The 115,343-nt window shown below is 66.2% G+C and carries 84 protein-coding genes and 1 pseudogene (1 of these 85 running past the window's edge); 46 read left to right on the top strand and 39 right to left on the bottom strand.

The genetic code is table 11. The features are described from left to right. The 3 genes from CFB49_RS29640 to CFB49_RS29630 form a co-directional block, all read left to right on the top strand. Window positions 1-2,480 carry the 3' portion of a hybrid sensor histidine kinase/response regulator gene (locus CFB49_RS29640; RefSeq protein WP_249190354.1) on the top strand. The gene continues 556 nt to the left of window position 1, outside the view, so 2,480 of the gene's 3,036 nt are visible here — the last part of the coding sequence; its start codon lies off the left edge, out of view; the stop codon is at window positions 2,478-2,480. Between the two features lie 200 nt (window positions 2,481-2,680). Continuing rightward, complete coding sequence (locus tag CFB49_RS29635; protein WP_089493104.1) at window positions 2,681-6,925, top strand: ESPR-type extended signal peptide-containing protein; 4,245 nt, start codon at window positions 2,681-2,683, stop codon at window positions 6,923-6,925. A 233-nt stretch (window positions 6,926-7,158) separates the two neighbouring features. Continuing rightward, complete coding sequence (locus tag CFB49_RS29630; RefSeq protein WP_059721047.1) at window positions 7,159-7,851, top strand: response regulator; 693 nt, start codon at window positions 7,159-7,161, stop codon at window positions 7,849-7,851. Window positions 7,852-7,984: 133 nt separating this feature from the next. Here CFB49_RS29630 and CFB49_RS29625 read toward each other — a convergent pair whose 3' ends face one another. From CFB49_RS29625 to CFB49_RS29610, 3 genes are all read right to left on the bottom strand, one after another. Continuing rightward, complete coding sequence (locus CFB49_RS29625) at window positions 7,985-8,704, bottom strand: response regulator transcription factor (protein WP_089437483.1); 720 nt, start codon at window positions 8,702-8,704, stop codon at window positions 7,985-7,987. A gap of 296 nt (window positions 8,705-9,000) precedes the next feature. Continuing rightward, window positions 9,001-9,714, bottom strand: coding sequence for an OmpA family protein (locus tag CFB49_RS29615; RefSeq protein ID WP_089493103.1), 714 nt, complete (start codon window positions 9,712-9,714; stop codon window positions 9,001-9,003). 106 nt (window positions 9,715-9,820) lie between these two features. Beyond that, the gene (locus tag CFB49_RS29610) at window positions 9,821-19,924 is read right to left on the bottom strand and encodes a YadA-like family protein (RefSeq protein WP_089493102.1); all 10,104 of its coding nucleotides are present in this window, start codon (window positions 19,922-19,924) and stop codon (window positions 9,821-9,823) included. 453 nt (window positions 19,925-20,377) lie between these two features. Between CFB49_RS29610 and CFB49_RS29605 the strand changes: the two genes are divergently transcribed. The 5 genes from CFB49_RS29605 (at window position 20,378) to CFB49_RS29585 (ending at window position 25,681) form a co-directional block, all read left to right on the top strand. After that, window positions 20,378-23,359, top strand: a complete 2,982-nt coding sequence (locus CFB49_RS29605; RefSeq protein ID WP_089493101.1) for a sensor histidine kinase — start codon at window positions 20,378-20,380, stop codon at window positions 23,357-23,359. Window positions 23,360-23,635: 276 nt separating this feature from the next. Further along, window positions 23,636-24,028, top strand: coding sequence for a type I toxin-antitoxin system SymE family toxin (locus CFB49_RS29600; RefSeq protein ID WP_256979924.1), 393 nt, complete (start codon window positions 23,636-23,638; stop codon window positions 24,026-24,028). Continuing rightward, entirely contained in the window at window positions 24,028-24,348 is a 321-nt protein-coding gene (locus CFB49_RS29595) for an XRE family transcriptional regulator (RefSeq protein ID WP_089437480.1), read from the top strand. The genes CFB49_RS29600 and CFB49_RS29595 overlap by 1 nt, the downstream gene beginning before the upstream one ends. Window positions 24,349-24,695: 347 nt before the next feature. Continuing rightward, a complete protein-coding gene (locus CFB49_RS29590; RefSeq protein ID WP_069617614.1) occupies window positions 24,696-25,202 on the top strand; it encodes an antitoxin Xre/MbcA/ParS toxin-binding domain-containing protein in 507 nt (168 codons plus the stop codon). Then, window positions 25,199-25,681 (top strand): RES family NAD+ phosphorylase, encoded by a 483-nt coding sequence (locus tag CFB49_RS29585; RefSeq protein WP_089493100.1) that lies wholly within the window; start codon window positions 25,199-25,201, stop codon window positions 25,679-25,681. Before CFB49_RS29590 ends, CFB49_RS29585 begins: the two co-directional genes overlap by 4 nt. Before the next feature lie 66 nt (window positions 25,682-25,747). On the opposite strand, the gene CFB49_RS29580 is transcribed toward CFB49_RS29585, so the two are convergent. From CFB49_RS29580 to CFB49_RS29570, 3 genes are all read right to left on the bottom strand, one after another. Beyond that, window positions 25,748-26,590, bottom strand: coding sequence for a peptidylprolyl isomerase (locus tag CFB49_RS29580; protein WP_089493099.1), 843 nt, complete (start codon window positions 26,588-26,590; stop codon window positions 25,748-25,750). A 534-nt stretch (window positions 26,591-27,124) separates the two neighbouring features. Then, window positions 27,125-27,925: a glycosyltransferase family 25 protein gene (locus CFB49_RS29575; RefSeq protein WP_249190355.1), complete on the bottom strand. Its 801-nt coding sequence runs from the start codon at window positions 27,923-27,925 to the stop codon at window positions 27,125-27,127. A 2-nt stretch (window positions 27,926-27,927) separates the two neighbouring features. After that, on the bottom strand, window positions 27,928-28,242 hold the full coding sequence (locus CFB49_RS29570) for a hypothetical protein (RefSeq protein WP_069617591.1): 315 nt from the start codon (window positions 28,240-28,242) through the stop codon (window positions 27,928-27,930). A 352-nt stretch (window positions 28,243-28,594) separates the two neighbouring features. Between CFB49_RS29570 and CFB49_RS29560 the strand changes: the two genes are divergently transcribed. From CFB49_RS29560 to CFB49_RS29515, 10 genes are all read left to right on the top strand, one after another. Then, window positions 28,595-30,169 (top strand): hypothetical protein, encoded by a 1,575-nt coding sequence (locus tag CFB49_RS29560; protein ID WP_089493098.1) that lies wholly within the window; start codon window positions 28,595-28,597, stop codon window positions 30,167-30,169. Between the two features lie 28 nt (window positions 30,170-30,197). After that, complete coding sequence (locus CFB49_RS29555; protein ID WP_143329335.1) at window positions 30,198-31,052, top strand: glycosyltransferase family 4 protein; 855 nt, start codon at window positions 30,198-30,200, stop codon at window positions 31,050-31,052. Between the two features lie 317 nt (window positions 31,053-31,369). Continuing rightward, window positions 31,370-32,761 carry an undecaprenyl-phosphate glucose phosphotransferase gene (locus CFB49_RS29550; protein ID WP_089493158.1) on the top strand — a complete coding sequence of 464 codons (1,392 nt, stop codon included), beginning with the start codon at window positions 31,370-31,372 and terminating at the stop codon, window positions 32,759-32,761. Between the two features lie 131 nt (window positions 32,762-32,892). Beyond that, complete coding sequence (locus CFB49_RS29545) at window positions 32,893-34,149, top strand: polysaccharide biosynthesis/export family protein (protein WP_089493097.1); 1,257 nt, start codon at window positions 32,893-32,895, stop codon at window positions 34,147-34,149. Next, window positions 34,149-34,655 (top strand): low molecular weight protein-tyrosine-phosphatase, encoded by a 507-nt coding sequence (locus CFB49_RS29540; RefSeq protein ID WP_089493157.1) that lies wholly within the window; start codon window positions 34,149-34,151, stop codon window positions 34,653-34,655. Before CFB49_RS29545 ends, CFB49_RS29540 begins: the two co-directional genes overlap by 1 nt. Continuing rightward, window positions 34,652-36,925, top strand: coding sequence for a polysaccharide biosynthesis tyrosine autokinase (locus tag CFB49_RS29535; protein ID WP_089493096.1), 2,274 nt, complete (start codon window positions 34,652-34,654; stop codon window positions 36,923-36,925). The genes CFB49_RS29540 and CFB49_RS29535 overlap by 4 nt, the downstream gene beginning before the upstream one ends. Further along, window positions 36,922-38,154: a glycosyltransferase family 4 protein gene (locus CFB49_RS29530; RefSeq protein ID WP_089493095.1), complete on the top strand. Its 1,233-nt coding sequence runs from the start codon at window positions 36,922-36,924 to the stop codon at window positions 38,152-38,154. The genes CFB49_RS29535 and CFB49_RS29530 overlap by 4 nt, the downstream gene beginning before the upstream one ends. Beyond that, window positions 38,154-39,317 carry a polysaccharide pyruvyl transferase family protein gene (locus tag CFB49_RS29525; protein ID WP_069617584.1) on the top strand — a complete coding sequence of 388 codons (1,164 nt, stop codon included), beginning with the start codon at window positions 38,154-38,156 and terminating at the stop codon, window positions 39,315-39,317. Before CFB49_RS29530 ends, CFB49_RS29525 begins: the two co-directional genes overlap by 1 nt. Continuing rightward, window positions 39,314-40,609: a lipopolysaccharide biosynthesis protein gene (locus CFB49_RS29520; RefSeq protein ID WP_089493094.1), complete on the top strand. Its 1,296-nt coding sequence runs from the start codon at window positions 39,314-39,316 to the stop codon at window positions 40,607-40,609. The genes CFB49_RS29525 and CFB49_RS29520 overlap by 4 nt, the downstream gene beginning before the upstream one ends. Beyond that, window positions 40,599-41,648, top strand: coding sequence for a hypothetical protein (locus CFB49_RS29515; protein WP_089493093.1), 1,050 nt, complete (start codon window positions 40,599-40,601; stop codon window positions 41,646-41,648). Before CFB49_RS29520 ends, CFB49_RS29515 begins: the two co-directional genes overlap by 11 nt. Before the next feature lie 7 nt (window positions 41,649-41,655). Here the strand turns inward: CFB49_RS29515 and CFB49_RS29510 are convergent, their stop codons facing one another. Both CFB49_RS29510 and leuA read right to left on the bottom strand, forming a co-directional pair. After that, window positions 41,656-42,651, bottom strand: coding sequence for a beta-xylosidase (locus tag CFB49_RS29510; protein ID WP_089493156.1), 996 nt, complete (start codon window positions 42,649-42,651; stop codon window positions 41,656-41,658). A 390-nt stretch (window positions 42,652-43,041) separates the two neighbouring features. Beyond that, entirely contained in the window at window positions 43,042-44,751 is a 1,710-nt protein-coding gene (leuA, locus tag CFB49_RS29505; protein WP_179234971.1) for a 2-isopropylmalate synthase, read from the bottom strand. A gap of 956 nt (window positions 44,752-45,707) precedes the next feature. On the opposite strand from leuA, the gene CFB49_RS29500 reads away from it, so the two are divergent. The 3 genes from CFB49_RS29500 (at window position 45,708) to CFB49_RS29490 (ending at window position 47,921) form a co-directional block, all read left to right on the top strand. Next, window positions 45,708-46,097: a fucose-binding lectin II gene (locus CFB49_RS29500; RefSeq protein ID WP_023474822.1), complete on the top strand. Its 390-nt coding sequence runs from the start codon at window positions 45,708-45,710 to the stop codon at window positions 46,095-46,097. 107 nt (window positions 46,098-46,204) lie between these two features. Then, window positions 46,205-47,026 (top strand): fucose-binding lectin II, encoded by an 822-nt coding sequence (locus CFB49_RS29495; protein WP_089493091.1) that lies wholly within the window; start codon window positions 46,205-46,207, stop codon window positions 47,024-47,026. Window positions 47,027-47,186: 160 nt separating this feature from the next. Next, window positions 47,187-47,921: a fucose-binding lectin II gene (locus tag CFB49_RS29490; protein WP_089437468.1), complete on the top strand. Its 735-nt coding sequence runs from the start codon at window positions 47,187-47,189 to the stop codon at window positions 47,919-47,921. 154 nt (window positions 47,922-48,075) lie between these two features. Here the strand turns inward: CFB49_RS29490 and CFB49_RS29485 are convergent, their stop codons facing one another. The 3 genes from CFB49_RS29485 to CFB49_RS29475 form a co-directional block, all read right to left on the bottom strand. Next, window positions 48,076-51,372, bottom strand: a complete 3,297-nt coding sequence (locus CFB49_RS29485) for an autotransporter outer membrane beta-barrel domain-containing protein (protein ID WP_089493090.1) — start codon at window positions 51,370-51,372, stop codon at window positions 48,076-48,078. A gap of 540 nt (window positions 51,373-51,912) precedes the next feature. Further along, on the bottom strand, window positions 51,913-52,479 hold the full coding sequence (locus CFB49_RS29480) for a cytochrome b (protein WP_089437466.1): 567 nt from the start codon (window positions 52,477-52,479) through the stop codon (window positions 51,913-51,915). Then, window positions 52,476-53,318: a catalase family peroxidase gene (locus CFB49_RS29475; RefSeq protein ID WP_256121911.1), complete on the bottom strand. Its 843-nt coding sequence runs from the start codon at window positions 53,316-53,318 to the stop codon at window positions 52,476-52,478. The genes CFB49_RS29480 and CFB49_RS29475 overlap by 4 nt, the downstream gene beginning before the upstream one ends. On the opposite strand from CFB49_RS29475, the gene CFB49_RS36945 reads away from it, so the two are divergent. After that, window positions 53,203-53,670, top strand: a complete 468-nt coding sequence (locus tag CFB49_RS36945; protein ID WP_256979927.1) for a hypothetical protein — start codon at window positions 53,203-53,205, stop codon at window positions 53,668-53,670. The two genes, CFB49_RS29475 and CFB49_RS36945, sit on opposite strands and share 116 nt — an antisense overlap. A 241-nt stretch (window positions 53,671-53,911) precedes the next feature. Here CFB49_RS36945 and CFB49_RS29470 read toward each other — a convergent pair whose 3' ends face one another. Next, window positions 53,912-55,282 carry a M23 family metallopeptidase gene (locus CFB49_RS29470; RefSeq protein WP_089493088.1) on the bottom strand — a complete coding sequence of 457 codons (1,371 nt, stop codon included), beginning with the start codon at window positions 55,280-55,282 and terminating at the stop codon, window positions 53,912-53,914. A 280-nt stretch (window positions 55,283-55,562) separates the two neighbouring features. Here CFB49_RS29470 and CFB49_RS29465 point away from each other — a divergent pair, with 280 nt between their 5' ends. From CFB49_RS29465 to dbpA, 4 genes are all read left to right on the top strand, one after another. Continuing rightward, window positions 55,563-56,432, top strand: a complete 870-nt coding sequence (locus CFB49_RS29465) for a mechanosensitive ion channel family protein (protein ID WP_089493087.1) — start codon at window positions 55,563-55,565, stop codon at window positions 56,430-56,432. A 604-nt stretch (window positions 56,433-57,036) separates the two neighbouring features. Further along, window positions 57,037-58,680 carry a malate dehydrogenase (quinone) gene (gene mqo / locus CFB49_RS29460; protein WP_069617611.1) on the top strand — a complete coding sequence of 548 codons (1,644 nt, stop codon included), beginning with the start codon at window positions 57,037-57,039 and terminating at the stop codon, window positions 58,678-58,680. Between the two features lie 287 nt (window positions 58,681-58,967). Beyond that, window positions 58,968-59,165, top strand: a complete 198-nt coding sequence (locus tag CFB49_RS29455) for a hypothetical protein (RefSeq protein WP_006483193.1) — start codon at window positions 58,968-58,970, stop codon at window positions 59,163-59,165. Continuing rightward, window positions 59,162-60,559: an ATP-dependent RNA helicase DbpA gene (gene dbpA, locus CFB49_RS29450; protein WP_089493086.1), complete on the top strand. Its 1,398-nt coding sequence runs from the start codon at window positions 59,162-59,164 to the stop codon at window positions 60,557-60,559. The genes CFB49_RS29455 and dbpA overlap by 4 nt, the downstream gene beginning before the upstream one ends. A 51-nt stretch (window positions 60,560-60,610) precedes the next feature. On the opposite strand, the gene CFB49_RS29445 is transcribed toward dbpA, so the two are convergent. Next, a complete protein-coding gene (locus tag CFB49_RS29445; RefSeq protein ID WP_089493085.1) occupies window positions 60,611-61,435 on the bottom strand; it encodes a phosphate/phosphite/phosphonate ABC transporter substrate-binding protein in 825 nt (274 codons plus the stop codon). Between the two features lie 244 nt (window positions 61,436-61,679). Between CFB49_RS29445 and CFB49_RS29435 the strand changes: the two genes are divergently transcribed. Both CFB49_RS29435 and CFB49_RS29430 read left to right on the top strand, forming a co-directional pair. Beyond that, window positions 61,680-62,705: a fatty acid desaturase gene (locus CFB49_RS29435; RefSeq protein ID WP_089437461.1), complete on the top strand. Its 1,026-nt coding sequence runs from the start codon at window positions 61,680-61,682 to the stop codon at window positions 62,703-62,705. A gap of 175 nt (window positions 62,706-62,880) precedes the next feature. Further along, window positions 62,881-64,089 carry a benzoate/H(+) symporter BenE family transporter gene (locus tag CFB49_RS29430; RefSeq protein ID WP_089493084.1) on the top strand — a complete coding sequence of 403 codons (1,209 nt, stop codon included), beginning with the start codon at window positions 62,881-62,883 and terminating at the stop codon, window positions 64,087-64,089. Between the two features lie 148 nt (window positions 64,090-64,237). On the opposite strand, the gene tssJ is transcribed toward CFB49_RS29430, so the two are convergent. The 12 genes from tssJ to tssB all read right to left on the bottom strand — a co-directional run bounded on the left by tssJ (window position 64,238) and on the right by tssB (window position 82,535). Beyond that, window positions 64,238-64,765: a type VI secretion system lipoprotein TssJ gene (gene tssJ / locus CFB49_RS29425; protein WP_179234964.1), complete on the bottom strand. Its 528-nt coding sequence runs from the start codon at window positions 64,763-64,765 to the stop codon at window positions 64,238-64,240. Between the two features lie 133 nt (window positions 64,766-64,898). After that, window positions 64,899-66,041 (bottom strand): type VI secretion system baseplate subunit TssG, encoded by a 1,143-nt coding sequence (gene tssG, locus CFB49_RS29420; protein ID WP_089493082.1) that lies wholly within the window; start codon window positions 66,039-66,041, stop codon window positions 64,899-64,901. Then, window positions 66,005-67,819 carry a type VI secretion system baseplate subunit TssF gene (gene tssF, locus CFB49_RS29415; RefSeq protein WP_089493081.1) on the bottom strand — a complete coding sequence of 605 codons (1,815 nt, stop codon included), beginning with the start codon at window positions 67,817-67,819 and terminating at the stop codon, window positions 66,005-66,007. Before tssF ends, tssG begins: the two co-directional genes overlap by 37 nt. A 9-nt stretch (window positions 67,820-67,828) precedes the next feature. Then, window positions 67,829-69,409: a type VI secretion system protein TssA gene (gene tssA / locus CFB49_RS29410; protein WP_089493080.1), complete on the bottom strand. Its 1,581-nt coding sequence runs from the start codon at window positions 69,407-69,409 to the stop codon at window positions 67,829-67,831. An 8-nt stretch (window positions 69,410-69,417) separates the two neighbouring features. After that, window positions 69,418-73,251, bottom strand: a complete 3,834-nt coding sequence (locus CFB49_RS29405; protein ID WP_249190357.1) for an ImcF-related family protein — start codon at window positions 73,249-73,251, stop codon at window positions 69,418-69,420. A gap of 39 nt (window positions 73,252-73,290) precedes the next feature. After that, entirely contained in the window at window positions 73,291-73,581 is a 291-nt protein-coding gene (locus CFB49_RS29400) for a PAAR domain-containing protein (RefSeq protein WP_089493079.1), read from the bottom strand. Between the two features lie 77 nt (window positions 73,582-73,658). Then, window positions 73,659-74,909 carry a hypothetical protein gene (locus CFB49_RS29395; RefSeq protein WP_089493078.1) on the bottom strand — a complete coding sequence of 417 codons (1,251 nt, stop codon included), beginning with the start codon at window positions 74,907-74,909 and terminating at the stop codon, window positions 73,659-73,661. Between the two features lie 239 nt (window positions 74,910-75,148). Beyond that, window positions 75,149-76,048 carry a T6SS immunity protein Tli4 family protein gene (locus CFB49_RS36515; RefSeq protein WP_179234963.1) on the bottom strand — a complete coding sequence of 300 codons (900 nt, stop codon included), beginning with the start codon at window positions 76,046-76,048 and terminating at the stop codon, window positions 75,149-75,151. Continuing rightward, window positions 76,045-77,835, bottom strand: a complete 1,791-nt coding sequence (locus tag CFB49_RS29380; protein ID WP_089493076.1) for a hypothetical protein — start codon at window positions 77,833-77,835, stop codon at window positions 76,045-76,047. Before CFB49_RS29380 ends, CFB49_RS36515 begins: the two co-directional genes overlap by 4 nt. A 30-nt stretch (window positions 77,836-77,865) precedes the next feature. Next, the gene (locus tag CFB49_RS29375) at window positions 77,866-80,334 is read right to left on the bottom strand and encodes a type VI secretion system Vgr family protein (RefSeq protein WP_089493075.1); all 2,469 of its coding nucleotides are present in this window, start codon (window positions 80,332-80,334) and stop codon (window positions 77,866-77,868) included. Between the two features lie 82 nt (window positions 80,335-80,416). After that, complete coding sequence (gene tssC, locus CFB49_RS29370; protein WP_089493074.1) at window positions 80,417-81,949, bottom strand: type VI secretion system contractile sheath large subunit; 1,533 nt, start codon at window positions 81,947-81,949, stop codon at window positions 80,417-80,419. 73 nt (window positions 81,950-82,022) lie between these two features. Next, window positions 82,023-82,535 carry a type VI secretion system contractile sheath small subunit gene (tssB, locus tag CFB49_RS29365; protein WP_069230479.1) on the bottom strand — a complete coding sequence of 171 codons (513 nt, stop codon included), beginning with the start codon at window positions 82,533-82,535 and terminating at the stop codon, window positions 82,023-82,025. Between the two features lie 598 nt (window positions 82,536-83,133). Between tssB and tssK the strand changes: the two genes are divergently transcribed. From tssK to tssE, 6 genes are all read left to right on the top strand, one after another. Further along, the gene (gene tssK / locus CFB49_RS29360) at window positions 83,134-84,486 is read left to right on the top strand and encodes a type VI secretion system baseplate subunit TssK (RefSeq protein ID WP_069617561.1); all 1,353 of its coding nucleotides are present in this window, start codon (window positions 83,134-83,136) and stop codon (window positions 84,484-84,486) included. Next, window positions 84,483-85,214, top strand: coding sequence for a DotU family type IV/VI secretion system protein (locus CFB49_RS29355; protein ID WP_069617560.1), 732 nt, complete (start codon window positions 84,483-84,485; stop codon window positions 85,212-85,214). Before tssK ends, CFB49_RS29355 begins: the two co-directional genes overlap by 4 nt. A gap of 83 nt (window positions 85,215-85,297) precedes the next feature. After that, complete coding sequence (locus tag CFB49_RS29350; RefSeq protein WP_089493073.1) at window positions 85,298-86,932, top strand: OmpA family protein; 1,635 nt, start codon at window positions 85,298-85,300, stop codon at window positions 86,930-86,932. Window positions 86,933-87,040: 108 nt separating this feature from the next. After that, window positions 87,041-87,526 (top strand): Hcp family type VI secretion system effector, encoded by a 486-nt coding sequence (locus CFB49_RS29345; RefSeq protein WP_069617558.1) that lies wholly within the window; start codon window positions 87,041-87,043, stop codon window positions 87,524-87,526. 136 nt (window positions 87,527-87,662) lie between these two features. Beyond that, window positions 87,663-90,386 carry a type VI secretion system ATPase TssH gene (gene tssH / locus CFB49_RS29340; protein WP_089493072.1) on the top strand — a complete coding sequence of 908 codons (2,724 nt, stop codon included), beginning with the start codon at window positions 87,663-87,665 and terminating at the stop codon, window positions 90,384-90,386. Between the two features lie 15 nt (window positions 90,387-90,401). Then, window positions 90,402-90,827 carry a type VI secretion system baseplate subunit TssE gene (gene tssE, locus CFB49_RS29335; protein ID WP_089493071.1) on the top strand — a complete coding sequence of 142 codons (426 nt, stop codon included), beginning with the start codon at window positions 90,402-90,404 and terminating at the stop codon, window positions 90,825-90,827. Window positions 90,828-90,910: 83 nt separating this feature from the next. On the opposite strand, the gene CFB49_RS29330 is transcribed toward tssE, so the two are convergent. Continuing rightward, window positions 90,911-91,804: an NAD(P)H-binding protein gene (locus CFB49_RS29330; protein WP_089493153.1), complete on the bottom strand. Its 894-nt coding sequence runs from the start codon at window positions 91,802-91,804 to the stop codon at window positions 90,911-90,913. A 134-nt stretch (window positions 91,805-91,938) separates the two neighbouring features. Next, window positions 91,939-92,862: an AraC family transcriptional regulator gene (locus CFB49_RS29325; protein WP_069617555.1), complete on the bottom strand. Its 924-nt coding sequence runs from the start codon at window positions 92,860-92,862 to the stop codon at window positions 91,939-91,941. A gap of 193 nt (window positions 92,863-93,055) precedes the next feature. On the opposite strand from CFB49_RS29325, the gene CFB49_RS29320 reads away from it, so the two are divergent. After that, on the top strand, window positions 93,056-93,250 hold the full coding sequence (locus tag CFB49_RS29320; protein ID WP_089493070.1) for a hypothetical protein: 195 nt from the start codon (window positions 93,056-93,058) through the stop codon (window positions 93,248-93,250). A gap of 22 nt (window positions 93,251-93,272) precedes the next feature. Here CFB49_RS29320 and CFB49_RS29315 read toward each other — a convergent pair whose 3' ends face one another. Next, entirely contained in the window at window positions 93,273-94,226 is a 954-nt protein-coding gene (locus tag CFB49_RS29315) for a LysR family transcriptional regulator (RefSeq protein ID WP_089493069.1), read from the bottom strand. 100 nt (window positions 94,227-94,326) lie between these two features. Here CFB49_RS29315 and CFB49_RS29310 point away from each other — a divergent pair, with 100 nt between their 5' ends. The 3 genes from CFB49_RS29310 (at window position 94,327) to CFB49_RS29300 (ending at window position 98,184) form a co-directional block, all read left to right on the top strand. Further along, complete coding sequence (locus tag CFB49_RS29310; RefSeq protein WP_089493068.1) at window positions 94,327-95,685, top strand: NAD(P)/FAD-dependent oxidoreductase; 1,359 nt, start codon at window positions 94,327-94,329, stop codon at window positions 95,683-95,685. A gap of 262 nt (window positions 95,686-95,947) precedes the next feature. After that, entirely contained in the window at window positions 95,948-96,382 is a 435-nt protein-coding gene (locus CFB49_RS29305) for a phosphatase (protein ID WP_089437441.1), read from the top strand. Between the two features lie 182 nt (window positions 96,383-96,564). After that, window positions 96,565-98,184, top strand: a complete 1,620-nt coding sequence (locus tag CFB49_RS29300) for a histidine-type phosphatase (protein WP_089493067.1) — start codon at window positions 96,565-96,567, stop codon at window positions 98,182-98,184. Window positions 98,185-98,273: 89 nt separating this feature from the next. On the opposite strand, the gene CFB49_RS29295 is transcribed toward CFB49_RS29300, so the two are convergent. Next, a complete protein-coding gene (locus tag CFB49_RS29295; protein WP_249190359.1) occupies window positions 98,274-98,957 on the bottom strand; it encodes a YcxB family protein in 684 nt (227 codons plus the stop codon). 149 nt (window positions 98,958-99,106) lie between these two features. On the opposite strand from CFB49_RS29295, the gene CFB49_RS29290 reads away from it, so the two are divergent. Beyond that, on the top strand, window positions 99,107-99,415 hold the full coding sequence (locus CFB49_RS29290) for a hypothetical protein (protein ID WP_089493066.1): 309 nt from the start codon (window positions 99,107-99,109) through the stop codon (window positions 99,413-99,415). A 22-nt stretch (window positions 99,416-99,437) separates the two neighbouring features. Here the strand turns inward: CFB49_RS29290 and CFB49_RS29285 are convergent, their stop codons facing one another. After that, a complete protein-coding gene (locus CFB49_RS29285; protein ID WP_249190360.1) occupies window positions 99,438-99,827 on the bottom strand; it encodes a hypothetical protein in 390 nt (129 codons plus the stop codon). Window positions 99,828-100,159: 332 nt separating this feature from the next. On the opposite strand from CFB49_RS29285, the gene CFB49_RS29280 reads away from it, so the two are divergent. Further along, window positions 100,160-101,764, top strand: coding sequence for an EAL domain-containing protein (locus CFB49_RS29280; RefSeq protein ID WP_089493151.1), 1,605 nt, complete (start codon window positions 100,160-100,162; stop codon window positions 101,762-101,764). Window positions 101,765-101,782: 18 nt separating this feature from the next. Here the strand turns inward: CFB49_RS29280 and CFB49_RS29275 are convergent, their stop codons facing one another. Beyond that, entirely contained in the window at window positions 101,783-102,154 is a 372-nt protein-coding gene (locus tag CFB49_RS29275) for an SH3 domain-containing protein (RefSeq protein ID WP_089493150.1), read from the bottom strand. Window positions 102,155-102,391: 237 nt separating this feature from the next. Between CFB49_RS29275 and kdgT the strand changes: the two genes are divergently transcribed. The 5 genes and pseudogenes from kdgT (at window position 102,392) to CFB49_RS29250 (ending at window position 107,748) form a co-directional block, all read left to right on the top strand. Next, window positions 102,392-103,411, top strand: a complete 1,020-nt coding sequence (kdgT, locus tag CFB49_RS29270; protein ID WP_089493065.1) for a 2-keto-3-deoxygluconate transporter — start codon at window positions 102,392-102,394, stop codon at window positions 103,409-103,411. Between the two features lie 138 nt (window positions 103,412-103,549). Next, window positions 103,550-103,846, top strand: a complete 297-nt coding sequence (locus CFB49_RS29265; RefSeq protein ID WP_089493064.1) for a hypothetical protein — start codon at window positions 103,550-103,552, stop codon at window positions 103,844-103,846. Window positions 103,847-103,925: 79 nt separating this feature from the next. Next, window positions 103,926-106,310: a DNA polymerase II gene (locus CFB49_RS29260; RefSeq protein ID WP_089493063.1), complete on the top strand. Its 2,385-nt coding sequence runs from the start codon at window positions 103,926-103,928 to the stop codon at window positions 106,308-106,310. A gap of 58 nt (window positions 106,311-106,368) precedes the next feature. Next, window positions 106,369-106,518: pseudogene (locus CFB49_RS29255) on the top strand (DUF4148 domain-containing protein); the annotation flags it as partial. Window positions 106,519-106,626: 108 nt separating this feature from the next. Beyond that, a complete protein-coding gene (locus CFB49_RS29250; protein ID WP_089493061.1) occupies window positions 106,627-107,748 on the top strand; it encodes a J domain-containing protein in 1,122 nt (373 codons plus the stop codon). A 15-nt stretch (window positions 107,749-107,763) separates the two neighbouring features. Here the strand turns inward: CFB49_RS29250 and CFB49_RS29245 are convergent, their stop codons facing one another. The 6 genes from CFB49_RS29245 to CFB49_RS29220 all read right to left on the bottom strand — a co-directional run bounded on the left by CFB49_RS29245 (window position 107,764) and on the right by CFB49_RS29220 (window position 113,369). Next, complete coding sequence (locus tag CFB49_RS29245) at window positions 107,764-108,669, bottom strand: LysR family transcriptional regulator (RefSeq protein WP_089437431.1); 906 nt, start codon at window positions 108,667-108,669, stop codon at window positions 107,764-107,766. Between the two features lie 79 nt (window positions 108,670-108,748). Further along, a complete protein-coding gene (locus tag CFB49_RS29240; protein WP_089493060.1) occupies window positions 108,749-109,993 on the bottom strand; it encodes an acyl-CoA dehydrogenase family protein in 1,245 nt (414 codons plus the stop codon). A 40-nt stretch (window positions 109,994-110,033) separates the two neighbouring features. Further along, a complete protein-coding gene (locus CFB49_RS29235; RefSeq protein ID WP_089493059.1) occupies window positions 110,034-110,792 on the bottom strand; it encodes an SDR family NAD(P)-dependent oxidoreductase in 759 nt (252 codons plus the stop codon). 7 nt (window positions 110,793-110,799) lie between these two features. After that, window positions 110,800-111,564 carry an SDR family oxidoreductase gene (locus tag CFB49_RS29230; protein ID WP_089437533.1) on the bottom strand — a complete coding sequence of 255 codons (765 nt, stop codon included), beginning with the start codon at window positions 111,562-111,564 and terminating at the stop codon, window positions 110,800-110,802. A 79-nt stretch (window positions 111,565-111,643) separates the two neighbouring features. After that, window positions 111,644-112,675: a phosphotransferase gene (locus tag CFB49_RS29225; protein ID WP_089493058.1), complete on the bottom strand. Its 1,032-nt coding sequence runs from the start codon at window positions 112,673-112,675 to the stop codon at window positions 111,644-111,646. 19 nt (window positions 112,676-112,694) lie between these two features. Then, window positions 112,695-113,369 carry a histidine phosphatase family protein gene (locus tag CFB49_RS29220; RefSeq protein WP_089493057.1) on the bottom strand — a complete coding sequence of 225 codons (675 nt, stop codon included), beginning with the start codon at window positions 113,367-113,369 and terminating at the stop codon, window positions 112,695-112,697. A 199-nt stretch (window positions 113,370-113,568) separates the two neighbouring features. Between CFB49_RS29220 and CFB49_RS29215 the strand changes: the two genes are divergently transcribed. Next, window positions 113,569-113,724, top strand: coding sequence for a DUF3309 family protein (locus tag CFB49_RS29215; protein ID WP_006483086.1), 156 nt, complete (start codon window positions 113,569-113,571; stop codon window positions 113,722-113,724). A gap of 108 nt (window positions 113,725-113,832) precedes the next feature. Here CFB49_RS29215 and CFB49_RS29210 read toward each other — a convergent pair whose 3' ends face one another. Together CFB49_RS29210 and CFB49_RS29205 are read right to left on the bottom strand one after the other, a co-directional pair. After that, entirely contained in the window at window positions 113,833-114,210 is a 378-nt protein-coding gene (locus CFB49_RS29210) for a BON domain-containing protein (RefSeq protein ID WP_089493056.1), read from the bottom strand. A 49-nt stretch (window positions 114,211-114,259) separates the two neighbouring features. Next, entirely contained in the window at window positions 114,260-115,243 is a 984-nt protein-coding gene (locus tag CFB49_RS29205) for a LysR family transcriptional regulator (protein ID WP_089493055.1), read from the bottom strand. Window positions 115,244-115,343: the final 100 nt, after the last annotated feature.

Genomic DNA, 115,343 nt, shown 5'->3' with positions numbered 1-115,343 from the left:
CCGACCGCAGCTTCGCGGTCGTGATTCCCGAACCGGTGCCGCCCGATCCGCTCACCGCGTCGCCCGCGACCAATGCAGCGACGCTCGTCGCGAAAGTCGCCGCCGGCATCGGCACGCCGCCGCCCGGGCAATACGAATGGCATCCGCCCGTCTACGACCCCGTGCAGCGGCGCGACGTGTTCCGGATCGCCGGCGCCGTCTACAACGCGCAATCGCCGCGCGCCGTTTTCCTGTCGACGCTGCCCGTCGACGTGCTGCGCACGCGTTTGTCCGCAGGCGAGACGACCGACGCGGCGATCGTCGTCGATGCTCACGGCCGAACGTTACTGCGCGCGGGCACCGCGGCCGACGACGACGCCACGCGCGCCGCGATCGAACGCCTCGCCGCGCATACACGCGAGGCCGCGCGCCGCGGCGGCCCGCGCACGGCGTTCGGCGACGGGCTGTTTTCGCTCAGCCAGCCGATTCCTGAAACCGACTGGACGCTCGTGCAGGCGTTTACGCTGCGCTCGCTGCTCGCGACGATCGGCCTGCGTGCAGGCTGGTACGTCGCGGTCATGCTGGCCGTGATCGCGCTCGTCTGGTGGCTGCTCGTGCGCTTCGACCGCCGTGTGCTGAAGCCCGACGACGCGCGCACGCGCCGCGTGATCGACAGCGAGAACCTGAACCGGACGATCGTCGAAGCGGCGCCGTCCGGCATCGCGCTGCTGTCGCTCGCCGACGGCGCGGTGCTGCTGCAGAACGACACGATGCGCGACTACGATGCGCGGCGGGCCGGCGAGCCTTCGTTGCCGGCGCGGCTGCTCGCCCGCTTCGACCGTTCGCCCGCCGCCGCCGCGTGGCAACCCGATCTGCACGTGACGCTGCCCACCGCCGACGGCGAGGCCGTCGACCTGCTCGTCAATCTCGTGCGCACGCGCTTTCGCGACAGGGACGTCGTGCTGTGCAACTTCTCCGACATCACGTCGCAGAAGAACATCGAGCGCCGGCTCGACGAAGCGGCGCGCGCCGCCGACGCCGCGAACGACGCGAAATCGGCGTTTCTCGCCACGATGAGCCACGAGATCCGCACGCCGCTCAATGCGATCCTCGGCAACCTCGAACTGATCGGCCGCGAACCGCTCGCCGATTCGCAGCGCGAGCGGCTGCATACGGTCGAGGGCGCGTCGTCGGTGCTGCTCGATCTGATCAACGACATCCTCGACCTGTCGAAGATCGAAGCCGGCCAGATGACGATCGAGGCGATCCCGTTCGATCTCGCGGAAACGATCCGGCGAACCGGCGCGATGTTCGAGCCGCTCGCGGCCGCGAAAGGGTTGCAGTTCGACGTGTTCGTCGACGACGCGCTCGCGTCGCGCTACGTCGGCGACCCGACGCGCATCCGGCAGATCGCCGCGAATCTCGTCGGCAACGCAATCAAGTTCACGAACCACGGAGAAATCACGCTCGAGGTCTACCTGCGCGACGATACGGACCCAGAATCGCCGGTCGCGATCGGCGTCAGCGACACGGGCATCGGCATGACCGACGCGCAGCGCGCGGCGCTGTTCCGGCCTTTCACGCAGGCCGATACGTCGATCACGCGCCGCTACGGCGGCACGGGCCTCGGCCTCGCGCTGACGAAGCAGCTCACGCAGATGATGCACGGCACGGTCGACGTGAAGAGCGAACCCGGCAAGGGCAGCACGTTCGTCGTCACGCTGCCGCTGCGCGCGGCCACCGACGCGCAGATCGCCGAGCACGACGCCGCGCAGGCCGGCGATGCGGCGCTGCCGCCGGTCACCGCGCGCGTGCTCGTCGTCGACGATCATCCGGTCAACCGCACGCTGCTGCAAGGACAACTCGTCACGCTCGGCTATGCGGCCGATGCCGCCGACGAAGGCGCGGCGGCGCTGCGGCGCTGCGCGGATACGCGCTACGACCTCGTGATGACGGATCTGAACATGCCGGGGATGGACGGCTATACGCTCGCGCACGTGCTGCGTGCGCAGTATCCGGGGCTGCCGATCGTCGCCGTCACCGCGCATGCGAGCGCGGCCGAGCATGCGCGCTGCGCGGAAGCGGGCATCGTCGCGGTGCTCGTGAAGCCGGTGCTGCTCGATACGATCGATCGCACCGTGCGGCGTTACGCGCAGACGGCCGCCGCGCAGGCGCCCGCCGCGCGCACGCTCGTCGATCTCGCGCAAGGTCCACTGCCGCCGGACGTGCATGCGCTGCTCGACGCGAGTCGAGCGCAATCGGTGGCGGCGATGCACGACGCGGCATCGCGCAACGATATCGCCGCGCTGCGTCACGAACTGCATTCGCTGCGCGGCGCGTTCGCGACGATTCACGAACATGCGGTGGCCGATGCAATCGGCGAACTGCAGGCCATCGTGCACGGCGGCGACCTGACGTCGTTCGAGGCGCGGCTCGCCGACGCGGACGCGCTCGCGCGCGAAGCACTGCAGCGGCGCGCGACGCAGGCGCCGGCTACCTGAATCCCGCACGGCCGGCCCTCGCGCGCCGGCCTCCTCCCTCCATCGCCTTTCGTTCCGCGGCGCAGGCCCGCGGCGCGTCGTCGCGCGCGTAGGACTGGGCCTACACGGTCGCTATCTCGAATCAGCCAGGGACGACTGATTAGGACGAGGCCGATCCCTACCATCGGTTTGTGAACTGACAAACTGTAAGGAGTAGGGACATGAACAAGACTTATCGCAGCGTCTGGAATGCCGTGACCAACACGTGGACGGCCGCGGCCGAAACGGCGAAGTCGCATTCGAAGGGCTCGGCGCGCGCGGCACGGCAAGCGGTGATCGCGATCGCGCTGGGCGGCGCGGCGATCGGTGGCGCGGCCGCGGCGGAAACGTGCACGACGGAAGACGGGTCGAGCGGGACGGTCGATGCGGCGGGGGTGTGCAAGGCGGCAGACGGTGGTGCGATCGGCATGATGGGCACCGTCGGGACGATGGCGACCGACGATACGACCTTCGTAAAGGTCAACGCTACTGCAAATCCTGCAAACGCAACCGGCGCCAATGCGATCGCCATCGGTCAAACCGTGACTTCCGCGGGTTCGAGTTCAGTTGCCATCGGCTCCAACACGACGGCCAGCGGCCTGCACTCGGTTGCACTTGGTGCAGGCGCAAAGAACGCAGACGCCAGCGACCGGCAAATCGCGATCGGCGGCCAAGCGCAAACCGCCGGAAAGTACACGATCGCGATGGGCTACCTGGCATCGGCAACGGTCGAAGATGCGCTGGCATTCGGACGCGCTTCGTCCGCGACGAACACCGGCGCGGTGGCGATCGGGGCGAGTTCGACTGCCGGCGGCTCGGGCTCGACCGCCATCGGCCAGTCTGCAGCTGTCGTCAGCGGCGCGACGAACGCCGTCGCGCTCGGGATGAACGCGCGTGTGGCGAATTCGAACTCGGCCGCCATCGGGTCCAACGCGTCCGCGGCGGGCAATTTTTCGAGTGCGCTGGGCAACGCGTCCACCTCGACCGGCACCGCCAGCATGGCGCTCGGCGGCAATTCGACGGCAACCGGTAACTATAGCGTTGCACTCGGCAGCGCCATCGGCGCCGGCCGCGCTGCGGTGGCAACCGGCAACGCGTCGGTCGCGATCGGCACCACGTCCAGCGCCGGCGCCAACAACGCCGTCGCATTGGGCTTCGGCACGGTTGCGGACCGAGACAACACCGTATCCGTGGGTGCAGGTGTTCCCAATATCGACGGGAACAAGTTCACCCGCCAGATCGTCAACGTCGCCGCCGGCACGGAAGACAACGATGCCGTGAACGTCGGCCAGATGAACACGGCGCTGTCGACGAAGGTCGACGATACGTACTTCAAGATCGACACGAGCAACAGCACGGCCGCCGCGCAAGCCGGCACGGCCGCGCTTGCGATCGGCACGAACACGAGCGCCTCGGGATCTTACGCGACGGCCTTCGGCAACAGCGCACTCGCCAGCGGCAACAACAGCACGGCGCTCGGCTTCCAGGCGACTAGTGCGGGCGGCGCCGCCATCGCGATCGGCAATGCCGCGAACGCAAGCGGCTCGCACGGCGTTGCACTGGGTGTCAACGCAAAGGCGTCCCATACCGATTCGGTGGCGCTCGGCGCCGGTGCGACCACGGATCGCGACAACAGCGTATCGGTGGGCTCGTCGACGCTGCGTCGGCAGATCACCAACGTGGCTGACGGTACGCAACCCACGGACGCCGTGAACCTCGGCCAGATGAATGCCGAGTTCACGAAGACGAACAGCGCGATCGCCGCGACCAACGTCACGGTCTCGAGCCTGAGCACCGGCTTGTCGTCGACCAACAGCATCGTCTCGGGCTTGAGCACCGGCCTGTCCTCGACCAACAGCACCGTTGCGGGACTGAGCACCGGACTCTCGTCGACTAACAGCATCGTCTCGGGCCTGAGTACCGGCTTGTCGTCGACGATCAGCACCGTCGCCGGCCATACCAAGCAGATCGGGGACATCGACGACAAGCTGAGCAAGCTCGAAAGCGGGACCACCGGCCTCGTGCAGCAGGCCAACCCGGGCGATGACATCACCGTCGGCGCGAATACCGACGGCACCGCCGTGGACTTCAGCGCGACCGGAGGCACTGCACGCACGCTCAAGGGCGTCGCGGCAGGCGACGTGTCGGCGACGAGCACCGAAGCCGTCAACGGTTCGCAACTGCACGGCGTATCGGACAGCGTCGCGAAGGCAATCGGCGGTGGTTCGACGGTGAACCCGGACGGCTCGATCTCCGCGCCGTCCTTCACCGTCGGCGACGGCAGCGGCGGCACGAAGATCGTCAACTCCGTCGGCGACGTCGTCACCAACCTCGACGGCCGTGTCACGACCAACGAAGGCGACATCAAGAAGCTCGCTGACGACATCGGCAGCGGCACGCTCGGTCTCGTCCAGCAGGCGAAGGCAGGCGACGACATCACGGTCGGCGCGAACACCGACGGCACCGCCGTGGACTTCAGCGCGACCGGCGGCACTGCACGCACGCTCAAGGGCGTCGCGACAGGCGACGTGTCGGCGACGAGCACCGAAGCCGTCAACGGTTCGCAACTGCATGGCGTATCGGACAGCGTCGCGAAGGCAATCGGCGGTGGCGCGACGGTGAACCCGGACGGCTCGATCTCCGCACCGTCCTTCACCGTCGGCGACGGCAGCGGCGGCACGAAGATCGTCAACTCCGTCGGCGACGTCGTCACCAACCTCGACGGCCGTGTCACGACCAACGAAGGCGACATCAAGAAACTCGCTGACGACATCGGCAGCGGCACGCTCGGTCTCGTCCAGCAGGCGAAGCCCGGCGACGACATCACGGTCGGCGCGAACACCGACGGCACCGCCGTGGACTTCAGCGCGACTGGCGGCACTGCACGCACGCTCAAGGGCGTCGCGGCAGGCGACGTGTCGGCGACGAGCACCGAAGCCGTCAATGGTTCGCAACTGCACGGCGTGTCCGACAGCGTCGCCACGGCGATCGGCGGCGGCGCGACGGTGAACCCGGACGGCTCGATCTCCGCACCGTCCTTCACCGTCGGCGACGGCAGCGGCGGCACGAAGATCGTCAATTCCGTCGGCGACGTCGTCACCAACCTCGACGGCCGCGTCACGACCAACGAAGGCGGCCTCAAGAAGCTCTCCGAGCAGCTTGAAAGCGGCACGCTCGGCCTCGTCCAGCAGGACGCGATGACGGGCGGCATCACGGTCGGCGCGAACACCGGCGGCTCGGTGGTGAACTTCGCGGGCACCAGCGGCGCGCGCGTGCTGTCCGGCGTCGCGAACGGCGTGGACGACGACGATGTCGTGACCGTGTCGCAGCTCCGCGCCACCGGCCTGATCGACTACACGGGCAAGGAAGTCGGTGCGGTCACGTATGACTCGGGCCTGAATTTCGACACGGTGACGTTCGCCGGCACGTTCGGCACGAAGCTGCAGCGCGTCGCCGCGGGCGAAATCAGCGCGACGAGCATGGACGCGATCAACGGCAGCCAGCTGTTCGACCTGCAGGAGCAGTTCGCGAAGCAGTACGGCGAGCTGAGCGGCCAGTTCGGCGACCTGTCGCACCGCTTCGACGATCTGTCCGACCGTCTCGGCGAACTCGAAACGAACCCCGGCACGGGCGGCCCGGGCACGGGCGACGGCTCGACCGTCGTCGGCGAGGGCGCGGTGGCATCGGGCGAAAACAGCTCGGCAATCGGCGAGAAGGCGCTCGCGTCGGGCGAAAACAGTTCGGCCGTCGGTCAGGGCGCGGTCGCGTCCGGCAGCAACGGTTCGGCCATCGGCCAGGGTTCGACGGCATCGGGCGGCAACAGCTCGGCCATCGGCCAGGGCGCGGTCGCGTCGGGCAACAACGGTTCGGCCGTCGGCCAGGGCGCCGTCGCGTCGGGCGAAAACGGCACGGCGCTCGGCCAGGGCGCGGTTGCATCGGGCAAGGACAGCACGGCGCTGGGTCAAGGCGCATCGGCCACCGGCAGCGGCTCGGTCGCGATCGGCCAGGGCTCGGTGGCAACGGAAGCCAACACCGTTTCGTTCGGCAACGGCACGGAAGAAGGCAACCGCCGGCTCGTCAACATCGCGGACGGCATCAACGCCAGCGATGCGGCGACGAAGGGCCAGCTCGACCGCGCGATGGAATCGGTCGACGCACGCTTCAACGACACGAACCGCGCGATCAACGACGTCGCGAAGAACGCGTACGCCGGTATCGCGGCCGCGATGGCGATGCCGAACATGACGCCGTCGCAGCCGGGCAAGACCGTCGTCGCGGTCGGCGCCGCGAACTTCAAGAGCGGCTCGGCGATCGCCGCCGGCGCCACCTACCGGTCGCGCAGCGGCAACTGGCTCGTGAACGGCGCGACGTCGATCACGTCGGTCGGCGACGTGGGTGTCCGTGCTCAAGTCGGCTATGAGTTCTGACCCGATCGCTCCGCGTCGCGCGGAGCATCGACCCGACGCGGGGGAGTCCTCCCCCGCCGTTCGGCCGACGGCCGGTGCCGATTCCGCCTGGAGTCGCCACCGGCCGTCGGCGCATCCGCCTCACGCGCGGCTTTCCATCGCGCGCCCCGCGGCGGCCCGCATGCGCCGATTCCCTTCTTTCAACCGAGCGAGACACGCGCGCCGCCGGGCGCGGCGCGACACGTGAGACCAATATGAACAGAACCTTCCCCATTCGCATCGTGATCGCCGACGACCATCCGGCCGTCGTCATCGGCGCCCGCTACGAACTGTCGGCCACGAACACCGTCGCGGTGGTCGCGACGGCGCACAACTCGACGGAGCTGATGGACGCGCTGTCGACCCATCCGTGCGACGTGCTGGTGTCCGACTACGCGATGCCCGGCACCGAATACGGCGACGGCCTCGCGATGTTCACGACCCTGCTCAAGCGGTTTCCGGGGCTGAAGATCGTCGTGATGACGATGATGGAGAACGCGGTGGCGCTGCGCGCGCTGATCGACATCGGCATCGCGTGCATCGTCAGCAAGTCGGACATGCCCAATCACCTGACGATGGCGATCCACGCGGCCTATACGAACGGCCGCTACCTGTCGCCGTCGATGGACCGGATCCTGCGCAACACCGGCAGCGTCGGCGGCAGGGCGCCCGCGCTGTCGGTGCGCGAGGTCGAGGTGATTCGCCTCTTCGCATCGGGGCTGTCGGTCAACGAGATCGCGGAGAAGCTCAATCGCAGCAAGAAAACGATCAGCACGCAGAAAAGCTCGGCAATGCAGAAGCTCGGCATCGAGCGCGACGTCGACCTGGTGCGCTATGCGATCGCCTGCGGGCTCGTGACCGACTACGGCTATGCGCCGCCGGTGCGCGGCGACGAAGCCAGCGCGTAACGCCGCTGCCGCGACCTGAAACGAAAAGCCCCGGCAACCTGATGGTGCCGGGGCATCGGTGCGTCGGTACGGGCAGGCGCGCTCACCTTTCGTCATGGCCGCCATCCCGCGCGGCCGGCCTCGTCGCGCGCCGTCAGGCCGGATCGACGCCGCCTTCCTCTTTCACGTCGCCGCCCCGCCCTTCGCTGGCCGATGCGGCGACGATCCCGTGCTCGATCGCGTAACGCAACAAATCGATGTCCTTGTCGATCCCGAGCTTTTCCATCGCGCGCGCCTTCTGCGTGCTGATCGTCTTCTTGCTGCGGCTGAGTTTGTCGGCGATCTCGTTGACCGTGAGGCCCGACGCATAAAGCCGCACGACTTCGAGTTCGCGGTCGCTGAGCTCGCGCTTCTGGTCGGCGGCCCGCGCGCTCGAATGCGACGTGAGCGTCCGCACGACCTTCTCCACCGACGGCGAGTAATAGGTGCCGCCCGTCGCGGCCGCATGAATCGCGGGAATCAGGTGATCGATCGTGTCGGACTTGCTGACGATGCATTCGATGCCGAGCCGCGTGAGCGCGCCGATCACGGCCGGGTTGTCGAGCATGGTCAGCACGACCAGCTTCACGGCCGGGTGATTGCGCTGGAGATAGGAGAACAGCGTGATGCCGTCGCCGTGCGCGCTGCCCGGCATCGCATAGTCGGACACCACGACGTCGCACACGCCGGCCTCGACGAGCCGGATCAGCTCGGTCGAATTGACGGCCTTGCCGGTCAACTGGATCGTCGGCACCGACGACAGGCCGTGCTCGACACCGACCAGCATCGCCGGGTGGTCGTCGGCCAGTACCACGCGTATCAGATAGCTTCCCATAGTCGTCCAGATTTGCGCGGCAATCGTCGCGGCCGGTTCGCCGCCCGGCGGGCGGCGACGGCGCGCATCGCGGCGTCGTGGATCGTAATTGGGCGCTATCTTCGCACGAAAACGGGCGCATCAGCCATCGCCCCGGCCGGCGGCGGCGGGCGCGCCGCGCACCGCCATGAAAAAAACCGCCGGCTCGTGACGAGCGGGCGGTTCCAGGTACAGGGCGGGCGGGTGGGAGCGTCCTTCCGTCGGCTCAGCGCCGACCGGGTCCCCGCGCGTACCGGTGGAGCGTCATCCGTTGCGCATTACTTCGCGTCGATCCGGATCTCGACGCGACGGTTCTGCGCGCGGCCTTCCGCGGTCGCGTTGGACGCGACCGGATCGGCGGCGCCGAGGCCTTCGGAGACGAACGACTGCGCCTTCAAGCCGTTGCCGCGCAGGTAGTTCATCACGTTGCGGGCCCGCGAAGCCGACAGCGCGAGGTTGTGCGTGTTGCTGCCCGTCGAATCGGTGAAACCGGTGATCGCCACGCGGCGGAATTCGACACCGCTGTTGATCTGCACGAAGCGGTCGAGCTGGCTACGCGCGTCCGGCGTCAGCACCGCGCTGTCGAACGCGAAGTTCGCATCGCCCTGCAGCAGCACCTGGCGCTGCGGGACCGGCTGCGGCGCCGGTTGCGGCTGCGGCGCCGGCGGCGCGGCCTGCACGACCGGCTGCGGCTTGCCGCACATGAACGTGATCTCGCGCGGGTCCTTCATCGGCGCGCGGCTGTACACGCGGTCGATCATCTCGAGCGGCGTGAAGCCCTTGCCCTGGCAGAATTCCTCCGCCGCGCGGGCGCAGGCGTTCGCGCTGCCGAGCAGCCCGTCGCAACTCACGCGGAATACGGTGTCCGGCTTGCCGGGAATCGACACCGCGCGGATGTCGTAGGTGACGCCCGATTGCGTCGTGCACGCACCGAGCGCCATCGCGATCGCGCCGATCGACGCGGCGCGCAACAACAAGGTTTTCATGGTCATGGTGAAACGTCCGCCGTGAAGGCGGACGCCCGAAAAAAGTTGAATGGATTGGGTCAGGCCGGAGTCAGGCCGGAGAGCGGGCGGGGCTCGCGCCCCGCCCGGCGGCTTACCACTGATACGAAGCGCCCACGCCGACGGTGTTGCCGCCGCTCGACATGCCCACGCCGGCCTTCATCTTCAGGTTCTGCGTGATGCGGGCCTCGCCGCCGAACGCCACCGCCTGATAGCCCTTGTAGGTCGCGCCGCCGATACCGAACGACACCGTCTTGCCCGGATCGACGCCCGGAATCATCGTCAGCGCGGTGGCTGCGGCGATACCGGAGTACGCGTTGCGCGACAGGTCGTTGACCTGGCCTTGCACGCCGCCGATCGCGCGATCCATCTGGCCCTTCGTCGCCGCGTCGGACGCGTTCACGCCATCGGCCAGATTCGAGATCGTGCGCTTCTGATCGGCCGTACCGACGGACACGGTGTTGTCGCTCGACGCCACCGAGCCGGCGCCCAGCGCGACGGAGTTCTTGCCCGACGCGTTCGCACCGTCGCCGATCGCCGTCGACTTCTCGCCCGATGCGTTCGCGCTGCTGCCGATCGCGGTCGCGCCTTCGGCGCTGCTCTTCGAGCCCGAACCGATTGCCGTACCGTTGCTGCCCGATACGTTCGCGTTGGAACCCACGACCGTGGCGTTGTTCGCGCCCGTGCCGATCGTCGCGCCCGAACCCGCGGCCGTGTTGCCCGTGCCGCCGCCCGCGTTCGCCTTCGTCGTGCCGTCCGTACCCACGTCGGTACCGGCGAAGTAGTCGTTGCCGGACCCGCCGTTGCCCGGAGGATTGCCCGTGCCCGGGTTCCGCTCCAGTTCGCCGACACGGTCGTCGAGGCCGCCGATCTTGTCGTTCAGTTCGCTCAACTGCCCGAAGTTCACCGCGTCATACCGGCTCGAGCCGTCCGCGACGTTGCCGAGGCGCACCGGCGCCGCGCCTGAGCCGCCGAGGGTCACCGAGCCGTAGTTCGGCGTGCCGTCCTTGTTCAGGTCGTAACGCACCGCGAGCGAATCGGTCGCGCCGTACTGCGCCGCCGCCTGGACTGCTTCGGCCACGGTCTTGTACTTGCTGCCGTTCACTTCGATCGACGTATCCGCGAGCTTGCCGTCCGCATCGACCGTCGTCCCGCCGCCGATCACGTCCGCCACGCTCTGCGCGGTGCCGTGCAGTTGCGCACCGTTGATCGCGTCGCGGCTCGTCGCGCTCACCGCACCCGCGCCCACGCCGGTCAGCACGCGGTCGCCCGCCGTGCCCGTGAAGTTCACGGACGTGCCGTCCGTGTCCTTCGCGACCGTGATCTCGCGCGTGTCCGCGTCCTGCTGGACGAGGCCGATCGAGCCGTGGACGAGGCTGCTCGAGATGTTCTCGATCGCGTCGCCGACGTTGTTGTACGTCTTGTCGTTGACGGTGTACGTCGGGTTCGTCACGTTGCCGTTCGCGTCGACGGTCGAGCCGCCGCCCAGCGCATCCGCCACGCTCTTCGACGCGCCGTACAGCTGCGAGCCGTTCACCGCGTCCATGCTGGTCGCGTTCACCGCGCCGGCCTTGACGTTCGACAGCGTCGTGCCGTTCGCGCCCTTCAGCGTGATCTGGTCGAAGTTCGCCGAACCGTCGGCATGCTTGTCGTACGTCACGGCGAGCGACGTCAGGCCCTTGCCCGGATTCGTCGGGTCGATCGGCGTCAGCACGCCCGCGCTCTGCAGCTGACCGACGTTCACCGCGTCATGCTTGTCCACGCCGTCCGCGACGTTCTTCAACGCCACCGGCGTCGTCGCGCCCGCGCCGCCCAGCGTCACCGAACCGAGGTTCGGCGTGCCGTCCGGATTACGGTCGTACGTCACCGCCGCGATCGATTGGCCCGTCACCGGGTCGACCAGACCCGAGTCGGCCAGCTGCTTGTTGATCACGGTGATGTTTTGCGTGTTCGTCGTCGTACGGCCGTCGAGGTTCGACAGTGCATCGCCCACGTTGTTGTACGACTTCGACTGCGATGCATCCGCCGGGTCCGCCAGCGTGTAAGTCGGGTTCGTCACCTTGCCGTCCGCGTCGACCGTCGATTTGCCGCCCAGCGAATCGGCCACGCTTTGCGCCGTGCCGTGCAGCTGCGCACCATTGATCGCGTCCGTGCTCGTGGCCGTGACCGCGCCCGCCTTCACGTTCGTGATCGTCGTGCCGTCCGCACCCTTCAGCGTGACCGTGTCCTTCGCGGCGCCGTCGTAGGCGACGGCGAGCGACGTCAGGCCCGCACCCGGGTTCGTCGGGTCGACCGGCGCAACCAGGCCCGCGTCCTGCAACTGGCCGAGGTTGATCGCGTCGTGACGCTCCGTGCCGTCCGCAACGTTCTTCAGTGCGACCGGCGTCGTCGCGCCCGCACCGCCCAGCGTCACGGTGTCCTTCGCCGCGCCGTCGTACGTCACCGCCATCGACGTCAGGTTGCCCTTGCCGTCGTCGCCCACCACGCCCGCGCTCTTCAGCTGGCCGAGGTTCAACGCGTCGCCGTCGTCCGTCGCATTCGCAACGTTCTTGATCTGCGTCGGGCCGGTGCCGTGGCCCAGCGTCACCGAACCGTAGTTCGGCGTGCCGTCCGCGTTACGGTCGTACGTCACCGCAGCGACTGCCTTGCCGTCGTCGCCGATCAGGCCCGAGTCTTTCAGCTGGCTCACGTTCACCGCGTCCATGTCGGCCACACCGGCCTTCACGTTCGACAGCGTCGTACCGTCCGTGCCCTTCAGCGTGACCGTGTCCTTCGCGACACCGTCGTACGCGACGGCGAGCGACGTCAGGCCCGCACCCGGGTTCGCCGGATCGACCGGCGCAACCAGGCCCGCGTCCTGCAACTGGCCCACGTTGATCGCGTCGTGACGCTCCACGCCGTCCGCGACGTTCTTCAACGCCACCGGCGTCGTCGCGCCCGCACCGCCCAGCGTCACCGAACCGAGGTTCGGCGTGCCGTCCGCGTTGCGGTCGTACGTCACCGCCGCGATCGACTGGCCCGTCACCGGGTCGACCAGACCCGAATCGGCCAGCTGCTTGTTGATCACGGTGATGTTTTGCGTGTTCGTCGTCGTACGGCCGTCGAGGTTCGACAGTGCATCGCCCACGTTGTTGTACGACTTCGACTGCGATGCATCCGCCGGGTCCGCCAGCGTGTAAGTCGGGTTCGTCACCTTGCCGTCCGCGTCGACCGTCGATTTGCCGCCCAGCGAATCGGCCACGCTCTGCGCGGTGCCGTGCAGCTGCGCACCGTTGATCGCGTCCGTGCTCGTGGCCGTGACCGCGCCCGCCTTCACGTTCGTGATCGTCGTGCCGTCCGCGCCGCCTTGCAGCGTGACGCGAGCCTTGGTGTCGTCGTCATAGCCGACGGCCAGCGGATTGCCCGAACCGCCCGAGTTGTCCGCGACGTACTGCTTCAACTGGTTGTAGTTGATCGCGTCATGGTCGTCCGTCGCATCCGCGACGTTCTTGATCTGCGTCGGGCCCGCGCCGTTACCCAGCGTCACCGTGCCGTAGTTCGGCGTGCCGTCCGCGAGACGGTCGTACGTGACCGCGGCGATCGACTTGCCGTCGTCGCCGATCAGGCCAGAACCCTTCAGCTGCGAAACGTTCACCGCATCCATGTCCGCCACACCGGCCTTCACGTTCGCAAGCGTCGTGCCGTTCGTGCCGGCCAGCGTCACGGTGTCCTTCGCATTGCCGTCGTACACCACGGCCAGCGATTCGCCCGTGACCGGATCGATCACGCCGCCATCCTTCAGCGAGTCTTCGAGATTGCCAACACGCGTGTTCGTCGCGAACAGCTGCGAACCGTTCACGGCATCCTTGCTCGTCGCCGACAGTTCGCCATCCTTGACGTTGTGGATCGCCACCGGCGTGGTCGCGCCCGTGCCGCCCAGCGTGATGCTGTCCTTCGCCGCGCCGTCGTACGTGACCGCCAGCGACGTCAGATTGCCCGTGCCGTCGTCGCCCACCAGGCCCGCATCCTTCAGCTGGCCGAGGTTCAGCGCATCGCCGTCGTCCGTCGCGTCCGCCACGTTCTTCAGCTGCGTCGGGCCTGCGCCGTTACCCAGCGTCACCGAACCGTAGTTCGGCGTGCCGTCCGCGTTACGGTCGTACGTGACCGCGGCGATCGCCTTGCCGTCGTCGCCGATCAGGCCGGAGCCCTTCAGCTGCGAAACGTTCACCGCGTCCATGTCGGCCACGCCGGCCTTCACGTTCGCAAGCGTCGTGCCGTCCGCGCCGGCCAGCGTCACCTTGTCCTTCGCCGCGCCGTCGTACGTCACCGCCATCGACGTCAGGTTGCCCGCGCCGTCGTCGCCCACCAGGCCAGCGTCCTTCAGCTGGCCGAGGTTCAGCGCATCGTGGTTGTCCTTCGCGTCCGCGACGTTCTTCAGCGCGACCGGAGCCGTCGCGCCCGCGCCGCCCAGCGTCACCGAACCGAGGTTCGGCGTGCCGTCCGCATTGCGGTCGTACGTCACCGCGGTGATCGACTGCCCGGTCACCGGATCGACCAGACCCGAATCGGCCAGTTGCTTGTTGATCACGGTGATGTTTTGCGTGTTCGTCGTCGTACGGCCATCGAGGTTCGACAGCGCGTCGCCCACGTTGTTGTACGACTTCGACTGCGATGCATCCGCCGGATCGGCCAGCGAGTACGTCGGGCTCGTCACCGTGCCGTCCGCGCCCACCGCCGCACCGCCGCCGAGCGCGTCAGTCACGCCCTTCAACTGGCTGACGTTGACCGCATCGGTCGCCTGCGTGCCGGCCGCGACGTTGACGACCTGGCGTTCCGCGCCCGCACGACCGACGGACACCGTGTTCGCGCGGTTCGAGAACGCGTTCGCGCCGAGCGCGACGCTATTGGCCGCGCCCGCGGTCGTGTTCGCGCCGAGCGCCATCGCGCCTTCGACGCTGCGCGCGACGTTCGCACCGGTACCCATCGCGATCGCGTTGGTCGAGCCGGCACGCACGTTCGCGGCGTTACCGACCGCGATCGAGCCGTCGCCGATCGCCTGCGCGCCGTTGTTGCCGACGGCCAGCGCGTACTCGCCATTCGCCTGCGCGTTCGCACCCAGCGCGACGGCCTGCGTGCCGTTCGTCTGGACGTTCGAACCCACGGCGACCGAGTAGTCCTGGCCGGCGCCGGTTTGCGCGAAGCTGCCGATTGCGACCGAGTTGTTCGAACCCGCGCCGCTCTGGAGGCCGACCGCCACCGCATTGGCGCCGCTTGCCGCCGTCGACGAGCCGATCGCGGCCGCCGTTGCGGTAGCCGGATCAGCGCCGTTCAGCGAAGCGACGTTGTTGCCCTGCAGGCCTTCGATCGCGACGAGCGGGTCGCTGACGTCCATCGTCTGCATCGAGCGCGAGCTCACCTCGTCGATGGCCGCCTTCGTCTTCTTGTCGATCTCCGACGAGAAGCTGTCGATCGCCTGTTGCGTCTTCGAGCTCACCGACGTCGACAGGTCGTTCAGCGCCGCATAAAGCTGGCCGCCGTTGACCGCGTCCGTGCTCTGGAATGCGACGTCGCCGTCCGCCACGTTGACGATCTTGCGTTCGCGGCCCACGTCGCCGACCGACACGACGTTGTTCTGGTTCGCGACCGAGTTGTAGCCGATCGCGACCGAACCGTTGCCGGTCACGCGCGCGCCGCTGCCGAGCGCCAGCGAGTTGGCGCTGGTCGCCCGTGCGTCGGAGCCGATGGCGACGGCGAGCGCGCCGCTGGCGACAGCCGGCGTGCCCGTGACCGGGTCGGCATTGACCTTGACGAAGCGCAGGTTGCCGCCGGACATCTCGTCGCGGAGGTCGGACAGGCCCGTGTTCAGTTGCTTGACGTTGACCGCGTCGAGGTCGTCGACGCCCGTCGCGACGTTCTTGATCTGCGTCGGACCCGCGCCGTTACCCAGCGTCACCGTGCCGTAGTTCGGCGTGCCGTCCGCGTTACGGTCGTACGTCACCGCGGCGATCGACTTGCCGTCGTCGCCGATCAGGCCCGAATCCTTCAGCTGGCTCACGTTCACCGCGTCCATATCCGCCACGCCGGCCTTCACGTTCGACAACGTCGTGCCGTCCGTGCCCTTCAGCGTCACGGTGTCCTTCGCATTGCCGTCGTACACGACAGCCAGCGATTCGCCCGTGACCGGGTCGATCACGCCGCCATCCTTCAGCGAGTCCTTCAGGTCGCTCAGGTTCTGGTTCGTCGCGAACAGCTGCGAACCGTTCACGGCATCCTTGCTCGTCGCCGACAGTTCGCCATCCTTGACGTTGTGGATCGCCACCGGCGTGGTCGCGCCAACGCCGCCCAGCGTCACGCTGTCCTTCGCCGCGCCGTCGTACGTCACCGCCATCGACGTCAGGTTGCCCTTGCCGTCGTCGCCGACCAGGCCCGCGTCCTTCAACTGGCCGAGGTTCAGCGCGTCATGGTCGTCCGTCGCATCCGCGACGTTCTTCAGCGCCACCGGCGTCGTTGCACCCGCGCCGCCCAGCGTCACCGAACCCATGTTCGGCGTGCCGTCCGCGTTACGGTCGTACGTGACCGCGGCGATCGACTTGCCGTCGTCTCCGATCAGGCCCGAGTCCTTCAACTGGCCTACGTTCACCGCGTCCATGTTCGCCACGCCGGCCTTCACGTTCGAAAGCGTCGTGCCGTCCGTGCCAGCCAGCGTCACCTTGTCGCGTGCCGCGCCGTCGTACGTCACCGCCATCGACGTCAGGTTGCCCTTGCCGTCGTCACCCACCAGGCCCGCGTCCTTCAGTTGGCCGAGGTTCAGTGCATCGTGGTCGTCCGTCGCGTCCGCGACGTTCTTGATCTGCGTCGGGCCTGCGCCGTTGCCCAGCGTCACCGTGCCGTAGTTCGGCGTGCCGTCCGCGTTACGGTCGTACGTGACCGCGGCGACCGACTTGCCGTCGTCGCCGATCAGGCCCGAGTCCTTCAACTGGCCTACGTTCACCGCGTCCATGTTCGCCACACCGGCCTTCACGTTCGACAGCGTCGTGCCGTCCGTGCCGGCCAGCGTCACCTTGTCGCGTGCCGCGCCGTCGTACGTCACCGCCATCGACGTCAGGTTGCCCTTGCCGTCGTCACCCACCAGGCCCGCGTCCTTCAGCTGGCCGAGGTTCAGCGCATCGTGGTTGTCCTTCGCGTCCGCGACGTTCTTCAGCGCCACCGGCGTCGTTGCACCCGCGCCGCCCAGCGTCACCGAACCCATGTTCGGCGTGCCGTCCGCGTTACGGTCGTACGTCACCGCGGCAATCGACTTGCCGTCGTCGCCGATCAGGCCAGAGCCCTTCAGCTGCGAAACGTTCACCGCGTCCATGTCGGCCACGCCGGCCTTCACGTTCGCAAGCGTCGTGCCGTCCGCGCCGGCCAGCGTCACCTTGTCCTTCGCCGCGCCGTCGTACGTCACCGCCATCGACGTCAGGTTGCCCTTGCCATCGTCGCCCACCAGGCCCGCGTCCTTCAGCTGGCCGAGGTTCAGTGCGTCGTGATCGTCTGTCGCATCCGCGACGTTCTTGATCTGCGTCGGGCCCGCGCCGTTACCCAGCGTCACCGAGCCGTAGTTCGGCGTGCCGTCCGCGTTACGGTCGTACGTCACCGCGGCGATCGACTTGCCGTCGTCGCCGATCAGGCCCGAATCCTTCAACTGGCCTACGTTCACCGCGTCCATGTTCGCGACGCCCGCCTTCACGTTCGACAGCGTCGTGCCGCCTGCGCCGGCCAGCGTGACCTTGTCGCGTGCGGCGCCGTCGTACGTCACCGCCATCGACGTCAGGTTGCCCTTGCCGTCGTCGCCCACCAGGCCCGCATCCTTCAGCTGGCCGAGGTTCAGCGCGTCATGGTCGTCCGTCGCATCCGCGACGTTCTTGATCTGCGTCGGACCCGCGCCGTTACCCAACGTCACCGTGCCGTAGTTCGGCGTGCCGTCCGCATTGCGGTCGTACGTCACCGCGGCGATCGACTTGCCGTCGTCTCCGATCAGGCCCGAGTCCTTCAGTTGGCCCACGTTCACTGCGTCCGTGTCTTGCGTGCCGGCAGCCACGTTCGTGATCTGCCGTTGCAGCGTCGCCGAACCCACTGACACGCTATTTGCTCGATCGGCGACCGACGTGTCACCCAACGCGACACCGTATTGAGCCGTCACCGATGCGCCATCGCCGAGCGCCACGCCGCGTTGCGTGGTTTTGGCCCCGCGACCGATCGCAATCGCCCCGCCGGCATTGGTGTTCGTCGTGGATGCACCCTCGCCGATCGCCAGTTGCCCGAACCCGCCCGACGTGTACGCCTTGGCACCGATGGCGATGTTCGTCTGACCACCGTTGATGTCCGTGGCATTCGCAATCGCACCGTCGCCGATCGCAATCGACTGGCTGCCGGAAGCGCGCGCCGCGGTCGAGCCACGCACCGCTACATACGGGTTCGAACCTGCCGCGATCGCGGCATTCAGTTGGCCGACGTTCACGGCGTCGGTTTCTTGCGTGCCGGCGGCCACGTTGGTGATCTGCCGACGCAGCGTCGACGAGCCGACGGATACGCTGTTGTTGCGGTCCGTCGACGACAGGGCACCAAGCGCCACCGAATCGGTATGGGATGCCACAGCGTTGACACCCAGCGCAACGCCATGCGAACCGCTTGCGTTCGCACCATTGCCGATCGCGACGGCGGCGCCGCCCGCACTGCTTGCCTGGAAGCCGAGCGCCGTGCTGTTGTCCCCGTTGGCCCGCGCACTATTGCCGAACGCCGTCGCGTAAGATCCGGACGCACTCGTATTCGTGCCGATGGCAACCGAGCCCGATCCTGCTTGCGCGGCGGCCGTGCCGTTGCGCGTATCGATCTTGATGTACGTGTTGTCGACCTTGGTCGACAACGCGGTATTCATCTGGCCGAGGTTCACGGCGTCCGTATTCTGCGTACCGGCGGCCACGTTGACGATCTGTCGCTGCTGCGAAGTCGACCCGACCGACACAGCATTGTTGCGATCGCCAACCGAGTTCGCGCCGAGCGCGACCGAATTCGTCCCGCTGGCCAGCGCCCCGCGACCGAGTGCGGTCGCAGTCGCGCCCGTCGCGCTCGCGCGCTCGCCCAATGCAACGCTCGACGCCGAGGTCGCTTTCGCGAGCACACCGATCGCAACGGCGTTCGTGGTTGCATTGGCGGAATAGCCGATCGCGGAGCCGTAGGTTCCGCTGGTGCTCGCGCCGCGACCGACTGCGATGGCGTTCGCACCCACGGCGCTCGCCGTCGTGCCAAGTGCCGTAGCGCCGTCGGCGCCCGCATAGGTGCCATAGCCGACGGAAGTCGCATTGGACGACACCGCCGCCGCGCCCCGGCCCATCGCCGTCGAATTGTTCCCCGTCGCGCGTGCGCTCACGCCGACCGCGACGGTCTCACTGCCCGTCGCGTTCGCCAGCGTGCCGAGCGCCACGGCATTCTGGCCGGTCGCAACGGTATTCCCGCCGAGCGCCACGGCCGAAGTACCACCGGCATTCGCGTTCGCCCCGATTGCGGTCGCGCTGCCGCCTGCGCGCGCCGCCGTCGCGGCCGCATACGTACCCGTATTGGTCACGACGTACGGGTTCGCCGTCCCTGCCGCCTTGATCGCCGCGTTCAACTGATTGACGTTAACGGCATCCGTCCCGGCCGTACCGGCGGCCAGGTTGTTGATGCGGTGGTTCGTCATGTTGAAGTTGCTGTCGACGTCCACAGGGCCGCGCAGGTGCACGCCCGAGCCGCCCAGCAGGAACAGATGGCCGTCGACGGTGCCGCTGATGCCGGCTTCGGTCGCCGCGCTGGCCTGACCGACACCGGAACCATTGGCGTTGGCATGGTTGTACAGCTGGAACGATCTCGCGTGGCCTTCGCTGAGCCGCCAGTTGGCGATCGGCGCACCGCAGTTCGAGCCCGTATTGCGGGTGCCGGTCGCGCTGCCGCCACCAAAGAGCATCCCCTGCGTGCCACCAGGCGCACACAGCGACAACGACCCGCCGCCATTCGCCGCCTGCGCATTCGCATCGGCCGACATCGCACCGCCGCCCACACCGGCCATCACCGCGACCGCCGCCGTGACCGACGACCGCATCGCGGTATTCGACTTCGATTTCGTGCGCATCCGCGCCGTTTCGGCTGCCGCCGTCCATGTACCCGTCGTCGCGTTCCAGACGGTGCGATAACTCTTGTTCATGCTGATTGCCTCTGTAGAGAAAAAGGGAGAAGGACGCTCCTCGTCCACAGATGCCAATGTATTGATCGCCTGTCATTTCGATAATCAGACGGCTGGACGTGCAACGACTTATTTCGTAGGCCCAGTCCTAACATGACGTTGCTTGACAATCGGCCGTGCCAGACGCGGCACGACACGCCGTTCGCTTGAACGATTCCGTTTGACACGAGCGCGCGGCAAGCCTTATATACGCACCGCGCCGCCGATTGCCTGAATAGGACTGGTCCTATCCATCGCGCGCTAGTGTTTCGGACTGCCCTACATACAGACCCGCCCGCTATCCCGATAATTTTCCCGTTCCCCGAGCCGGCCGCGCATCGCGCCGCCGTCGTGCGGCTCGCGGATATCGTCCGCGTTCCGGCATCGCCGTAGCGCGTCTCCCGATTTGCGCATTGATTCACCGGTCTTCGTCTCATGCCCATCCGCCATCTCTTCGCGTCCCATACGGACGCCAGCGCGCCGTTCGCGTCGATCGACGACGATGCGCACGACCTGAGCCTGCTGAACCGGTATCAGCGCTTCACGCTGTACGGCGGCGCGGTCGTGCTGTCGCTCGTGATCCTGATCGCGGCCGGCATCCTGCTCGTCGGCTCGGTGCGCGACTACATCGCCGAGCGCCGCGACCTGTTCGCGACGCACAAGGCGCTCGTGCAACTGGAAATGGATGCGAAACAGGCATCGATGCGCCGCGCGGTGATCAATGCCGAGCTGTTGTGGAACGGCCATCCGCCGCATGCGCGCGAAGCCTCCGATGCACTGAGAAAAGACGGGCACGTGCTGCTCGCGCCGATGCCCGGCGTGAGCGAGATCTTCGTGGCCGCGTCGCCGAAGGCGCTGGCCGACCACGAAACCGATCGCTACGTGCAGTTGATGGAGCGCCAGACGATTTCGGTCGCGGCTGCCGAGCGGCAGACCGGCCGCGCGGTGCGCGGCTATGCATACAGCCCCGACCGCAACGTGATCGCGATCACGCCGCCGCCGTCGATGCCGTATCCCGACCTGCTCGCGCGCATCGGCGTGCGTGACACGCATGCGTTGATCCAGCACCTCGCGTTCGACGTGGCCGACTGGTCCGATCCGGCCGTCGCGCGCTACTGGCGCCTGTCGCGCCGGATCGCGTGGCAGGCGCCGGCGATCGACCCGCTGACCGGCAAGACGGTCTTCCGTCTCGTCGAGCCCGCCTTCGACGGTCAGCAACATTTCATGACCTTCGTGAGCGACTTCGACGTCGACGTGATCGCCGATCGCATGAAGCACGCGCCGGCCGACGCGGTCGCGATGCTGATCGACGAAAACGGCCGCGTGCTGCTCGATGTCGACCGCACCGGCGACGCGGAGGACGGCGCCGCGCTGATGAAGCACGCACTGGCCGAAGGCACGTGGCGGCGCGGCCTCGCGCATTTCGACGAAAGCTACCGTCACGGCGTGTTCACGATCAGCGATCGGATTTCGGACACCGGCTACGCGATCGTCTATGCGTACTCGTGGCGCACGATCGCCTTTGCGATCTGGTCGACGATGCTGCGCGAGTTCGGCACCACTGCAACGATCCTCACCGTGCTGTGGACGCTCGTGATCGCGTTCGACCTGCGGGTGTTCGCGCCGCTGTTTCGCCGCTCGCGCCGCGTGTTCGAAAGCGAGCGGATGAGCCGCACGATCGTCGCGACCGCGCCGTTCGGCATCGGCCTCGTATCGCCCGACACGCGACAGGTGCTGCTGCGCAACCGGATGCTCGAACTGTACGAACGCGAGGCCGGCGATCCGCCGCTGCACGAGCGACTGCTGGCGCGCTATCGCGAACACGCGGACGCATCGCCCGTCCAGCTCGACGTCGAACTGCCGCTGACGCTCGGCGACGGCCGCGCGCGCGACCTGCTCGTCAACTTCGTGCGCGTGCGCTACAAGGGCAAGGACGCGCTGCTGTGCAGCTTCTCCGACATCACGACGCGCGCCGACGCCGAACGCGCGCTCGACAGCGCGAACCGCGCGAAGTCGACGTTCCTCGCGACGATCAGCCACGAGATCCGCACGCCGTTGAACGCGATGCTCGGCAATCTCGAACTGCTCGACAAGGCGCCGGACCCGAGCCGGCAGAAACCACGCCTGCATGCGGTCACGTCGGCCGCGCGGATGCTGCTCGACATGCTGAACAACGTGCTGGACATGACGAAGATCGAAGCCGACCGGATGACGCTCGAAGCGACCGGCTTCCGGATCGACGAGCTGATGCGCGACGTCGCGGACCTGTTCGAGCCGGTGGCCGGCGCGAAAGGCATCGCATTGCGCATCGACGTCGATCCCGCGGTCGCGCACACGTATCTCGGCGACCCGATGCGCGTGCGGCAGATCGTCGTGAACCTGGTCAGCAACGCGATCAAGTTCACCGACCGCGGCGCGGTGGCGTTGTCGGTGTCGGCGCCGTCGGGCGACGCGACGCCCGTGACGATCCGCGTCAGCGATTCGGGCATCGGCATGACGGCCGACCAGCTGGCGCACGTGTTCGAGCCGTTCGCGCAGGCCGACGAATCGATCGCGCGCCGCTTCGGCGGCACGGGCATCGGGCTCGCGCTGAGCTACAAGCTCGCGGAATCGATGGGCGGGCGCATCGACGCGAACAGCGTGCCGGGCGTGGGTTCGACGTTCGTGGTCACGTTGCCGCTGCCGCTCGACCGCCAGCCCGGCGCCGCGCAAGCGCGGTCGGCCGAGGATGCGCCGGACGTGCGCGTGCTGTTCGTCGACGACAATCCGGTCAACCGTTCGCTCGTCCACGATCAGCTGGACGTACTCGGCTATCAGGCCGATATCGCGTCGAACGTCGCCGACGCGCTCGATCTGGTGGACCGCCACGACTATGCGGTCGTGCTCACCGACCTCAACATGCCGGGCCTCGACGGCTACGCGTTCGCCCGCGTGCTGCGCGAGCGCGGCCGCGTGCAGCCGGTCCTGGCGGTCACCGCGCATGCCGAACCGGACGAGTTGCGGCTGGCGTGGGAAGCGGGTATCGACGAGATCGTCACGAAGCCGACGTCGCTGAAATCGCTCGAACAGGCGATCGCGAAGTACGCCGGCACGTGGCGGCGGCCGGTGTATCCGCCGGTACCGGCGCGCGCGTCCGGCCCCCTGCCGAAAGACCTGCATACGGTGCTCGTCGATGCGACGCGACGCTCGAGCACGACCATCGCGCGGGCGTTGCAGGACGGCGACCTGAAGGTCGCGCGATCGGAGATTCACAGCATGCGCGGCGCATTCGCGATGATCGGCGAGCGGGAGATTTCAGGGCTCTGCGCGTCGATGGAAGCGCTGGCGCTGGCAGGGGATGCGGCCGCGTTCGCGCGGGAGTTCGAGCGCTATCGGCAGAGCGCGAACGAGATCCTGATGCGGCGTGCGGCGGGCTGATCGAATCGTCGATTGAAACGATTTCTGACACATCGGGAATTAATTGACGATGTGGTCAGCCGACGTGATCGCGCTGGATTCGTTATGCAGCAAGCGTTTGACGTACTGGCCTGATGGCCAACACCGATGAATTCGTACGTGACTGATCCCTGACGCCGGATGTTCTCGACTACAGTGGTTGCACGTTTTCGCCAGGGTTCTCAGGCCGCTTCGACATGCGATGCATGTGACGGAGCGGTACTCGAAATCCGGTGCGTAAACGAGCGCGGCCCGCAGGTGAAACAGCACCTGCGGGCCGCTGACCACAACCAACTCCACACCGGAGAGTTAATCATGGCTGGCGCGAATCATAACGCACCGATGTATTTCCGCGATCGTTTTGTCTCCCCTCGTTCGTCTCTTCAATCCCGCCGTATCGTCCCGCATATCAGGCTCGCCGACATGGCGCCGCCTGTCGTGCATCTGTGGATGAAGTTGTCCGGCCGATGGATCGAGGCGGCGGGTTTCGATCCCGAACAGCGTCTGCATATCGAGGTGTCGCACAAGCGGCTGGTGATCACGCCGATCGATGAAACGGCCCCGAGCCCTGCCGGAAAGGATGGATTCCCCGATGTCGATTGCGGCACCGGGCAACAGCGGCAACTGTCGGTGTTGACGGAGGAAGCGTAATGAACTACGACACATCGAATCAACACGCCGACAACGTGCCGGACGATTTCGACTATTACGACGTCGGCGAACTGGCGGCCAAATCCGTGCTCGTACTGAAACTCAATGCATTGATGGTGTCTCGCGGCCTGACCGAAGAAGAGGCGGCGGCGCTCGCCGAAATGGCCCGGCCGGTCGTCACGCCCGAGCAGCGCGAGCGGCTCCGGAACGTAACGCTGGATCAACTGATGCTGACGCTGGCATCGTTCGGCCAGCATGTGGAGATCGTGGTGAAGCCGGCGGGGGAATTCGGGCCGGCGGGGATTACGGTTTCGGTCTGACGGGCTGCGACGCAGGCTTAAAGAAATGTGTGGCGGCCGGAAGCGCCTCGGCGCTCGCATGAGGCAGCGTTAGGAGTAGGTGCTATCAAATACATAGCATGACGACGGCCGGGCCCAACGGCCGCCGCCGAAGCGACTTCGGCGCCACACTCGTTCAATTTAACGTGAACAATCGTTACAACCAATCGGACTGGGCTGATTCTTCTCCCACAGTGCTGCCCGTGGCCATAGTCGGTTGCCCCCACCTCTGGAGCATCAGCATGCTTACCAAACGGGAAAGTCTTGACTCTCACTTGAACGACTCTACAATGAGAATGTCGAAATTCTCATTTGAGAGGCACATCATCATGGCACGGAATCAATCCGCTGGCCGGCAATCAGCTACTCGCCCGGCTGCCGTGAAAGCGGCCAAGCCGACCGTCGGCTCTAAACAACTCGGCTCTCACGGTCGCGATATCGAGATGTTCCTCGGCCAGTTCGATGCCCTTGAGCAACGCCGGCAAATTCGTGAAGGGATGGAGGCCAGCATTATCGATCGTGTCGCGAAGAATCTCTTGAATGTGCCAGTCCAAACGCTGCTCGCTGGACTCGGCCTTCCGAGTTCCACGATCCTGCGCAAGATCGCGCGCGAGGAACGTCTATCCCCTGCAGAATCCGATCGTGTCGCACGCGTGCTCTACGTCTTTCGGCTCGCGATGGACGTATTCGAGAACGAAGCGCTTGCCGCAGAATGGATGCAACTGCCACATGCCGAGCTTGCCGGGTTGCGGCCGCTCGAAGTCCTGGATTCCCAACCTGGATATGACCGAGTACGGGATCTGCTGATGCGCGTCATTTACGGAATTGGCGCATGAAACTGTATCGGCTCGCCAAGGAGCGGCGCGGCTACTACCGGGCCGATGACTTGAGCGGCAATGGTGCCGCGTTGGCCGGCGGACGTTGGAACCCGCGCGGAATGCGCGTTGTGTACACATGTCTTCATGCTTCAACCGCACTGCTCGAAGCGCTAGTACACATGGCTGGCTTGATGCCGGCCGGCGGGTATCACTTAGTGACATTGGAATTACCAGACGTCATTTATGACGAGGCGTTCATTCCGACACCACCGGATGGCTGGGCGGACTTGACGCGCGATCCCGAAGCCACGATGGAGCTGGGTCAGCAGTGGCTGGAGGCCGGCAAACAACTGACTATGCGTGTGCCGTCGGTAGTGTGTCCGACCGATTTCAATCTATTGTTGAACCCGTCGCATCCGGACATGAAAGCCGTCAAGGTAGTCGGCACTGTGCCCTTCACACTCGACCCGAGACTGTTCGGTCATGCGCCGAAATAAAATCGGCCCGTACTCGATTCGAGCAACGGGCCGATATTCATGAGGCATGCCTGAACCGCGAGCCGCTTACTGCTGGATCGTCGCCTGCCCGGCCAGCTTGTCGACCAGCGCCGTCATCGCGCGCTGCTGCGCCTGCGCTTCGAGCTGCTGACGCAGCACGTTCTTCGCCGCCTCGAAGGTCGGCACGACCGTCGCGCGCTTCTCGTCGAGTTTCACGATCGCGAACGCATTGCCGACCCGGATCGGGCCTGCGACAGCACCCGGCTGCAGCGACGTGATCGCCTGCGCGAGCGGCAACGGCAAACCGCCCGTCTTCCCCTCGGTCACCGGCGTGCGCAACTCGACCCACTGCGCGACGCCGCCGTTCGGCGTCGTGTTGTACTTCTTCGCCACCGCGTCGAACGCCGCGCCCTGCTTCAGCTCCGCGACCAGCGCGTTCACTTCGGCCGGATCGGCCACGGCGATCACGTCCGCGCGATATTCGAACTGCGCGGCATTCGCGACGACGTCGTCGTAACGCGCCTTCACCTGCGCGTCGGTCACCGGTTGCGGGTGCAGGTTGTCGCGCAGGTAGAGATCCGTCGCCGCGACCGTGCGCGCCCGCATCACGACGCGATTCACTTCGGGGCGGCTACCGTAGTTGGCCTTTTCCGCTGCCTGCTCGACCAGGTGCTGGGCGATCAGCTCGCGCCTGGCTTGTTCGCGCAGCGCCGGCGTATCCGCCTGACCCCATTGATGGATCAGGACGTCCACGTCGCTGCGCGCGATGGGGGTGTCGTTGACGACCGCTTCGACGCCCGGCGGCAGCGGCGTTTCGGTTTTGGTGCCTGCGGCGCGTGCGACAGGGGCGCCGCAGGCGCACGCGAGTGCGATCAGCGTGGAAATAATGGAAATGTGATGCTTCTTCATGACGATTCCTTCATCGATGGAGGGAGATGCCGCACGCGATGGCGGCCAGGAGGAGATGCGGCAGCTTCACCGCGGGCAACCGACCCGGTCGGCGCCTGACAGGCCGCGCGTGCGATCGCGCCGCGGCCGGACCTGAAGTGCGAACCGGGCGAACCGGCCGCATGTCGTCTTGCAGAACGGCCATCGCCGGCAGCACACCGACGATCGACGGAGGAAACGACAGAGATGAATGCCCTGCGCTCGCATGTGGCAGCGTTCTCCCAACCTGCGACCCGAACGGTGCAGATGCGACCGAGCCCACCGGTCGCCGCAAGGCATTCACCTCTCGCCATCCTGACCGGGCCGCGCCGGCAACGCCGCTCGCGTCGGCCTCGCGCGGAGAAAAATGCGCTGCCCGGCGAACGGGCAGCGCGTCCAACGAAGCGTGGCTTCGGATACGAGGTATCGGGCGCGTACCATGCAGTTGCCCGACGTTCGCATTGTCGAAGCGCATACGGCGTCTGCACAATCAGCCTGGTCCTATTCCGCACGACGTCACCGTTGAATCGTCGACGTCTCGCGCGCGTTCATCGTCACGGCGAGCGGCGGAAAGGCGGCGACGCTGCGCATCGCGCCATAGAACTTGTTCATCGCGACATCGATCCCGTAGTTCGGCAGCGTGCGGCCGAGCCCGTGCGAGAACAGCGTCTCCGGTTGCAGCGGAAAGCAATGGTCGAGCAGGAACCGCGCGCCGGCCGGAGAAATCGTGTACGCGCAGATCCCGTAGAACTCGAGCAGGTCCATCACCAGCACGGGCCCGCGGTCGGTGCGGAAATCGTCGACGGCCTGCGCGAGCGCCGCTTCGTCGAAGCGCATCGTCACCGGCGCGCGGCTGTTGAAGATCGCACCGCGCAGGATCGAGTCGAAGTTGTAGCCCCATGCGACGAAGTCGTAACGGCCGGCATGCGCGGCGAGGAACTGCATCGCCGTCTCGTCGAAGTCCGGGCGGAAGATCGCGTCGTCCTCGACGATCGTCACGAGCTCGTTGCCTGCGGCAATGTCGGTCCACAGGCGATGCGTGGTCATCGCGATGCCGATCGCGCCGCGCGTATACGGCAGCGCCGGCGCGAACAGGCCACTTCGCGCGATATCGTCGTCCGACAGCGCACGGCCGTCGACCGCGTCGACGAATTCGAATGCGAGCGTCGGATTGTTCGCACGAAACGCGTCGCGGCGGCCACGCTCGCCTTGCAGCGAGATCACGCGAAGCGTGTTGCAGACGGACGGCACATCGACGGCGGAAGCGCGTACCGGCGCCATGGTTGCGTCGCGAAGATCGGTAACGGGCATCGACATCGTCACCACCCCGTCACGATCGAGATGCCGAACACGATGCCGACGACAATGCCGATCGTCCGCCCTTGCAGCGTCGGCTTCAATGCCGCCGGCTCGTAGAGCGGATCGACCACGTCCTTGCGGTTCCGCCATGCGGTAACGAGCGGCGGCACGAGCAGCAGCATTGCCATCAGCAAGGCGGTCGCCGTCGTCACGACCATCCCGCTCGACGACCAGCGCGTGCCGAACTCGACCGCCACGTGGACCATACCGACCGTGGCCGCGCTCGCGACCATCCCGATCACGGTGCCTTTCACCAGAAAATCTGCTGCGCTCATCGTCAGTACTCCCTGTCTGATAGTTGCCGAACGACGTCGGCCGGAATACTGCGTATTACAAAGATCGCTGCACGCGATCTCTATCAGACGAGTCTTATTGGCGAACGGCGAACCCAAAAATAGGACTGGGACTACAAACGTGACCGAACGGCGCGTTCGTGACCGGGGGACGCATCGCGGGGCCTCATCGATTCGGACTGGTCTTATTCAGTTGCCGAGTGCGGATCCATAAAGTGGACGTCAAGCCGGCGCCATGCTGCTTGTGCCCATGCGTGCAAGCCGCTGGCGCCCTCACGACAAACCCCGCCACCGGCCGCTGCCTCGAACGCGGCCGCCCCCCCGGAGCCCCGACATGCAGATCACGCCCCACGACACGCCCACGCTCGCCGACACCGACGACACGACGCTCGCCACGCGGACCGATGCCGCCTCGGTCGATATCGACGACAACGCCGTCGCCACCGCCACGCAAACGCTGATCGATCGCGGTGAAACGGCGAGCGCCGCCCATCTGGCCGCCGCCCATTGGAAACTGCGTCCGGACTCGCCGGCAGCGGCATTCAACTGCGGCTACGCGATGCAGATGGCGGGACGCCACGCGGATGCGATCGCGCCCTATCGCCGCACACTCGAACTCGCGCCGGCGTGGCCGTCGCTGAAGAACAATCTCGCGCTCGCGATCCGGCTGACGGAAGGCGATCCCGATCTGGAGTTCGCGCTCATCGAAGGCGCGCTCGACGACGACCCCGACGACGCACGCGCGTGGATCAATGCGGTCGTCACGCGCATCGACCGTTTCGATCTCGATGGCGCATTGCGCGCGGCTACCCGTGCGGTCGCGCTGGCGCCCGACAGCGCGCTCGCCGCGAACAACGCGGCGACGGCCATGAAGGAAGCGCAATGGTGGGGCCAGGCCGAGGCGCACGCGCAACGCGCCGTCGAACTCGCGCCGCACAACCCGACGTATCGCCACAATCTGTCGCTGCTCCAGCTTGCGCGCGGCGATTTCGCGTCGGGCTGGCCCCGTTACGAAGCGCGCTGGGAAGGCTCGGCCGAACTGCGCGGCAAACTGCCGGTGTTTGCCGCTCCGCGCTGGCGCGGCGAATCGCTGAAGGGCAAGACGCTGCTCGTGTGGGGCGAACAGGGTCTCGGCGACGCACTGCAATTCTGCCGCTACATGCCGCGGCTTGCGGAACGCGTGCATCGCGACGGCGGCCGGATCGTGTGGAATGCGTTTCCGGTGATGGGCGACCTGTTCGGGCGCAGCCTGGCAACGCATGTCGACGTGTTCGACACCAGCACGCGCATCGAGGATCTGCCCGCATTCGATGTCGAGCTGCCGCTGATGAGCATCCCCGGAATGCTCGGCCTCGACGGCGACGCGCTCGCCACGACGGCGCCGTACCTCCACGCCGACCCGGCGGCCACCGATGCGTGGCGCACGGCGCTCGCGGGCGAAAAGCGGCTGAAGGTCGGCCTCGCGTGGACGGGCAGTCTGTCGCACCAGCGCAACCGCTTTCGCCGCGTCGGCCTCGAGCGTTTTACCGAAGCGTTCGGCGGCCTGCAGCAGGACGTCGCGTTCTACTCGCTGCAACCGGGCGCGCAGCACGACATCGAAGCCGCCCGCGCGGCCGGTTTCGTCGTGAATGACTGCACGCGCGAATGGCGCACGGTCGACGACACCGCCGCATTCGTCGGCGCACTCGATCTCGTGATCACCGTCTGCACGTCGGCCGCACACCTGAGCGGCGCGCTCGGCCAGCGCACGTGGGTGCTGCTCGATGCGAACCCGCACTGGGTCTGGCAGCACGACCGCCGCGACAGCCCGTTCTACCCGAGTGCGTCGCTGTATCGGCAGACGACGTTCGCGGACTGGCAGCCGGTCATGGACGCCATCGCCGCCGATCTTCGCCGCCTGGCCGGCTGACGGTCGCCGTCCCGACAGGAGATTCGTCATGGATTACAACCTCTGCATCGTCCGCCCGCCCGGCTACGCGCATTCGGGCGCCTTCACGGAACTCGCCGAGGCGATCGCGTACGGGCTCGAAGATCTCGGCCACGCGGTTCACTTCAACGAGAACACCATGATGTCCGATGCACGGAACATCCTGATCGGCTGCCATCTCGCCGATCCAGGCGTGACCGAGCACGTGCCGGACGACACGATCGTCGTCAATACCGAGCAGCTGCATGTCGACGAACAGCCGTGGAACCGGAACATCTATCGATGGGCGTCGCGATACGAAACCTGGGATTACAGCGCGCGCAATCTCGCGAAACTGCATAGCCTCGGCATCGAGCATGCGCGCTACCTGAAACTCGGTTTCCATCCGAAGCTGCGCCGCATTCCGGATGACGTCGAGCAGGATATCGACGTGCTGTTTTACGGCACGATCGGCCCGCGCCGCGCGGCGATCCTCGATGCGCTGCAGGCGCGCGGACTGAACGTCGGGATCGTCAGCGGCGGCATCTACGGCGCCGAGCGCGACGCGTTCATCGCGCGTGCGAAGGTCGTGCTGAATCTGCATCACTACGCGTCGCACATTTTCGAGGTGGTGCGCGCGTTCTATCTGATGACGAACGGCAAGGCGATCGTGGGCGAAGTGTCGCCGACGACGTCGGTCGATCCCGATTACGCCAACGGCTTCCGCGCGGCGCCGTATGACGCGCTGGTGGATGCCTGCGCCGAACTCGTTCGCGATGCCGCGCAGCGTCGCCGGCTCGAAGCCGACGCGCTGGCGACGATCGGCCGCCATCCGCAAGCCCGATCGCTCGCACCGTTGCTGGCCGCGCAGTCGGTGGCGGCATGACGACGCCACATCGCGAGCCGCCATCGCCATCGCCACAGCGTTCCGACAGCGTGTGCCAATCGCCTGTCCACAGGCGGTTTGACAATCCCTGACGTCATCGGGAGCGAGTCCTAGCCCGTTGAGGCGCAGTCCGATCGAAGTGCCCTTGCGGACCGCCCGCAGTCCGATGGTCTCGCCCCGTCATCGCTCCTAGACTCGCCGTACTGCCCGAACGCATCGTGCAACACGCCGGGCAGCAGACCGCTCTGCGGAGCGTTGCACGAACGCGGACGCACCGCCATTCCGGACGGTGCGCAACGGCAAGGATGGCGGATGAAATGAACAAGAAGCACAGGCCGCGCGGCGAGATCGTCGTCTGCATGGTCGATGTCGCGGCGATCGTCGCGATCGCGGTACTCACGCACCAGGGTTCGCTGTGGAATCTCGACGCGCTTGCGATCGAATGGCTGCTGATCGGCGTGAGCGCGCTGCTCGCGGCGTTCCTGCTGCGCCTGGCGGGCATCGGTCTCGATGGGCGGCCGCGCCCAGCGACGCGCTATGCGGTCCGCACGCTCGCGCTGTGGCTCGTCGTGCAGGGTTTCGTGTTCCTGAAGATGATCGCGCTGACCACCGCGACCGTGATGATGCTGACGTGGTTCTTCGACTGGACGATCGAGGTCGGGATCGTGCTGGTCGTGTTCCGGATCGCACTGAGCATCGCGCGCCGGCGCAGCCTGCGCGTGCCGGCGACGCCCGCCCGCATCGCGGTCGTCGGCAGCGGTGAGCGCCTCGCGCGAATCGTCGCGTCGCTCGACGCGGCCGGCAGTACGCGCTACCGGCTCGTCAGCGCGTATTGCACGGGCGGCCGCGAATTGACGCTCGCCGGCGACGCGCTCGTCACGACCGATCTCGCATCGTTTGCCGCATGCGCGCGCCGCCAGCGCGCGGACGAAGTGTGGATCGCGCTGCCGCTCGCGGAAGACGCCGCGATCACGCGCGTGATCGACGAATTCCGCAGCGATTTCGTCGAACTGCGCCTGATGCCCGACGTGAGCCAGCACGCGCTGTTCGGCAGCCAGGTCGACGAAATCCTCGGCGAACCGGCGATCTCGCTCGCCGCGCCGCCGCTGTCGCGCGGTGCGCTGTGGGTGAAGGCGGTATTCGATCGCGCATTCGCGACTGCCGTGCTGATCGTGTTGATGCCGCTGCTGCTCGCGATCGCCGCGGCGATCAAGCTGAGCTCGCCGGGCCCGGTGATGTTTACGCAGAAGCGACGCGGCGGCGACGGCCGCACGTTCGACATCTACAAGTTCCGCACGATGCGCGTGCATGCCGCGCAACCGGGCAAGGTCGAGCAGGCGACCCGCAACGACCCTCGCGTGACGAAGGTCGGTGCGTTCCTGCGCCGCACGAGCCTCGACGAACTGCCGCAGTTCATCAACGTGCTGTTCGGCGACATGTCGGTGGTCGGTCCGCGCCCGCATGCGGTGGAACACGACGCGCAGTACCGCACGCTCGTCGACGGCTACATCCATCGCTACCGGATCAAGCCGGGCATCACCGGCTGGGCGCAGGTCAACGGGCTGCGCGGCGCGACCGAACAGCTCGAAAGCATGCAGTCGCGCGTCGAGTACGACCTGTACTACCTGCGCAACTGGTCGTTCGCGCTCGACCTGCGAATCATCGGCGCGACGGTGCTGAAAGGGATCGTGCATCCCAACGCGTACTGAACGGCGCATGCCGTTCGCCGCAGCGGCATCGCCGCCGCGGCTGCTTCGATTGACCCGGCGGCCCCTGCTTCGGCAGACCCGCTCCCGCGCCGCCGCCGTCTCCCGACGCGCGGCGCAACTGGAAGGAACTCATGACACCCTCGATCGCATCGGCGGCCGCGCGCCGCCACGGTGCGCTCGCGCTCGTCCTGACGGCCTGCGTAGCGCTGTCCGGATGCGCGTTCGCGCCCGGCATGAAGATGAACACGTCGTATCTCGGCTGGCTCGCCGACACGCCGGACGACGGCGCGCCCGCGTCGGCCGCGGCCGACTCGCGCGGGGCCGAAGCACGCGCCGCGGCCGCGTCGACCACGGCCGGCACGCCGGTTCGTGCGCAGCCCGCGGGCGGGGATGCCGTCGCCACGCCGCCGATCGTCGACATCGATCCGTCGCTGATCGCGCGCCAGCGCGCGGCCCGCGATGCGGCCGCGGCGTCGTTCGACACGCCGGCCGCATCGCGCGCGTCGTCGGCCTACCGGATCGGGCCGGGCGACGTGCTGCAGATCACCGTGTGGGATCACCCGGAACTCGCGGCAGCCCAAGGCGGCGCACAGCAGACGCCGCCGCGGGCGGCCGACCCGGTTGCCGGCTTCGTCGTCGACGATCGCGGCAACCTGACGTTCCCGTATGCCGGCGTGCTGAAGGTCGCCGGGCTGACCGCCGCCGACGCGCAGGCGCGCGTGAAGCAGGCGCTCGGCAAGCTCTACCGCGACCCGCAGGTCACGCTGCGCATCGCGTCATTCCGTTCGCAGCAGGTGTACGTCGACGGCGAAGTCCATACGCCGGGCGCGCTGCCCGTCAACGATGTGCCGATGACGCTCGCCGACGCGATCGCGCGCGCCGGCGGCTTCACGCCCGGCGCCGATCAGAGCGACGTGACGATCGTGCGCGACGGCACGCCCGTGCGCATCGACCTGGCGCGCCTGATCGAACGCCACCGCGACCCGTCGCGCATCGTGCTGCGCGGCGGCGACCTGCTGCGCGTCGGTGCGCGAGACAGCAACGGCGTGTACGTGATGGGCGAGGTGAACCGCCCGATGCTCGCGCTGCCGAAGCGCGACGGCCGCCTGACGTTGAGCGACGCGCTGCTGCAAGCCGGCAGCATCAATTCCAATACCGCCGATGCCGCGCAGATGTTCGTGATCCGCGGCGCACAGGGCCGCACGCCGACGGTGTTCCATCTCGACGCGCGCTCGCCCGTCGCGATGGTGCTCGCGAACCAGTTCGAGCTGGAGCCGAAGGACATCGTCTACGTCGACGGCAACGGGCTCGTCCGCATCAGCCGCGTGCTGAGCCTGTTGCTGCCCAGCGTGAACACGGGCGTCGCCGCCGGGATCGCCACGAAATGATGCCGAACCCGCCCCCGTTCCTGCTCGTCGTCTGCGAAGGCAACGTGTGCCGCAGCCCGCTCGCGGCCGCCCTGCTCGCGGCGAAGCTGCCGCACGCGCGGACCGGCTCGGCCGGCCTCGCGCCGCCGAACGGCCGGCCGGCCGACCCGCTGGCCCGCGACATGGCCGCCGCGCGCGGGCTGAGCCTCGACGCGCACATGGCCCGGCCGGTGACGGCCGCGCTGTGCGCGCAGGCCGACCTGATCTTCGTGATGGACGGCAAGCAGCGCCGCGTGCTCGAAGCGCGTCACCCGTTCCTGCGCGGCCGCGTGTTCCGTCTCGGCGAATACGCGCGAATAGCCGACGGTGCGCCGCTCGGCCTCGACGTCCCCGATCCCTATCGCGGCACGCGCGACGATTTCGTGCGCTGCGCGGCGCTGATCGATCTCGCGGTCGGCAGCTGGCTGCCGCGGCTCGCCGCGCGCTGGCCGCACGTCACCGCCTCTTTCTCCGAATCCCAGCCATGACGAGTTCCGCTTCTCCCGAACGCGAGATCGACCTGATCCGCGTGCTCGACGTCCTGCGCCAGGCACGCTGGACGATCGCGTCGATCACGGCGGCCTGCGTCGCCGCCGGCGCGCTGTATGCGTTCGTCGCGCCGCCGACCTACCAGGCCGACCTGATGATCCAGACCGACGATGCGACCGACGCCGCATCGAAGAACCTGCTCGGCGACGCCGCGTCGTTCTTCAACGTCGCGTCGCCTGCGTCGGCCGAGGCGCAGATCCTGTCGTCGCGGCTCGTCGTCACGCGCGCGGTGGAAGACCTGCGCGCCTATATCGTCGCGACGCCCGCACGCGTGCCGGTGATCGGCGCGTTCGTCGCGCGCTTCAACGACGGCGCGGTGAAGCCCGGCCTGTTCGGCTTCGGCGGCTATGCATGGGGGCAGGAGCGGATCGACGTCGTGCGCTTCGACGTCCCGACGCGTGCGGAAGGCGACACGTTCCAGGTCGTGCGGCTCGACGCCACGCGTTACCGGCTCACCGGCGCGGACATGAAGGCCGATGCGGTCGGCACGATCGGCCGCGCGGAAACCTTCGACACGCGCCACGGCCCGCTGCACATCGACATCACCGGCTTCGACGCGCTGCCCGGCACGCGCTTCGCGCTGGTGCGTCAATCGCGCGCGGAAACGATCGACACGCTGCGCAATGCGCTCGACGTCCAGGAGAAGGTGAAGCAATCGGGCGTGCTCGTCGCATCGCTGCGCGGCCACGATCCCGTCGACATCAGCGCGACGCTCAACGCGATCGCCAACCGTTACGTCGAACAGAACATCGCGCGCCGCACGGCCGAGGCTGCGCAATCGCTCGCGTTCCTGAACGAGCAGCTGCCGATCGTGAAAGGTCAGCTCGAGCGCGCGGAAACGCGTTACGCGACCCTGCGCAGCCGCACCGGCTCGGTCGATCTCGAGGAAGAAGGCAAGGTCGTCCTGCAGCAGGGCGCCGACCTGCAGACGCGCGTGCTCGAACTGCAGCAGAAGCACGACGAACTGTCGCGCCGCTTCCTGCCGACGCACCCCGACATGGCCGCGCTCGACGCGCAGCTCGCGACGTTGAAGCGCCAGCAGGGCGCGCTCGACGCGCGCATCGCGCGGCTGCCCGCGCAGCAAAGCGAGGAAGTGCGCGCCCGGCTGGACGTGAAGGTGAACGCGGACCTGTACACCGCGCTGCTGAACAACACCCAGCAGCTCGAACTCGTGCAGGCCGGCAGGACGGCGAGCGTGCGCGTAGTCGATGCGGCCGTCGCGCCGGCCGATCCGGTGCGGCCGAACCGGCCGGTCGTGATCGCCGCCGCCGCGCTCGCCGGCCTCGCGCTCGGGCTGATCGCCGCGTTCGCGCGCGAATTCCTGTACGGCGGCCTGACCGCCGTCGACGAGATCGAACGCCACACGTCGCTGCCGGTGCGTGCGGTGCTGCCTGCGGCCGCCCGCCAGCGCAAGCTGATGCGTGCGATCGAGCAACACGACGCGGGCCGGCATGTGCTCGCCTACGACGATCCGTACGAGCCGGCGATCGAAGGGCTGCGCAGCCTGCAAACCGCGCTGCATTTCGCGCTCGCCGATTGCGCGCATCCGCTCGTGCTGGTCACGGGTCCCGCACCCGGCACCGGCAAGTCGTTCGTGTCGGTCAACCTCGCGGCGGTGCACGCGGCGAGCGGCCGGCGCGTGCTGCTGATCGACGGTGATCTGCGCAAGGGCTACCTGCACCAGTACTTCGGACACGCACGCGGCGCGGGCTTCGCGGCATTGCTCGGCGGCCATGCGAGCGCCGACGAGGTCATCCAGCGCAACGTCGCGCCGAATCTCGATCTCCTGCCGACCGGCGAACTGCCGCCCGCGCCGACCGCGCTGCTGCAGCAGGCCGGCCTCGGCGCGCTGCTTGCGTCGCTGCGCGCGCGCTACGACCTCGTCATCGTCGATTCCGCTCCCCTGCTCGCCGCCACCGACTCGACCTGGCTCGGCGCCCATGCCGACGCGACGCTGCTCGTCGCACGCGCGGGCTCGACGCGGGCCGGCGAACTCGTCGAAGCCGCGAAACGCCTGCCGCATCGGCCCGACGCACAGCCCGGCGTCGTGCTGAACGGCCTCGATCCGCGCGCGGGCGCATCGGCCTTCGGCTCGAAATACGGCGGCTATCGCTACGAAGCCTACCGCTACACGTGCGACACGCAGCGCTGTACGCACCTCGCCCGCCTACGCGCGGCACTTCAACGTCTGCTGCGGAGGTCCGCATGAGCGACATCGCATTCGCGCCTTCACTCGACGATCGCGTGACCCTTCAACCCGATACGAACCCGCCGGCGCCCCCGGCGCCCCCGGCGACCGCCGCGCCGCCGCTGCGCATCGCGCTCGTCGTCGAAGCGGCCGGCGGCGGCGTCGCCGTCCACCTGACCGACCTGATCGCCGGGCTGCACGCACGCGGACACGCGGAAATCCACCTGATCGCGCCGCGCGGCGAACGCTTCGACGACGCGATGCTGGCCGGCGCGGCCGCGCAGTGCAAGACGTTCCACCGGCTGCCGCTGCAGCGCGCGGTCGGGGCCCACGACCTGCGCGGCGTACTTGCGCTGCGCCGGCTGTTGCGCCGGATCGGGCCCGACATCGTGCACAGCCACAGTTCGAAAGCCGGCGCGCTCGCGCGCCTGTGCCGCGGGCCATGGCAGCAGGTCTATACGCCGCATGCGGTCTATACGCTGAACCCGACGCTGTCGCCCGCGAAGCGCGCGTTCTACGGCGGCATCGAGCGCGTGCTCGGCAACGCGTGCTCGGACGCGGTGATCGCCGTGTCGCAGGACGAAGCCGATCACCTGCATGCGCTCGGCATCGCGCGCGGCCGCATCCGGCTCGTCGAGAACGGCGTCACGCCGCCGACGCTGCTCGCGCGCCAGGCGGCACGGATCGCGCTCGGGTTGGCCGATCGCCCGTTCGTCGTCGGGTTCGTCGGGCGATTCGATCATCAGAAGGGCGTCGACCGCCTCGTGCGGATCGCGCGCGTACTGGACGAACGCTTCGGCGACCGCGTGCAGGTCGTCGCGATCGGCTCCGGCGATTTCGACCGGGCCGCGGGCGACGAAGCGCACGACCTGCCGGCGAACCTGCGCGTCGCGGGCCGCGTCGACGCGGCGCGCCGCTACTTCTCCGCGTTCGACCTGCTCGCGTTGCCGAGCCGCTACGAAGGTTTTCCGTACGTATGCCTCGAAGCCGTCGCCGCACAGGTGCCGATCGTGGCCACGCAGGTGTCGGGCGCGACCGAGCTGATCGCCGAACATCGCGTCGGGCTGACGGTATCGAACAGCGACGACCCGACCGCGTTCGCGTCGATGGTCGGCCGCCTCGTCGAGCACCCGGCCGCGCACCGGCTGATGCGCGATCAGTGCGCCCGCGCCTACCCCCATTTTTCGGCGGAGGCAATGGTCGATCGCACGCTCGCCGTCTATCGCGACCTGCTCCGGGAGAACGCATGATGAGCCGCCCCGTTCACGTGGCCCTGCTGCACGCGTACAGCGCACGCAACGCCGGCGACGGGTTGCTCGTCGAACTGTCGGTCGCGTTGCTGCGCGGCGCGTTCGGCACGGACACCCGCGTGTCCGTCGTCGCGGCCGATCCCGCATCGTTCCCCGGTCATCCGGACGTGCGGCCCGCGCCCGTGCTCGCTGCCGGCGGCGCCGGGCGGCTGATCGGCGCGGCGATGGCCGCGCTGCCCGTCGGCGCCAATCCGGCACTGGCCGACCTGCGCGGCCTGCTGAAGCAGGTCGACCTGATCGTCGGCGTCGGCGGCGGCTACCTGCGCGCGCGCAACAGCGTCGAGGCGCTCAAGCTCGAAGCCGGGCATCTCATGCAGATGCGTGCGGCTCGTGCGGCGCGCAAGCCTGCCGTCTACCTGCCGCAGAGCATCGGCCCGGCCGCCGGCAATGCGATGCTCGCCGCCCACCTGACGTCGCTGCTTGCGGGCTTCCACACCGTGTTCGTACGCGATGACCGCTCGATGGCGCTGCTCGCCGCCAACCCGAACACGCGGCGAGCGCCCGATCTCGCGGTGCTCGAATTCGGCCGGCGTGCGGCCGGTCAGCGCGAGCACGCGCATGTGCCGCCGGCCCGCCCCGACCATATCGCGCTGGTGCTGCGCCGCCCGCCCGCGTGGAGCGCCGCGCAATGCGCGCGTTACCACGCGCAGACGGAAGCGCTGATCGAACGGCTCGGCGCGTTCTGTCGCATCACGTTCGCCGTGCAAAGCACCGGGCGCGGCAACGACGACGCCGCGTACTATCGCGAACGCGGCTTCGACGACACGCGCACGCTGAAGGACGTACTGGCCCGCGACACGCCCGACGCGGTCGTCTCCGTGCGCCTGCACGGCGCGCTCGAGTCGATCCTGCACGGCGTGCCGGCCTACCACCTGAGCTACGAGCGCAAGGGGTTCGGCGCGTATGCCGATCTCGGCGTCGGCCACTGGGTCGCGAACGCCGCCGATTTCGATGCGAATGCGGTATGCGACACGCTGTTCGCGCCCGATGCGCTGCGCCGCTTCTGGGCGCAGACCGACACCGGCATCGTGCGGCTCGGCCGCGAGCGTGACCGGATCGTCACCGCGCTGAGGGCCGCGCTCTACGACGGAGCCGCACGATGAAGGCCGCCTCGTCGCGCCTCGCGCTGCGGATCGCCGCGCTCGGGCTGAAGTTCGTGCTGACGATCGTCGCCGCGCGCATGCTCGGCTTCGATGCGGTCGCCGTCTATGGTGTCGCGCTGGCGGTATCGGTCGTCGGATCGAAGGTGCTCGGGCTCGGCTTCAGCACCGAAATCAACCGCCGGCTCGCCGGCCCCGATCCGCGCGACGCGATCCGGGCCTGCATGCGGCTGTCGGTACTGTATGCGGGCGTCTATGCCGTGCTGTGCGGCGCGGCCGCGCTGCCAGTCGGCGCGTTCTTCGGGCTGCCGCGGGCAGGCGCGCTGGCCGACGTGCCGCTCGCGCTGGTGATGCTCGTCGCATGCGCCGAACATGCGGCGCTCGAGGTCAATACATGGCTGTTCTCGCTGCATCGCGTCCGCGCGGCGTCGTGGCTGCTGTTCGTGCGGACCGGCGCGTGGGCCGGCGTCGCGGTCGCCGCACTCGCGGCGCGCGTGGTCGAGTCGATCGACGGCGTGTTCGCGATCTGGCTCGCCGGCGACGTGCTCGTCGTCGCGCTCGGCGGGCTGCTGATATCGGGTGCGGCTAGCCGGCTGCCCGCGATGCCCGCGCTGTCGGCCACGCGCTTGCCGCTCGCGACGGTCTGGCGCAGCGGCGCGCCGTTCTTCGTCGCGTTGCTGCTGCTGTCGGTGCTGCAGTATCTCGAACGTTTCGTCGCGTCCGCGATGCTCGACGCGAGCGAGCTCGGCCGCTACGTGTTCGTATGGTCGATCGCGAACGCGATTCAGACGATCGCGTCGGCCACCGTCGCGGCGGTCGCCGCGCCGCGTCTCGTGCGTGCGCTCCACAGTCCGCGAAGCGCACCGCGGGCATTTCGCAGCGAACTCGCGCGGGCGCTGCGCGGGTCGGCGATCCTGACCGGTGCGACCGCGCTCGCGATCGTCACGGTGCATCCGTGGCTGTTCCGGCTCGCGCACGAAGGCGGCGACCTGCCGTCAACCGTCATCCTCGCGATCCTGCTGCTGTCGTTCGTGCTGCGCGCCATCTGCGACGTACTGTGGGCCGCCGCCGTCGCGTTGAGGGCAGGCCGCGTGGTCGCCGGCGTGATGGCCGTTCTGACGCTCGCGTGCGTCCCGATGACGATCGCACTCGTGCATGACGGGCGCGCGATCGGCGCGGCCGTCGCGCATCTCGTCGCGAGCATCGCGGTGGCCGCGTGGCTCGCGTGGATCGTGTCGTCTCGCGCCCCGACGGCGCGCCGCGCCACCCGGCCCGGAGCGGCCGATGCTGCGTAACCTGATCGCGAGCGGTCCGCTGCTGAGCCGCGGCTTGCGCGACACGATCGCCGCGTGTCTCGCGCTGCTGTACGTCGGCGTCTATGCAAATGCGCGCGTGCTGCTGCCGGAATTCATCTTCCGCGACGCGGACAAGATCCAGACGCAGATCGGCGGCGGCTCGACCTACGACGGCTCGTCGTTCGATGCGGTCGGCAAGCTGTACCAGGCGCTCGGCAGCGCCGGCACGGCCGTATTCGTGGTCGCGCTGGGCGTCGCGACGATCTGGATCGCGTTGCGCGCGACACGGCGGCTCGGCGCGCTGGCTGCCCATCTCGCGTTGATTGCGCCGTGCCTGTTCTTCAACCTGTTCGTCGCGAGCAAGGACACGCTCGTCGTCGCGATGTCGATCGTCGTCCTCGCCGCTGCGCGCGTACGCGGCACGGCGGGGGCGATGACGATCGCCGTGCTGCTGTATCTCGGCTACGCGGCGACGATCCGCAGCTACTTCGCGTTGATCGTCGCGATCGCGCTTGCGGCATGGGTGTGGCGCCGGGTATCGACACTGCCGAGGCTGGCCGGGGCGCTGTTGGTCGCGGCCGTGCTGCTCGCGCTGCCAAATGCCGCTTATACGCTGCTTCAGCAGCCGCGCGACCTCGCGGTCGACTATCTCGTGTATGCGTCGCCGTTCGGCGCGCGCACGAGTTTCTACAACCCGTTCCCGCCCGATTCGTTCGTCCATTTCGCGGGCAACTATGCGTATTCGCTCGTGCGGCTCAACCTGCCGGTGCTGTTCTCGTTCGATCCGAAGGGATTCGCGATGCAGGCGCTGGTCGCGCTGTTCCTCGGCGCCGCGTGGCGACGCGCGCCGACGCAGCGCACCGGTGAACGCACGAACGGCCTGCCCTGCAACGGCGAACTGCTCGCGTGCCTGCTGCTCGGCCATGTCGCGGTATCGATGCTGTTCGAGCCGGATCTCGGCAGCTATCTGCGGCACCTGTCCAGCGTCGCATTGTTCGCCGTCGTGCTGTGGACGATCCGTACGCGCGGGCCGGCTTGACGGGCGGCTACGGCTTCGACGCCGTCGCGCGCAGCAACGCGCGGGCCGCATCGAGCGCGGGCTTCGGCGACCGGTCCGCACGCACGAGCCCGTAGCTGCGCTGCGCCGCATCGTTCGCGTTCGCGGTATCGGCCCATTCGTAGATCGACAGCAAAGGCGTGCCGAGCGTCGCGCGCGCGTCGAGCAGCGTGCGCAGACGTCGCGCTTGCCGCTCGTTGCCATCGACGCCCATCGACGCTGCACCGTCTTCGGTCACGAGTGCCGGCAGACCGTAGCGTGCACGGATGCCGTGCGCGGCATCGCGGATCTGCATCGGCGTCATGCCGTACGCGTGGTACGACACGGCGTCGAGACAGGCCGGTGCGGCGGCGTACACGCCGGCCAGCAGACGGTCGGGCACGCTGCCAGGCAGCGGCGGGCGGGCGAATCCGAAGCCGACGACCGGAACGTCCGGCCGGCGCGCGACCAGGCCGCGGCACAGCCCTTCGGCAAACGGCGGAAACGTGTGCACGACATCGCCGGTCGGCCAATAGCGGCCCAGGTCGGGTTCGTTCCAGAGCTCGACCGCCACCAGCGCGTGGCCGTATTGGGCGGCGAGCCGCGTCACCGTGCCGGCGAGGCGGGCACCGGCAGCCGCGAGCGAGGCGCGGTCCGTCTTCGTGTCGCGCTGCCCGTCCGCTCGCCCGAACGGCGCGAGCGTGCGCACGGTCAGCAACACCGGCAGGTGAGTCGAGCGCGCCGCCGCGAATGCGTCGTCGAGCTGGCGGCGATAGTCCGGACGATCGAGACGGTCGGTCCATACGCCGAAGCGGACGAAGTCGAAGCCGGTCTGCCGGATCTGCCGCGCATCGTCGGGCGTAAACGACTGGATCTTCACCTGGACGCCGACACGCGGCCGGCCGTCGAGACTATCCGGCCAGCGTGCGCGGTCGTCGGCATGGGCCGACGGCAGTGCCGCGAAACACAGTGCGGCGGCGAAGAACAGCGTGGAAATCCGGAGCATGGACGAGAGAACGATCGGGAATGCCGGCGGCGCACGACGCGCTGCGGAACGAATGCACGCGCACGGCCGGCGGAAACGGGGCATCGCGGCCGACCGCGCATTGTTGCAGAGCCCCGCGCCCGCCACCATCGGACTGATCCGAGCGCGTTCGTTCCCGTGTCGGCGCGCCGCGCGTGCACGCACCCTGCGCCAGCCGCGCCCCCCTCCGCCACTGCGCCGTGGACGACGTGGGGTGTTCCTGGTGTATCCGTCGCGCGCCGGCATCTCGATGCGAAGACGCGCGCAGCGGTGGATCTCGTGAAGCAGGCGCTGCACTCGGCAGGCGGTGCAGCGACCCTGCCGGCGACGCAGCCGCGCCGAAGCATCCCGACGCGACCGCCCCTGCCGCCGTCACGCCACGGCCTTCACCGCCTGCGCCACGTCGAAGAACGTCGCCTGCACCGCAGCGTCCGCACGCGCATACGCGCGGTTCACGCCGCTGATCACCGCACGAATCGACGCGGTCGTCAGGTTCGCATCGACGCCGACACCGAACGCGCTGCCGCGCACGCCCGTGCCGGCCAGCTCGGCGATCGCGATCGCCTTCGCATCGGCACCCTGCGACAGCGCGCGTTCCTCGTAATGCTGAATTCGCAGCGGCGTGTGCAGCGCGTGCATCAGCGCGTCGAGCGGGCCGTTGCCCTCGCCGCGCAGCACCCGGCGCTCGCCCTGCACGTCGGCGGTCAGCACGATCGATTCGCGGCCGTCGCGCTCGCTCAGCTCGTGGCCGACATAGCGCAGCGGCGTATCGCTTTCGACATATTCCTGCTGGAACAGCGACCAGATCTGCGCGCTCGTCACCTCGTGGCCGCTGTCGTCGGTCAGGCGCTGCACGGCCGCGCTGAAATCGACCTGCATGCGGCGCGGCAGCACGACACCGTAGCCCTGTTCGAGCAGGTACGCGATACCGCCCTTGCCGGACTGGCTGTTCACGCGAATGATCGAATCGTACGTGCGGCCGAGGTCGTTCGGATCGATCGGCAGGTACGGCATTTCCCACACGGCGTCGGGCTTCTGCACGGCAAAGCCCTTCTTGATCGCGTCCTGGTGCGAGCCGGAGAACGCGGTGAACACGAGATCGCCGACATACGGATGGCGCGGGTGGATCGGCAACTGCGTACATTCCTCGGCCGTGCGCGCGACTTCGTTGATCTGCGAGAAATCGAGGCCCGGATCGACGCCCTGCGTGTACAGGTTCAGCGCGAGCGTGACGAGATCGACGTTGCCGGTGCGCTCGCCGTTACCGAACAGGCAGCCCTCGATCCGGTCGGCGCCGGCCATCACCGCGAGTTCGGCCGCCGCGACCGCGGTGCCGCGATCGTTGTGCGGATGCACGGACAGGATCAGCGAATCGCGGCGCGCGAGGTTCCGGTGCATCCATTCGATCTGGTCCGCATAGTAATTCGGCGTGCCGATTTCCACCGTGGCCGGCAGGTTCACGATCGACTTGCGCTCGGGCGTCGGCTGCCACACGTCGAACACCGCGTCGCAAACTTCCTTCGCGAAATCGAGTTCGGTCGCCGTAAACGTTTCCGGGCTGTACTGCAGCGTGAATTGCGTGTCGGTCGCCGCATCGGCGCACCGCTTGATCGTGCGCGCCGCATTCACCGCGAGCTGCTTCACGCCGTCACGATCGAGGCCGAACACGATCTTGCGGAATTCCGGCGCGGTCGCGTTGTACAGGTGCACGATCGCGCGCTTCGCGCCGCGCAGCGATGCGAAGGTGCGCTCGATCAGGTCGTCGCGCGCCTGCGTCAGCACTTCGATCGTCACGTCGTCGGGAATGTGGCCGCCTTCGATCAGCTCGCGGACGAAGTTGAAATCGGTTTCGGACGCGGACGGGAATGCGACTTCGATCTCCTTGAAGCCGATCGCGACCAGCGTCTTGAACATCCGCATCTTGCGCGCGGCGTCCATCGGTTCGAACAGCGCCTGGTTGCCGTCGCGCAGGTCGGTGCTCATCCAGATCGGCGCCTGCGTGATCGTGCGCGACGGCCACGTGCGGTCGGGCAGGTTGACGGGCGTGAACGGTCGGTATTTCGTCGCGGGATTTTTCAGCATCATGATGTCGGTCCTCGGTCTGTTTGTCGGTGAAGCGCGGCGCGGTAGCCATCGGCGTCAGAAGCCGGCTGCGCGCGCAGCGGAAAAAACGGCAAGAAAGCGGCACAACGGCAAAGCGGTACGGCAAACGACAGCCTTGACGGTTGAGCGACCGGGACGGAGCGGAGCGATGACGGAAAAAAGACGAACTCAGGCGCCGGTCGACAACCGGGGCCAGGTCGGTGATGCGGGGAAAATCTGGCGCTTCAGGAAAGAAGCAGATGGAACGCGCGCAGCCGCAGACCCAGCCCGGAGAAACGGGCTAGTAGTCGTAGCGAGAAGAGGAACTGGGCGGCGTGCATGGCCGGCATCAAATCACAGGGTGACCACGGCTGTCAACCGGGTGCGCTTGCATCCCGCTCCATTCCGCGATACGCGCATTCGCGCAGAATCAGTCCCGTCCGATAGGCGGCAGCCTCTCCCGTCGCTATGCTTCACGGGTGCGGCGCCGGTGAGGTCCTATTCATGTTCGGAGTGAGTCGGTCCATCCTCTTCGCCGGTCGCCGCACACCCCTCCCTCGCAATCGGGCTTCGGCGTGGGCGTTCGGCGGTGGCCGGTGGGCGCGGCCACGACAGAGATGTCGATGTTGAAACGAAACGCTGCCATATGCGAACGCCGAGCGTCTGCTCCGAAGCCCGATTGTGCCTCGCCGCTCTCGCTCCGCGTTGCGCGCTCGCGCATCGTTCAAGAAATCGATACACACATCGATATAATTTATTGAATATATCGAAATCGGCTTCATTAAGCACATTTCATTAAATCGATTAGCGCCATCTTTCGATTTACTGAACAATAATCATTCCCATCCGAATATTTTTTTATTTATTTTTTGCCATGCTTTGCAAGCCGCGTTTCAAACGGCAAACGTTTGCGCGGCAAGGCTCGCGCCTTATCCAATACTTCTCAGGAGGCAAGCATGGCCGATTCTCAAACGTCATCCAACCGCGCCGGCGAATTTTCGATTCCGCCGAATACCGATTTCCGCGCGATTTTCTTCGCGAATGCAGCCGAGCAACAGCACATCAAGCTGTTTATCGGCGACAGCCAGGAACCCGCCGCGTATCACAAGCTGACGACGCGCGACGGCCCGCGCGAAGCGAAGCTGAATTCCGGCAACGGCAAGATCCGCTTCGAAGTGTCGGTGAACGGCAAGCCGTCGCCGACCGACGCGCGCCTCGCGCCGATCAACGGCAAGAAATCGGATGGCTCGCCGTTCACGGTCAATTTCGGGATCGTCGTGTCGGAAGACGGCCACGACAGCGACTACAACGACGGCATCGTCGTGCTCCAGTGGCCGATCGGCTGACCTGACGCGCGATCGACGGTCGACCGCTGCCGGCCGCCTCCGTGGCGGCCGGCGGGTTTACGCCGCGTTCCGCGGCCCCTCATACCGCCTCATCCCCGGAGACTCCCATGCCCCTCCTTTCGGCTTCGATCGTCAGCGCGCCCGTCGTGACGTCGGAGACCTACGTCGATATCCCGGGCCTGTACATCGACATCGCGAAGGCCGAGATTCGCGACGGAAAACTGCAGGTCATCCTCAACGTGCCGACGCCTTACGCGACGGGCAACAACTTCCCAGGCATCTATTTCGCGATCGCGACCGACAAGGGCGTCGTCGCGGACGGCTGCTTCACCTATTCGTCGAAGGTGCCCGAAAGCACCGGACGCATGCCGTTCACGCTCGTCGCGACGATCGACGTCGGCAGCGGCGTCACGTTCGTGAAGGGCCAGTGGAAAAGCGTGCGCGGCAGCGCGATGCATATCGATTCGTACGCGAGCCTTTCCGCGATCGGTGAAACGGCCGCGCCATCGTCGTCGCAAGGCGGCGGCAGTCCGGGCGCCGAAACCGGTGGCGGCGGATCGGGCAACATCGGCGGCGGCGGCGAACGCGACGGCACGTTCAACCTGCCGCCAAACATCAAGTTCGGCGTGACCGCGCTCACCAACGCGGCGAACGACCAGACGATCGACATCTACATCGACGACGACCCGAAACCCGCCGCGACGTTCAGGGGCGCCGGCGTGCAGGACCAGAACCTCGGCACGAAGGTGCTCGACTCCGGCAAGGGGCGCGTGCGCGTGATCGTGATGGCGAACGGCAAGCCGTCGCGCCTCGGCTCGCGGCAGGTCGATCTCTTCAAGAAGTCGTACTTCGGGATCGTCGGATCGGAAGACGGCGCCGACGACGATTACAACGACGGCATCGTGTTCCTGAACTGGCCGCTCGGCTGAGCGGCGGCAATCGCGAAACATCGCAATGGCGACGGGGCCAACCACGCATTGCGAATCGTTCGAGCAGTCATTCGCAGTCCCACGCTTTGCTCCGCGCGCGGCCCGGTGACATCCGTTCGCCGGCGCGCGACGCGAGACCTACCATCGAGACGAGGACGACATGTCACAACCCTTTACCCACGACGACCTGTACGCGCTGCTGCAACTCGCAGGCAACGACGCCACCGCCGTGCAGGCCAACGGCGATCAGGCCGTGCTCGACCGGATGCGTCAGTTCATGACCACGCAGCTCGTCGAGAAACTGCCGCAGTACGACGTATTCGTCGATATCGCGACGATCCCGTACAGCTTCGACGTCGGCAGCTGGCAGAACAAGGTGAAAACCGATGCGGCAGGCGAGGTCGTTGCGTGCACGGTGACGTGGGCCGGCGCGCCCGGTGTGTTGCCCGGTGCCGCGGCGAAGTTCGGCGTCGGCGCGGTCGTCAATTACTTCTCGAAAGCGACACCGCAACCCGTGCAGCCGGAGCCCGTGCCGACCGGCGGCGGCGAACGCGACGGCGTCTTCAACCTGCCGCCGAACATCGCGTTCGGCGTGACCGCGCTGGTCAATTCGTCCGCCCCGCAGACGATCGAGGTCTTCGTCGACGACAACCCGAAGCCGGCCGCGACGTTCCAGGGCGCCGGCACGCAGGACGCGAACCTGAACACGCAGATCGTGAACTCCGGCAAGGGGAAGGTGCGCGTGGTCGTGACGGCGAACGGCAAGCCGTCGAAGATCGGCTCGCGTCAGGTCGACATCTTCAAGAAAACCTACTTCGGTTTGGTTGGATCCGAAGATGGCGGCGATGGCGACTACAACGACGGCATCGCGATCCTGAACTGGCCGCTGGGTTGAACGCGGCAGCCTGACGAGCGTCGCCACGCCGCCCGGCGTGGCGATCGGCCGGTGCGCGTCCGTCATCCGCGAAGCCAAGCTCGCGCGGCACGCATGCAGTCGGTCGCGACGATACACGCCACGACCGATCGATCTCCGTGTCGTCCTCGTCAAATCACCACGCCCACCGCACACCCGCATTCCCGATAATCGTGCGCTGATGCTCGCCGCCGAGATTCGTCAGGTAACTGACCGTCGCATACACGCTGCCGCGCTTCGTCAGCTGCGCGACGAGCCCCGCGCCGATCTGCCCGGCCGTCTGCCCGACTTGCGTGCCGATCGTCGTCGAGCCGCCGAACGTCGTCTTGTCGTCGGCGCCGAACGCGCGCAGCACGTTCACGCGCAAGTAGGGCTTCCAGCTCACGCCGTTCGCATCGAATGCATATTGCAGCCGCGCGCCGATCCGGCCGACGAACGTGTTGCCGTTGTTCCATCCGATGCTCGACACGCCGTCGTTGAAGCGATCGAGCGACAGCCATTGCCACACGAGCTGCGCCTGCGGCTCGAGCGTCAATCCGTTGCCGAGCGCGATCGGCAGCCCGGCTTCGACGGAACCCGTGAACGCGTTTCCGTTCGTCGAGCCGCTCACGTTGTCATTCGAATGCGTGCGCACCGTGAGCGCGCTGCCCATCAGCACCGCGTCCGTGTACCAGCCGCCCGGACCGATATGCGTCCAGTAGCCGCCGAGGTCGTACGCATTGACCTGCAGCGAGCCGACGCCCAGGTCCGGCTGCGCGAGCGCGAAGCCGCTCACGTCGCCGACCGCGCGCGAGAAGCCGAGGAAGAAGCCGTAGTGATTGCGATGGCCGCTCGCGGTCGTATCGGCGTAAAGGTCCTGCCCGACCTGCATCCCCCACACCGTGCCGTCGAACGACGGCGTCGCGTCGCCCTTCTGCTTGAGCTTGCTGTTGCCGCCCCACACGCGCGCCCACGACGCGGGTACCGAGCCGTTTTCGGCGAGCAGCCCTTGCTCGCCTTGACGGTCGTGGAACGTATCGATCTGCAGCATGCCGAGCTGGCGCGCGACGGCCGGCGCTTCCGCGTATAGCGGCACTTCGGGGCGATAGACCGGCTCCGGATGGCCGCCGATACCCGCATGATCGACCGCTTCGACGATCGATTCGGGCGTGCCTTCGGCTGCGATGACCGGCGGCTCGGCCGGCGGCGTCGGCTGGCCGGGCTGAACAACGGGCGGTTCCGGCTTCGGCGGCACCGTGTTGCGCAGGTACCAGTTGTCGCCGGTGCCGGCCGACTCGCCGCCCTTCGCGAGGAAATACGTATAGGCGCCTGCGCTGACCGTCCCGCCGGAGAGTGTGAACGCGCCCGCGCTCGTCGTCGCGCCGTTCGCGGCCTGCACGACCTGGATGCCGTCGCCTGTCGTCTGCGCGCCCGCGCCGCCGACGTTCGTCACCTTCAGTGTGCTCGAGCCGCTCGCCGTGCCGCCGCTGACGACCAGTTTGTCCGATGGCGCTCCGTCGCCGGCAAGCGTCGTGTTCATCGCGAGCGTCGCGTTCTGGCCGACGTAGTTGCCCGCGACCGTCAGCGTGTTGCCCACGCCGCTGCCGCCGAGCTGCACGCGCCCCGCGTTGGTCAGCTTGCCGTTGATCCGGAAATTGCCGGTCGCGCCGCTCGCGAGGCTCGCCAGCGCGTTCGCGACCGACAGCGTGCCGTTGTTCGTCACGTTGCCGGTCACGCTGCCGTAGCCGCCGAGCGTCGCGCCCGATACCACGGCCACCGGTCCGCCGCCGCCCAGTGCCGCCGATGCGCTCGTCGCGTCACCGACGATCACGGTGCCCGCATTGACGTTCGTGCCGCCCGTGTAGCCGTTCGTGCCGTTCAGCGTCAACGTGCCGCTGCCGAGCTTCGTCAGCGAGCCCGCGCCCGTGATGCCTTGCGTCAGCGTCGAGTTGAAGCCCTGCGTATCGATCGTGCCGTTGTTCGACGTGATCGATACCGCCCGGCTCGAAGCAAGATCGAACGCGCTGCCGAGTTGCAGCGTGCCGCCATTGAGCGCGAGCCCACCCGACGCCGCGCCGAACGCATGGTCCGCGGCAACCGCCAGCGTACCCTGCGTGATCGTCGTGCCACCCGAATAAGTGTTGCCGCCGGCCGATGAAGGCGCGACCGTCAGCGTTCCTGCGCCGGTTTTCTCGACGGCGCCCGACCCGCTGATCGTACCCGTGTACGTGCCGGCGCTGTCCTGCTGAAGGCGCACGAGCCCGTTGTCGGTGACGGATAGCGGCAGGTTCGATGCATTCGCCTGCAACGTCGCACCCGCGTTGACGGTCGCGACGACCGATGCCGTCGTCGTGCCGAGCGTGCCCGTGAGGTTCAGCGTGCCGCTCTGCACCAGCGCGGTCGAGAACGTGCCGGGCCCGGCCCACGTCCAGTCGGTGCCGGCCATCGTCAGGCTCTGGAAATTCGTGAACGGATTCGACGCGGTGCCCGTGCCCTGCAACGTCACGGTATTGATGCCGGCGCCGCCATTGGCCGTTCCGACGATCTGCGAGCCGGTCTGCAGGATCAGCGTCACGTTGCCGTTGCCGCCCTGGATCGCGGTGCCGCCGCCCTGGATCAGCCCCGCGTTGGTGATCGTCGTCGCGCCGTTGGTCGAGCGCACGCCGATGCCGTTGTTGCTGATGATCCGGCCGCCGGCCTGATTCGTGATCGTCGCGGTAAACGAGCTGCCGAGCGTGTTCGACACGACCGCGTCGACGCTGCCGCCGCTCGTCGCGGTGCCGGTGGTCTGGATCGTGCCGCTGTTGACCAGCGTGTCGTTGTTGCCCTGCATGTAGACGGCCGGCGCATCGCGGCCGTTCGACGTCAGCGTGCCGCTGTTGGCGATCGTACCGTTGCCGCCGAGCAGCGACGCGGCGCGCGCGTTGTTGCCGGATGTCGTCACGTTGCCCGTGTTGACGATCTGGTTGCCCGACGCGCCGGGATTACTTTGCCCCCACGCGGCCGTCATTCCGTACGCGTTGTTGCCGGTGGTCGTGATCGTGCCGTTGTTGACGAGCGTGTTGTTGTTGCCGTTCGCGGCCATCCCGTCGTTGTACGTGCCAGATGTCGAAATCACGCCGGTCGCCGCATTGGTGAGCGTGTTGCCGTTGTTCACGCCGAGCAGCACCGCGCCACGGTTCGCAACGCCCGTGCCATTGCCGGACATCGACAGGTTGCCGTTGTTGGTGATCGTGCTCGACGTGTCTACGGAGAACGGCGTCGGCGTGGACGTCAGCACATAGCTGCCCGTCACGGTCGAATCGAGGTTGATCGTCACGTTGGTACTGCCGGCCGCGGCCACGACCGACGGCGCATTCCCACCCGTACACGTCACCGTCGTGCCGCTGCCCGGCGCGGTGGCCGAACACGCCGCATACCCACTGACCGGTACCGCGCCGGTCAGGATCGCCATTCCGCCCAAACCCAGGTTCCGCGCCTTTCTTTTCATTTTTCCGCTCGCGTTTATTGGTGACGTTATTGCTGCAAATCGGTGCGTGGAACGGGTTATAGCACCTGTCTTGAAACAATCGCAAGATCGGAATGCGTAATATCGAAAATCACGCCGCAATTCGTTTCGGAATGGGAAATAAAGAAAAAGGGGGTTTTGTTGCGATGCGAAAACCCTTTGCGCGCCGGACATCGTGGCGCTAAATGACGCAAAACCGGTTGAACTTGCCGATTGTCACGCAATCCCTGAGAAACCGTGGGCAACGGGATTCGGGAAATCGGAAAATATAACGCGATCCCGTAATCGACGGGCCGCGCATTGCATATCGGCAAGCTGCCGATGCTGCTTTGCACGATGCGATGCCGCGCGCGTCCGGGCGACGGCGTCGCCGGACATTCCGGTCGATGCGATCGTCCAACCGGACGACCCATATTTCGGACAGCTGGACGATCGCCGTCGCGCCCGCCACTCGGCAAGCCCGACGACGCTCGAACAGCTGGCGGCTTACCCGCGCTGCCGTCCGCCTTTTGCCATGCTGGAGAAAACGCCGTCCCGATAAATCCACGCATGGACCAGGGCGGCCGACAGATGGGCCAGCACGACGACGAACAGCAGCCGCGCCAACAGGCCATGCGCATCGCGCAACCATGCAAAGAGCGTCGGACTGGCCGGTACGATCGCAGGCAGGTTGACGCCCTTGAACAGGACTATCGGGAAACCGCCCGCCGACAACAACGCCCAGCCGATCACCGGCAATGCCAGCATCAGCGCATACAGCGCCCAATGTGATGTCTTCGCTGCGAGCACCTGCCACCGCGGCAGGCTCCCCGGCAGTGCGGGCGGCCGGCTCCACAGCCGGTTCGCGACGCGCAGCAGCGCCAGCACGAGAATCGCGATACCCAGCGGCCGATGCAGATCGATCAGCCAGATCCGGTGATGCAACGACGTCATCATGCCGGCGCCGATGAACAGCATGGCCAGGATCATCGCGGCCATCAGCCAGTGCAAACCGCGCGCCAGCGCGTTGAAATGGCGCGGTGCGCCGCCGCTCGTGGTCTTCCGCCTCGTCATTTGACCTCCTGCTTGCCGACCGCCTCGGTCGCCTTGCCGTAGCCGATTTCCCGCTCGCGGCGATTGAACGAATGCGCGTACGCCCCCGAACGCGCGTTCAGGATTGGATCGTTCGACACCTCGACGCCCGCGGGCACGATCGACGGATCGAAGTTGATGTCACGGCACGCGCCCTCGGCCTGCTCGACGACACGCGTCATTTCCAGCGTGCCAGCGACGAGCTGCTTGCGATCGGCCGGCCACGGCTGCGATGCGTCGTCTACCGGATCGCCCGGCCGCGCCAGTTGCAGCACGTAGTCCCAATAGAGCGGCTTCCGCGCGAGCCGCTCGCGCACGCCTTCAAACAGGAAGTCGTGGTCGGCCTGCTGCCGTTGCGCATCGCTCACCGGCACGAACGGATCATGCGGGCGCATCATCCAGCGCACCGGCTGCCGGTGACCGTCGGCGGCCACCAGATAGAACGCATTGACGCTGTAGAACGTCGCGCCCGCGAAACTGCCGGGCGCCGGTTCCCGGGCCGCCCATTTCATGAACTTCTCCGCCTCCGGGTACGCCTTCAGGAAGGCGGATACGCGCGCCGGGTCGGCCCGGCCGGTGGCGGGATCAGGCGCGGTCGCCTGCTGCATGGCCAGAAAACCCTCCGGTTCATGCGTCGGGAAGTACGGCTGGTTGTTCATCGCCATGCGCCATTGCTGCTTGTCGTCGGTCGTCAGCAGCAGGGCCATGCTGAGCGTCGTGGTGGAGCTGTCCGCCGCGTACGGACTGCCGGTGCCGATCGAGAGCCGCCCGACGACCGGGATGTCCGGCTGCGTGAAGACACGCGCGGTCGACAAGGGCACCGCCGCGCGGTCGGGACGGAAGGTGCCGGCGAAGCAGACGCCCTTGCCGTGCGCGCGGCGGAACCCCGGCGGAAACGGCTGCGGGGTTTCCGACACCAGCGATACGCTGGTCGTGCGCGAGCCGATCCAACCCGCCGCCCACGCAAAGGCCGACGTCAACGCGCCGGCAACGACGGCGATCGCCGCCAGCGCTCCCCACGTGCGTTTCGATGTGAGATCCCGTTTTGACATAGATGGTGTTTCATCCCGTTGTGTCGTCGTGCGTGTCGCGCCGTGTTTCGCGTGGCGCGGCGGCCGTCGATGCATGAAGCGCGTGGGCGCGCTCACGCGCGCCCACGATCGAGTCGATTGAGGTACGAACGCGGTCGCGATGATCCGCTGCGGAAATCGCTACGCGCTTGGATACGAAAATCTTAGCGACGAGGTAAAAACGGGACCATCAGACCAGGCTGAAATCGCCGACGGGATGTAGGACCAGTCCGGCCGCGTGCGCGTCACCGTTGCCGGCAGGCCGCCATGGCGGACGCCGGTTTGGCCCATGCAACGATGCCGGCCATCGCGGCCGGCATGACGGGGAGATCGGCGATTAGCCGTCAGCCGGCATGCGATGCGGCGCGCTTCGACATCGCAACAGGCTGCGACCAGACGGCCACCGCGAGCTGCGTGCGCGCGTCACGCGCCACGCGGTTGAACGCCACGCGCTGCGCGCCCTTCAGTTTCGCCGCCTTGGCTGCCTGCACGAGTTCGATCGGATCGACGAGGCGGGCATGCCTGCGCACCTCGAAATGCAGATGCGGGCCGGTCGCCGTGCCCGTGCTGCCGACCGCGCCGACGCGTTGACCGCGCATGACGCGCGCGCCGGTGCGCAGCGTCGGCTCGAATGCGGACAGGTGCGCGTAGTACGACGCGTAGCCGCCGTCGTGGCGAATCACCACGTACTTGCCGTAGCCGCTCGGCTCGGTGCCGATGAACGTCACGACGCCGCGCTCCGACGCATGCACGGCGCGGCCGGCAGGCGCCGCGAGATCGACGCCCGAATGCACGTGACGCGCCCCGCTCACCGGATGCACACGCGTGCCGAACGGCGAGCTGATGCGCGTCGCGGCGACCGGCATCGCGAAGCGCGCGCCGGCGAGCGGCATGCCATCCGGTTCGTAATAGGCGCCCGGCGAGCCGGCCTGCGGCGCGAACCACACGGCCGCGACGTGCTGCCCGCGAAAGCGGACGTCGAGCGCCGTCACACGTGCGCGGCCCGGCCGCACTGCGTCGTGGTCGGGCTCGAATGCCACGCGGAAAGTATCGCCATGCGCGCCGTGCTGCTTCAGATCGACGCGCCCGGCCAGCATGCGAACGATCTGCGCGGCGACGCCGGCCGGCAGATCGGCGCGCGCCAGCGACGCGCGCAGGCTGCCGACGATCGCACCGGCCCGCGTACCGCGATCCGGCTGCGCGAGCGTGAACGGCTCGGCGGATGCCAGATCGCCCGCCCCTCGCGCGAACGCCGGTTGCGCGCCCGGCGCCGGCAGCGCCGATGCCAGCCTGTAATCGAACCGCGACGCATAGCTGCGTTCGACCGCGTCGCGCGCGGTCTCGCACAGCACGCGATACGCGACGCAGGCGCCGAAGCGGGCCACCGGATCGCCGCGCCCGGCGCCGGTCGACACGTTCAACGCGTGCGACACGTATGCGACGTCGAGCGGCGCGGACGATGCATGCAGGCGGCCCCACGTCGTACGCGCGGAATTGAAGAAAGGCACGTCGTCAAGGTCGGTGGTTTCCGCCGTCGCGGGCGCGACGGGCGCGGCGTCGTGAAACGCCTGCGCTGCCGCGCCCTGTGCGCCGGCCACACAGGCCGCCGCGACGATGCCGCGCAGTAACGCATGGCCAATCGGGAAACGGTGGACGCCGCGGGGGGCGGGTCGACCTTGCTCGCGTGCGACACGGAAACGCAGGTCTGACCGCATGACGTCGTCACTCGCTATTCGATGAAAAATCGGGAAAAAACCGGACATCGCGGAGGAACGATCGTCGCGATCCGGCTACTCGAAAGCGAGTGTATCGGCGTGGTCGAAACGGCTGAATAGGACTCGTCTTATTTTATTGAAAAGCCGCTTAATACTCGTACTAAATCAACGCAACCGGGACGCCACGCATTCGCGCGAAGCCCGCGGCGCCGTGTACAGTCGAGGGCTGCCGGCGCGCGACATGCGCCGCGCACTCTGTCTTCAACACCGGAATCCCGTCATGTTTCTCGATCATCTTCATCCGGAACGCTGGACGTTCCTGTGGAACGCGTTGTCCACCCTCTCCGTCAAGCTGTCCGCCGGCCTGGCGCTGCTCGTCGCCGGCTGGTGGCTGTCAAAACGCGTCGGCAACTGGCTGAACCGGCTGCTCTCGAACAAGGAGCGCGTCGACGACACGCTGCGGCCGATCCTCTGCGACGTCGCGGTGTGGGGCATCCGCATCGTCGCGATCGTCGGCGCGCTGTCGCAGCTCGGCATCGAAACCGCGAGCATCGTCGCGGTGCTCGGTGCGGCCGGCCTCGCCATCGGGCTCGCGCTGCAGGGCACGATGCAGAACATCGCGGCCGGCATCATGCTTCTGCTGCTGCGGCCGTTCAAGGTCGGCGACTACATCGACGGCGGCTCGGGCGTCGCGGGCACCGTCGACGAAGTCGGGCTCTTCATGACGCGCCTCACGAAGCCGGACGGCATCTGCGAGTACGTGCCGAACAGCGCGCTGTGGGGCAGCTCGATCCGCAATTACACGCGCAACCCGACGCGCCGTCTCGATCTTGAAGTAGAAGTATCCGTGCATGACGATATCGATCGCGCGCTCGACGCGCTGCGTGCGCTGGCCGCGGCCGATCCCGACGTGCTGCAGGATCCCGCGCCGGACGTGATGGTGATGCGCTTCGACGACAGCACCGCCGTCGCGAACATGCGCGTGTGGACGCATACCGACACGTTCTGGGCGCTGCGCTGGCGCCTCGCGCGCCAGGTACGCAAGACGCTCGCCGATGCGGACTGCGCGCTGCCGATCCGCACGCGGGAGCTGCACATCGTGCACGACGCGGAGCGCCGGGCGGACGGCGCGCGCATGCGGGTGTCGTAAGGCGGCGCACGACGCCCTGCCCACGACGTCATATCTGCCGGAACGGCGGAGCGAAGCGAAGTGAACTGATGTCACTGTGAACGGATCGCGGTGCAACGCCGCGATCCGATGAGGTTCCGGTCTGGTGCATCGCATGCCCACCGCACACATTCCACCCCGCCGATCCCGACCGATTTTCCCACGCCGCGGACCGTCATTCCGGAAACCCGGACGCACAAAAAACCCCACGAAAACAGGGATATTCGTCGTCTGCGACACATTGTCCGAGTTCGGTTATATTACGCGCCCCTTGCCACCCCGCCCCCGCAAAACGCGTCGCGCGCGGCCTCGTTCAACGCAGCCTGAAACGCCGTCCGCTCGGGCTTGCCGTCAGGGCCCCTGCGCGTGGCGCACCGTCGCGACGCATGCGCTTGCCCGCTCCCGGGAGGCCGATCCGAAGGTGTCCTTCCGAATGGCTTCGCGTGCGCAAATGCAACGGCGTGCAGCGCCGATCCGGAATTCCGGATTCGCGATCCGGATCTCCGGACCCGTGTTTCGGCACAACGGGACCGCGCGCCGGGCGGCATGGCAAATCGATGCATCCAAGTTGAAAAAGGGATCTGCTGTGATCAAAACGTTACGGGTAATACTGTCGGCGCTCGCGCTGTGCGTCGCGACATCGTCCGCGCACGCCGCCGATACGAAGAAGGTCGACGTCCTGCTGGTGGGCGGCGGCATCATGAGCTCGACGCTGGGCGTCTGGCTGCACGAACTCCAGCCCGACTGGTCGATGACGATGGTCGAGCGCCTCGACGGCGTCGCGCTGGAAAGCTCGAACGGCTGGAACAACGCCGGCACCGGCCACTCGGCGCTCGCCGAGCTGAACTACACGCCGGAAAAGGCGGACGGCAAGGTCGACATCTCGAAGGCGATCGAGATCAACGAGTCGTTCCAGATTTCGCGCCAGTTCTGGGCATGGCAGGTCAAGCAAGGCGTGCTGAAGAACCCGCACTCGTTCATCAACTCGACGCCGCACATGAGCTTCGTGTGGGGCGACGACAACGTCCGCTTCCTGAAGAAGCGCTACGAAGCGCTGCAGGCGAGCCCGCTGTTCCGCGGGATGCAGTATTCGGAAGACTACGACCAGATCAAGCAGTGGGTGCCGCTGATGATGGAAGGCCGCGACCGCAACCAGAAGGTGGCCGCGACGTGGACGCCGATCGGCACCGACGTGAACTTCGGCGAGATCACGCGCCAGTTCGTCGGCTACCTGAAGACGCAGCCGAACTTCACGCTGTCGCTGTCGAGCGAAGTGCGCGAGATCTCGCGCAATGCCGACGGCACGTGGCACGTGTCGTGGGTCAAGCTGCACTCGGACGAACCGCCGCAAGCCGTCGACGCGAAGTTCGTGTTCATCGGCGCGGGCGGCGGTGCGCTGCACCTGCTGCAGGCGTCGGGCATCCCGGAAGCGAAGGACTACGGCGCGTTCCCGGTCGGCGGCTCGTTCCTCGTGACCGACAACCCCGAAGTCGTGAAGCAGCACCTCGCGAAGGCCTACGGCAAGGCGTCGGTCGGCTCGCCGCCGATGTCGGTGCCGCACCTCGACACGCGGATCATCGACGGCAAGAAGATCATCCTGTTCGGGCCGTTCGCGACGTTCTCGACCAAGTTCCTGAAGAACGGTTCGTACTTCGACCTCGCGAAGAGCACCAACCTGCACAACGTCGCGCCGATGATGCGCGTGGGCGTCGACGAATTCCCGCTGGTGCAGTACCTCGCCGGCCAGCTGATGCTGACCGACGACGACCGCTTCAACGCGCTGAAGGAATACTTCCCGAACGCGAAGAAGGAAGACTGGCGCCTGTGGCAGGCCGGCCAGCGCGTGCAGATCATCAAGCGCGACCCGGTCAAGGGCGGCGTGCTGAAGCTCGGCACCGAGATCGTCGCGTCGCAGGACGGCAGCATCGCGGGCCTGCTCGGCGCGTCGCCGGGTGCGTCGACCGCCGCGCCGATCATGCTGAATCTCATGAAGAAGGTGTTCAAGGACAAGGTCGCGACGCCCGAGTGGCAGCAGAAGATCCGCCAGATCGTGCCGAGCTACGGCACGAAGCTGAACGACAGCCCGGCGAAGGTCGTCGACGAATGGACCTACACGAGCGACGTGCTGCAGCTGTCGCCGCCGCCGAAGATCGACCTCGGCGTGCCGTCGCAGGCCAACGGCGCCGCGCCGGCACGCCCGGCGAAGGCATCGGCCGACATGGCGCTGTAACGCGTCCGACGCCGCGCGGCACCTGCCCGGCACCCGCGCGCCACTGTCATGCCGCCCGACACGGCCGCCCTCCGGGGCGGCCGTTTTTCGTGGCGCGCGCCGGGCGGAAGCACCGGCTTCCGCTAGAATTGCGGCACGCGCGACGCCGTCGCCGCCCGATCCATCATCCGCATCGACCCAACCCGAGCCACCGCCGGTGCGGCCCGCGCCCGAGCCGCGCGAGCGCCGCCCGCCGTGGCCGCGCCCGCTCGGGCGCGCCATCAACCGAATTCAGCTGGAGAAAGACCGTGTTTACCTGCCGAAACCAGAGCTGCGGCACGCAGTGGGAGCAGTCCGACGTCGTCATCAAGGACGAAGGCCAGGGGCTGCTGTTCCGCTGCCCGCTGTGCGGCGCCCGCAACTATCTCGAACGCTTCGAGGACGATGAAGGCAACGTCGTCTACGAGCAGATGGAAGGCCGCCCCTACCTCGGAGACCTGTCTTGACCCCACCGACCGCCACGCCGTTCAGCGCGCTGCCGCTGACGCCCGCCACGCTCGCGAACCTCGCGCAGCTCGGCTATGTCGACATGACGCCGATCCAGGCCGCGAGCCTGCCGGTCGCGCTCGCCGGCCAGGACCTGATCGCGCAGGCGAAGACGGGCAGCGGCAAGACCGCCGCGTTCTCGCTCGCGCTGCTCGCGCGCCTCGACGTGCGCAGTTTCGACGTGCAGGCGATGATCCTGTGCCCGACGCGCGAACTCGCCGACCAGGTCGCGCAGGAAGTGCGCCGCCTCGCGCGCGCCGAGGAGAACGTGAAGGTGCTGACGCTGTGCGGCGGCACGCCGATGCGTCCGCAGGCACAGAGCCTCGAGCACGGCGCGCATATCGTCGTCGGCACGCCGGGCCGCATCATGGATCACCTCGATCGCGGCAACCTGAAGCTCGATGCGCTGAACACGCTGGTGCTCGACGAAGCCGACCGGATGCTCGACATGGGCTTCTTCGACGACATCGCGAAGGTCGCGCGGATGTGCCCGACGACGCGCCAGACGCTGCTGTTCTCCGCGACCTATCCGGACGGCATCGCAAAGCTGAGCCAGCAGTTCCTGCGCAATCCGAAGGAAATCAAGCTCGCGGAACGCCACGACGAAAGCAAGATCCGCCAGCGCTTCTATGAAGTGACCGAGGACGAGCGGCTGCATGCGGTCGGCCAGTTGCTGAACCACTACCGGCCGGTGAGCACGATCGCGTTCTGCAACACCAAGCAGCAATGCCGCGACCTGCTCGACGTGCTGCACGCGCAGGGCTTCCACGCGCTCGCGCTGCACGGCGAGCTCGACCAGCGCGAGCGCGACCAGGTGCTGATCCAGTTCGCGAACCGCAGCTGCTCGGTGCTGGTGGCGACCGACGTCGCCGCGCGCGGGCTCGACATCGCGCAGCTCGAGGCGGTGATCAACGTCGACGTGACGCCCGACCCGGAAGTGCACGTGCACCGCATCGGCCGCACGGGCCGCGCGGATCAGGACGGCTGGGCGCTGAGCCTCGCGAGCATGGACGAGATGGGCCGCGTCGGCGCGATCGAGCAGGCGCAGAAGCGCGAGGTCGAATGGCATCCGCTCGCCGAGCTCAAGCCCGCGGACGACAGCGTGCTGCTGCCGCCGATGGAAACGCTGCAGATCCTCGGCGGGCGCAAGGACAAGATCCGTCCGGGCGACGTGCTCGGCGCGCTGACCGGCGACGCCGGATTCGACGGCAAGCAGATCGGCAAGATCAACGTGACCGAGTTCTCGACCTATGTCGCGATCGAGCGCGGCGTCGCACGCGACGCGCTGCGCAAGCTCAATGCGGGAAAGATCAAGGGCAAGCGGGTCAAGGTCCGCTTGATGGACGAGGAGTAAGCGGGGCGCGGCGCGGGGTGGTCGCCGCACCGCCGTGCGCCGCTCCGTGCATCACGCGAGTTCGGGATAGCCGTGCGCGGCGGCTGCCTGCGCGAACCGCGCAATCGTGTCGTAGTCGGCCGGCGACAGCCGGTCGAATCCCTTCAGCCTCAGCACGCGCGCCCGTTCCGCATCGACGGCGACCGCGCGATCGAGCGCATCCTGCAACGCGCCGACCTGAACGTCCGCCAGCGCCCGCGATGCGATGAACGGCAAGCCCGGCGCCGATGCCGTCATGCCGATCACGCGGATGTCCTCGAGCAGATCGGGCAGCGCGTCGCGCACATACGCGAACGTCACGCAGTCGATCGCCGCGCAATCGGCCTCTCCCGATGCCAGCGCACGCAGCACGTTCAGGTGCGAACCGAACGGCGTGACCGAGCCGAAGAACCGTCCGTCGTGCGCATGCGGCGCCACTGCGTGCCGGAAGGCGTTCATCCCACTGTGGGAATCCTCGCCGTTGAACGCGGCCCGCAACCCCCGGCAGGCGGCGAGCGTCGTCGCGCCGCCCGCATGCACGCGCGCCGACACGACCAGCACGCTGCTGTAGCGCGCACCGTCGCAGCCGTCCGCATCGAAAACGGGGGTCGCAACCAATCGCACGACATCGCGCAAGCCGAGCATCCGATACGGGTAGCCGCAGGTCTGCGACAGCAGCAGATCGTCGCGCCGCCACAGTGCAGGCAGGTCGTCGAGCGGCGCGTCGGGCTGCGCGACATCGGCCGGCCCGCCTGCGTCCGCGAACGCAGCGAGCACGTCGTGCAGCAACGCGCGCCACAGCGCGGCGTGGCGCGGCGTCACGTTGTACATCGGCAGGACTGCGATCCAGGAGCTCATGCGGGCATTTTACGCATCGGCGACGGGCCGGATGCTTATCGACTGCGACACGATAAGCAAATGCGAATCGATTGGTTGGCGTAGCCGCGCCGTGCCGGTACCGTTCGAATGCCTGCCGGCGCCGCCACCGTGCGCGATGCCGGGCGGGCCGACCGTGATCCGCGAGACACCAGCGCACCCGGGCCGAGCGCCCCGGTTCCATCGCTCGTTCCCCGCACCGCCCGATCCATCCTGCCTCAACGCCATGGCCGAATACTTCGACGTCGATCACGCGCGCGCGATCGCCGCGCTCGACGCCCGTTTCACCGCCCGCACCGAGTGGCCGACCTGGCTGCTCGTCGTCGTCATCTACGGCGGCTGGCTCGCCGTGTTGCTGCTCGTGCGCGCCGGGCACTTGTCTCTCGCCGCCGCGACACCGCCGCTGATCCTGCTCGGCGCGTGGCACCTGTCGCTGCAACACGAACTGCTGCACGGCCATCCGACGCGTTCCGCCTTCGTGAACAAGCTGCTCGCCTATCCGCCGCTGACGGTCTGGTATCCGTACACGCTGTATCGCGACACGCACCTCGAGCATCACCGCGACGAAGACCTGACCGTGCCGGGCATCGATCCCGAAACGAACTATGTGACACGTGAACGCTGGGCGCGGCTGCCGCGCTGGCGCCGGGCGCTGACGGTCGCGCGCAAGACTTTCATCGGACGCATCGTCGTCGGGCCGCCGCTCGCCATCGCCGCGACGTTCCGCGACGCATTCGCCGCGTTCCTGCGCGGCGATTTCCATTACCTGCCGATGTGGGCGACTCACGTTGCCTGCGTGGCCGTGCTGCTCGCGTGGCTGCAATCGGCGATCGGCGTGCCGTGGTGGTACTACCTGCTGGCCGTCACGTGGCCCGCGCTGTCGCTCGCGATGATCCGCTCGCTGTATGAACATCGCGCCGCGCCGCATCCGAAGGCGCGCATCACGATCAACGAAGCCGGCTTCGCGATGCGGCTGCTGTACCTGAACAACAACTATCACCTCGTCCATCACGACCTGCCGAAGCTGCCGTGGTACGACCTGCCGCGCGCATACCGGATGCGTCGCGACGCGTATGCACAGAAATGCGGCGGCTTCGTGATCCGTGGCGGGTATCGTGCGCTGCTCGCGCGCCATGCGTGGACGCCGACCGATCCGCCCGTGCATCCGTTCGACGAAGGCACGGCATCGCTGTCGACGGGCAGCGGGATCAAGGTGGCGGTGGTCGACAGAGTGTTGCAGATCAGTACGTGACGTCAGAAGTTTCCGCGTTTCGACACCGATCCTTACGAAAAGCCGACAACACCGATCGCCGCCTGCGAATTGCCAATTGCGCCGGCAATGCGCAGAATGGCGGCTCATCCGGGGCTTCCAACAATCATTCGCCCCGGCTCTGCCGCACGGCCGCGCGCCGCCTTCCCCGACGACGATGCAACCCAACACCCCTTCCGGCGCGATTCGCACGCTCGGCAACGACTGGTCCGTTTCCGCGATCACCGCAGGTTTTCTCGCGGTCCTGATTTCCTACGCAGGTCCACTCGCGATCTTCTTCCAGGCGTCGCAGGCCGCGCATGCGTCCAACGGAATGGTGACTTCATGGGTCTGGGCGATCTCGATCGGTGCGGGCGTGTCCGGGTTGTTCGCGAGCTGGAAGCTGAAGGTGCCCGTCGTCACCGCGTGGTCGGCGCCCGGCACCGCGCTGCTCGTCGGCCTGTTCCCGCAACTGACGCTCAACCAGGCCGTCGGCGCTTACATCACGGCCGCACTGATCACCCTGGCGATCGGCGTGTCCGGCTATTTCGACCGGCTCGTGCGCCACATCCCGCGCGGCATCGCGTGCGGCATGATGGCCGGCATCCTGCTGCCGTTCGGCATGCATGCGTTCTCGGCCGCGACCGCGCAGCCGGTGCTCGGTTTCGGGATGATCGCGGCGTACGTGATCTTCAAGCAGCTGCTGCCGCGTTACAGCATCGTGCTCGTGCTGCTGACGGGCGCCGCGCTCGCGACGCTGCTCGGGATCACGCATCTCGGCAACGTGTCGCCGAGCCTCGCGCGGCCGCTCTTCATCGCGCCCGAATGGACGCTCGGCACGACGCTCAGCCTCGCGCTGCCGCTCGTCGTCGTCAGCCTCACCGGGCAGTTCCTCCCGGGGATGACGATCCTGCGCGTGTCCGGCTATCACACGCCGGCGCGGCCGATCATCACCGCGACGAGCGTGATGTCGCTCGTCGTCGCGTGCTTCGGCGGGATCACGATCGTCGTCGCGGCGATCACCGCGGCGCTGTGCACCGGCAAGGACGCGCACGAGGATCCGGCGCGGCGGTATGTCGCCGGGCTCGCGAACGGCGCGTTCTACCTGATCGGCGGGCTCTTCGCGGGCACGATCGTCACGCTGTTCTTCGCGCTGCCGAAGGCGTTCGTCACGATTCTGGCGGGGCTCGCACTGATCGGTGCGATCGGCGCGAACGTGCACGGGATCTTCGAGGATGAGAACCATCGCGACGCGTCGATGATCACGTTCCTCGCGACCGCGTCGGGGATGACGTGGCTCGGGCTCGGGTCGGCGTTCTGGGGGATCGTGATCGGGTCGGTGGCGTATGCGGTGCAGAGCCGGATGCGGGGGCATCAGAAGGACTGAGCCCGCGCATGACATCGCCCTCGAGCACTCGATGCAATGCGTTCCGGGCCCGGGTTCGTCGGCTCTCGCGATTCGGTTCATCGAGTGCGCGGGTCAGGTCATGTCCTTTGCATTTCAAGGATCGTCAAGACACCGGGCCAGTCAGGCACTACCTCGATGTGTTGCGAATCGCGCCGCTGGCCAACAGAAGCTGATCGACAAGCTCGAGTTTCAACGGCTTGTCCGCGTCGAGCTTCTTCTTTTCGATCACGTACTTCCAGCCGTCGCCATTGCCCGGGTTGCGATAGAACGCCACGACCGCGACGTATTTCGTATCGGCCTGCATCGGCTGCGTAAGGCTTGCCGACGCCCCCGGATTCAACACCGCGGCAAGGTTGGCCTGCAGGTCCTGCGCAAGCACCGTCCGGTCATTCTTCAGCAGATCCTCGTAGGACGCACCATCGAACATCTTGCGATCCTTCAACTGATACACGCGCACCGCGACCGACGTTGCGCGGCCGGCGTCATCGGGGTTCAAAGCCTCCCGAGCGGACAGATCGACGTTGAGCACCTTGACCTGCTTGAAGAACACCGCGTGATACGCGCTCGACGAGGCGTCCGAGACGGACTGCCAGGCGCCGCATGCGGACAGCAGCAGAACGGACAAGACGGTTGAAATAGCGAAACGAATGGACATTGGTTTGCCTCGGCAATGCATGGTGTATAGGTCATGCGTCTATTGGTGTCAGCTGTTGTCGGCCGGACGCAATAGCAGAAAAATGAATGCAGCAACTGAACCGAGAAATCTGAAGGCCATGCGTCGTTCCTGGTCAAGCATGCGATGCGGAAAGGTGTGGATTCGGATCCGGTGTGGGAAAAGCCTCGTAAACACCGAGCGCAATATTGACGATACGTTCCTCGTCAGCGGGCAGCACGGTCGTCCAGCCGAGCCGAGGCACCGGCCCGGTATTTCCCTGACCGATCGCCGGTTCCGGCGTGTATCGCGACGACACCTCCATACGCAGGTGTACGTCCGCCTTGACACCGACATATAACTGCACAAAGGCCATCAAATCGCGATGCAGCCCTGCACCCGGCAATAGGTCCTGCGCCTGCCGAGCGTCGGCCGGCCGCAACGTCACCCGTACCGCCCGGCTTCGATACGCCATCCGCTTTCCCAATACGTAGCCTCCGCCCAACCCGTTACGTTGACTGGTCCCCGACTTCCCGACCGCAGACCCGGCACCGTTAAGCGGCCGCGGCCGCCCCGTCGACGTCACGACCGGCCAGAACTCGTCGACCCGAACCTCGACTCGCGGAATAGCCAGCGCAACGACGCCCGCCAGCCCCTCCGGCGTGCGAGTGCGCTGGATCAGGAGCCCCAGCAACGCCAGCATCCGCGAATCGGGCAGGCCGGCGCGCTTCGGCTTGTCACCCCAGCCGAACCCGGCCAGACACAACAGGTTGCGCGAATGCGCATCGATGCCGCCAGGCCTGAAGTGCTCGGGATAGCGATACTTTCGCCAGACGCGATACAGCAACGTGACATACCGATGATTGAACTGGTCGAGAAACGCCTCGACCGCCTCGTGCCCTTCCTCGCGCAGCACGATCTCGTCGACCATGTGCGACGGCATCGCCGCATCGACGCCGTACAGCCCCATGAAGGTCGTGCGCACGGTCGGCGGTGAACCGGGCCCGAACGTGGCCGATCCGTCATCGAACTCGACCGATGCGACCTCACTCGCCGGAAAACCCATCCGCGGTCGCGGCCGGAAGCGAACCGGTTCATGCTCGAGCGCGTCGCGTGTACCGAACCCGGGCTGATCGGGAAAGCGCACCTCGAGCAACCGGCACAGCTGCATGAAGTTCATTCGCGGTGCACGCGCCAGCAGCGACGCGACAAGCGGGTCAAGATTCGGCATATCGTGCAGCTTCATAGCGGAGCCCGCTCGGCCTTGCTCCGCGGCCATTCGATGCGTGCCTGAGACGGCAGGCTGACGATCGCGAGCTTCGTGAACAGGTTGATGTCCGCGTACAGCGCGAAGAACCGATGCAGCAGTTCGCCGAACAGCATCACGTCACCGTCCCCGGCGAACGCATGGCTGTCGAGCGTGACCTCGATCAGCACGCCGCGCTCGACCGAGCCGCCCGACACCTCCTCGATCAGTGCCTGTGACACCCACAGGATGCCCGCGAGCCGTCGACGGTTCAGCTCGTCATCCGTCCAGTCGTAGAGCGCGAGCGCCCCGCGCAGCACTTCCGCGTTCATCATCGACAGGAAGTTCGGCGCCAGGTGCGACAGCACACGCCACTGGAACCGGTCTTCCGTCGGCGGATACAGCGGCAGCGTCGGCGAGACGAGATTGCGCACCCCGGTGACGTTCTGCGAACTGGTCGCGAGTTCGTCGAGACTGGCTTCCCGCAGCCCCTTGCGCGGCAGCAGCCCGTTCGTGCCCGTCACGCGCAACGACAGGCTTTCCTCGGGCAGCGCCTCCATGGTTTCCCATGCATGGCCCCCGAGCACCACCCACGTTTCGTGCAACCCCGCCACGCCCGAGCGCACGCGCGAATGGAAATACCGCTCCGGCGCCTCGTGGCGCAGCATGCCGCCACGATGACGAAACGTCGCAAACGGCACGTATTCATACCGCTCGGCCGTTTCGTGGTCGAATGCCTCGATCGCATCGACGGAATACGTTTCGACATGTTCGCCTTGATGGCCCGCCGGCACCACGCGATATTCGGTTTCGTGATGGTCGATTTCGATCGGCTCGGCATCCAGCTCGAACAGGTTGATCACCGGCGAGCAGAATAACCGCACGTTTTCCGCGCTGAAGCGCTGGTCCGACGGATAGGCCTGCGTCAGCACGATCTCCAGCTCGAACCGGGTGGTACGGTCGGGCAGCTTCGTGACATCCAGTCCGCAAAGATCCACAAACAGGAATTTCTCGCGGAACGTGAAGTATTCGAGCAGCAACTGATAGCCGGAGAAAGCCGCGTCGGCCTTCGGCCACAGTCGCTCCTCGGCCGAGAAGCCGGCCGGCTTGATCGTGACGCCGGCGAGCGGCATCGCCTCGCCATCGCGGATCTCCGGAATGCGCAACTGAATCGTGTCGACCTGGCGCGTGAGCGCAAGGTGCATCGCGAACGCCGTCGGCAGATCCGCATTCAGGTACAGGCGCAGCCGGGACAGATCCGTTTCCATCCGGCGTGCCGACCCGCCCAGCGCGAAGCCGAGCCGGATGACCGAGCGGCCGTCGTGCCGCACGGTCGGCGCGGCATGCGTTATCGTGACCGGTTGCAGCGTGACCGCTTGCGTGGTCCTGTAAATGCATTGCACGGCCTTCGGCGACAAACCTTCCGCGCCAGCCGGCGGCGGTACGGCGATCGGCGCGGAGCGTATCGACGCGCCCGCCGGCACGACTTCGGTCTTCTGAAGCTTTTCCGACAGCGGAATGAGTTCCACGACCGACAACGACGGGATCATGCGCAAGTAGTGCGGCCACAGCAGGGTGACCAGCCCTTCCGTCAGCTCCGGCAACTCGTCGTCGAGCTTCTGCCGAAGGCGCCCGGTCAGGAATGCGAAACCCTCGAACAGCCGCTCGACGTACGGATCGCGATCGCCGACACGGTCGAGGTTGAGCAGCCGCGCGCGATCAGGATGCGCCTTCGCGAATTCCTTGCCGGCCTCGCGCAAATAGCGCATTTCCGCTTCGTAGTAGCGCAGGATGGGATCGTCGTTTGCCATGAATTCTCGTTACGAAAGAGTCAGCGCCCGAGCCGGGTCGAGCACGGTAAGTTCCGCCTGCAGTTCGCCGATGCGGCGCGCGAGCGTCGGTTTGTCGGCGTCCTTGCGGTTGCTCGTCGCTTTCAACACGCGCACGAGTTGCTGCTTGACCTCGAACGCCAGCGCAGGCTCCCAGCGCATCACCGGCAGCGAGCGTGACGACGTGTCGAGTTCGACCAGCAATGCAAGGGCCGTATCCGGTCTACCGGCATGATCGGCCACGCGCGCCATCACGAGCCGCTGCAGGAAACGGTGACGCTCGGTCTTCATGCCGGGCAGCGCATCGAGCCATGCGAACGCGGCCTCGACGCCGTCGCGCACGACCTGCTCGCGAGCCTGCGCCTCGATCTCCGGCCAGTCGCCCGCATCGCCTTCGCTATCCGCGGACACCGGCAACGGCGCAACGGCCTCGCCCGCTTCGAGGTCGCGCACCACCGCGTGGCGGGCGATCCACTCGAGCGTCGTGTCGTCGGAGAATGGCGTGCCGTCGCTGAACGCAAGCCGCTCGATGCCCGGCAATCGTTCCAGGAACAACGCAAAGTCCGCGCGCAGCACGTCGCTCCATGCGTGGTAGGGCGCGCCGACGTGATCGAGCGCGACATGCTGGAAGTACTGCAGGTCGAACCACAGGTGATTCACGCCTTCCATGAACGCCCCTTCGACGCGCTCGAGCAGTTCGTGCCACTGCTTCTGCAGCACGAGCCGCTTCAGTTGCTGGCGCAATTCGGCGCGTGGCGGCGCCAGACGCGTGTGCGACGCGGCATCCGACGGCGGCACGTCGTGCAATGTGTCCCACCGCACGCTGCGCGCGATACGCACCGACGGCAAATAGCCGTTTTCCTGATCGCGCAGCCATGCCGACATCGCGCGGGCATGATCGAGCAGGTCGCGCGCCGATGCGATCGATCCGCTCGATACGCTTGCTGAGGCGGACGTCTGCGGCATCGCCATGTCCGGGCTCACGTTGCGAACCGGTTCGTCCTTGTTCCCGAAGCGGGCAACCAGCGGATGCAGGTTCGGACGGGCGGCGTCGGACCACGTACCGGTGCGGGTGACGAGTACCTCGAGCGCTGCAATCGCGCGCTCGCGATCCGCGGGGCCGAAGTCACCGCGGCTGTCCAGCGTTTCGATCATTCGCGCGGTCGACAGCATTTCCAGCGCCGCGCGCTTTGCCTCGGCGCGCGCGGGCAGCAAGGTCTCGCCGAACCGGTCGACCAGCGACGCGGCCAGCTCGAGTCCGTCGGCGAACCCGGTGGGACCATCCTGACGCAGCCGCGCAAATGCGTAGTAACCGACCAGACGCAGATCCTTTCCGGTTTCCTTGAGAAGCTGTTCGCATGCTCGGGTAATCAGGCCGTCGTCGATTCCGGACAGCTTGGTCGCTTCGTCCTTCAGTTCGAAGAATGCATCCTCGTAACCGGGATCGCGACCATGCGCGTGCTGCCCCGGTATCGGGGCAAGCCATGCCGCCCAGGTATTCCGGCGCGCTTCATGCAGCGAATCGAGGCGTGGACCGCCGACGAGTGTCTTTACGAAATTGGCTAGCGTCATCGCAGGTCTCAAAACGCAAATGCGTCGCCCAACAACTGGAGGGCGTGTCCGAATGGTTTGGAGGAAGCGTCGGCGGACATCGACGTTGTCGCCAGAGACGACACCGTCATCCCCGAATCGGCCGTGGGCGACTTCATGCCGGACGTAGCCGGTTGCGCGTTCGCTCGCGCCGATTCCGCCGCGGCAGTTCGACGAGGCGCCGGCGTCGCCGGTATCGGCTCATCCTGCAACGACATCGCCCCCGGAAGTCCCGGCGGCAACGGTACGGCAGCATGCTTTGCCGCGGCGATTGCCGCAGCCGGCAACGGCGGCGGACTGGCTGTCGACAGCTTTGGCCCGGTACCCGCCGCCCCGGTCACGAAAATCCGTGCCGGCAGCGCGAAGTTGCGCAACTGGAGTACGTCGAGCGGCCCGGCGCCCGCATCGGCGCGCAATTGCACCTTCAGCGGAATGCCCCGGCTCGTGTCTGGCATCCAGGTCAGCAAGTAACGCGCGTTGTCCTGCTGTGCGACCTTCGCACGCTCCAGCAACCGGATCAGGCCGAAGCGCCCCTGCGAGTCGAGCGCCGTGCGCAATCCACCCTGCTCGGTCTGCCATTCGATATGCGACAGGTTCTCGAGCGACTGGCCCGGCCACTCGAACGGCACCCATTCCTGCTTCTGGTTGAAGTAGCGCAGTTCGCGCCCGGACAGCACGAAGTTCATGCCGGTGACGCCTGGCGTCGGTACGGCCTGCAGTTCGTACCGTACGCGCGCGTCTCCGGACGGGAACAACACGGTCGAAATCCGCGTGAGCTTGTTCAGGCCGCTCAGGAAGGCGGGATCGATCGTGAGCGCGCCCTGATCGGCACCTTGCGCGACGACCCACCGATCGCCCTGCCGCTCGATCACGCCGGCGAGCTGCGTGGCGACGAACTGTGCGATCACGCCGTTGTCGGGTCGCATGAAGCGCGCCATCTCGGGCAGCGATGCGTCGTTGTCGGCGTCCGAGAACGGATATCGGCCGCCGAACGACTTGTTCCAGTCGGCCAGGATCGCCGTCCGCCAGATTTCGTTCAGGCTCGATGCGGCCGGCTGCACGACGACCTGCCACGCCTGATCGAACGGCGCGCGAAACAGCGCGCCGAAGCCGGCCCACTGCTCGCCCAGGCTTGCAGCCACACGGCTCGCGTAGTCGCGGCTGTCCGAGATATCGGACGTCTTGCCCTGCAGGACCGATTGAGCGGCCAGCCGCGCGATCGCATCCGGATCGGCTCCGGAGACGATCTGCGATGCCTTCAGACGCATCGCCGTGACCCGCTCGAGGTAGCGTGCGAGACTGAGGTCGCCGGTCGTGGCCAGTTGCGTAGCGGCCTTGCCGTTGGCCGGCGCGCCGGACGCCAGATCGCTGCCGGTCAGGCGCAGGATCGGGCCGAAGGCCGAGGCAAGCGGCGCGAGCTGCGGTTGAGCCTGCTTCGACGGATCCTTTTCGTCAGCGCCGACCAGTTGTTGCGCCTTGTTGATCAGGCTCTCGGAGAGCGACTGGGCGCTCGCACCCGCGCCCGCCTGGTAGACGATCGCGTTCATCAGCGCGACGAGCGGCGAACGTTGCGAGTCGCCCAGCAGCGTCAATTGGTCGGCCGTGGCTGACAGCGTTGGCGCGGATTGCCAGCGCAAGCTGTTGAGGAACACTGCCCATGCGCGCGCGTAGTCGTCGAAGTAGCGTTGGCGCAATTCGGCTTTCAATGTCGGTGGAGGGTGGTTGCTGTCCTTGTTGTCGGATGCGCCAACGGCGTGTCCTTCGGGCCGCAACACCCAGTCGCCAGACACGTCGCGCTTGGCGCTTGCGTCGTCGATCGCCTTCGAGATGCGCTCGTCCCATGCCGCACGCGTGAAAACACCGGGGATGGTCGCGGTCGTATTGAACAGGCCTCGGCTGGTCGTGTCGCCGAGCAGCGTCGCGAGAGAAACCGGCGGATATTTCGGCGTCGCTTCGTCGATGATCTGCTGGTAAAGCGCGTCCGTCGAATTCTGGATGCCCCGCACACCAATCACTGTTTGGCGGGCTGACGCAATCAGGTTGGCGTTCGGTGTGCTTGCGAACGCCGACGCGTTTGATGCGGGGGCGCGGCCGAGATGATTGGCGAAGAACGCGATAGCGTGCAGACGCAGGTCCTCCCAAGCGCCCGCAGACAGAGGCGAATTGGACGGGCGCGCGGGCACGGCCGTCGCGGTAAGCTGCGGCATCAGAAAGGCAGCGACGGCGCGCTCCGGCTTCGCGAGCATCAGATAGGCCTTGAGCGTGTCATAGGCGGCCTGGGTCTGTGCGTCGCCGCCGTCAGCAATCTGAGCGTCGGACAGGGATGCGAGCTGTTGCAGGCGCGCTTCGAGCGTCTGGCGGATCGGGGCGATGAGGATGCGGTTCGCCGCGCCGGCATAGCTCGGCCACAACGCGTCGAGAAGCGCGCTGTCGCGATTCAGGCCGAATCGCGATGACCAGGGTGCGCCTTCGCGCTGATGGACTTCGAGCGTATCGATCTGTTGGCCCAAGGTGTTCAGGGATTGCAACGCCTGTGTGCGGTCCTGAACCGTGGAGAGATTGGCGATCGTGTCTGCGGTGCTCTGGATCGTTGCACGGTTGACGAATCCAGACAGCATCGTGCCGGCGATCCAGCAGCCGAGCAGGCCGGTTGTTAACCACGCAGTCGCAGTCAACAACGAGAAGCCTACGCGGCGGCCGTGGACCTTGCGACTGTGTTCAGCGACGGTTTGCCATATCGTGCGGTGTGGCGGGTCGACGGGCGGGTCGTCATCGTTCGCGCTGGCCGGTGCCTGCGGCGGTGCGAGTTCCCGTTCCTTGAATAGCGGTGCGAACAGAAGGCCGTGGACCGCGTGCCGCCAGATGCGTGATTGGGAGGTCTGTAGCACCAGACCAGACAGCGCACTTCCGAGATTCGAAATGTGCTGCGACAGTTCAGCTGGGTAGCGATCGCCTCCATCCTTCGTGAGGCGCACGACACCGGTATCCGCCAGGTTGTTGGCGAGCTCTTGGAGCGACGCGTCGAACGCGTCCGAGTTGACGCGCGCGTTCGACCAGGTGAAACCGATTGCCTCGTCGGAACTCGACGCCTCGCTGCCGAAATCCGTCACATTGAGCAGATAGGCCGGCGCGGCCCAACGTAGTGCACGCGCATGGCGCGTGAGCCGTTGCGAAAGATTGTCGGTGTCAAACGGGGCATCGACGGAATTGCGGTTACATGTGACTGCGACGACCGCATCGACCGGACGGCGGCGGCGCAGTCGGCGGATCTGATCGAGCCATGCGGTGTCGAGCGTACTGCTCGGCTGCTCTGCGCACAACAGGACGGTATCGCCGGAAATCGCGTAGCCGGTCTCGATCAGGCCCGGCGCGAGACGCTGCACGAGCGGTTCATCACCGGCAATCAGCACCCACCGTGTGCGATAGCGCCAGCGCGATCCGTGGCGGTCGCGAAGACTGTCACGTAAACGCGCAACGCGTGTGCCGCCGTCAGCAATTCCAGTATCGCGCCGCTCGGATGATGACCCTCTCTGTTTCTCGACCCAATACAGAATACGTCTTAGTGCTACCGCCGGGCGAGACGACGAATCGAAGCTTAACCATAGGAACAGCACAACGAACGCAATGCATAGCACGGCGATCCATCGGGCACGCTCTTCAATCGAGTGCAGGCCTACCCAGGTATCGCCCGCGAACCAGATCAGCAATCCAGGCAGGATGACCACTATGGCGATGCTTAAAGTGTCGATCCGGAACTTGCGCATATTGAATAGAAATTGAATCGAGATTGCCGAGGCGAATGGCGCCGCGCATTTCGTTGGCATCGGTTCCGACCAATGTCCGATTGGCTAGGACTCTTATGCTCAAACATCGACACAGGAAGAGTACTGGGAGGGAAGTAAACGCGGCTGTGGATCGCACTTGCATACGCACAGATCATCGCTCAGGGCGCTTTCTCTGCCGTCAGGGCCCTTCATCGAGAAACGAGGACCGTCGCACACGATATGCCCCGTCGTCTCACATGCGGGACACCAGACATCATCCCGCTCGTAAGCCTGTTCGCGATTCCCGATTCTGTCGTTCGAATCCCCAACCAGGACAATGCCGTTCGAGGTTGTCTTGTCGCCTTTCAGAATGTCGTACCGCCTGACCATGATCTGTTTTCTCCAATTCAGAATAGGTTATGTAGTGCGGCGATTCGCAACGATGCAGCGACCCGCACGGCTCTTGGTCATGGCGAGCCGCCGTTCCGCAAAACCGAGAAGCAAGTCCCCGACTTCCCGGCCGTTACCAGAAGCTGGGGCGTGCCATCCCGGGCAATCGCCCTGGCCGCGCAAGCTATCCCAAGCCAGGACGCGACTTCGCTTGCGTGCCCAACGATGTAATCAATGTTTGTCGCCGTCCCGGTGATACCCGCCTTGACCACGGCGGCGGTCACGGCGTTTTTCACGGCTGGATCAAGGGCGCACTGCCAAATGCGACTCACGGCTGAGGGTTCCATACGCCCCCAGCGCAATGCGCGTGCGAGGGCGATGTCCACGGGACAGCCGTTGGTGTCATTTGGCCGATGCAGCCTGGCAATCGAGTCAGTCTTGAATCGATGCTGCATTGGTTCCGGCATCACGAGCAGCGCGACACCAGCTTCTGCGCTCCCGTCCGACGGAAGCGCTTGAAGAACCGAATTCAACCTCACGAAGACGAGCAGGCGCGCTTGCTGATCACGCTTCTGGTTGATTCGATCCAGCCACGCGTCGAGCGCCATCAAATCGAGGGGCTCGGGCAGGACCTCGACTTTGTGTAGTTGGAGCTTGGATTTCATCCATTGCCTATCCCACGACGCTAATGCCTCACCCGGGTTCGCAACGTCGGGTAACACCAACTGAATCGCCACTTTCAATTCCGACGGCAACGCACGGATGGCATCGGCAACGTCACCGATCAATTCGCCGAACACCCACTCGCGCACATGGCGTTGCCGCTCGTCGTCACTGTTGAACCGATTACCATCCTCGTCGGTGTTTGGCTGATCAAACCAGCGAGCATTGACAGGCGCATCGTGTTTCAGCGCGATTCGTGGTTCGAGTTTGATTGAGCCATCCAGCAGTTTGTTGAACGCATCGTCTTCCGTGTCGCTTGCAAATCGGTATGCTGCGGCAACCAGCACAAGCGGCTGGCTAGCGACCTCAAACACGCGACTCAGGTATTTTTCTCGAGCGTCGTTCCACGCGATCGCGTCCAAACGTCGGCCCTCGAAAACGCTATAGCGTCGCAGCACGACAAAGGCCGCGATGCCGACCGGGTACACCGTGATGCATATCCAGAACCAGAGGGATTGTGTCGGCTCGCCCTTGGGCCAGAGAAGCAGTACCGCGAATATGCAGGCAAGCACGATAACGAAAAATACAATCGTCCAGACGAAGCGCGAAGGCGGCCGGTCTGGTACTGGTTCCTCTGGCGGCAATTTATCGAAGTCAACAGGCATGGGTACCCTTGACGTTTTCCGGGCCTTGATTCATGCGGCCTCCCTCTTGCGCCTGTGATCGGCAAGGCCGTGCAATTGGCTTCGCTTCTGGCAGGGCGACGGAAACACCTCATCGCACAAAAAGCGCATCGCCTCGTTCACGGTCATCACATCCGATGCCCCCAATGAGATGCGAGGAAGCATCGTGGCAACCGGCACGGCAAGGAGTGTCAGCAAGACTTTCCGGCGAGGCAGCGCTTTCATACCGCCCCCGGACGCAGCCGAATCGAATCCACGACGCCATCCCACAGCTCCAGCGCCTCGCCGTCGTTGGCAAACGATTCCTTGTTCGTGAGGTATGCACTCTCGCCGACACGCAACGATGCGTTGAGGTTCGGTTCGGCCAGCGAGTACGCCTTGCCGGGCGCTTCCCATTTGAAGCCGTAGGTCCGTTTTCCGTCCTGTGTGCCCGCCACCAGAATCTCGTCAGCTTCGATCGGCCCGACCGGTCGGGCGCGGTTGCGCAACTGGCCCACGCCCGCCACCGTCCCGAGCAAGGCCGGCAAAATGCCGCCTGCGCGGACGCGCAAGCCGGGTCCTATGCTCGTTTGCGCATAGGCAGTTAGTCGGAACGAGACGTCCGGTCTGTCGGGTAACTGAATGTTCAACTCCCAGCTTTCACGATTGAAGTCCTTGTCGACTAAGATGGTGTCGCCTGCCACGAAGCCGATCCCTTCCGGTAGCTCGCCTTGTGGAATTTCTCGCCATTCTCCGGATAGGTCTTGACACGTAGATAGAGCGCTCACCTTGAGGTCTGGAGATACTTCTCCCGAGTATTTCAAGCTTTTTGATCCAGCTCGGAAATAGGTATCAAAAATGTACAGGACATTTCCCGTAGGACGATTCCATGAAATCAGTGTCACTGAACCATTCGCATGCGACACCCTTTCAACAAACAAGCTACCGTACTTGACATGCTTTGCTGCACGAAGCTCTTTCTCTCTCTGAGAAACCATGCAATCAAAGCCTGCCTTTGTCGTGATATTCGGCAGTAACTCAATCTCGACGTCGTTATATTTGTATGCCTCAACGACTATCGCTTCCGCTGGCACATCCACAAGATGCCGTCCGATAGCATGCGTTCTCCAGCCCTGTTTCATACAGACTCCTTTTTATGCCAGTTGGCTTGCTGAGCGATCTTGACAATGGCATACATGGTGGCGTATAGCGACCGCCCATGCGCATCGCCATAGCTGCCTTGATGGTCGTAACCGAAACGTTCATTGGACTTGCCCGGATGGCCCTGTCCGTGCGAAAAGCTCATGGCGATACCCACCTTTCCCGGCGCCTCGCCTGAATACATGGGCACGGTGCCATCTCCGGGGCAGTCGGGTTCGCTAATGGTCAACTTGATGCCCGAGGTAGTTCTGAGTGTGCCGTTTCCATCATCACTCGCAATGGTCACTCCGACTGCTTCAATACCATCCAGGTCGCGCCCCTCCCACGACACCTCGCCCCAAGCGAAACGACTAGTACTTGCCAACATCCCGGTTCCGAGCAAACCACCAGGATCCTTGTCAGAGTCGCGCTTCCCTTGTGCACCATAGTGAGCGAATGTAGGGAGTTTGTACCGCTTTTCAATCGCTCGATGGAATTCCATGACCTGTTCAATTGTTTCGTTAAGCCTTGCACGTGGAAGCTTACGCTCAGATTTAGAAGTCTTCTCTGAACTCGCTCGAGCCTTCTCCTCGACCGGATTAGTCAGCCCCAAACTCCCCTCCGGCACCAACGCATACCACGCAGGCGAGAAATAAATGTCGTTATACGGATCGCCGTTCCGCGGCAGAGCAAGAATCTCTTTACCGGTCTCCTTATCACGCACCTTGAGCCACGGCTTGCCGTCGTTGTAATCCGCGGTAGGCAGCAGTTCCAGGCCGCCTGGCGATTGAGAAAGAATCGCCACGACATCGGCCGCGTTCCGCCCAAGGAACACTTGTTCCCCACCTTCAAACCCGGACCGCATACGCTTATACGTAGCTGGAGCCCCCGTCGCCGGCTGCACACCATGTGATACGCCCAACACCTTGTCGCATTGGTGTATTTCGGTAAGCGCGCGGCTGACCAGCCCGCCCATCGAATGGGTCACGATGATCACCTTCTCCGCCATGGGCCGGCCGGGCGCCGGCCGCTCGTTGACGCAGTACGATCCGCCCTTGCCGTCCGGCGTGTCGTTGACGACAACACTCTTGCCTTCGTTGTAGAACGGCAGGATGGTTTTCTCGATGAGTTCCTTGATGGCGGCTCCAGAGTCCCGGTTGCTTTGGAGCCAGTTGTATCCGCCTGCCCAGACATCGAACTGATAATTGGCCGCGTGCAGAATCTCTTCACGCGTAAGCGCATCACCTTCTTTAGCACCCCATTCGGTCGGCGCATCCTGCCCGGCTTCAGCGGCCCATTTCTGGAGATCGGCCTCGCAACGCTGAAAGTCGTATCGAGACAAATCGTTCAACAGATGCTGCAGCTTTGCCATGAACGGGTGATAGCTGGAGCGCATCAGGGCGCCCCAACCGCGCGCGACCAGCACATTCTTCGGCAGCCCGCTCTCGCCAGCATCGATAGGCCCGCTGGGATCGATTTCTACCGAGTTAGTCACCAGATCGCCGGCACGCTCGTTTGTACTCTTGAACAGATAGCTGAACAACTGCCCGATCAGATCGGCCGCGCCGCGCAAATCAAGGTTGGGTGGCCGCCAGACACTGGCCTTGGTGTCCTTCTTGCGCAGGTTCGTTCCCATGATCCCCGGCAAAAAGAGAATCGGGATCACGTAAGGCTTGGCAAGCACTATCTTTTCGCGCTGATCTTCCGTGGAAGTCAGTGTCGCGATGCTGTACTGGTCACCGTTTTCGTCTACCACGCTATGATGCAAAACGGATGCGGCATCCGTCATGATGTTGCTCCGAAGAATAGGTCAGCGAATTTAGTCAAGCAGCCGAATGCGAACATGCTCGGTGAAGAGACTCTTCTGTTTTGGTGTCTTACCCGACTCGTCCGTCACCACCTTGAGCACACTGCCATCGTCCCGCTTGATTTCTGCCTGCACATTGGTAAGCGGCTCGCCGGTGGACGGATTTCGCACGACATAGGAATCGTCAAACTTCGCGTGCTTCCACGTGTTCATCGATTCAGCGAGTGAACTCGGCCCCTGCCGACTGAATGCAGCTGACTTGATCGTACGATTGCCACGCGTGCCGTCCTCAATGCCCGTCGGGCCGATGCGGACGTACGATCCACCACACTTGAGGAGCAACTCCTCCTTCGCCGCGATCGTGACCCGCCCGTTCGCACTCGTGATTCGCATGTCCCTTGCGGAGAGCAAGCTCATGTCGTCGCTTTGCGCCTGAATCTCGACTTTCCCCCGCGCCGCAAACAGCTTCAAACCGAGTCTCTGCGCGAAGAGCGATACGAGCTCGCCGGCTGCTACGGTAAACCGCTTCATGACACCGAAATCGGCATTCCCGCCGGCAGTGGCAATCAAATTGTCATTCGCGGTAAGCTGAAGATCCGTTCCGGATGTAAGGCCCATGCCGTCCGGGGCGCACACGAGAACCCCTGCTTTCTTGAGTTCCTTCAACGTCTCGTCAAGCAACACGCGCTGGCGGTCATAATCGCCCGCCACGGCCTGCGCGGCTTGAGCGGCCTCTCCGAGCCCACGCATTTGCTCGAGCGCCAGATCGAGTAATCCTTGCGCCCGCTCCATCGCAAGCTGTTGACCATTGCCTGCCGGTTGGGCCTCTGCCGTGACCAGAACACCTTTTGCACCGCGAACGGCCACGTGGCCGTCCGTCCGGAGCTCCGTGCCGCGCCCGCGCTCCTTGCACTCCCCGTCGACCATGTGCCCAAGGTTGAGCTCACTGGTCTGAAACGGCGTCGTCAGATGAATATGCTCGACACCCTCCTTATCCTCCATCCGCATCTCGTTCCGAGCTGCGGTGCGGATCAGATTCCGGGTATGGTTCTGACTGGTGACGAGATCCGGATGCAGGCTGTCATGCATCGCCCCGATGATCACTGGCCGATCCGGATGGCCTTGCGTGAAAACAACGGCCACCTCCGCCCCATCGATCAGCGGAAAATGATGCCCATAGTCGTCACCGCTATACGGCTTTGCGAACCGCACCGGCCGGCTCGTGCCGCCCGGACTCCACTCATCGAGATCGAACGGCAGCTTGATCACATACCAGCCCTGTTCGGTCAGATACGCGTACTTGTAATCCCCAGGAGAGGTAATGCGCGCGGGCAGAATGCCGTCAATCGCCGGTCGCTTGATCGCATCGATGGACGTGCGCCACACACGATCGGACGGAATCCCCTCGAACGTCATCCAATACGACTGGTCGCGACCGCCCTGCGACTGAACCTCCGTGATGAAGACCCCATGCTTCGCGTCGGCCGGGTTCGGCTCGATCCGCATGACTTCACCGGCTTCGAGCCAGAACGGATTACCCGTTCCCTTGAACGTGATCTGTGCGGCGAGATGCGCCTCGTGACGTCGGCGGGCCACACCCTTACCTTCTTCCGGCGTCTCGTAATGCTCGCCCCAGCGGTAATCGACGCCGCTCGTCGTCGTGTCGTCGCGTGCGGCGTTTTCCTCGACCAGCAGCGACACACCGGCCTGCCGATGGTTGTAGTCGTGCAGACGAACAGCTTCAGGTACACGGCGGGTCCGCTTCTCGAGCGTCTTGATCGCGTCAGCACCGGAACTTTCGAGCCCCGAGTCTCGCCGGTGCGACACGGTACGTTGCTTGCGTGCGTAGGCATCCAGATCATCGCCAAACACGATCACAGCGTGATCCTTCTTCTGCTCCCAGCGGAACCAGATTCCTTCTTCCGCGCAAAGGCGCTGAATAAACGCGAATGTCGTTTCGTGATACTGGGTAATGTACTCGCGCCGCTTGTATTCGCCGCGCAGCCGAAACAGGAAATCGACACCGGCCCGGTAGCCGTAATGACGTAGCGTGTCGGTCACGATCTCCTCGACCGACTGCTTCTGGAACAGCCGGCTCGTCACACCCCGGTTCAAGTCGGCGAGCTTCGGCTCGAGCCGCACGCGATAGTGGGTTTGATCGGCCGAACTGCCGAACTCGTCGAACTGCGTGATGACGCCGTGAATCGTATAAGCCGGCGACATCGTGCTGAATTGGCCTGCGTTCTCGCCAAACATCCTGCGCAGATAGTCGAGGTTCGGATCGACCGGCGCGATGATGAATTTAGCGGGACGGCCGACCACCTGATCCATCGGGATACCGGCCATCGGGCTCGTGAATTCGATGTCGTAGCGGTACAGCTCGCTCACGGCGTCCCGGCCCGTAAACCGCAGCACGGACGTCGGCGCCGGATGAGGCGCCAGCTTCAATTCATAAGCCTGCGACGGCAGTATCATCGACATGGATTTTCTCTCAGGTGCACGAACACCACGGCGCCGCCGGGCAGCCATCAGCGTCCCGGCGGGTCATGCATGAAACGGCGGATCAGCCCTTGGCCTTCGGCATCTGCGACACGAGCGACAGGCCGATGTCCATGCCCTCGACCTGGAAGTGCGGGATGATGAAGAGCTTGATGCGGAAGAAGCCCGGGTTGTCGTCGATGTCCTCGACCGTCACCTTCGCCTCGCGCAGCGGGTGCGACGCCTGCAGCTCGTCGCCCGGATCCTTCATCTCGGTCACGAGCCCCTTGATCCAGTTGTTCAGCTCGAGCTCGAGCAGACGCCGGTCCTTGGTCGTGCCGATGTTCTCGCGCTGAATCAGCTTCAGGTAGTGCGCGATGCGCGACAGCAGGAAGATGTACGGCAAGCGCGCATTGATGCGGCTGTTGGCCGTCGCCTCCTTCGTCTCGTACAGCGCCGGCTTTTGCGTCGAGCTGGCCGAGAAGAAGCACGCGAAATCGTGGTTCTTGTAGAACGACAGCGGAATGAAGCCGAGATTCGCGAACTCGAACTCGCGCGTTTCCGGGATCAGCACCTCGGTCGGAATCTTCGGCTGCACGCCGGTGCCGAGGTCATACAGGTGAACCGGCAGGTCTTCCACCTTGCCGCCCGCCTGCGGGCCGCGAATCTGCACGCACCAGCCGTTGCTGACGAAGCTGCGTACCATGTTGGCCGCGAACGCGAACGACGCGTTGACCCACAGATACTTGTCGTGGTCCGGGCCCTTCACCGCTTCTTCGTAGTTGAATGCACGCACAGGCGTCGTATCCTTGCCGTACGGCAAACGGCCGAGCACGCGCGGCATCGTCAGGCCGACGTAACGCGCATCGTCGGTGTCGCGGAAGCTTTTCCACTTGATGTACTCGGCACGATCGAAGTAGTTGCCGATGTCCTGGATCGACGCCACTTCTTCCATCGACTTCTTGCCGAAGAATGCCGCGCCCACCGAGCCGATGAACGGCATGTGCGCCGCAGCCGCGACCTTCGAAATATTGCGCAGCAGCGCGACATCCATCGGCGCGTTCCCGAATTCGAAATCGCTGATCATCGCGCTGATCGGCTGGCCGCCCGGCGTGTCGTATTCCTCGATGTACGTGAGACGATACAGGCCGCTCTGAATCAGTTCCGGCGAATCCTCGAAGTCGCGCTGCAGCGCATCCTTCGATACATCCAGCACCTCGATGCGGGCGTTCTTGCGGAAGTCCGTGCGCGACACGAGCATCTTCAGGCCCCGCCAGCGACCTTCGAGCGCCTGGAAATCCGGTGCATGCATGACCGCGTCGAGCTGGCGGCTGATCTGCCGATCAAGCTGCCCGATGTAAAAATCGAGCAGCGACTTGTCGAGTCGGTCGACCGGCTTGCTTTCCTTCGCGATCAGGTTGAGCAGCGCGTCCATGCCGCGTGCGACCCGTTCGTCGGCCGACGCTTCCGACAACGCATCGTTGTCGCGGAACGCTTCCATCGGCCGCGCCTCGGCGACCGGCTTCAGGTTGATCTTGTTGCACAGCGCGGCATAGACACTGTCGTTTTCGAGCGCGATGGTTTCCGTGGCGCCCTGGCGCGATTCATTCTGGTTCATGTTTCTCTCAGTCACGTTTGGTATGGCTGCGTGGTTGCGGGAGGCGGTGACGGCCGTCTTGGGCCGGCCGCGCTCACGCATGGCCTTCCTGTTGCAGGGTGGCCGTCGCGATTTGTCCCAGTTCGCCGCGCAGCTTGTCGGACAGGCGCTTGTCCTTCAGGATCTTCTCGAACTCGCGCCGGAACATGCCGTTGTCGAGCAGATTCGACTTGAGGTCGCGCAGCAGATTGCGCATCGCCAGCATCGCTTGCAGTTCGGGAATCTGGCGAGCAACCTGCTCTGGCTCGAAATCCTTCATCGAACGAAACGAGAGATTCACCGGCAGTTCGGAGCCGTCGCCGGCCAGGGTGTTCTCCGCGGCGATCTTGAGATCCGGTGCATGGTCGGCCAGGACCGCGTCGAAGTTGTTCTTGTCGATGTTGACCTTCTTGCGCTCCGCCAGCGGCGCCTGTTCGCGGCCCGCGCTGAAGTCGCCCGCGACGAGCAGCTTCAACGGCAGCTCGACCTTCTTCTGGGCCCCGCCCGTATGCAAATCCAGCGTAATCGAGACGCGACTCTTCGGAATTTCTCTCTGGAAGCTATCCATTTGCAATCCTTATTTAGTGATGGTCAAGCATAGGTCGGGCGCACCGCGTGTTCGGCACGATGGTCTCTTCGATATGTCGCGCGTGGATGCAATGTGCACCGTGTCCCGATCGATATTTCATCGCATGGTCTCCGTTCGCGCGACGAAATCGCATGGGACTTATACACGGCAAATTCCGAGTGAGTCAAAGCGCGTTGCTCAAAAAACCACAACGATCAAATGCAAAAAATCGCAAACATTCTGAAACAATTTGCAATTCAAAATACACCCGATATTTTCGAGATAAATTTCGGTCGAGCCGAATGACGATACTCAAAGCGACCGGCAATTCCGCCGCACTTCCTTGTTACACGGCGACTCATGCGTTTCCAATCGATCGCGTGCCATCGTTTTCCGCGCCTCTCACATTCGTCCACGCAACCATATATCCCAAAAATAACCACCCGACCGATTGTGAAATTCGTTCACACTTCACACCTTTCAATTAGTAAACCGAACAATATGGTTATTCGAAAAATTGGTTGCACGTTCAAAAAGAGGTCGTGTATAGGTTACGCCCTTGACCCGAATAACGAACAAACAAACCACACGAGAGACCATGCGAATCGCGAAGCCGCTATGGCACGAGGGCCTCATCCTGACCCAACAGCATTTTCAGCAACAGGATAGATGGGCTGAATTTGCGCTACGTCAGTACGCCTGCACGGCTGTCGCACAGCCATGGGGAACGCTTGCCGTCGAGGTCGACGAAGAAGCGCTGTCGACAGGGCGCCTGAAACTCGCTGGCCTGCGGCTGTGTTTTCCGGACGGCACGCCGATCGATACGACCGTCGCCGATACGCTGCCGCCGGCGCGCGATCTGACGCAAGGCGTGCCAGCGGACATGCAGAGCGTCGTCGTGTTCGCAGCGCTCGCGTTGCCGGATGCAAATGGCAGCAACTGCCGTTTCGACGAGACGTCACTCGCCCGCCCGCGGCGCGCTTACCGTGAATTCGTCAAGGTCACGGACCTGAACGGGACCGCCGAAGCCGAAATCGCAGTCGAACGGCATGCAGTACGGCTCGTGTTCGACTTCGAGTCGCACGCCGACGACACGGTCTGTGCGATCGCGCGACTGACGCGCGGCGCCGGCGGCCAGTTCCAGGTCGATCGACACTTCGTGCCGCCGTGCCTGACGCTCGCCAGCCATCCGCTGCACGTCGAGCGAATCAATCGTCTGACGGACATCCTTCACGCCAGGACCCTCGCGCTCGGTACGCGTCGTAGCGAGCGCTTGACCGACGTCGCGGAATACGGCGTGGCCGACGTGCAACTCTTCTGGCTGCTTCATTGCATCCACGCGGCATGGCCGCAGTTGCGACTGTTCGCCACGCATCCGAGCCGCCCTCCGGAGCATCTGTACACGGCACTCGCGCAACTGACGAGCGCGCTGATGACGTTCTCGACCGAAGCGGAGCTCACCGACATTCCGGTGTACGACCATGTGCACGCCGACGAGGTATTCGCGAAACTGGAATCGCTGATCCGCACGCTGCTCGACGCCATCATTCCGTCAAGAGTCGTGTCGATCGGCCTCATCCGCAAGGGGCCGACCACGTGGACCGGCCAGTTCCTCGACGAACGGATCGTCGCGGATTCCGTCGATTGGTATCTGTCGGTCAGCGCGCCAATGCCCGCATTCGAACTGGTCGAGCAGTTTCCACGGCTATGCAAGATCGGCGCCCCCGACGACGTCGAACACATCATCAATTCGGCCTTGCTAGGCGTCCCGCTCAAGGCCGTCCAGCGCGTGCCCGGCGCGATCCCGGTGCGTCTGGACAATCACTATTTCGCGCTGGACGCGTCCAGTGCCGTGCACGCGAAGATGCTCGCCGCGCGAGCCTGTCAAATCTATCTGCCCGCGTCGATACCGGACGCGTCGCTCGAACTCTACGCTGTGTTGCGTTCATGAATGCCCTGACCTCCAATCGAAGCGACACCGCCCTGCTGCCGAACGCGACGGGCGCCGGCAACCCGCACGGCGACCGGATGCGCGATCTGCTGCGCGACACCGCACTGCTCGCGACGACGCTGGCCTCCGGCGGACAGACTCAGGACGCGGTCGCGTTGCGTGCTCGGTGCAAGCAGCTGGTCGAGCAATTTGCGAGCGCGCTGCGGCACCGAGGCTTTTCGGACGACGTGCGCAACGACGCACTGATTGCCCAATGCGGGCTGCTCGACGAGGTCGCGCTGCGGCACCTTCCCGGGGAATTCCGATCCGCATGGGAGCGCGAACCGCTGCAAGTGGAACAATTCAACCTGCATGAAGCCGGTGAGCGCGTATTCGAGCGCCTGGACATCCGGATGAGCGAGCCCGCCCCGCCCGTCGCTTTGCTCGAATGCTACTCCGCCATCCTTGGGTTGGGATTCGTCGGCCGGTACGCGCGCGACGGTGAAGCCAAGCGGACTGCATTGATCGCGGCGTTGAATGCAAGACTGGAAACGTTGCGGCCCGCCCTGGATCAGCCGTTCATCACAGATCGCGCGGGACGCCGTGTGTCCGACTGGTTCTACCGGCTGTCCCCGTGGGCGATCGCGGGGCTCACCTGTGCCGCGGCCGCGATCGTATGGGGTATCTGGTCGGCCGCGCTCGACGGGCAGCTCGCGCATCTCGTGGCGGCAAAAGCCGTTCGCCCGTGAGATCCGCCCCGCCTGTTCGGTCCGCGGAATCGAAGCGGCCACCTGACTGCACGCACGAAGGCCTCGGCTATCCGTCGCGGCTCATGGTCGCGTTCGCAACCGTGTTGGCGTTCGCGGTGATCTGGCTGGTACTTCCGCTCGGCTCCGGCGCCGCCTGGGCACTTTCGGCCATTGCCGGGACTGCCGCCTTCGCGCTGATGCTCTGGTGTACGCGCAAGCTTGCCCGCGCGCGTCGCCGGGGCGCACATGTGCTGACCGCGCTGGGCGAAGCGACGGCCGACATTCCGGTGACGCTGCGCACACGCATGCCGCTCGTGCTGGTGACCGGCGATAGTCTGCCCGCGCTGTTCGACCGTGCCGGAGAAGTCCGGCACGCACACGTGGGCGACGGCGGCATCTGGCTGCGCGTCGATCGCCCTCAGGATCTGCCGCGCCTGGCCGTTGCGGTCAGGCAGTGGCGCGACGGGCGAGCCCCGGACGGCGTCGTGCTGTCGGTCGCGCCTGCGCTGCATGCGGAAATCGACACGCTGACCCACAACCTGCGTGCCGTACGGCAGGCCGTCGCCGATGCCGCCCGCGTGCTGGGTACGCGACTACCGGGCTATGTCGCGGTCTACCAGCGGCTCACCACCGGCCGCGTCGACCCCTCGACGCCAGAGTGGTACGGCGTGTCGTCGGCCGCCCGCATGGCGGTCGGCGAACGTTTCGAATCCGTGGTCCGCGCGGCGGAAAACCAGGTCCAGCGCGCGGCCGGCGATTGCGTCGCGGCGGCACGCGCCGCCGCGCTGGCCTCAATCGTCGGCTGGACGCAACGCGTGATTGTCGGCCCACTGACGGACCGACAACAGCCGGCGGCACCATGGGCGCTGTTCGGCACCGGCTGGATCGACTGCGGACCGGCGAGTACGCCCCGAAACCTGTGGGAACGCGATGTCGAAATGCGGACGCACGTGGCGCGTGTCAACGCCATCGCCTCGCCGACGCCGTGGCCGCTCCCGCAGTCGCTGATCGAAGCGATGCCGCGACGATACTGGATGTCTCCGCGCCGGGCCGCCACGGGCCACGCACTCGCCGTGCTCGCCTGCGCCGCTGCCATCGCATTCTGGGGTGCGGCCAGGAACAACGAAGCGCTGCTGGATCGCATCGCCGCCGATCTCGCCCGCTATTCGAATATCCCGGCAAAGCACGACGCGGCAAAGCGGGACGCACTGCAGGCGCTCGTGGCCGATCGCGATCAACTCGATCGCTACGCGCGCACCGGTGTTCCGCTGCGCTTGTCGTTCGGCATGTATCGGGGCGCGCACTTGATGCCCGTGCTGAACAGCGCGATCGCCTCGTACGAGCCGCCGCCACCTCCTCCTGCTGTCGTCTCGCTCGACAGCATGTCGCTGTTCGACAGTGGCAAGGCGCTGCTGAAGCCCGGGTCGAACCGTGCGATGGTCGGCGCACTGGAGATGATCCAAGCGCACCCCGATAAACGCATCCTCGTCGCCGGCTACACCGACAACGTGGGCAATCCGGACAGCAACCTGAAGCTTTCGGCCGCCCGCGCGCAAGCCGTGCGCGACTGGCTGGTCGACGCATCCGGTATTTCCGCAACCCGGTTTGCGATTCAAGGCTACGGCATGACGCGCCCGCTCTCGAGCAATGACACGCCTGACGGACGCGCGAGAAACCGTCGCGTGGAAATTACCCTGGTACCCGACACGGGAAGGTAGCGATCCAGGTTCAGCCCCCGAAGCAACCCGCTTCGGGATTCTCAAGCTCAGGGGCTCGCTCCTGGCGAGTTTAGTAGTGCGTACAGTGAAATATAAAGGAGCAAGGCAATGGCAATTCCGGCCTACATGTGGCTCAAGGACGACGGCGGCGCCGACATCAAGGGTTCGGTGACGGTTCAGGAGCGCGAAGGCAGCGTCGAACTCGTCGCATTCGATCACGGCGTGCATATCCCGACCGACGGCAATACCGGCAAGCTGACAGGCACGCGCGTCCACAAACCCATCACGCTGACGAAGGAAACCGACGCGTCGACGCCGTATCTGTACAAGGCCGTGACGAGCGGCCAGACGCTCAAGTCGGTCGAGATCAAGTGGTACAAGATCGACGACGCGGGCAAGGAGAAGGAATACTTCAACACGAAGCTCGACAACGTGAAGATCGTCGCCGTGAATCCGGTCATGCACGACATCAAGAATCCGGCCTACGAGAAGCACAACCACCTCGAAAACGTGGAGCTTCGCTACGAAACGATCACCTGGTCGTACAAGGACGGCAACATTATCCACAAGGACACCTGGAACGAGCGGTCCTGATCCCTATCGATGGTCGAACCGCCGGCTCCTCGCGCGGTTCCTTTGCCAGCCTGGCCGGGTCAGGCTGGCCTTCATGTTCTCGAGACCCAGTCCGGCCAACGACTGCGCGTCGCCCCTCCCCTCTTCGGACATCGACATGACCCCGCGCGACACGACCCACCTGCTCCGCCGACTCAATCCGCACTGCGCGAAGGCGCTCGAAGCGGCCGTGAGCTTATGCCTGACGCGTCTCGCGGATGAGATCACCGTCGAGCACTGGCTGCTGAAACTGATCGAGGCCGGCGACGGAGACATCCCGGCGATCTTGCGGCATTACAGTATCGACCTCGACATCGTCTGGGATGCGCTGCTCGCATCGATCGAACATCTTCCACGTAATCTTCGGGGCAAGCCGGCATTGTCTCCGCAACTGGCGACCGTGCTGCAGGACGCATGGGTGCGCGCAGCGTCCGAGACAGACGACGCGACCATCCGGTCTGGCGATCTGCTGCAGGCGATCGTCGATCGACCCCACGTACTGCGTGCGCAAAACGCGTGGCCTCTGCTGTCCGTCAGCAGCACGCAGATCCAGCGCGTCCTGCCGCGTCTTGCGCATCGTTCATGCGAGCGCTCGCACGCGAACGATGTCGAAACCGGTGCGGATGACCCTCCGTTCGTCCCCGTAGCCAATCAGACGCCGGAATCGGCCGCACCCGTCGCGGCAGCAACGCTCGCGCCCCGGCGAACGACGGACGGTGATGCCCTTTCCCGCTTCGCGATCGATCTGACGGACAAGGCTCGACGCGGCGCGATCGATCCGGTATTCGGCCGCGATCGCGAAATCCAGCAGATGGTCGACGTGCTCGCGCGTCGGCGCAAGAACAATCCGATCCTGGTCGGCGAGCCCGGCGTCGGCAAGACCGCACTCGTCGAGGGGCTCGCGCTGCGCGTCGCCGAGGCAAGCGTCCCGAACGTGATTCGCGACGTGCGCATCCTGACACTCGATTTGGGCCTGCTGCAGGCCGGTGCCGGGGTGAAAGGGGAATTCGAGCAACGCCTGAAGAACGTCATCGACGAGGTTCAGTCTTCACCCGAACCGATCCTGCTCTTCATCGATGAGGCGCACACATTGATCGGCGCGGGCAATGCCGCCGGCGGCGCCGACGCCGCGAACCTGCTCAAACCGGCGCTCGCGCGCGGCGAACTGCGGACGATCGCGGCAACGACATGGTCCGAGTACAAGGAATTCTTCGAGCGCGACGCCGCGCTCGAGCGCCGCTTCCAGATCATCAAGGTCGGCGAACCCGACGACGATGCGGCCTGCCTGATGTTGCGAGGCCTGAAGAACCGCTATGCGGAATATCACAACGTGCACATTCGGGATGAAGCGCTGACCGCGGCAGTGAAACTCTCTCGACGCTATATTCCGGCGCGTCAGCTGCCGGACAAGGCGGTCGATCTGATCGATACCGCTGCCGCACGGGTGCGAATCGGACTTGAATCGCCGCCAGCGGAACTGCAGCGTGCGCGCGCCGCTGTCTCCGCCCTCGAACTCGAACTGGCGACGCTCGACGCGGACGCGCAGGCCGGTATCGATGACGTTGCGCCGCGGCGTGTAGCGCTGGAGCACGCGCTGACCGACGCGCGGAACATCCTGACCGGCCTGCAGGCGCGCCATGTCGGCGAACTCGAGCTGGTTCGCCTCGTTCACCAGCGTCGGGAGGAGATCGCCGAAGGCGGCTCGGCATCCAGCCACGGCCAGCTCGATGACATCAAGCGCCTACTGGCCGACCGGCAAGGCAACGCCCCGCTGATCTCCGTCGATGTCGATGCAGCGGCCATCGCGCGTGTCGTTGCGGAATGGACGGGTGTGCCGGTCGGCAACCTCGTCGAAGACGAATTGCTGAGCCTGCTGAACCTCGAACAGCAATTGGCGACGCGCGTGGTCGCACAAGACGATGCGCTGGCTGCGCTCGCGGAGAGCCTGCGCACCGCGAAGGCGGGCCTGAAGCATGAACATGCACCACTCGGCGTCTTTCTGCTCGCAGGACCATCGGGCGTCGGCAAGACCGAAACGGCGCTGGCCCTGGCCGACCTGCTGTTCGGCGGCGAGGCCGCGCTCACGACGATCAACATGTCGGAATATCAGGAAGCACACACGGTGTCGCAACTGAAAGGCTCGCCACCAGGCTATGTCGGCTACGGCCGCGGCGGCATCCTCACCGAAGCCGTGCGGCAGCGGCCGTACGGTGTCGTGCTGCTCGATGAAGTCGAAAAAGCCCACCGCGACGTGCTCGACATGTTCTATCAGGTGTTCGACCGCGGCATGATGCGCGACGGCGAAGGGCGCGAGATCGACTTCCGCAATTGCGTGATTCTGATGACGTCCAATCTCGGCAGCGCACGGATTGACGAGATGACCGCCGACGATCCGCAGATTTCCCAGGCGGCGTTGCTCGAGGCGATCCACCCGCAGCTTGTGGCGCACTTCCAGCCCGCGCTGCTCGCGCGCTTCCAGTCGCTGGTCTATCGGCCGCTCGATGCCGCCGCACTCGCGTCGATCGTGCGGCTCAAGCTGTCGAAGGTTGCCGACCGCCTGCGCCGGCAACACGGCGTCGAGCTGGCGTGCGACGAATCCTTGATCGACACGATGGCCGAGCTTTGCCTCGCGCGCGAGTCCGGTGCGCGCAACGTCGATGCGTTCCTCAACCAGCGGATTCTGCCGAACGTGTCGCGTGAACTGCTAGCGCGGATGGCTGCCGGGGCCGCGCCGGAAAGGATCGTGCTGTCGAGCTCGGCCGAAGCGAGCGTGACGATCGATTTCATTGACCGGAACAACGCCGCGGCGGGCGCGGCGAAGCCGACCCGCGCGACCGCGTAACCGGAGGCCAGGACCATGCAGGCGCGCCCCTCTCTCCACGACATGCTGCTGGGCCAGATCGGCGGTGAGCCGCTCGATGCCTACGACGACCGAACACTCGAGTGCATGAGCGTCCAGCAGAATGTGCAGCGCATCCTGAACTCGCGTGCCGGCGCGCTGAAGCATCTGCCGGACTATGGTCTGCCGGATCTGACGAACATTTACAAGGCGCTGCCCGCGTCAGCCCACATGCTCAAGCAGCAGATGGAGGCGACACTCCTGAAATATGAGCCTCGTATCCGCTCCATCGACGTCGCCATCCTCGAAAACGACGATCCCGGCGTGCTGGTGAGCTTTGAAATGACTTGCCATCTGAAGAAGGCCGGACTCGTGCGGTTCGGCACGTATTTCGAGCCGCCCGGACGTATGTGGTTGAAACGCCGGAGTACCGGGCACGATTAAAAGTGCTCCCCGAGGTCCGGACCGGTTTCGCGACTTGCGAATCCCGGTCCATCGAAATCGACGCCAGATGCCGGTTACCTGCGTCACGCCGTCGCCGCATGCGCGCGCACTAGAACAGCAAGCGCCTCCTCCGGCGTCGTCGTCCCGTACACCCGCTCCGACACGTCGGCCTCCACATCGATCACCCCTGCGTTGTGCACATCGTACAGATCGACGATCAGCTGCGCATGACGTTCGCTGAGCCCGGCACGCAACAGCACCGCGTTCCACGTATCGCGCGGCAATTCGTGCGCGACGATCGAGCGGCCCGCCGCCGCGCCCAACGTATCCGCGATCGCCGTCACGCTCACCCGCCGCGGCCCTTCGACGCTGACGATGCGCGGCCCGCTCCCGCCTTCCGGTGCATCGAGCAGCAGCCGCGCCCCGACGACGCCCACATCGGGCGCCCAGACCGTCGGAAACGCCTTGCCGACCGGATGGTGGAAGCTCGGCAGCACGCCGGTGCCGAGCGCGACCGGCAGCACACGCGCCCAGTTCTGCAGATGCTCGGCCGAGCGCAGCAGCGTCAGTCGAGTGGGGATCGGCTTCAGCCGTTCCTCGAAGTCATGGAACAGACGCGTGATACCCGTATTGCCTTCAAGCTCCGCGCCGTAGTCCGACAACGCAAGCAATGCCGGCGGCGGGTTCGCGGCGAGCGCGGCGGTCGCTGCATCGATCGTCCGTGTCATTGTCGCGGCCGGATCGGGATCGGCGGTCGGCACCGGGCACAGTATCTGCACGGCCTGCGCGCCGTCGATCACCGCGGCGATCGCGTTCGCGTCCGTCAGGTCCGCGATCGCGACATCGCAGCCGAGCTGCACGAAACGTTCACGATGGCGTGGGTCGCGCAGCACCGCGCGCACGGCATGGCCTGCGTCGCGCAAAGCTGTCACGGTCGACCGGCCCACGTTGCCGGATGCTCCGAAGATCACGAACACGATTCGCTCCCGATGGATGAAAGTGTTGTGATTGTCGGCATGCGAGGCCGGGAAAGCGCGCACGGACGGATGAGTCGAACAGGAAAGGATGACGCGATGCAAGCGCAGGCTTGGCCCGCGCATTCGTCGTCACGCTAACGACGCGAAGGCTTCCCGCCATCCTCACCGTCATAAGCCAGCCGCAACCCGCCCCGCGCGCCCGACCGCGCGATCTCCGTCGGCGTCGCCCCAAGCACGCGGTTCATCCAGTTCGCCATGTGGCTCTGATGCGCAAACCCGGCTTCCAGCGCGATCTGGCTGATACTGAGCCGCCCTTCGAGCAGCAGCGCCTTCGCGCGCTCCACCCGGCGCCGCACGACGTACTGGTGCACGGGCATCCCGAGCGTTTCGCGGAACAGCACCTTGAAATGCGGCACGCTGATCGACACGAGCGCCGCCAGTTCGGCCAGCGTCATGCGCCGGTCGAGATTCGCCTCGACATAGTCGATCACGCGCGCCGCGGCCTTCGGCGCCAGCGTGCGCCGGCGTTCGCGAAACGCCGGCTGGCCGTCGACCAGCCGTGCGACGAGCGCCGTGCACAGGCTTTCCGCGTAGAGCGGATCCGATGCGTCTTCCGCTTCGAGTTCGGCGGCCATTGCCCACGCGATGTGCTGCAGCCGCGGGTCGCGCACCTGCAGCCGCCGGCGGATCTGCGCGTGCGACGGCTTCAGTTCGAGCTGTTCGACGGTGCGCCGCACGAACGTGTCGCTGAGCGCGATGTGCAGGATCCGGCAGTCGGCGCTGTCGGTCCACTGGCCGGGCAGGCCGGCCGGAATCACGTCGACGTCGCCGTGCGCCTGGATGCGCGACACGCGCTCGCCGTCGCACACGCAATCCGCGCGCACCGGTGCGCCGATATGCACGCCGATCCGGTGGTGCTCGGCCGCCGGAATCCGGTACGTGCCCGCGCGAATTTCCAGCAGCGACGCGCCGAAGCCGCGCCAGCCGAGCCCGCGGCTGGAGCGCAGGCTGACGGGGACGCCGTTGTCCGTCGGCGCGGCAAGAATCGGATCGCTCATTGATGGTCTCCACCAGATCAGGTGCCGAACGCGCATTGTGACGCGTTTCGGGCCGGCGTGCCGGCCGTGCGCGGCCGCCGTCGAATCAAGCAGAAAAAGATCATCCGTTTCTGCTCGGGACGATCCTTGCGTGCGCGCCGGCGGGCGCCCCGAAGCCTACGATCGCGTCATCCGACACCTACGGAGCCCCGTCATGCCCCAATACTGCCCGCTACGCGCGGCGTTCATCGCGCCCTCGCCGTCCGCCGCCCGCCCTTCATCCGGCCCCGACTCCCGCATTGGCCGCACCGCCATCGCCATGTGGTGCCTGCGCGTCGTCGGCGGGTACCGGCTCGAACGGCTGCTCGCGTCGATTCCCGACAGCAACGACGACTTCGGGCTCGTCTGACCGGCCGGTCGACACACTCGATCTATTTGCGTCGCCGCTCGTGCGACGCCACCGTCGCGCCGTCGATCACCGGCGCGCCCTGCTTGATCAGGAAGTCGCGGAACAGCCCCGTCACCTGCGAGATCCGCCGGTCGGCGAGCGTGACGACATACCATTCGCGCTCGATCGGATTGCCGGGAAACGGCAACTGCCCGAGCAGCCCGGTCCGCAGTTCGAGCGCACACGCGTGCAACGACAGGAAGGCGACGCCGAGGCCCGCTTCAGCCATCTGCTTGATTGCCTCGTTGCTGGACAGTTCGGATCCGACATGAAAGCGATAGCCCGCGTTCTTGAACAGGCTCTCGACGGTCGAGCGCGTACCCGCGCCACGCTCGCGCACGAGGAGGTGCGCGGATTCGAGATCCTTCAGCGCGACGCGCTTGCGCTGCATCAGCGGATGGCCGGGCGCCGCGACGAACACCATCGGATGCTTCGCGAACTCGACCGCGTGCGTGCGCAGTTCCTTCGGCGCGCTGCCCATCACCGCGAGATCGATTTCATGCGTCGCGAGCATGCGGATGATGTCGTCGCGGTTGCCGACCTTGAAATACGTCTTCACGTGCGGACGCGTCGCGGTGAATTTGACGAGCAGCGGCGGGATCAGGTATTCGGCCGTCGTGATCGCGCCGATCCGCAGCGTGCCGCCGAGATCGCCCGTCAGCGCGGCCACTTCGTCGCCGGCCTCGCTCCACAGGTGCAGGATCTCGCGCGCGTAGCGCGCCACGATCTCGCCGGCCGCGGTCAGCTGCACGCCACGCCCTACCCGCTGCAACAACGCGGCGCCCGCGGCCTCCTCGAGCAGGCGAACCTGCAGCGACACGGCCGGCTGCGTCAGGTTCAGCTCCTCCGCCGCGCGCGACACGCTGCCGAGCCGCGCGATCATGTCCAGCGCCTTCAACTGCCGGAACGTCGCGGTCTTTCCTATAAGTGAATACATATGAGTCGCTTATAAACATTAAATTGTTCGACTGGATACGAAACTATATCGTCGGTTCTTGAGCAATGTCATCCGAATCGTCATTCAGCGGGAGCCCAACATGGACAACACCACGCCCACCCTTGCAACGGACCGCGCACCGCGCGTGCCGCGCATCGTGATCGTCGGCGGCGGCGCCGGCGGCCTGCAGCTCGCGACGCGCCTCGGCGATACGGTCGGACGCCGCGGACAGGCCGACGTCGTGCTCGTCGACCGCTATCCGACGCACTTCTGGAAGCCGCTCTTGCACGAAGCCGCATCGGGCCATCGCGATCCGGCTTCCCACACGATCGAATACGCAGCGCAGGCGAAGCGCCACGGCTTCCGCTTCGTGCAGGGCGCGCTGCAGCGGGTCGATCGCGCGGCGCGCACGGCGACGATCGCGGCCGTGCACGATGCGGACGGCACGGAAATCCTGCCGCAGCGGGCACTCGACTATGACGATCTCGTGCTGGCGGTCGGCAGCGTGACGAACTTCTTTGACGTGCCGGGCGCCGAGCGTCACGCGCTGCCGCTCGAAAACCTCGACCACGCCGAGGATTTCCGCCGCAAGTTCCTTGCCGCCTGCACGAAGGCAAATCACGTCGCCGAGCAGCAGCCCGCACGGCGCGCGGCGCCCATTTGCATCAACGTGATCGGCGCGGGCGCGACGGGCGTCGAACTGGCCGCCGCACTGCGGCACGCGATCCAGCAACTGACGACGTATCGCTTCAAGGCGCTGGTGTCCGCGCGCGACGTGCACATCCGGCTGATCGAAGGTGGCCCGCGCATCCTGCCGGCGCTCGACGAACGGCTGGCCGGCAAGATGCACGCGCAGTTGCGCACGCTGAACGTCGACGTGCTGACCGATACGCGCGTGGCGGAAGTCGGTGCGGACGCCGTGACGACCGCGACCGGCGAACGGCTCGCGAGCGACATCACGATCTGGGCAGCCGGCGTCGCGGGCCCCGCGATGCTGCGGAACATCGGCGACATCGCGCTCAACCGGTCGAATCAGGTGATCGTGACCGACACGCTGCAGACGCCCGACGATCCGCACGTGTATGCGTTCGGCGACTGCGCCGCGTGCCCGTCGACCGGTGCAAGCGGGTGCCTGCCGCCGCGTGCGCAAGTCGCGCACCAGCAGGCCGTGTATCTGGTCAACGCATTGGCGCGCCGCATCACCGGCAAGCCGGTGGCCAGCTTCACGTTCCACGACGCAGGCACCGTCGTGTCGCTCGGGCAGGCGGGCGCCGCGTATCAGGCGGACATCGGCGTGCGCTCGCGCTCGCTGATCGTCGACGGGCTCGCGGCGATCGGGCTGTACAAGTTCCTGTATCGCAAGCACCTGTTCAGCGTGGTCGGCATGAAGCGCGCGCTGTTCCAGTCGCTGAGCCACTGGCTGCAAAGCCGTAACCAGCCGTCGATCAAGCTGCATTGATCGCATCGGTTCGCGCACGGCATCGCAACGCGGCATATCGGGCGGGCATCGCTCGATATGCCGTTTTTTTATATGCATATGCTCGATGCATTCACGATGCGCGACACGCAGCCCGCGCCCGCTCTGGCTTGCCACCTCATTCATTAGTCGAATCGTATGAGTCGGCTAAAAATATTAATTGGTCGCGTTTTCCGGATCGACGCTAAGGTGTGTGGCATTCCCGTCGGCGAACGGATCATCACGTTTCTGAAAAGGAATCACCGTGGTCATCGAAGCCATCGTCACCCGTCTCGACGCAGCATTCGCGCAAATCGAAGCAACCCCGGATTCGCGCGAATCGCGCCATCAGCGCGATGCAATCATCCAGTGGCTCGACCGCGCATCGGAAGAGGGCTATCGGCTCGGCCTCGTCACGACGCTGCCGGCCGCGCGGCTCAACGACATGTTCGAAGGCCAGTTCGGCCGCGCGAACCTCGACCGTTTCTCGGTCGTTGTCACGGATACGAATCAACAGGACTCCGGATCGAATCAGCATCCGTTCGATGTCGCGCTGCAAGCGCTCGGCGTGCCGCGCGAGCGCGCGGTCGGGATCGCGAGCAGCGAACCGGAACGCCGTGAAGCCGAGCATTTCGGGCTGTCGCGCTGCGTGAACATCACCGATACGGTGCGCTCGATCGCGTCGGCCGGGCTGCACTGAACGCCGGCACACGGGCCGGCCGCGGCCGGCCATCCACGTCGATCCGGCGGCGATCCGACGATTGCCCGACCGCATCCTGACATTCTGCTGTCAAAGTCGCTTGCAACACTTCGGGGCTCGACTACCTTCCCCCGAAGACGGGACGACGCACATGCGCTTCGTCCCGTCCGTTGCCCGCCACGATGACACGCCCGACCCGCACCGCCGCCGCCCTCGCGATTGCCTGCCTGTTGCTCGCCGCTTGCGGCGGTGAAGATTCGACACCGCCCGCCGCGTCGGCCGACAACAACGGCACGGCGCCCGCACCGCAGCCGCAACCCACGCCGCCCCCGGCACCCGCGACCTACTACCAGACGAAGACGCCGTACCGCCCGCAGCAGGACGCCGCGACGTACGAAGCACCGCCGACCGGCTATGCGCCCGTCTATACCGAACTCGTCGCCCGTCACGGCTCGCGCGGGCTGTCGGGCTTCAAATACGACGGCGCGATCTACGCGATGCTGATCAAGGCCGAGGCCGACGGCGCGCTGACGCCGCTCGGCGTGCAGCTCAAGGCCGACACGTACGCGATGATGAAGGCCAATGCGCTGCTCGGCTATGGCGTACAAGGCATCTCGACACCCGGGTACGGCAACCTCACGCAAACCGGCATCCGCGAGCATCAGCAACTCGCCGCGCGTCTCGCGCAGCGGTTACCCGCGCTGTTCGCGACGGGCAACCGGCAGGTAGTCGTCGTCAACTCCGGCCAGGATCGCGCGGTCGACAGCTCGACGTATTTCTCGGCGGCACTGGTTGCCGCGCAGCCGGCACTGTCGCCGGCCATCACGCTGCCGGCCGCGCCGGCCGGCTATCCTGCGAGCGCACCGGTCGCGCAGCCGGCCGGCACCAACCGTTTCCTGCTGTATTTCCATTCGCTGAAGCCGGCCACCGATCTCGTGACCGACACCAGCGATCCGTACTACGCGACCTATCAGGCGAGCCAGACGTACCAGGCCTATGCAAACGACGCGACGGTGGCCGCGAAGCTGAAGGCGATCAAGGCCGCGCCGCAGGCGGCCGACGTCGCACAAACGGTGCTGTCCGCGCTCGTGTCGCCGGCCTTCATCGCGAAGCTCGGCTCCGACGGCTACACGTTCGCGAACACCGGCACCTATGCGTTCACGTCGACGGATGGCAAGTTCACCAACACGCTGAAGGGCGACGGCAAGACGAAGATCGCAACCGCCGTCGATGCGGTGAACGTGCTGTACAACCTGCTGCAGGTCGCGCCGGCGATGACCGCGGAAACCGGCGGCGTCACGATGGAGAAGTACATCGGCGCGGCGCAGGCGCAGTATCTCGCGTATCTGCAGGATGCCGAGGACTACTACCAGAAGGGCCCCGGCATCCAGGAAGCGAACCCGGCGACATACCGGATGGCGAAGGTGCTGCAGGACGATTTCTTCGGCGAAGTCGACGCGATCGCGCGCGGCGACCTGACGCACGCCGCGAAGCTGCGCTTCACGCACGCGGAGATCGTGATTCCGTTCGCGTCGATCATGAACCTGAAGAACGTGTTCGTGCCGACGCCACAGGCACGGACGTACACGTATGCGAACAACCCGTGGCGCGGCGACCAGGTGTCGCCGATGGCCGCGAACATGCAGTGGGACGTCTATCGCAACGGGTCGCGGCTCATCGTGAAGATGCTGTACAACGAGCGCGAGACGGATTTCCAGGCCGCGTGCGACGGCGCGAAGATCGCGCCGGGCAGCCACTTCTACGACTACGCGGGGTTGAAGCAGTGTTACGGGTATCAGTGATGTGATGTCCGGGGCTTTCTGACCCGAACCGCTCTTTGCAACCCGGACGGCGCAGGCCGTCCGGACTTCGTCATGCGCTCCACGGCGCGCTAGACTTTGCGCACGCCGTTCTGAAGCAGCACTCGATGCAGGAACGCCACTTGTCCGTCGTCCAGCGCGCGCTTCGGTACCACACGGAACATCACCGATGACTGATACAGCAGGATCATTTGACGATCCTCGCTCCAGTGAATGAGATCCGCATAGTGAATGTCGTCGCGCGAAGTCGGCGTTTCGACAATGAACCGGTCGCGTTGGAAAATGACCGTGTGCACCTGATGAAGCGTCCTTTGCTGATCGTAAATCTTGCGGCCTGCGCGCGGCAATATCAGATGATTCAGGACGGGCACGCCGATCGCGACGACAGCCGCGATTCCCGCGGCCATCCAGACATAGCGCCATTCTGGAAAATGTCCGCTTGCCAGCCGGAGGCCGCCGACCAGCAGGACGACGTACACGATCGTAACGATCGCAAATGACTTGAGCAGGTATTTCGCGTTGTACCTGCGCCAAAGATGCAGGCGGTATGCGTGGACGAGATCATCCGCGGTTATTTGAAAAACGGCTTCGGTATCGCTCATGAGCGGGCTCGGAACGTTCTGTGGTTCTTGTAATGGCGCTTGGCGCTTCACCGCGAGCACCGCGCTCCGGCAGGTTGGCAGTGCGCGCGCGGTGACGTGCAAACGAAGCCGCGCGATGTCGTCGGCCGATCGATGCACGGCGACAATATACATGCGTGGAACGACACCAGTGCGGCGAGCGGCCGACGCGGGCGGCCGGCGTTGCACGCGGCCGAGCAGTCTGTTCGGGCAGGTGACTCATATCTTGGCCGACGAACTCGCGGCGGCTCGCATGGTCGAACGTGCATCGCCGGAGAACCTTCATGAAACGCGCCGCCCTTGCCGCTGCCCTGACCCTGTTTGCCACCATTAGCGTGTCCGCGCCGGCATTCGCCGGTGCGTCCTCCGGCGTCGCGCCGGTTCACGCTCAGGCCTACGCGAAAAATTGCGTGCCGTCGCGGGATGCCGCGCAAGGCGCCCGTTCACCGTCCAGCGCGCCGCCGATTCGCGTCTGCGTCGGCGATTCCGACACGCAGCTGAACCTGCCGTGGTTCCTGACCGATGTCCTCACCGCCGTGGATACGCACCAGTCGCCCAGCGGCCTGCTCCACCAGATGCGCAACGATTTCTGACTCGCCGCCGGCACTGCATCGTTCACGGCTCGTCGGGGCGCGTCAGCACCTGGATGAACGTACCGACGATGCCGGCCCACATCGCGGGGTCGGCGATGCGCGCCAGCAGCACCCGCAATTCCCGTCGTTCTCCTTCCGACAACACGCCGTGCGCGCCGCGGATACTGTCGTAACGCGGCGTACCGCGCGACGTGAGCGCGCGATCGAGCGAATAGTCGCGGGCCTCCCCGTCCACCGAAATCCGGATCCACAGTGACCCGCCGTCCGCCGCGGCGGCGCCATCGGTCACCATGACCGTCGGTGCGGCATTTTCTTCCATCGCAACGCTCCGGTTTGACGCGATGGCGGCAAACTGCCGACCACGGCGCCCTATTGAAATGTTTCCTTTCGAGACACAATCCAGAAACGGCATCAATTTTTAGACAACAATATTACGTAATGGCGCGCCGCATCTTATACTTGCCGCGCACCATCCTCGTGCCAAGAGACGGTGTCTTTTGTCCCGGCTGCACGCACCGTGCGGCCGGGGCTTTTTTCGGTACGTTGCGTCGATATACATGCCGAATGCGCGCATGTTATTGAGGAATGCTGCCAGATGAATGGCTGATCGCGACTGGCCGAGCGGATGCCGTCGCGACGGTCGACTCGGCCGGCGTCCCGAAACCGGCGCGCAAGCCGCATGGTCCGAATCAGGCATGCGGCATGCACGCCGTCGGCGCACCGACTGGTTCGACTTGCCACGCCATGCGTACAACACCAAAGGCAACCGCGGGATTGCGGGCGCTCCCGCCCGGCTCGACACATCTTTTCCACCGCGGCGGCGCGTGGCCGCGCGTCGTCCTTTTCGCCGCCGTGATCATTTGCGTACTCGTGCCCGCGTTCGCGATCGTGCTGGCCGACCGCTACGCACGCGATACCGTCACCGCGCATGAGCGCGCCGTGGCCAACGACATCGTGGCTTCCGTGGACCGCATCCTGGACGGCGTGCGCCTCCGACACGCGGACGAGCTGACCGCGCTCGTCGGAAAGCCGTGTGCGACGGTGTTCCGGACGCTGGCCGAAGTGAGCACTCGCCTGCGCTATCTGCGTGCGGTCGCGCTGGTGAACGACGGCCGCGTCATGTGCTCGTCGGCGCTCGGTTCGATCGACGTGCCGCTCATCAAGTATGCGCGCGAGCCCGAACCGGGATCGATGACCGTCACGCTGCTGCGCCAGACGGCGTTCCAGCACGGCATTCCGGTGCTGTACGCGTTCCGCGCCACTGCGCGCGGCGCGGGCGTCCTGTACCTGATCGAAGGCGACTACGTGGCCGACGCGCTCGCCCTCGGCACCGCCAACGGAGCGGAAACGGCGACGCTGTCGATCGCGGGGTCGGGCCGCCTCGATCAGCACGGGAGGTTCGCGCCGGACACGGACGCAGGCCCCACGGGCGGCAGCACGATTGCGTCGCAGCGCTGGCCGTTCACGGTGTCGGTCGTCGCATCGGCGCGCTACGCGTCACAGGTCCAGCGCCACGACCGGCTGATCTGCGCGACGATCGTCCTGCTGGCCGACAGCCTCGTGATGGCCGCCTACCTGCTCGCGATGGCGCCGCGGCGGCTGTTGCTGAAGGCCGTGCGCCACGCGCTCAGACGCAACGAGTTCCATGTCGTGTACCAGCCGATCGTCGACGTGCAGACGCGCAGGACGGTCGGCGTCGAGGCGCTGCTGCGCTGGCACCATCCGAAGTGGGGGGCCATCAGCCCGGCCGTGTTCATCCCGCAGGTGGAATCGAGCACGCTGCTGCCGAAGGTCACCGAATTCGTGCTGCGCACGGCGGTGTCCGAGCTGACCGCGCTGACGCCATCCGCGCCGCTGCGCATCGCCGTGAACGTGGCGCCGCAGGATCTCGAGCGCACGCGGTTCGTGGCCATCGTCGGGGAAACGATCCGCGCGCTGCCGCCCGGCTTCACGCTGGTGCTCGAAGTCACCGAGCGCATCCTGCTCGAGAAGAACGCGCGCACCACCGAGATCTTCCAGGCGCTGCGATCCAAAGGCGCGAAGTTCGCGATCGACGATTTCGGCACGCATCACAGCAATCTCGACATGCTGTCGCGCTTCCCTTTCGACTACGTGAAGATCGATCGACAGTTCGTCTCGCAGCTGGACAGCGGCAGCGCGCAGCTGATCGAGGGGATCGCGGCCGTCGCGCATCACTACGGCATGAAGATCATCGCGGAAGGCGTGGAGACGGAAGCCCAGCATCGCGCGCTGCATGCGGTCGGGATCCAGTACGCGCAGGGATACCTGTACCAGCGGCCGCTGCGCGCAGAGAACCTGAAGCGCGATGTCGCATCGGCGCCGATGTAGCCGCGACGCCGGCGGCGACTACTGCGCGCCGTATTGACCGCCGAGGCGCACGCGACCCTGCTCGACCCATCCTTCGAAGTCGTCGCCGGTCTTGCCGTTCACGTACATGATGTTGTACCAGCGCCCGTGCGACTTGTAGACGGTCACCGAATCGCCGGGGACGATGAAGGTCCGCTTCGTCACGCACTGCGCGTCGGGCGCCGAATGGAAATACGCGCGCCCCGCGCCGATGACCGTGCCGAACGCCGGCGGCCGGAAGTTGTCGTCGGGGCCGCTCGTGGCTGCGTCGAGCTTCCCGCAATCGACCGCGCTGTTTGCGTATGCACCGTTCGCACCCAGGCTCGCGCCGAGCACCAGCATCGCGATGCCCATGCGCATCGTCATTTTCATCTTCATCGTTCGCCCTCTACGCCTTATCGTTTTTTCGGTTTGCCGGTTCGGGGCCGGCGCACGCGCAATCCTGCGCGACCGTCGTCACTTCGACTCGTCGCTACGGTGCCGACTGCTTCGGGATAATACGACTACCGTCGAAACGCATAAAAACCGGCCACCGTTCCGAATCCTGTCCTATAGTCAGTCAGCAGACATCATTCGACAACGGGACGCATCGACGTCCACGGAGGAGACGTGAAGCTGAAACAGGCTATCGACCGCATTCCGGGCGGCCTCATGCTGGTCCCGATGCTGCTGGGCGCGTGCGTGCACACGTTCGCACCGAATGCCGGGAAGTACTTCGGCTCGTTCACCAACGGCCTGATCGCGGGCACGGTGCCGATCCTCGCCGTCTGGTTCTTCTGCATGGGCGCGACGATCGACCTGCGCGCAACAGGCGTCGTGCTGCGCAAATCGGGCACGCTGCTCGCGACGAAAATCGTGGTCGCGTGGCTCGCGACGGTGATCGCCGCACGATTCATCCCCGACGACGGTATCCGCACGGGCCTGTTCGCGGGCCTGTCGCTGCTCGCGATCACGACGTCGATGGACATGACCAACGGCGGCCTCTATGCGGCCGTGATGCAGCAGTACGGCACCAAGGAGGAAGCCGGCGCGTTCGTGTTGATGTCGATCGAATCGGGCCCGCTCGTCAGCATGCTGATTCTCGGCGCGGCCGGTGTCGCGGTGTTCGAGACACGGCTTTTCGTCGGCGCGGTGCTGCCGTTCCTGATTGGCTTCACGCTCGGCAATCTCGATGTGGCACTGCGCGAATTGTTCGGGCGCTGCGTCCACCCGCTGATTCCGTTCTTCGGCTTCGCGCTCGGCAACGGCATCGATCTCAACGTGATCGCGAAGAGCGGGCTGCCGGGCATCGCGCTCGGGCTCGCGGTGATCGTCGTGACGGGTGTACCGTTGATTCTCGCCGACAAGTTCGTGGGCGGCGGCAACGGGACGGCCGGGCTGGCCGCGTCGTCGACGGCCGGCGCCGCGGTCGCGAACCCGGCGATCATCGGCGAGATGATTCCGAAGTTCAAGCCGATGGTGCCGGCGGCGACGGCGATCGTCGCGACCGCGTGCCTCGTGACGGCGATTCTCGTGCCGATTCTCACGGCGATGTGGGCGAAGCGGGCGGCCAGGGCGTCAGGGGTGCCGGTGAGGGTCGCGGCACGCGCGGGGCATGGCGGGGCGATCGAGCATGAGGGGCATGTTTGAGAGGTGCCGGCTCGGGTCCGGCCTCAGGCACCGAACAGCTTGGCATCCGCCGGCCATGACGCTGCAAACGCTCACCTTCCCATAGGCTCCGGAATCGGGCTCACGTTGCCCAAGCCGACGTTTTCCGGAGCGCTTTCCATGCCCACCGCCATCCTGCTGCGTACAAGCCATTCGCATCTCTACCCAGGCAGCATCGTGACGCTCGACCGCGATGCACCGCGCACCGCAAAGCCGCATCCCGCCGTCGTCGAATTTGCAGACGGCTCCGGCGCCCCCGCAACACTGTCCCGCGTCGGCGACGACACTCTCGAACTCGCGGTAGACGAATACGTCACGCAGAAGCGCCACGCGATCGTCGCGCGCCGGTGGTTGCTGCGGCCGATCGATGCGGCCCAGACGGGATGGCGCGTCACGCTCCGGCTTCCTGCCACCTGATGCCACCGGCCCGCCGCCGGCGCGACGCGCTTCCAGGCGCTAAAATCCGCCCCCTGGGCATCCACCACGAGCAAGCGTTTTGACGGCGTTCGAGCAGGGCTTCATCCTTACCCGCCACTGGCGGGACACCGCATCCGGCATCGAGATCGAGTTCTGGCTGGCCACCGAACACGGTCCGCGCCACGTGCGGTTGCGCCCGCAGGAAGCCGTCGCGTTCATCCCGGCCGAACAGCAGGCGCTCGCTGAACGGATGCTGGCCGACGAGCGCGAAGCCGAGTTGCGCCCACTCACACTGCGCGACTTCCGGCAGCGCCCGGTCGTCGGCCTCTATTGCAAGCGCTACCGCCATCTGTCCGGGCTCCAGAAGCGGCTCGCCGCCGCCGGTGTCGATGTCTACGAAGCCGACGTGCAGCCACCCGACCGCTACGCGATGGAGCGCTTCATTACCGCCTGCGTCCAGTTTCGCGGCCAGCCCGGCCGCGACGGCACGCTCACGGCCGGCGAGCTGAAGCCCGCAACCGGTTACCGCCCCGTGCTGCGCTGCGTGTCGCTCGACATCGAAACCAGCGTCCACGGCGAGCTGTACTCGATCGCGCTCGAAGGCTGCGGGCAGCGCCAGGTCTACATGCTCGGCCCGCCGAACGGCGACGAAAGCGGCAGCGCAAGCGCCCTGGACTTCAACCTCGACTACTGCGACAGCCGGGCCACGATGCTGGCGCGACTCAACGACTGGTTCAACGAACACGACCCCGACGCGGTGATCGGCTGGAACCTCGTGCAGTTCGACCTGCGCATCCTGCACGCGCACGCGGAGCAATACGGCGTGCCGCTGAAGCTCGGGCGCGGCGGCAGCGTGCTCGACTGGCGTGCGCACGGCCAGCAGCCCGACCACTTCTTCGCCGGCGCGGCCGGCCGGCTGATCCTCGACGGCATCGACATGCTGAAATCCGCGACGTGGACCTTCCCGTCCTTCAGCCTCGAATACGTGTCGCAATCGCTGCTCGGAGAAGGCAAGTCGATCGACAATCCGTACCAGCGAATGGACGAGATCCAGCGCCGCTTCGATCACGACAAGCCCGCGCTCGCGCGCTACAACCTGAAGGACTGCGAACTCGTCACGCGCATCTTCGACAAGGCCGACCTGCTGTCCTTCGCGCTGGAACGCGCGAGCGTCACGGGCCTCGCGGCCGATCGCACCGGCGGCTCGGTCGCGGCGTTCACGCACCTGTACCTGCCGCGCATGCACCGGCTCGGCTATGTCGCGCCGAACCTCGGCGACGTGACGGGGCAGAACAGCCCCGGCGGCTTCGTGATGGATTCGCGCCCCGGGCTGTACGACTCGGTGCTCGTGTTCGACTACAAGAGCCTCTATCCGTCGATCATCCGCACGTTCCTGATCGATCCGGTCGGCCTGATCGAAGGGCTCGCGCATCCCGGCGACGACGCGTCGGTGCCCGGTTTTCTCGGCGCGCGTTTCTCGCGCACCGCGCACTGCCTGCCCGACATCGTGCGCCGCGTGTCGGAAGGCCGCGACGAAGCGAAACGGCAGCGCAACGCGCCGCTGTCGCAGGCGCTGAAGATCATCATGAATTCGTTTTACGGCGTGCTCGGCTCGACGGGCTGCCGCTTCTTCGACCCGCGCCTCGCGTCGTCGATCACGATGCGCGGCCACGAGATCATGCACCGCACGCGCCAACTGATCGAAGATCAGGGTTACGAAGTGATTTACGGTGATACCGATTCGACGTTCGTGTGGCTCGGCAGCGCGCATGACGATGACGACGCCGGCGCCAAGGGCCGCGCGCTCGTCGAGCACGTGAACCGCTGGTGGCAAGCCCATCTGCGCGAACGGTTCGGGCTCGACAGCGCGCTGGAGCTGCAATACGAGCGGCATTACCGCCGCTTCCTGATGCCGACCGTGCGCGGCGCGGAAGAAGGCAGCAAGAAGCGGTATGCCGGCCTCGCGGCGACGGCCGACGGCGGCGAGGACCTCGTGTTCAAAGGGCTCGAAACGGTGCGCACCGACTGGACGCCGCTCGCGCAGCAATTCCAGCGGGAGTTGTACCGGCGCGTGTTCAGCCGCGAACCGTACCAGGATTTCATTCGCGACTACGTGCGGCGCACGCTGGCCGGGGAATTCGACGATCAACTCGTCTACCGCAAGCGCGTGCGCCGGCCGCTGCGCGAATACGAGCGCAACGTGCCGCCGCACGTGCGCGCGGCGCGGATCGCCGACGAGTTCAATCAGGCGCAGGGCCGGCCGCTGCAGTATCAGCGCGGCGGCTGGATCAGCTACGTGATGACGACGGCCGGCCCCGAGCCGCTGGAGACGATGCGCTCGCCGATCGACTATGCGTTCTACCTGAGCCGCCAGCTTCAGCCGGTCGCCGATGCGATCCTGCCGTTTCTGCGCGACGATTTCGAACGCGTGATCTCCGGGCAGGGGCAGTTGTTCGGCGACTGACGGACCGCACTCCAGCTTGCCCCGGTTGTGCCTGCAACCGATTTCCTTCAGGCAGCGCAACAGCTATCCGGACGACATCGTCGCCGCGCAGGAACGCCTGGCCGCGAAGCGCCTCGCCGAACAGAGGAATGCCGAAGCGGCCTACGGGCCGAACGGCTCCCCGGGCGCGGATTCCAGCGCGCCGGCCGTGCCCGCCGTGAAGCGCTGACGCGCCGCCGATCGCCGCGGGGAAGCGCCCTCATTCCGCGCCGCCCTGCAGGCATGCGGCTAAAATACGGCCTGCCGCGCGTCCCGCCGCGGCCGGAGGACACTCATCATGACCGCACGTCGCGGTGCCGCGGTCGCCATCGCACCCGGCCACGAGACAGCCAGCCTGTCGAAAGCCCAGCAAACGTTCAATACGCTCGTCGAGCAGATCGAAAAGCGGCGCGAGCGGCTCGGCGCGTGGGAAGCCGTGATGCCGGCGTTCCAGAAGAAATTCGTCGACGGGCTGTTGCCACTCGAACAGGAAGCGACGGCGCTGCGCATCCGGCTGATCCATCTGCTCGACGACGCGTTCCTGCAGAAGGGCCTGAGCAAGGCCGAGCAGCGCACGCTGTCGGACTTGATCGCCGATATGGCGGGTGATGTGCTGAACGTCAGCGACGATGCGGCGCTGAAGGTTATTTACAACCGGCATGCCGCGTCCCGCGACGGCGGCGGCGCAGCGGCTGCGCCTGAACCGACGAAGCCGGAACAGGCACGCGAGCCCGAACAGCCAGAAAATCTCGACGCTCTGTCGCCCGACGAGCTTGCCGAGCGCATGCAGGCCGAACTCGACGCCCAGTTCGAGCGCGACATGGCCGCCCACGCGGCCCGCGAGGCGCAGCGCGCGAAGCGCAAGAAAGCACCGAAGCAATCGGCCGCCCAGGCCCGGATCGAAGCCGAGCAGGCCGAATCGAACAAATCGATCCGCGAGATCTATCGCAAGCTCGCCAGCGCGCTGCATCCCGATCGCGAAACCGACCCGCAGGAACAGCAGCGCAAGACCGTGCTGATGCAGCGGGTCAACCGCGCCTACGAGAAGGGCAACCTGCTGCACCTGCTCGAACTCCAGCTGGAGATCGAACAGATCGACCGGCGTGCGATCGACGGCCTCGGAGAAGCGCGGCTCACGCGCTACAACGGCATCCTCGAGGAACAGCTGCGCGAACTCGATCAGGAGATCGTGCACGTCGAGAACGACTTCCGGCGCACGTACGGGATCGCATCGTCCACCAAGGTCGCGCCCGATACCGTGCTGCGCATGCTGGCGCGCGACATCGCCGGCACGCAGCGGAGCAACCAGGATCTGAGCGTCGCACTGCGCGAGTTCGAGGACCCGGATCAGGTCAGGCGCTGGCTGAAAGACATGAAGCGCCGGCCGGCGTCGTCTCGCTTCGACGACGATTCGTATTGAGCGGGCGCGCTCACGTCACCGCCCCTCCCCCACCCCGCCCATCAACGCCATCAACTGCTCGCGCAGCCACCGGCTGCCCTGATCCTGATCGGCGCTGCGATGCCAGTAGCAGAAGTAGTCGAGCCCCGGCATCTCGAACGGCAGTTCGAGGATGCGCGCCGGATAGCGCTGCAGCAGCCGCAGCGGCGCCGTCAGCGCGAGATCGCCGCGCATCGCGATCAGCGGCGCGACCATGTAGTGCTGCACGCGCATCTGGATGTTGCGGCGCAGCCCGAGCCGCGTCAGTTCCGCGTCGACGTGCCCGCTGCCCTTGCGGCGGCTCGACACGTGGATGTGGCCCATCGACAGGTAGTCGTCCATGGTCAGCGTGTCGCCCTTGAACGGATGATCGTCGCGGATCATGCACGCGTAGCGGTCCTGCACGAGCAGCGCCTGGTGCAGATGCGGATCGCCGATCAGCGGCGCGTCGATCGCGATGTCGACCGAGCCGTTCGCGAGCGCGGTCGCGACCTCGCGGCGGTCCATCGTGTAGCTGCGCACGTGCATGCCGGGCGCATGCGTCTGCAGCAGTTCGCCGAGCGCCGGCAGCAGCAGCGCCTCGGTCAGGTCGCTCATGCTCAGCCGGAATACGCGCTCGGACGAAGCCGGATCGAACACGTCGCCTTCGTGCGCGCTCGAATCGAGCAATTGCAGCGCCTCACGCACGCGGCCGACGATGTTCTCGGCCATCGGCGTCGGCATCATCCCGGCCGGCGTGCTGACGAACAGCGGATCGTTCAGCGTCTTGCGCAGCCGCGCCAGCGCGTTGCTGACGGCCGGCTGCGTGAGGTTCAGCACCTCGGCCGCGCGCGTCAGGTTGCGCTTGTTGTAGATCGCCTCGAATACGACGAACAGGTTCAGATCAATCTTCGAAAGGCGCATCGCCGGATCTCCTTGCCGGCATCTTAATACGGCGTGCGCCTCCCGTTCGCCCACGTCGCTCTCCCGCGCGGCGCCCCGCTCAGCCGCGCGGCGGCGGCGTCAGGTACGGCGAGGTCGAACCGGGTTCGCCGTCCTTGATCTCCATCCGCGCGATCGCCTGCAGGTGCACCTCGTCCGGGCCGTCGGCGAAGCGCAGCGCGCGGCCCCAGGTCCACAGGTCGGCCAGCGGCGTATCGGGGCTCAGCCCGGCCGCGCCGAATACCTGCATCGCGCGATCGCACACATCCGTATAGACGGTCGGCACGAGCGCCTTGATCATCGAGATCTCCTTGCGCGCGGCCTTCGCGCCGACCTTGTCGATCATCCACGCGGCCTTCAGCACCAGCAGGCGCGCCTGGTCGATCTCGATGCGCGAGCGCGCGATCCATTCGCCGACGGTGCCGTGCCGGTTCAGCGGCTTGCCGAACGCGACGCGCGACTGCGCGCGGTCGACCATCAGCTCCAGCGCCAGCTCGGCCGCGCCGATCGACCGCATGCAGTGGTGGATGCGGCCCGGCCCGAGGCGCGCCTGCGCGAGCGCGAAGCCGCTGCCTTCCTCGCCGAGCAGGTTGCGCGCCGGCACGCGCACGTTGTCGAACGTGATCTCGCAGTGCCCTTCCGGCGCGTAGTGATTGACCACCGTGATGTTGCGCACGACCGTCACGCCCGGCGTGTCGCGCGGCACGAGGATCATGCTCTGCTGCTGGTGCGATTCGGCCTCGGGATCGGTCTTGCCCATCACGATGAAGATCTTGCAGTTCGGATGCGCGGCGTTCGTGATGAACCACTTGCGGCCGTTGATCACGTACTCGTCGCCCGCGCGCTCGATGCGCGTCGTGATGTTGGTCGCATCCGACGACGCGACGTCGGGCTCCGTCATCGCGAACGCCGAGCGGATTTCGCCGCGCAGCAGCGGTAGCAGCCACTGTTCGCGCTGCTCGGGCGTCGCGAACATGTGCAGCAGCTCCATGTTGCCGGTATCCGGCGCGTTGCAGTTGAACACTTCCGACGCCCAGCTCACGCGCCCCATGATTTCGGCGAGCGGCGCGTATTCGAGGTTCGTCAGCCCCGTGCCCGGCTCGTCGTCCTTCAGGTGCGGCAGGAACAGGTTCCACAGCCCCTCCGCTTTCGCGCGCTCCTTCAGTTCCTCCATGAACGACACCGGATACTTGCCCGCGTGCACCTCTTCGTTCCACTGGCGGATGCGCGGCACGATGTGCGCATCCATGAATGCGCTCACGCGTTCGCGCAGTGCTTCCACTTTCGGGGTGTAGCCAAAGTCCATGATCGACTCCTCGAGATTTTCGTGTTTCCGTTCGTTCGGTTCAGAAGGCCGAGACACCGCCGTCGACGGCGACGGCCTGCCCGGTCAGATAAGTGTTGTCCTTCGCGCACAGCATCAGCATCGTCGCGACGATTTCGGCGGGGCAGCCGAGCCGCTTCATCGGCGAGCCCTGCGCCAGAAAATCCTGGCGCTCGCCGAGCTCGCTGTCGGTGACCATCGGCGTCGTGCTGTAGAACGGGCACACCGCGTTCACGCGGATGCCGTGGCGCGCGTATTCGAGCGCGGCCGTCTTCGTGAGCCCGACCACCGCATGTTTCGACGCCGCATACGCGGCCAGCTTCGGCGCGCCGCCGAGCCCGGCCATCGAAGCGACGTTCAGGATCACGCCTTCGCGCTGCGCGAGCATCTGGCGGATCTGGTGCTTCATCCCGAAGAACACGCCCTTCGCGTTCACAGCAAAGCTCAGGTCGAGATCGGCTTCGTCGGTGTCGATCAGCGCCTTCATCGGCGGCGCGATGCCCGCGTTGTTGATGCCGACGTCGAGCCGCCCGAAGCGCGCGACGGCTTCCTGCACCAGCGTGGCGACGTCCGTTTCGACGCGCACGTCGCAGTGCTGCGCGACGACGTCGGCGCCGGCCGCGCGCAGCGGCGCGGCGACGCGTTCGAGCGCGTCGTCGTTCAGGTCGCCGAGCGCGAGCCGCGCACCCATCGCGGCGAGCTCGCTCGCGAGCAGCGCGCCGAAGCCGCTCGCGGCGCCGGTGATCATCACGACCTGGCCGGCGTAGCTGTCGGGTTTCATCGCGCGCTCAGATCGTCAGGCCGCCGTCGACGACGATGCATTCGCCGTTCGTGTAGCTCGCCGCGTCCGACACGAGATACAGCACGGTGCCGGCCATTTCGCGCGGCTCCGCGTGACGGCGCAGCGGGATCTTCGTCATCCACGCTTCGTAGATGTCCTTGTCGGCGAACAGCGCGCCTGCGAACTTCGTCTTCGTGAGGCCCGGCAGCAGCGCGTTCACGCGGATGCCGAACGGCCCGCATTCCTTCGCGAACGCCTTCGTCATGTTGACGACGGCCGCCTTCGTGATCGAGTAGATGCCCTGCCGGTCGCCCGGTTGCAGCGCATTCACCGACGCCGTGTTGACGATCGCGCCGCCGCCGTGCGTCTTCATCAGCTTGCCGGCCTCGACCGACATGAAGAAGTAGCCGCGGATGTTCACGTCGACGGTCTTGTCGTACGCGGCGAGATCGGTATCGAGGATGTGCCCGAAATACGGGTTCGCGGCCGCGTTGTTCACGAGGATGTCGAGGCGGCCGTGCTTGCCGCGGATGTGCTCGAACGTCGCGGCGATGTCCTCCAGCCGCCCGACGTGGCACGCCAGCGCCTCGGCGCGGCCGCCCGCCGCGACGATTGCGTCCGCAACCGCCTGGCAGTCGTCGAGCTTGCGGCTCGACACGATCACGTGCGCACCTTGCTCGGCGAGCAGTTTCGCGATTTCCTCGCCGATGCCGCGGCTCGCGCCCGTCACCAATGCGATCTTGCCCGTCAGGTCGAACAGGTTCGTTGCCATGTTGCTGTGCTCCTCCATTGATTGTGTGGTCGTGCCGCCGCGTGATGGCCGTGGCGATTCGTGGCAATTCGCGGCGAGGTCAGCGATGCGCGTCGATCACGCCGACGGCCAGTTCGGCCAGCCGGCCGGCCATTTCGCCGACGCGCAGCGCCTGCTCGCTCGATGCGTTGCCCTGCAGCGCGCGCGCCTTCACGCCCTGCGCGATCGCCGCGAGCCGGAAGAAACTGAATGCGAGGTAAAAGTGCCAGTCGCGGATCGGCGCGATCCCGCGCAATTCGCAGTAGCGCGCGACGATCGCCGCTTCGTCCGGAATACCGAGTGCGGCACGATCCTGGCCCGCGAGCCCGCGCACCTGCCCGCCCGACGGCAGCCGCAGGCACATGCAGAAATACGCGAGATCGGCGAGCGGGTTGCCGAGCGTCGACAGTTCCCAGTCGAGCACGGCCTGCACGCGATAGCCGTCGCGCGCGAACATCACGTTGTCGATCCGGAAGTCGCCATGCACCAGCGCGGGCCGGCCCGTGTCCTCGGGGCACGCCTTCGGCAGCCAGTCGATCAGCGTTTCCATCGCGTCGAGGCGCCCGGTTTCGGCCGCGCGATACTGCTTCGTCCACACGCCGATCTGCCGCTCGAAGTAGTTGCCCGGGCGGCCGTAGTCGGCGAGGCCCACCGCGTCGACATCGACATCGTGCAGCGCGGCCATCGTTTGCAGCAGCGCGTCGTAGCAAGTCGCGCGATCGGCCTTCGGCAGTTCCGGCAGCGCGGGATCCCAGAAGATCCGGCCGTCCTCGAAGCTCATCACGTAGAACAGGCTGCCGATCACGTCGCGGTCCTCGCACAGGTGATACGGGTGCGCGACCGGCACCGCGGTGCCCGACAGCGCGGCGAGCACGCGGAATTCGCGGTCGACCGCGTGCGCGGATTTCAGCAGTTCGCCCGGTGGCTGGCGGCGCAGCACGTAGCGGCCGCTCTTCGCGTTCAGCAGGAAAGTCGGATTCGACTGGCCGCCGGCAAACTTCTCCGTGTCGACCGGGCCTTCGAAGCCCGGGACGTGCGTTTCCAGATAGCGCGTGAGGCGGGCTACGTCGAGTTGCTGGGAAGGGTTCGTCATCGTCGCGATCGTTCGTGGGTCAGCCGTAGGTTCGCAGCGCGTGTCGTTCGGGATCCTCCAGATGCGGGATGCCGTTGAACGACGCGAGGTGGAACGCGTCGGCGTTGAAGAAAAACTGCGAAAGACTGCTGTTGCGGATCTGCAGGTTCAGCGCGATCGCGCTCGACGGCGGCGCCGCGAGCACCTGCTGCACGGTGACCGCGATCGGGCCGCCGGAACTCACCGCGAGTACGCGCTGGCCGCCGCCTGCGCGGATCGCCGCGCGCGCGTCGGCCACGCGCTGCTGGAAATGGGCCCAGGTTTCGGGGGCCGCATCGCCGAGCTTGTCCTCGGCCCACAGCTGGAGCACCTGACGGAGCGCGCGGAAATGATCCTTCATCGACCCGGCCGCGAGGCGCGCGATCTCCGGGTAGTCGCTGGCGGCTGCCGCGAACAATCCGTGGAAATCGTATTCGTTCAGGCCCGGATGGCGATCGACGACGACGCCTTCGCGGCCCATCCCGCGCAGGATCGCGGCGACCGTCTGCGCATGGCGGTTCATCGTGCCGCAGATCACGCGGTCGAACGTCAGGCCCTGCCGTGCGAAGTATTCGCCCAGCCACACGCCTTGCCGGTCGCCGGCGGCGGACAGCCGGTCGTAGTCGTCGGTACCGAACGACGCCTGCCCGTGCCGTACCAGAAAGAGTTCAGCCATTGCGCTCGCCTGAGGAAAACCGAAGGCCCAGCATAGCGACCGGGTGCACATTTTTGAAATTTATTTTCTGAATCAATCGGTATTCATCACATGAATTATGCGGATCCAGACGATGCGCTTGCGCCGGTGTTCATCGTGCCGTCGCGGCACGCGAATTGCGACAGCCCACACCGTGTCGAATAAATTCTGGAGGGATGCGATGCTCGGTACGATCCTCATCATCGTTCTGATTCTGCTGCTCATCGGAGCATTTCCTGCATGGCCGCACAGCCGAAGCTGGGGTTACTGGCCATCGGGGACCGTCGGGCTGATCGTCGTCATTGTCGTGATACTGGTGCTGCTGGGTCGCATCTGACGCCGCGCCACCGGCGACACGGGTGCGCGCCTTCCCGGACCTTCGACGTGGATTCTTTACACGACGAGACCCGCAAAGACATGCACCCGATGCCGTCAACCCTGCCCGTTACTGGCCGCCTTCCAGGCGTAACTGGAGCTTGCTCTTCACCGACGTCACGCCCGATACCTGGCGAGCCGCGTCCACCGCGGCCCGATCCTGCGACGCGTCGGCGATCTGCCCGGCCAGTGTCACATCGCCCGTCTTCGCCTTCACGAACACGGCGATCTGCGCATTACCCACGCCGGGCGCCCTGACGACCGCCTGGCGAACCTTCTTCGCGAACGCGCGGTCGGCCGCGCGTTCGGCCTTCTTCGCCGCGCGCGGCGACGCAGCGGCCGACGGCGCCTGCTCGGCGGACGCAGCGGACGCGGCGGACTGCGCGTGACCGGCCAACGGCGCCAGCGCAACGAAACCTGCAACGACGATTGCAAAACGGGACTTCATCGGATTCTCCTCGACAGGAACGAATGGGTACGACGGATGGGCCCGGCCGTCAGGCCGTGACATCGGACACCGCGCGGGCACGCTCGCGGCCGTGCGGCGCCGCGAGCGCGTCGAGCGCGCGCGCGTCGGCTTTCAGCGCGGGCGACAGCGCCGCGCGCAGATGATCGACAAAGGTGCGGACCTTCGCGTCCAGAAAGCGGCGCGATGCATACATCGCGTACACGTCGAGCATCGTCAACCGGTAGTCCGGCAGCACGCGCACGAGCCGCCCGCTGCGCAGGTCGTCGATCGCCGAATAGATCGCGAGCGAGCCGATGCCCAGCCCCGCGCGCAGCGCGATCGACAGTGCCTCGGGGGCGTTCGCGTGGAACGGCGCGGCCGTTACCGCATGCGATGCAGTCTGGCCGCCAGGGCCGTGCAGCAGCCATTCGTCGTTCGCTTCCGCCGGCGTATCGAGGCGCAGGCAGATATGGCGCGCCAGGTCGGCGGGCCCGGACGGCGCGCCGTAGCGGGCGAGGTATGCCGGCGACGCGACCAGCACGCTGAAGGACGTGCCGCACGGATGCGCGATGCAGGCGGAGTCGGGCAAGCTCGCGGCCGTGACGACCGACACGTCGTAGCCCTCCTCGACGAGATTGGGCATCCGCTGCGAGTAGGTCATCTCGATCGCGACTTCGGGAAAGCGCGCCTGATAGGCGACCGCCAACGCGGTCACGTGACTCTGTCCGAGCCCCGGCATCGTATGCACGCGCAGGCGTCCGTACGGGCAGACCAGCGCGTTCCGCGCCTCGGCATTCGCCTGGTCGACATCGCCGAGGATCGATTGCAGGCGCTCGAAATAGCGGCGCCCGCTGTCGGTCAGCGCGATCTTCCGTGTGGTCCGGTTCAACAGACGAATCTGCGCATACGCCTCCAGGCTCGCGACGGCCCGCGACACCTGTGCGGTCGCCACATCGGTCTGCTTCGCGACGGCGGTGAAGCTGCCGGCCTGCACGACGCGCACGAACGTCCGCATGTTCTCGAGCATGTCCATTTCGACTCATCGTCCAGTCCGGTGCTGCATCCACGCGACGCGCCGGCAGGCGCGGCGACGCATTCGGTGTCACCGATTGTCGGGCCATCCGCGCCGCGGC

The sequence above is a fragment of the Burkholderia sp. AU17457 genome, assembly GCF_002223255.1.
In the GTDB taxonomy this organism is placed as follows: domain Bacteria; phylum Pseudomonadota; class Gammaproteobacteria; order Burkholderiales; family Burkholderiaceae; genus Burkholderia; species Burkholderia sola.
This window is presented reverse-complemented; position numbering and strand designations above follow the sequence as displayed.

Coding starts and splice junctions, on each gene's coding strand:
- CFB49_RS29605 (WP_089493101.1), top strand. CDS start 20,378: ATGCCCATCCGCCATCTCTTCGCGTCCCATACGGACGCCAGCGCGCCG.
- CFB49_RS29220 (WP_089493057.1), bottom strand. CDS start 113,369: ATGGCTGAACTCTTTCTGGTACGGCACGGGCAGGCGTCGTTCGGTACC.
- CFB49_RS29445 (WP_089493085.1), bottom strand. CDS start 61,435: ATGAGCTCCTGGATCGCAGTCCTGCCGATGTACAACGTGACGCCGCGC.
- CFB49_RS29500 (WP_023474822.1), top strand. CDS start 45,708: ATGGCCGATTCTCAAACGTCATCCAACCGCGCCGGCGAATTTTCGATT.
- CFB49_RS29265 (WP_089493064.1), top strand. CDS start 103,550: ATGCCCACCGCCATCCTGCTGCGTACAAGCCATTCGCATCTCTACCCA.
- CFB49_RS36945 (WP_256979927.1), top strand. CDS start 53,203: ATGCTGAGCGTCGTGGTGGAGCTGTCCGCCGCGTACGGACTGCCGGTG.
- CFB49_RS29215 (WP_006483086.1), top strand. CDS start 113,569: ATGCTCGGTACGATCCTCATCATCGTTCTGATTCTGCTGCTCATCGGA.
- CFB49_RS29280 (WP_089493151.1), top strand. CDS start 100,160: ATGCGTACAACACCAAAGGCAACCGCGGGATTGCGGGCGCTCCCGCCC.
- CFB49_RS29205 (WP_089493055.1), bottom strand. CDS start 115,243: ATGGACATGCTCGAGAACATGCGGACGTTCGTGCGCGTCGTGCAGGCC.
- CFB49_RS29310 (WP_089493068.1), top strand. CDS start 94,327: ATGGACAACACCACGCCCACCCTTGCAACGGACCGCGCACCGCGCGTG.
- CFB49_RS29535 (WP_089493096.1), top strand. CDS start 34,652: ATGACGAGTTCCGCTTCTCCCGAACGCGAGATCGACCTGATCCGCGTG.
- tssF (WP_089493081.1), bottom strand. CDS start 67,819: ATGGCAAACGACGATCCCATCCTGCGCTACTACGAAGCGGAAATGCGC.
- CFB49_RS29210 (WP_089493056.1), bottom strand. CDS start 114,210: ATGAAGTCCCGTTTTGCAATCGTCGTTGCAGGTTTCGTTGCGCTGGCG.
- CFB49_RS29400 (WP_089493079.1), bottom strand. CDS start 73,581: ATGGTCAGGCGGTACGACATTCTGAAAGGCGACAAGACAACCTCGAAC.
- CFB49_RS29275 (WP_089493150.1), bottom strand. CDS start 102,154: ATGAAAATGACGATGCGCATGGGCATCGCGATGCTGGTGCTCGGCGCG.
- CFB49_RS29225 (WP_089493058.1), bottom strand. CDS start 112,675: ATGACGAACCCTTCCCAGCAACTCGACGTAGCCCGCCTCACGCGCTAT.
- CFB49_RS29240 (WP_089493060.1), bottom strand. CDS start 109,993: ATGGACTTTGGCTACACCCCGAAAGTGGAAGCACTGCGCGAACGCGTG.
- CFB49_RS29355 (WP_069617560.1), top strand. CDS start 84,483: ATGAATGCCCTGACCTCCAATCGAAGCGACACCGCCCTGCTGCCGAAC.
- CFB49_RS29290 (WP_089493066.1), top strand. CDS start 99,107: ATGAAACGCGCCGCCCTTGCCGCTGCCCTGACCCTGTTTGCCACCATT.
- CFB49_RS29575 (WP_249190355.1), bottom strand. CDS start 27,925: ATGTCGATGCCCGTTACCGATCTTCGCGACGCAACCATGGCGCCGGTA.
- CFB49_RS29530 (WP_089493095.1), top strand. CDS start 36,922: ATGAGCGACATCGCATTCGCGCCTTCACTCGACGATCGCGTGACCCTT.
- CFB49_RS29550 (WP_089493158.1), top strand. CDS start 31,370: ATGAACAAGAAGCACAGGCCGCGCGGCGAGATCGTCGTCTGCATGGTC.
- tssC (WP_089493074.1), bottom strand. CDS start 81,949: ATGAACCAGAATGAATCGCGCCAGGGCGCCACGGAAACCATCGCGCTC.
- leuA (WP_179234971.1), bottom strand. CDS start 44,751: ATGCTGAAAAATCCCGCGACGAAATACCGACCGTTCACGCCCGTCAAC.
- CFB49_RS29520 (WP_089493094.1), top strand. CDS start 39,314: ATGAAGGCCGCCTCGTCGCGCCTCGCGCTGCGGATCGCCGCGCTCGGG.
- CFB49_RS29250 (WP_089493061.1), top strand. CDS start 106,627: ATGACCGCACGTCGCGGTGCCGCGGTCGCCATCGCACCCGGCCACGAG.
- CFB49_RS29580 (WP_089493099.1), bottom strand. CDS start 26,590: ATGAAGAAGCATCACATTTCCATTATTTCCACGCTGATCGCACTCGCG.
- CFB49_RS29635 (WP_089493104.1), top strand. CDS start 2,681: ATGAACAAGACTTATCGCAGCGTCTGGAATGCCGTGACCAACACGTGG.
- CFB49_RS29235 (WP_089493059.1), bottom strand. CDS start 110,792: ATGAAACCCGACAGCTACGCCGGCCAGGTCGTGATGATCACCGGCGCC.
- CFB49_RS29405 (WP_249190357.1), bottom strand. CDS start 73,251: ATGCCAACGAAATGCGCGGCGCCATTCGCCTCGGCAATCTCGATTCAA.
- CFB49_RS29380 (WP_089493076.1), bottom strand. CDS start 77,835: ATGACGGATGCCGCATCCGTTTTGCATCATAGCGTGGTAGACGAAAAC.
- CFB49_RS29630 (WP_059721047.1), top strand. CDS start 7,159: ATGAACAGAACCTTCCCCATTCGCATCGTGATCGCCGACGACCATCCG.
- CFB49_RS29510 (WP_089493156.1), bottom strand. CDS start 42,651: ATGCTCCGGATTTCCACGCTGTTCTTCGCCGCCGCACTGTGTTTCGCG.
- CFB49_RS29540 (WP_089493157.1), top strand. CDS start 34,149: ATGCCGAACCCGCCCCCGTTCCTGCTCGTCGTCTGCGAAGGCAACGTG.
- CFB49_RS29470 (WP_089493088.1), bottom strand. CDS start 55,282: ATGCGGTCAGACCTGCGTTTCCGTGTCGCACGCGAGCAAGGTCGACCC.
- CFB49_RS29610 (WP_089493102.1), bottom strand. CDS start 19,924: ATGAACAAGAGTTATCGCACCGTCTGGAACGCGACGACGGGTACATGG.
- CFB49_RS29300 (WP_089493067.1), top strand. CDS start 96,565: ATGACACGCCCGACCCGCACCGCCGCCGCCCTCGCGATTGCCTGCCTG.
- CFB49_RS29625 (WP_089437483.1), bottom strand. CDS start 8,704: ATGGGAAGCTATCTGATACGCGTGGTACTGGCCGACGACCACCCGGCG.
- CFB49_RS29230 (WP_089437533.1), bottom strand. CDS start 111,564: ATGGCAACGAACCTGTTCGACCTGACGGGCAAGATCGCATTGGTGACG.
- CFB49_RS29555 (WP_143329335.1), top strand. CDS start 30,198: ATGGATTACAACCTCTGCATCGTCCGCCCGCCCGGCTACGCGCATTCG.
- CFB49_RS29560 (WP_089493098.1), top strand. CDS start 28,595: ATGCAGATCACGCCCCACGACACGCCCACGCTCGCCGACACCGACGAC.
- CFB49_RS29490 (WP_089437468.1), top strand. CDS start 47,187: ATGTCACAACCCTTTACCCACGACGACCTGTACGCGCTGCTGCAACTC.
- CFB49_RS29615 (WP_089493103.1), bottom strand. CDS start 9,714: ATGACCATGAAAACCTTGTTGTTGCGCGCCGCGTCGATCGGCGCGATC.
- CFB49_RS29295 (WP_249190359.1), bottom strand. CDS start 98,957: ATGTATATTGTCGCCGTGCATCGATCGGCCGACGACATCGCGCGGCTT.
- tssJ (WP_179234964.1), bottom strand. CDS start 64,765: ATGTCCATTCGTTTCGCTATTTCAACCGTCTTGTCCGTTCTGCTGCTG.
- CFB49_RS29285 (WP_249190360.1), bottom strand. CDS start 99,827: ATGCCGTTTCTGGATTGTGTCTCGAAAGGAAACATTTCAATAGGGCGC.
- tssA (WP_089493080.1), bottom strand. CDS start 69,409: ATGACGCTAGCCAATTTCGTAAAGACACTCGTCGGCGGTCCACGCCTC.
- CFB49_RS29320 (WP_089493070.1), top strand. CDS start 93,056: ATGCCCCAATACTGCCCGCTACGCGCGGCGTTCATCGCGCCCTCGCCG.
- CFB49_RS29545 (WP_089493097.1), top strand. CDS start 32,893: ATGACACCCTCGATCGCATCGGCGGCCGCGCGCCGCCACGGTGCGCTC.
- CFB49_RS29375 (WP_089493075.1), bottom strand. CDS start 80,334: ATGTCGATGATACTGCCGTCGCAGGCTTATGAATTGAAGCTGGCGCCT.
- CFB49_RS29515 (WP_089493093.1), top strand. CDS start 40,599: ATGCTGCGTAACCTGATCGCGAGCGGTCCGCTGCTGAGCCGCGGCTTG.
- CFB49_RS29430 (WP_089493084.1), top strand. CDS start 62,881: ATGCAACCCAACACCCCTTCCGGCGCGATTCGCACGCTCGGCAACGAC.
- tssE (WP_089493071.1), top strand. CDS start 90,402: ATGCAGGCGCGCCCCTCTCTCCACGACATGCTGCTGGGCCAGATCGGC.
- CFB49_RS29525 (WP_069617584.1), top strand. CDS start 38,154: ATGAGCCGCCCCGTTCACGTGGCCCTGCTGCACGCGTACAGCGCACGC.
- tssB (WP_069230479.1), bottom strand. CDS start 82,535: ATGGATAGCTTCCAGAGAGAAATTCCGAAGAGTCGCGTCTCGATTACG.
- CFB49_RS29435 (WP_089437461.1), top strand. CDS start 61,680: ATGGCCGAATACTTCGACGTCGATCACGCGCGCGCGATCGCCGCGCTC.
- tssG (WP_089493082.1), bottom strand. CDS start 66,041: ATGGCCGCGGAGCAAGGCCGAGCGGGCTCCGCTATGAAGCTGCACGAT.
- CFB49_RS29245 (WP_089437431.1), bottom strand. CDS start 108,669: ATGCGCCTTTCGAAGATTGATCTGAACCTGTTCGTCGTATTCGAGGCG.
- CFB49_RS29325 (WP_069617555.1), bottom strand. CDS start 92,862: ATGAGCGATCCGATTCTTGCCGCGCCGACGGACAACGGCGTCCCCGTC.
- CFB49_RS29585 (WP_089493100.1), top strand. CDS start 25,199: ATGAAACTGTATCGGCTCGCCAAGGAGCGGCGCGGCTACTACCGGGCC.
- CFB49_RS29590 (WP_069617614.1), top strand. CDS start 24,696: ATGGCACGGAATCAATCCGCTGGCCGGCAATCAGCTACTCGCCCGGCT.
- CFB49_RS29570 (WP_069617591.1), bottom strand. CDS start 28,242: ATGAGCGCAGCAGATTTTCTGGTGAAAGGCACCGTGATCGGGATGGTC.
- tssK (WP_069617561.1), top strand. CDS start 83,134: ATGCGAATCGCGAAGCCGCTATGGCACGAGGGCCTCATCCTGACCCAA.
- CFB49_RS29480 (WP_089437466.1), bottom strand. CDS start 52,479: ATGACGAGGCGGAAGACCACGAGCGGCGGCGCACCGCGCCATTTCAAC.
- tssH (WP_089493072.1), top strand. CDS start 87,663: ATGACCCCGCGCGACACGACCCACCTGCTCCGCCGACTCAATCCGCAC.
- CFB49_RS29485 (WP_089493090.1), bottom strand. CDS start 51,372: ATGGCGATCCTGACCGGCGCGGTACCGGTCAGTGGGTATGCGGCGTGT.
- CFB49_RS29345 (WP_069617558.1), top strand. CDS start 87,041: ATGGCAATTCCGGCCTACATGTGGCTCAAGGACGACGGCGGCGCCGAC.
- CFB49_RS29495 (WP_089493091.1), top strand. CDS start 46,205: ATGCCCCTCCTTTCGGCTTCGATCGTCAGCGCGCCCGTCGTGACGTCG.
- CFB49_RS36515 (WP_179234963.1), bottom strand. CDS start 76,048: ATGAAACAGGGCTGGAGAACGCATGCTATCGGACGGCATCTTGTGGAT.
- CFB49_RS29315 (WP_089493069.1), bottom strand. CDS start 94,226: ATGTATTCACTTATAGGAAAGACCGCGACGTTCCGGCAGTTGAAGGCG.
- CFB49_RS29595 (WP_089437480.1), top strand. CDS start 24,028: ATGAACTACGACACATCGAATCAACACGCCGACAACGTGCCGGACGAT.
- CFB49_RS29395 (WP_089493078.1), bottom strand. CDS start 74,909: ATGCCTGTTGACTTCGATAAATTGCCGCCAGAGGAACCAGTACCAGAC.
- CFB49_RS29465 (WP_089493087.1), top strand. CDS start 55,563: ATGTTTCTCGATCATCTTCATCCGGAACGCTGGACGTTCCTGTGGAAC.
- CFB49_RS29350 (WP_089493073.1), top strand. CDS start 85,298: ATGGTCGCGTTCGCAACCGTGTTGGCGTTCGCGGTGATCTGGCTGGTA.